Here is a 115,343-nt window from a genome sequence, read left to right on the forward strand (position 1 = left end):
GGCACATGAAAACACTGTGCGTGCCCACTTGCTGAATGTCCTCAATCTCACAATCAAAACTGACCAATGCATCATCTAAAACGGGAGCGCCTGTTTTAAGCGGTGACCAAGAGCCATATTCAAATCGCTCTTGTGAACTCAATTTGGAGGCAAAAGCGTTAGATATTGATTCGTGCTGTGCGCCTAAAACATTGACACTTAACGTTTTATTTTCAATAAAATGGGCATGTGAGCGAGATGTCTGATTCATGCAAACCAGCAAGGTTGGCGGTGTATCGGTGACGCTACACACCGCAGATGCGGTAAATCCATGAGTACCAGCGCTGCCTTCTGTGGTAATGACATTGACCGCGGTTGTTAACAAAGACATACCGTCTCTAAAATCGGTGGCTTCAATCATGACTTAACTCCTAAATTTTAAATCTTTAAGTTCATTGATAACTGAGGTCACTCATGAGTTTAAACAAGCTAGTATAGACGGGGTTAAAAACCCAACCTATAAAAGCTAAATTTTGCATCAGTTTAGTCAATGAACCCTAAGCGGTCAGTTCTTGACGCACGATTGCTGCGCCTGCACTTAACGCTTGCAGCTTACCTCGTGCCACTTGTCGAGACAACGGTGCCATGCCACAGTTGGTTGAAGGATACAACTTATCCGCATCGACGAATTGCAATGCTTTGCGTAGTATATGGCCACTTCTCAGGGGTTTCAATGGTATTGGTTGCCACATCAATGGCACCATCATCATTTTTTACCAGGATCAATTCAATCAAATCCATGGGAACATGTGAGTTTGACACTCTAAAGAGACAATATCAATATTCGACTGTTGCAATTTAGGGAATGCTTGCTCATATTGACGCCACTCTGAACCCAGTGTCTTTTTCCAATCAGTATTGGCTTTGATGCCATAACCGTAGCAGATATGCACCGCCGTTTCACACTTTAGACCTTCAATAGCACGCTCTAACGTGGCAATACCCCAGTCGTTGACGTCATCAAAGAACACATTAAATGCAGGCTCATCGAACTGGATAATATCCACCCCAGCCGCTTCTAATTCTCTGGCTTCTTGATTTAAGATTTTAGCAAATTCCCACGCCAATTTTTCACGGCTTTTATAATGACCATCATACAAGGTATCAATCATGGTCATCGGACCAGGCAGTGCCCATTTGATTGGCTGATCGGTTTGTGCACGTAAAAACTTAGCATCATCAACAAATACAGGCTTTTGACGACTTACCGTGCCCACGACTGACGGCACACTGGCATCATAACGATTACGAATGCGCACGGTCTCACGCTTCTCAAAATCGACGCCATCCAGATGTTCAATAAAGGTGGTCACAAAATGCTGACGAGTTTGCTCGCCGTCACTGACAATATCAATGCCTGCATGCACTTGTTCTTGCAATGTCAAACGTAGCGCGTCTTGTTTGGCTTCAAGCAGTTGCTCACCTTCTAATGCCCAAGGTGACCAGATTTTTTCAGGTTCTGCAAGCCAAGAAGGTTTCGGTAAGCTGCCAGCCGTTGACGTCGGTAATAACTTTTGTGTCGGTAATAATATTGTCATACGATTCATCTTCTTATTTATTGGTATTCTCATTTCAGCCAGATTGAGCGTGTTTAGGCAGCGTATTCTTTATTCGTACATGCTTCTGCCGCGTGCTCATTTACATCATAGCTTGCTGCCCACTCATTAAGAATGGTTTGGTATGGCTTGATGAACTGCTCTTCGGTGAATTTACCTTGTGTCACTGCCATCTGACTACGCTCTGCGCGATCATAGACGATTTGCGTTAGGGAGTAATCTTGGTACTTCAAACTAGGTTGATAAACTTGAGCGGCTGCCGAATTGGCATTATAAATCTCAGGTCGGTAGATTTTTTGAAAAGTCTCCATGGTAGCAATCGCACTGATCAGCTCAAGGTCGGTGTAATCGCTCAGCAAGTCACCCGCAAAATAAAATGCTAATGGCGCGGCGCTACCCGTAGGCATAAAGTAGCGAACGGTTAAGCCCATTTTGGAAAAGTACTCATCGGTTAGTGATCCTTTGTTCAAAGAGCAGCCATCTTGTTTGTATTCAACGCCCAATAAAGGGTGCTGATTGGTCGTACGTTGATAGGTTTTACTGGTGGAAACACTCAAGCAAATCACAGGCTTCTTGGTGAAATTAGCTTGGTAAGCTTCTGAATTCAATAAATACTGAAACAGTTTGCCATGTAAGTCACCGAAATCTACTGGTGGCGCAGATGATGGATGTTTATCGAAATGGTCTAATAAGACCACGCTAAAGTCATAATCGCGCACATAAGATGAGAAACTATTACCAATCATACCGTCAATACGGGTGTTTTCTTTATGATCAACAATCGTTGTTTGCAGCATCTCGATGATAGGGAAAGTATCGCCATTTCCTGCCACATCCATGTCGACAGAAATAATATCAACCTCAACAGAATAACGATCTGCGGTGGGATTATCCCAATGTGCCAATGCATTAAAACGATTATTTATCATTCTTAACGTTTTGCTTAAGTTCTCTTGACGATGCTCGCCACGCGCCAAATTCGCAAAGTTCGTCGTGAGACGCGTGCTATTTGCAGGATGATAGTTTTCATCAAAACGAATGCGCTTAATTGCACAACTAAATTCTTTACTCATGATAATCCGCTACCCTAATCTAATCTCATTATTTGAGATAAAACCAAATTTGTGTATGAGGTGAATCATACCTAAACTATTACATGAATAAAAACGATACTATTTAAATATAAAATGAATATAATTCATGTTAATGAAGTTATGGTATGACATGAGATTGGATAGCGGAGACTTTACGACTTACTCGATAGCATCATTCAGCAAAAAATAAGCCTGTAGAAAAATGAGCTACGCTAAAGAAAGCATAAAGAAAATTTCGATAAACTAACTAACGAATCTAAGGATTCTCTCATTAAAAAAGTCGAAACTTATTTTCTAAGTCTCAGCCCTTTTTTTTGATAATATAAATAGAAAATTACTTTCTATTGATTGTGTTAGCGCTTTGCAGCTTCAATCTGAATATTTAGCTGAACTTTTTCAGTAATACCTAATAATGTATATTTACTGATGCCCCATTTCGTTCGATCAATGGTCGTTGTGAAATCCCCACCGCAAACTGGCTTTTTCAATATTGGGTTTAGATAGCAATTAAACTTGGTAGCCGTCAGCGTAATGGGGTTAGTCTTGCCATGTAGTGTCAACATACCATCAACCTTGCTGACATTTGAGCCACTACCATCAGTCGTAAAATACCATTTGGTAGAATCAAATTGCGCCAGTGGAAACTGCTCAATATCGAAAAAATCTGCGCTTTTTAACGTAATATCAAATGCTGTATTGCCTGTATTTAGGCTATTCAGAGGAATTACTAGCGAGATATTACCGGTCTTAGCCGCTGGATCATAATCTAGCTGCCCAGTGATATTATAAAAGCCACCTGTGTTGGTAGAGGTATTAAAATGGTCAATAGCAAAGCGTACATTGGTATGAGTGGGATCAATATCGTAAGTCATCGCCTGACTGCTGGCGATACCTAACATGCTTAGGAATAAGGCTAGTAGCGGCTTCCGCGAGGACAGTATGACTGTCGAGAGGGACATTTGATTCATAGTAACATTCCTTTGCTGGATAAATGATAGAGCAATCACATCCTTTGTGATTGTGCTCTTATAACTACTCTCTTATATAATGACAACAAGCCCATACTTAATCAATAAATATAGGCTTGTCTATTTTAGACATAGCATTATCACTGCTAACGCTATGTGATAAGTATGATCAAATAAATCCTTTAAATCATACTTTACTATCTGTCGTTGTCTGCTCTTTGCCACTAGGTACGAGCCATTTAGCAAACCATCCTGACAAATCATCCATCAAAGTATAAACCACGGGAATTACCACAAGGCTTAATAACGTCGAAGTCACCAGACCACCCAATACCGCAGCGGCCATCGGACGACGGAAGGTTGGATCAGCATCACCCCAACCGAAGACTAAGGGCAACATCCCCGCGCCCATCGCAATGGTGGTCATAATAATAGGACGCGCCCGCTTGCGGCAAGCATCGATAATAGCCTCAAAACGCGCCAAACCTCGACGCTGTGCAATCAGTGCATAATCGACCAGTAAGATAGAATTTTTGGTAGCAATACCCATTAGCATAATAAAGCCGATCATCGATGGCATAGAAAGACTGCTATTGGTAATAACCAAGCCCAAAAGCGCCGCCTATCGATAAAGGCAATGCCATCAAAATGGTAAAAGGCTGCAATATACGCCCAAACAATAGAATAAGTACGCCTAAAATACAAACCACACCGACCGACATCGCAATCACAAAACCGCTGAATAGCTCAGCCATGTTTTCTGCTTGACCTTGGTCAATAATGGTAATGGAAGGCGGTAGTTGTTGCATGGCAGGTACTGATTTAACCGCTTGTACCAAATCTCCAAGCTCGCCACTCGCAGGTTGCACCGTGATACTGATGGCGCGTTCCCGATCGAGCCTGCTAATCTGCGCAGGCCCAGTGCCAAAGTCCAATGACGCGACTTCACCCACACGTACACCCTGTCCTGCGGGTAACGAGCTCGGTACATATAGACCTTCTAATTGACTGACATTTTGTTTGGCAACATCTGGTAGACGAATGACGATAGGAATCTGCCGCGTATCCAAATTGAGCTTGGATAAACGCTGCTCATAGTCACCCACCGTCGCCACTCGTAACGTCGTAGCGATGTCTTGCGTGGTCACCCCTTTCCGCCATCCTTCTGTCTGGTGTCACCGTTACTCTTGACGCGGCAAACTGCGGTCACTGGTCACGGAGCCAGCACTGGGCAGCCCTCGAATCTCTGACATGATTTGCTGACGGTTTGTTCAAGCAATTGCGGATTGGTGCTGGTCATAGAGAAGTTGTAACCTCTCTCCACCCTCGACAAACCAACGGTAAAGCGCGCACCTGGGACTTCTGCCAACAAACTACTTATTTGACGTTCAATCTCTTGCTTAGAGCCGCGCTCTGCACGCGGTGCTAGCACGATATCTAGACCTGCTATATTTTCGGCTTTGCCACCACTAGAGTTTGAGTCCATGCTAGCCTGAGCCTCACCGACTGAGGTAAAAATATTGGTGACTTCAGACATTGCTAAAATACGTTCACTTGCCAGCGCAGCAACGCGCTCTGTGTCTTCCAGTGCAACGTCAGGTGTCAACTCAATCGCCACACGAGTTTGGTCAATGTCATTATCAGGAATAAACGACGTTGGTAGTAATTTGACAAGCATCAGTGATGCCACGAATAACACTAAAGTTGCACCCATCGTCAGCCAGCGATGATGCAGTGTCCATGCCACTATTTTGAGATACCAACCCATCAGCGCGCTTTGCTTCTCAACGTGTTTTTTCTCTGGTCGCAATATATACGCTGCCATCATCGGTGTGATAAGACGCGCGACCATCAAAGACGCAAAAATCGATAATGCAGCCGTCCAGCCAAACTGACGGAAAAACTGTCCAACGATACCGCCCATAAAGGCGGTGGGTAAAAACACGGCAATCAAAGTAAATGTGGTGGCGACTACTGCCAAGCCAATCTCGTCAGCCGCTTCCATCGCTGCTTCATACGGTGTCTTGCCCATGCGTAAATGCCGTATGATATTTTCGACCTCGACAATCGCATCATCGACCAATACCGATCACTAACGATAATGCCAACAAAGATATAATATTGAGGCTAAAGCCAAATAAGTACATACCTAAAAAGGTGGGAATCACTGATAATGGCAAGGCGACAGCAGCAACTATCGTCGCCCGAATATTGCGCAAAAATAAGAATACGACGACGACTGCTAACAGACCACCTTCGATCAGCATCCGTAAAGAAGCTTGATAATCTTCAGCGATGGGCGTTGCCCGATCATAGACCTTTTCAATCGTGATATTACCTACATCGGCTGACAGCTTGGCAAGCTGCATCAACCAGCTCCATGACCTCGACTTCACTGGCACCACGCGAGCGGGTGATGTTAAATGCCACTACCGTTTGCCCGTCAAGCTTAGCAATAGAGCTTGGGTCAGCCGCGCCATCTGTGATTTGTGCCATACGTCCAAGCGCTTGCGTGCCGCCTGCTGGGATTGCCACTTGTAAATCATTGAGCTCACTTGCCCGCTCCACCGCACCAAGGACACGAATCGTCTGGGTGGTTTTGCCCACTTCTGCTTCACCACCAGAGCTGTCCTGCTGAATACCCGTGATTTGATTGGATAGTTGTGTGATAGAGAGCTTAAGACCACTCAAGGTAATCGGGTCAGCTGCGACGGTAATTTCACGCTGCAAACCACCAATACGGCTTACCGTACTGACACCCGGTATATCAGAAAGACGCTTGGTGACCGTATCATCGACGAACCAAGACAAGTCTTCCACATTCATGTTTTCAGCAGCCACAGAATAAGTGACAACGGGGAATCCTGCGGTTGAAACTTTAGTAATAATAGGGTCATTGGCAGCGGCAGGCAAATCGCCGCGTACCTCGCCTACTGCCGAGCGCACATCATCGACCGCTTCTTGAATATCCTTTTCTAACACAAACTCTGTGACCATGGTGGCAGCACCCGTTTGTAACGTGGTGCGAATATGCTTGATACCCTCAATACTGGTGAGCTTGTTTTCTATCTTTTTTGCGATGTCGTTTTCGAGCTGTGATGGCGCGGCACCCGGTAAAGTCACCGTGACCACGACTGCAGGTAAGTCAATATCAGGAAACTGCTGCACCTTCATTTTCATAAAGCCATAAATACCGCCTAACGTCAGTAGTATGAATAGCAAAATGGCAACTAAAGGATTTTTTATCGAGTAAGCAGAAACATTTAAACTCATGGTTGTGCCTGCGCTGCTGTACTCGTTTGGCTAACACCATCAACGATACGCACCAAATCTCCATCATTTAAAAAGCTGCCGCCTTGTTTGACAATTTGACTGTCACTAGGCAATGGCTCTAGCACTGCCACGTTTTCGCCAAGTCGCTCGCCCAATGTCACTCGTTGTTGCTTGATACGACCCATGGTCTGACCATTTTGAGTCGTCACATTGGTTACTAGCATCACATAATCATAGCCATCGTTGCTGACGATAGCGCTATTGGGCACCGTTTGCGTACTGGCACTGCCTAATAGGAACTCACCCGTTTGATACATACCCGCGCGTACTTTTGCATTGGCTGCCAAGCTCGCATAGATGGTAATCTGCCGGTTGTTGTCCGCCGTTGGTGCTATGCGGCTCACTTTCCCCATTACCGTATCACCATCTGGTAAGCTCACCCGTACTGGTGTTCCGACACTGACTTCACCGACAAGCTTGGGATCAATATCTGCACGCCATTCCAAAATACCACCTTTAATGATAGTAAATAATGGCTCGCCACCAGCAACCATACCGACCTCCGCCATTTTCTCGCTGATGACACCGCTGACTGGTGCGACCACTGTTGCATTATCTACACTCAAGCGCTGAGTGCTCAGACGCGCTTTGGAGGCTTGTAGCGCAGCCTGTGCTTGAAGTTTTGCAGTGCGATAGCGATCGGCTTCTTGTTTACTAATGGCATCAATATCTATCAATGGCAATACACGAGCAGCATCAGCGCTGGCATTGGCAAGCGTCGCTTCTGCTTCGGCAACATCTGCCTCTGCTTGCAAGACTTGCTGCTCCATAGCATCGGTATCAAATATCGCCAATACTTGACCCGCTTTGACGCGATCACCTTCTTCGACCAATATACGTTCGATAGCCACGCCATTGACTTTAGCACTGACATTCGCCGTATCTTTGGCATCAATGGTGCCATCAGCACTGAGTGTGTTACCAATATCATCTTGGCTTGGGCTAACCGTCTCTACTGATAACACCGCCTGCTCAGTACTTGTAGCGCTTGCAGTGGCACCATCACTTGAAGTACGACTAGAAACTGGCGATTCATCGGTCGCGGCTTTATCACTTCCGCCCCAATACTTTCCAAGTAGCACACCAATGATAAGCACGGCTGCCAATACGGGTAACAACCATAATGGTAATTTTGAAGCGGTTTTTTTAGACAATGTATCAGACTGGCGATACGGTGGTAGCTCAGATGGTTGAGGTGGTTCAATGTTGGTTTCTTGCTCGCTAGTCAGTGCTTGCTTATTATTAGGGTGTTCAAAATCACTCATAGTCGGTCTCTATAAATAAGCACGGTACTAACGCCGTAAAAGATATAAGGGAAACAAAATGATGCAGGCAGAGCTTGTCAAAATAGTCTTTTATCATTGTAGACTATCTCGTCATTGGGTCAATTGTGTTAAGTATCTACATAGTCAAGTGTTGATAGTAATCAAGACATAACAATCAAGATATAGTAAGACATTGAACTTAATAAAGGTATTAGTAGCAAAGATTATCAGGTGAACGATAAGTAAAGACAAAAGACAGCGTATTCCTAGTTCATTGCATAAGTCTTCTTCACACAAAATCCCTTGCTTAAAACTTATTCAGCCAATGAAAAAATGACCAAATATGCTGTCATATTGAATGCATTAAGATACGACCATTATAGTTGGAACAATCACTCGTAAAAATTAATGATACATACGCCCTACAGTTTAGACTTGTATTTATGGGGTAATTTGTCATTATTAAGATAACTCTACTAATAAAGAAATCCATCATGGCTAATAAATCAGACGTAAAGAAGCTTAAACAAGAAATTAAAGATACCAAAGCAAAAATTAAGCAGAAAAAGAAAGACCTCAAAGATCTTAAGAAGTCATTGAAAAAGTCGAAAAAAGCCAAATAGCTTTGTTTCCAGATGATGGCTCTACGTCAAAAAACAGAAGAGGATAGCGTTGGCTGTCCTCTTTTTTACCATTAATTTAGCCATTTTCAGCCCATTTAGACGATAGTCGATTGAATTGAGGAGACGCCCTAGGCATTGGTATAACGACTCGCCTCAGGCATCCAGCGGTGAATCAGTTGGCTGACATCTGCCTTGCGCGTAGGATCTGCAATTAGATGTTTGGCTAAACGCTGAGCAATGGCAAACAGCTGCTCGTCACGTATCAGATCAGCCAAATAATAACCAACATTACCCGTTTGACGTTTGCCTAATAACTCACCGGGACCACGCAGTTCCAAATCTTTTTGGGCAATGACAAAACCATCAGTGCTATCACGCAGGACATTTAAGCGCTCTGTACCAGTTTCTGATAATGGCTTTTGGTATAACAGTACGCAATAGCTTTTGGTTGAGCCACGCCCGACTCGCCCGCGCAGCTGATGTAATTGCGATAGACCTAATCGTTCGGCATTTTCGATGACCATTAACGACGCATTAGGGACATCGACCCCAACTTCAATGACCGTTGTGGCAATCAGCAAGTCCAAATTGCCAGCTTTAAATGCTTGCATGATGGCTTGTTTGTCAACGGATTTCATCTTGCCATGGACAAGACCAATGCGAATATTCAAGCGCTCATTTAAATCTTCATAAGTGGCTTCAGCGGCTTGCGCATCTAGCACACTAGATGCTTCGACCAACGAGCAAACCCAGTACGCTTGCCTACCCGCTTCACAATTAACCGCAATCCTCTCAATGACTTCATCGCGTCGATTACGGTCAATGGTCACCGTAGTAATTGGCGTACGCCCCGGTGGCAATTCATCAATGATAGAGGTATCCATATCACCATAAACGCTCATTGCGAGCGTGCGCGGAATTGGTGTAGCGGTCATAATCAGCTGATGCGGCGTGCTATTCGCCACACCTTTATTGGTCAGTGCCATACGCTGCTCAACACCAAAGCGATGCTGTTCATCGATAATAACTAAGCCCAATTTGGCAAACTGTACCTGCTCTTGAAACAGTGCATGAGTACCGACGACCACTTGCACCGTGTTTTCTGCGACTGCTTCCAATGCTTCGCGGCGCTGCTTCGCCGTTTGTTTCCCAGCAAGCCAGCCAACACCGATACCTAACGGTTCAAACCATTGTTTGAAATTGACCAAATGCTGCTCTGCTAAAATTTCTGTGGGTGCCATAACCGCCACTTGCCAGCCACTATCTAGCGCATAACCCGCCGCACCCGCTGCGACCAGAGTCTTGCCCGCGCCAACATCACCTTGCACCAACCGCAGCATTGGGATGGACGTTGCCATATCAGCCGTAATATCTTTCATGACTCGTTGCTGGGCACCCGTTAAATCAAACGGCAATGCTGCAAACAACTTATCAGCCAATGGACTTTGCGTGGCGCATTTGGGTGCTTTATGCTGATGCAGTTGCTGACGACGATATAACAAGCTGAGCTGATGGGCAGTTAATTCTTCAATAATCAAACGCTGGCATGCCGCATGAGTACGGGCACTTAACTGGGTGAGTAGCTGATATTGTCGTCCTGCGTCAGTATAAGTCGGCGGTGTATGCAGTAATACTAAGGCTTCAAATATCGTCAGGTTATAGACGTTGTTATTAACTGTTCTATTAGCGACTATATGGATATCACTGTTTGTATTATTATTGGCATCATAGACATTGGCTTTATTGACACTACTAACGCTATGACCAGTCGTATTATCTGGCACACTACGCGCCAGTGTCGAGAATATATCTTCTGGATACTCTGCCTCTGTTATTACTGTCTTCGTCGGTTCAAAAGGCGCTAATGGCAAGTCAGCCACGACTGCAAAATCTGTAGGAGTAAACAGCGTCATTGGTAAGCCTTCACTACGAACCGTCTGTAATGCCAGCTTAATTAAGGTGCGCAGCTTATTTTGATGTAAACCATTAACACTTGGATAAATGGGCTGCAAACCGGTATTTACTACCGTCTCATTACTACTGATAATTTGATATTCAGGATGGTGGATTTGCTTACCATAACGGCTCACTTTGACTTCGCCAAATAATTGCAGCTGTGTCCCTAAGCTCATGGTTTGTGCAAGGCCACGATAAACCTTAAAAAACCGTAGCGATATGGTGCCCGTATCATCATCTACCACGACCGTCATACCGCTGCGCTTGGTGTCAACGTGTACCACACGCCCAGTAATTAACGCAGACTGCCCGTGCCCCACCTCTGCTATAGACAGCAGTCGGCTACGATCTTCATAATCACGTGGCAGATGCAGCAATAAATCAAATATTCGTTTAATATTCAATTGTGCCAACTGTTCTGCGAATTTTAATCCCACACCCGCCAGCGCCGTCACTGGCATATCTAGCGCTGAGAGTGGCAGCTCAGACCCAAAGTGCTCTGTTGGGCTAGTTAAAGAAGCGTTCACTGATACTGACATCAAAGATCCTAACGATATTATTTTTAGTTTTCATATACTCATTCAAGTATTTTCAATATACCGTATATGATGACAGTTTTTATAAAACAGCTGTCATCAACAGGACACATCAAAACACCGACTCATTTCATTATAGCTGACAATACAATTGCTTATGCTCAGCTATTTAGTAATACTGCGTCAAAAAGCCTGAAAGTCAAACGGCTCATTTGTATCATATCAATAACTGATGTCTTATTTTCCGTATTATCGTCATTTTATAAGGTGTTTTTATGTTCGCTGCCCAGTACCGACAACCTCTTAATAGTCTAAGAGTGCGACATAGTATGAGAGTGCTATGCACCAGCTTAATTGCCGTACTCGGATTATCTATTAGCGCTTGTAGCTCTCTAACGCCAGCGCAGCCGTTACCTGAAACACCAAAAATAGCGCCACTTAATGTGGCGTTAGTCTTGGGCGGCGGCGGTGCCAAAGGCTTCGCCCATGTTGGGGTGATTAAAGCACTAGAAGCAAATGGTATTAAGCCCACGCTCATCGTTGGCACCAGCGTCGGTAGCTTGGTTGGTAGCCTATATGCGAGCGGTTACACACCAGTACAACTTGAGCAACTGGCACTGACCACTACAGATAGCGAATTGACAGATTTTGTCTTATCCAACCAAGGTGTCATCGAGGGTATCAAACTCAAGAACTTTATCAACGATAAAGTCGATGGACGAGTAATAGAGGATTTCCCTATCCGCTTTGCAGCAGTCGCGGCGGAGAAGCATACTTTGAAAAAAGCCATTTTTACCACTGGTGATGCAGGGCTTGCCGTTCAAGCGTCCTGTAGCGTACCGAATATTTTTATTGCACCGCGTATCCCCGAAAAGGTCGGTAAAAAATATATCGATGGTGGCGTGGTCAGCCTAGTACCTGTCGATAGCGCCCGTGATTTGGGCGCTGATATTGTTATTGCCGTTGATGTGACAGACACTGGTATTAACAATCCTAGCGGTGTCTCTACACTTGATAAAAAATTAAACCTCAACGGATTAAGCAATTTTTGGGGATTTTTGGAGAGTAATGTCGTAGCCTCGCCAAGCGCCAATCGTGCCTCATCGATGCAGCGTGAACGAGATCGTGCTGATGTGCTGATTACGCCTGCGGTCAGTCATATCAGCTCACTAGATACCAGCCAGCGCCGTGCTCTCATAGCTGCAGGCTCGCAAGCCACTACCGCACAGATGGCTGCCATCAAGCAATTAATCAAAGAAAAATCTAACCAGAAATACGCGACGCTTTAAGCGCCTTGCAACGGCGTACCAAAATTTCTTGTTAACAACCCATAAAAAAGCACCACAGCAACGAGCCGTGATGCTTTTTGTGATTAAACGAATATTAAGCCGGTATTAAATAAATCACACTGATAAAATACTTAATACTAAATGACTGACTTATTTCACACGTGCACGGTATTTAACCACTACGGTGTCATTAAGGCCAACACCCTCTAAATCCCAGCGTACCGCTTTATAATATTTTAATGGAATTTCTTGCAGTTGGTTATCCACTTTTCCACGTAATGGCATACGGGCAAAAGTATTGCCGTCTGCACTGCCGTATGGAAATTCAGGTGATACTGTACGCAATAACTCTACCTGCTCAGGGATACTCATCGTCACGGTCATTTTTCGGACGCGATCTGCATTGGTATTGGTAAAATAGCCTTGGTACTCCAAGACATTACCTGATTGCAGGCGCGTACTAGCATTCACCGGAGCCAAAACCTCTTGACCATTTGCATCAACGCTAATCAATGACGCGGTAATTTTACTATTGACGGCCTGTGCACTCGAGTTGCTGCTTTTAGTAGCATTGGTCTGTACAGCTGCCGAACTATCAACGGCTTGTTCTGGCGTCGGTAGCATTGCCGAGGCTTGCGTCACTACCATCGCACCGATGAGCGTACCAGCCACAACGTGGAATAAGCGATGTCCGCTCCAAGCACTAAATGGGCTAGCAAATTGGTTACTTTTTTTCATGGTTTTCATTATCCCTGGTTAATATGTCGGTAAAACGCAGCTGGTAAAATTTGAATGACTTTTGGTGTATTGAATCGTTGATAGGCAGCGCAATTTAGACGAAATATATCCACTTATAAGAAACATGCTATAAGAAACATAACTCATTATAAATGGTCGACTGTTATAGTTGGCAGACCTAGTATCGCTGCTGATTGTAGTGACAGCTAATGGCAAGCGCTGCTGGCGTCTATGCTGCTGGCGTCTATATTGTCATAGCTGGTAAGCTTATCGTATAAAGTTTTTATTTTATTGATTATCTTCGTTCATCGCCTGTAAAGCAATAGCGCTTAGCATAGCAAAAAGTGTTTGTACGTACACTAACCCCGTGTTGAGGTTGTGTATATCGTCCATCAGTGATAAAAATTGATTGATACTACTGAAATAAAAGATAGCTCATAACGGCGTTTTTTGCTATGGTAATTCTTTAGCGATAGGCATTTTTTGCTACGCCCCTTTTCTTATTCTCACTACTATTGCCCTTATTATGACTACTAGCGCCATGCCCCAAATTAACCCTGAATATGTCCATTGGTTCCGTAACTCTGCCCCCTACATCAATACCCATCGCGGCAAAACGTTCGTGATTATGTTTGGTGGTGAGGCGGTCAATCATCCAAATTTCAGCACCCTTATTCATGATTTTGCGCTACTGCATAGCTTAGGTATCAAGCTGGTATTGGTACATGGAGCGCGACCGCAAATCGAAAAGAACTTAAAAGATGCTGACATTACCTCCCCACTGCATCAAGACATTCGAATTACACCGCGCGTGGCGATGCCTGCTATTTTACAAGCGGTAGGCGCTATTCGCCTGCAACTCGAAGCACAGCTGTCGATGGGACTGGCCAATTCACCTATGTATGGTTCACGCATCGATGCCATTTCAGGCAATTTTGTGACCGCACGTCCTTACGGTATTCGTGATGGTATCGATTACCAAATGACTGGCGAAGTGCGCTCTATCGATGTTGAAGCCATCAAAAACAACCTGCTACACGACCATATTGTGATTTTAGGCTCAATGGGTTATTCAGCGACTGGTGAAGTCTTTAATTTGTTGGCTGAAGACGTGGCGCTCAGTGCGGCTGTGGCACTGGGTGCTGATAAGCTTATCTTCTTGGGCGAAGAAGCAGGCATCAATGACGATGATCGCTTACTAAGGGAGATGATTCCTAATGAAGTCGATCGCTTCTTACGTGATCGTGATTTAAATTGCGAGATCAATTATTTCTTAAATTGCGCCAGTTTGGCTTGCCGCCAAGGCGTCCATCGCACCCATATTATCTCGTACGCCAAAGACGGTGCCTTATTAGAAGAGTTATTTACTCGTGATGGCTCTGGCACTCTTATCAGCCATGACCCTTACGAAGAGATTCGTCGTGCCAATATTGACGATGTGGTCGGACTGATTGAGCTATTATCACCGCTAGAAGAGCAAGGCATATTAGTCAGCCGCTCACGCGAACGCTTAGAGCAAGAGATTGATAATTATAGTGTCATCGAGCGTGATGGTATGATTTTGGGCTGCGCGGCGCTATATCCATTGGATGCAGAATCAGCAGAAGTTGCCTGTGTCGCCGTACATCCCGATTATCGTAGCGGTAGTCGCGGTGCAGACTTACTGGCATTTTTAGAGCAACAAGCGCGCAGTCATGGTCTGCACAAGTTGTTTGTGTTGACAACACGGACGGCACATTGGTTCGTCGAGCAAGGCTTTGCCGAAGTCGAGGAGGCCAGCGCGTTACCTGCATCGCGTCAAGAAAAATACCATAATGGTCGTAATTCTAAAGTCTTTCAAAAAACTCTTTAGATGCTCAATCTCTAGTCATAAAAAAGCCCTCATAATATTATGAGGGCTTTTTTATGATTTTATTTTTAACACTGTTAACTAGGGTGTGTACTAAGTATTATTTTACTTTTAATAGCTCAACCGTAAAGATAAGCGTGCTGTTAGGCTCGATACCTGCGTTACCCGCTTCACCATAAGCAATATCTGATGGGATATAAAACTCGTATTTACCACCCTCTTTCATCAGCTGTAGACCTTCTGTCCAGCCAGCGATGACTTGGTTCAACGGGAACTCAATTGGCTCACCGCGCTCATAAGAGCTATCAAATACTGTGCCATCGATTAACTTACCTTCGTAGTTTACTTCAACCACGTCAGTCGTTTTGGTGATTTACCCGTACCTGCGGTGATAACTTTGTACTGTAAGCCAGAAGCCGTTTCTTTGACGCCTTCTTTTTTAGCATTTTCTGCTAAGAATGCAGCGCCTTTGGTTTTGTTTTCTCCAGCTTTTGTTTCCATATCTTTAACGAACTTTTCTTCTTGCTCTTTTTGATAAGTCGTCAATACTTCCTGCATTTGTTCTTGGGTCAATGCTGATTCATTGCCTTCATAACCATCACGGAAGCCTTTTTCAAAGGTATCAAGATTCAGGTCACCGACCGCTTCTTTGTTACCTTCAGCCATCATGAAGCCTAAGCTATAACCTACTTTTTCATTTGCTGAGCTTTGCTCGGTGATTGAAACACTTTTTGCAGCTGTCTCTTGGTTACCGTTATTTGTGCTACAGCCTGTTACCAACAACATAGCACTAGCAAGTGCACCAACGCTTAAAGTAGTGATTTTTTTCATAAAGTACTCTCAAATTGTAAGGATAGTGGCGAGATGTCACATGCTCCTATAATAACAAATCTTAGTTTTAGGAACCATGTTTGCCGTCAAATTATCGGGCGAATGTACAGTCTATGTTAATATTTCTCATCATAATAACAAGTTATCACACAAATACAGTAACACGTTAAGCTTTCTATCTTTAAATCTACTAATACATCAGCTAAGCTAAATGAGTTAAGGTGATAAGTAACCGAGTGTACGTCTTTATCATGGATGATTAACATTGGCAGTAAGGTAATTAACACGAGGGAAACCAACGTTTTTTGATAAGGTTTTTTGATAAGGTTACCTACTCAAAAATTAATATCACCGCATAACTTATTTTAAAAATACTATAATTATACCATCTATGTATTGGTTTCGCTCAACAATAGCTGTACTGATGATATTGTTAAGTGGCTTTCGTATGATGATTTAAAGGAGGATAAGATGAATCCAATGTACACATCTTTTAACGGTATCTTGGGGGTCCGATCGGCTCTATTATTGGTGCTATTTTAATATTTATTATTGGTTGGCTAGTGGCACTGGGTATCGCGGCACTGGTTCGTAATGTATTATCTAGAGTCAATCTGAACCAACGCATGAACTCTTCAACGGGTAAGACCTACGATTTAGAAGGTATTATCTCTAAGATTGTATTTTGGTTCATCTTTATCATCGCGATTTCTGGGGCGCTGAATCAATTGAATTTGAACTCAATCTCGACACCGTTTGCAAATATGGTCAATCAGGTCCTAGCATTTATTCCTAATCTTATCGGCGCTATCGCTGTGGGTATTATTGGTTGGGTATTGGCTACTGTTGCACGCACAGCTATCAACGCGGCATTGGCGAAAACGTCGATGGATGAGCGTTTGAGTGCTCAGGCAGGTGTAAAACCGATGAGCAGCACGATTGCCGATATGGTTTATTGGTTCATCTTGTTGGTTGTTTTGACGATGGTATTAGGTAAATTAGAGCTTGATGGTTTATTTGCTCCATTGACGAATATGGTTGATAAAATCTTTAGCTTTATCCCTAATATCCTCATTGCAGGTGTTGTCTTTGTCGTCGGTTATATCATTGCCAAAGTGGTGCGCGGCATTGTGACCAACCTTGTATCTACTTTTAATGTTCAAGAATTGGCTACAAAAGCAGGCTTAAGCGAAAAAAACAGCTTGCCTAATATCGCTGGTTCACTGGCATTTTTAGTAGTGATCATTCCAACTATTATTGCTGCATTAAACGCATTAAAAATTGAGGTGATTGCTCGTCCTGCGACAAACATGCTGAACAAAATCATGGAAGCATTGCCAAATATCTTTATGGCGGTTGCGATTTTAGTCGTGACCTTCTATGTGGTACGTATGGTTGCCAATATCATCAAAGGTTTGATCGAAAACACTGAGATTAACCAATTGCCTGCGAAAGTTGGTTTACAAGAAACCATGGGCGATAAGAGAATCTCGGACCTTGTTGGTTATGCGATTATCTTCTTTGCGATGTTATTTGCCTCAATTGCCGCCGCTGACTTGCTAGGTTTTGAGCCTATCTCTGCCATTATCGCCATGTTCATTGCGTTTGGTGCCAACATTATCTTGGGCGCAATTATCCTATTTATTGGCTTCTGGCTTGCCAATATCATTGCAGGTGTCGTTGAGCGTTCTGAGCAAGGCTCACAATTCTTAGCAAACATCGTCCGTGTACTAATCATGGGTTTAGTACTTGCCATGGGTCTAAAAGCGATGGGTATTGCTGATTCTATCGTTAACCTAGCCTTTGGTCTAACACTAGGTGCCGTAGCAGTAGCCTTTGCCCTTTCATTTGGTCTTGGTGGTCAAGAAGCCGCTGCCCGTTTCCTACGTAAAATGCAGGATAAAATGGACAAAGAACGTGAAGAAGCTAAAGCGAAATCTGCTCTTCATACTAGCTCAAGTACACAAGAAAAAGTTGCTGACTCAGTTCGAGAGAACACTCCTGCTGCTTCAGGTACAATGACTAGTGACTTCCCTACTAGCACTGTCGATACCAACAATCTTAGTACGGGTCATGTAGATATCACTCATGTTGAAACAAGTGATGACGATATCGACACTGGTTCAAATCTAGCGCCAAGTAATAAAGGCTTTACTGATATTGATAATAACGACTTAAAATAAGTCATCGTTAACGATTTAATTTGAAAAAAAGACAGCCTAGGCTGTCTTTTTTTATGGCGTAAATTTAGTTTCTATGAAAATCTCGCTACAAAACATCGCTACAAAATCATACTCAGGACTTGGTCTTCCGTGCAGGTATATTCAAATTTAATTGCATTCGCACTGACTCATTGTTACTTGCTCATAAGTTATTTTTCGTTTGCTTTTTATGCTGTTGGTTTAAGCGCTGTAGTTGCTTGGTCAGCTGCCGCTCACGCTGGGTCATCGGATCAACCGGTTGAATCCATAAATCGATATCAATAAAGGTGTCATTAGACTCGTCAAAAAATCAATGCCCAACACAATTACATGATGCAGCTCGGTTATTGGCAGGCGGCTCGCAACATCCTGTGCAATCTTTGCTAAGTTTGGCTGAATAGCCTGTTTACTGTGCTGGCTCTCAACATCTTGCCCATAGAAGATCAATACATAATGCCGTCCCAAGCTCTCATAAGAGTGCTGATGGACGACATAACCTTCTTTTTGCAGACCATGTGCTTGTTTAGGATGCCTATATAGAGTTCGAACCAGCTCATGGCGCGAAAATAAAGACTCGTCCAATAGCTGCTGTTGCCAATAACAGCGTTTTATTCCTAGTGTCTCTTTATCAGCATTGTCTAGTACTTCTTCATCGAGCATCTCTATCATTTGGGTGCTTAGCTGCGACCACAGAGCTGCCGCTTGCACCATATGCTGATGATACATCTGCGCAGTCGTGCTTTTGTTTTTGTAGGCAAGTGTCATAGCGACTAATGCAGGATTGGGCTCATCTTGCACCTCGTACTTGATGAGTGCATTATCTACTGCGATAGCATCCGTAAATAAAGTCGGGCTATGTAAAAACTGAGTGACTAGATCTGCTTCTGATTCAAAGCTAATGACATGATTACTGGCTGAAGACTGTAATTGCCCTAAACGATAATGCAAAAATCGCCATAACTCGCATGGTGCTTGTAGGCTTACTAATATCGCCTGCCAGTCATGCCAGCTAAAAACTTGTAGCTGCTGCATACTGTCGCTCATATCCACAACCAAATCTTCCATAAAATAGCGGACACCAAAACCATGAGTGAGCCGTTTTAGAAGTTGTCGTTGCTGGTTATTTATCTTAATTTTATTGATTTCTTCAGCTTTATCGGTGAGCTGAATATCAAAAACTAAAACATTATGGCTCATGTTGGCGTTATTTTTATGCTGAGTGAGATATGTCTTGTGCCATATGAGCGCGGCCTTTACTACCGCCACACGCGCAGCTTCAATATCGACCAGACTACTTTTAGCAGGCAAATACAATATGAGCTCAAGTAATGATAGGTTACCCAGTGGCAATTGATAGTGATACTGCTGAGCACGGTAATACGCGTCATATTTATGCTCAAGATGCTGCATATTGGTCAAAGCAATATCTACAGCCTCTTTCTGCAAATAGCAGGTCAACTCATTAACAAGACAATCATTATCAGATAGGGTAATAGATGAGTCAGACACAGTGTTAACCTTTTATTATCGAATGGACGCGTTGTATGGTAAGTTGCTATTGATGAGCATAACACTAGAGCATGTTGAATATTCGCAAATGTTTTTGCTATAACGACAGGCTACCAACGAAAAACTTAACAAAATAAGCCTTATTAAATGCAGTCGCTTTCAGGGCAATGAGTTGTTATGATAATAGCAAAGTAGCATGATTTGCAGTCAAACTTATCGCTTATGGGCTGCCTTTGATTACATTTTTTAGAGTCATTTATTAAAATTATTTAATGACCATCATATAATAAAAAGGATTGAACGTTATGAAGCGCTTTAAAGAAAAAACTGTCATTATAACAGGTGCAGATTCTGATATTGGTCGTGCAACGGCGCTTAGATTTGCACAAGAAGGGGCGAACTGTATAATCGTTGGTATTAATAACGATATTTTAGAATACATCTACGAGGAGCTGCCACAGGATCATACATGGATCAATACAGGTAACCACCTTACCGTAACCAGTGATATTAATGATCTGACCCAAACGGCAAGATTAATAGAGCATGTACGCGATAAATATAAACATATTGATGTGATGGTCAATATAGATACTGCGGTTGGCATTCATCAGTCAGTTATTCCAGAACTGATAAAAACACAAGGCAATATCGTTAATGTGTCAACGCTAACGGAGATATCAGCAGACTGGAATATAGAGACCTATAAAGCTAGACAAAAGAATTTGACTGATGTTACAAAGAAGCTGGCATTAGAGAATATACCAAATAATGTACGTATTAATGCCGTATCTGCTGGATTGGTGGCAACGGATATCAGTCCAAATCCATTTATTACCCACTCTCCACTAGGGAAGACAGCGACACCGTTTGATGTAACCGCCGCTGTGATTTTTTAGCCAGTGATGACGCTGCCATCATTACTGGTATGAATTTACCTGTCGATGGTGGGGTGAGTACGTTCAACAGCTAACTCAATGCTTAGTTTTTTAGCCATTCTTAAAACTCATCACCGCAAACAAAAGACCCCCTGACATTAATCAGTCAGGGGGTCTTAATATACAGATACTCATAACTCATTTAAAAACTTTATTCAGCTGAATGATTGATATCTTGTAATGGTTGAGATAAGCGCTCGGGATGTCTTGGTATCACCCCTTTATACTGAGCATAAATTTTTGGTAAATCCGCTTCGATATCACCACTAGGATAAACTAACGACATAAAGCGTATTTCTTTGGTTTTGTAATCCATCGCTACCGGCAAAATAGGTACACCAGCGCCCACTGCTAAATAATAGAAACCTGATTTCCAAGTTTCAGTATATTGACGAGTGCCTTCTGGTGCTAAACCCAAAAATAGTGGCTTACCTGTTTTGAACTTATCAATACTTGCTTGCAGCACTGAGCCTTTCACTACGATCAATGGGAATCACCCCTATCCAGCTTAATAGCTGAGCAAATACGGGCACTTTAAATAACGTATGCTTACCCATAATACTGATTTTCAAATCTAGGGCAATAAACTGGGTATCGCATAAACCCCGTCGATATTCGAAGTATGCGGCAGCGCTAAAACTACAGCTTGTGAAATATTTGGAATCTCTCCAACCGTACGCCAACCCGCAGCTTTTAGCATAGCTGAGGCAATCACTGGCGCAATTTTATTACCGCGTTTCGGAACTAAAATACCCAGCTGCTTTCTACTAAGCTTGGGCAATATTTTAGAGTTTACAGACTGAGAAGCAGCAGCTTTTGAGCGATTAAATAACTTTGATGTCATGACGGCACCACATAATAAAAGATACCTACATAATAACATTAAGCTTATACAACTAAATTGAATTTTATAGGCTTTTATTGCTTGCCAGCTTACCGGTTTATAAACTTTATAAATATATAGCTATTGATGGACATATCCATCGAGCCCATTAGGATATGTCAGCCAAATTGCCTTTATTCTCAAGCCAAACCTTGCGATCAGCAGCACGTTTTTTAGCCAACAGCATATCCATCACGCTATTAGTCAACACCATGTCATCCATATCTAGCTGAACTAAACGCCGAGTATCACGGTTCATGGTCGTCTCACGTAACTGCTCTGCACTCATTTCACCCAAGCCTTTAAAACGGGTAATCTGCGCTTTTTTATTGCCCGGCACATTGGCCAAAATATGCTGAAGCTCAGGCTCATCTAACGCATAATGCACCTCTTTGCCCACGTCTACTCGATATAACGGCGGCATGGCGACAAATAAATGACCCGCATCCACTAGCGCAGGGAAATGCTTCACAAATAAGGCGCAAATCAGCGTGGCGATATGCAGACCATCAGAATCCGCATCCGCTAAGATACATACCTTGTCATACCGCAGCTCAGACAAATCGTCAGATGCCGGATCGACACCGATAGCAATAGCGATATCATGAATCTCTTGGCTCGATAACACCGTATCAGAAGACACTTCCCACGTATTTAAAATCTTACCACGCAGCGGTAAAATCGCCTGATAATGACGGTCACGTGCTTGCTTGGCGCTACCACCCGCAGAATCCCCTTCTACTAAAAACAGCTCAGCACCATCACGCAAATCACCACGACAGTCTGCCAACTTACCCGGCAATGCAGGACCTTGCGTGATTTTCTTACGGGCGACTTTTTTGGCAGACTTGAGACGACGTCCAGCTTTATTAATCGCCAGCTCTGCGATTTGAGTACCCATATCGGCATGCTGATTTAACCACAGACTAAAGGCATCTTTTGCCAACGTCTGTACTGCCCCAGCAGCTTCACGACTAGACAGACGCTTGGTTTGCCCAGAGAACTGCGGTTCAGAAAATTTAAGCGACAGAATATAGTTCACCCCATCCCAGACATCTTCTGCCGTTAGCTTGACACTACGCGGCAGCAAATTATGAATATCGCAAAACTCACGCAATGCCTCTAATATACCAGTGCGCAGACCATTGACGTGCGTACCGCCCTGAGCCGTAGGGATAAGGTTCACATAACTTTCTTGAATCGGCGTGCCACCATCAGGCAACCAAGACAAGGCAAAGGTAATAGCAGCACGTTCGCCCGCTTTTGCATCGTAATTATAATAAAACGGTGCTTCAGGTAAGGTTTCTAAACCATCCAACTGTTCGCTTAGATATTCGACCACTCCGTCAGTAAACTGCCAAACCACCTTTTCATTATTAATATCATCGACAAATTCAATCGTCAATCCAGCGGCCAATACTGCTTTGGCTTTTAGATTGTGCTTGAGCTGTTTTACATTAAATTTAGGCGTATCAAAAAAGCGACCATCTGCCCAAAAATGTACTCTGGTACCACGTTTGCGTTTGTTTGAGCTGATTGCTTCAGTCAACGGCGTAACTGGTGCGCCATTTTCAAACGCCATATCAAACTGTGTACTATCACGCCATACCGTCACCTCAACACGTGTTGATAACGCATTGACGACAGAGATACCCACACCATGCAGACCGCCTGACACTTCATAATTAGAAGTCGAAAACTTCCCACCGGCATGCAAACGAGTTAAAATCAGCTCAATACCCGATTGATTAAATTCAGGATGAATATCAGTCGGCATACCACGCCCATCATCTTCGACAGACAACGAGCCATCACTATGCAGTTGCACCTTGATGGTTTTAGCATAACCCGCCAACGCTTCATCAACTGAGTTGTCGATAACCTCTTGCGCCAAATGATTGGGGCGCGTGGTATCGGTATACATACCTGGACGACGACGTACTGGCTCAAGCCCTTCTAAAACTTCTAACGATTGCGCATTATATTGACTCAAATGCATCCTTAACGATTCATGTCTGATTAATTCTATTCAACCATTATAACCAAAAATAGCGACGTTAAGGTTAATAGTCCATCGCTCACGTCATATAATGTCGCCTGTTTGTAGTGGTCAACTAATTTAGGCTCGTACTAAATCTTGTAGCATATTTATCACCATCGGCAACTGCTCACCAAAGTCACTAAACCGATGATCGCCACCCGCTTGTAAAATAACCGTACTCCCTTGCTGTTGATAAAAGGCTTTAGACAATTCAGGATTTAATAACTCATCGCCTTCTTTGATAAATACAGCAATTTTTTTAGGATAATGAATTTCTGATAACTGATGATCTGCAAACCATTGCAAATCCGCAGAAGTAATATCCCAACCGCCAGTGGTCGTATAGAGAATTTGATTCTTTGGCAATTCATCTTCGCCTTGACCTTCATTACTATCGTTATTTAGCAGTAAGTCATGAGCAAAGCGCTGTAATGTCACATGTGGCTGAGTACTAGGATTTAATAGTAAAGCCGCACAGCCTGTATGATTGCTCACCAAGGTAGGAAAATAGCCACCCAATGAGCTACCAACGAATACAACTTTTGAGTCGCTGCCCCATTCCTCAACTAGACTTATCAGTTTATCAAACACGTCTTGTGGCGATTTATTCAAATCGGGACGCAGTACATTGATATCAGGATGATGATGCTGGCAGTATTTTTCTAATAGCATTCCCTTGGTAGAGTTCGCATCACTGTCCAGTCCATGGATATAAATCAAGTTCACGTATCATCTCACTTAATTTTGTTATGATTATCTTATATAGGCTAGTGACGCTAAGCATAGCACCCGCCAAACAAAAATAATAACAATAAAACGGCACACCATTAGTCAGTATTTGCGACATAATAATATTGTCATAATAGTTTTATGCAAGTCAAAGGAATGACGATAATAGCAATGGAGTCGCCATGAACCAACAGTTTGAGCTGTTTGAGATTGCCAATCCATGTATTGGTCTTTGCCAAAGCAATAAAAAAGGCTATTGCTTCGGTTGCCTGCGTAGTCGTCCTGAGCGCCAACGATGGCATGATATGACGACAGAACAACAGCGCGATGTGCTAAGGCTTATCGCAGGACGTAAGCTGCGTATAGAGCAAATGAGAGATCGTAAAGACGAGCAGTTAGGATTTGATTTTGAAGAAGTGGTTGAGACTGGTGAGTTGTTTTAAAGTTATACATTACGGTTTAAATTCAAAATAATATGATGCTTTTTAGATAGTTTTACAATACAAGCGGAACAATATTCCAAGCAAGATTGTGTTTTTGCTCATAGCAATCATAGATTAATAAATCTGTTCTTGTATCAGCAGGAAGTTCTATTTTTGGTATGTAATATGTTGATGGATCACTTGCGATAAGACTAATTTTAAAATGCTGATTAATTAAAGAAGATAATGTATTGTTATTATTAAGCAGGCTAAATGGACTAAACCTTGCGCAAAACATAGCTATATTAGCTGAAACTGCATCTAAAACATTTTCTAATGTTGCTTCGTTAAATGAAGAATTGCGATCGTGTTTCGTCTTATTGTAAGAGTCATACCATTTTAAGGATTTTGTAGGTTGAGATACATCCCATTGAGAAAATGGTATAAAATTCCGTAGATCATCATAATTTTTGAAAGTAATTTGAAATTCATTCAAGCGAGCTTTAGACAATAATTTTACATAATCGTTTGTGGTAAACATTCGATTATTTTGAGGTGATATTCCTGAGTTTTTGAAAATCGATACCCATGAGTTTTCTACCTCTGTACATGCCAAAATAAGTAGCTCTCTGGATTTATGTCCGTAAGATTTTAATCCATTTTGATCTGGTTCAATGTACAGTAACAAATCATCTAATTTTTCTATCAATACCCTCAATGCTTGCTCGGCTGAACGTTGTTCAAAAGCATTGATTTTCAAAGCGTCATGGATGTCCTGTATAATATAAGGATGGCCTCCAAACGTTTTCTATAGAACTACCAATGGGTAATTGTAATGGTTTTACATCTTGAGCCCCAAATACTCTAATTACCCAATCACGCAAACTACCGCTTTTACCTTCAATTGCGGTCAAACCGACAGAAATAACATTGAAATCATAATTTTTACCGTAAATATGAACGAAATGTGAGTCTGTTTCGTAGGCATAACCTAGAGCATTTCTTTCATGCAAATTATCTATCCATCTAGGTATATTAGTTTGCGTATTTCTATAATAAATTCCGTTCAATTTTCCCTCTCACTCTATATGTACCATCATAATGTAAAAAATAACTATTAAAGAAACTATTTATAACTGATTAAAAAAGTATCTATTAACGTAGTTTTTCTAAGCATTCAGCCACTGATTCCAATTTAATTTTGACCATCCACCTAAAGGATTTAATGGTTTTAGAGGTTGAAGTAGATTTAAAGGTTTCAGTGGACGAAGTGGTTGTAACGGCTTTAACGGCCTCAAAGGAGTAAATGGTTTTAAAGCACCACTTGGAGTAGTCCCATCAAGCCAAAAACAGGCTTACCATTGCGATCAAGTAGCGAACCTCTATTAAATGGACCTAACCACTGCAATGAATTCGACGCAAAGAAATTACCGTCGCTTAAGAAAGCAACTCAATGTAAGTTTAAATCAAAAACATCTTCTCCATCGAACCAACCTGATAGCTCTGCATATTGATCAAATATTGGCGTCATAAGTTTTCCTATACATGTTTAGGATTATTTTATGAATTTGGAATTAATTGTAAAGTTTATTAATCCTATAGGAGAAGTTATACCATATAATCCTACACTTGTTGATAATATATTAAATGAGAATTGTTGAGGATGTTATTAGTAACAAAAAAAGTCCCCAACGTTTATTCGTTGGGGGCTCCATCTATAATAGATAACTGACGATGACCTACTCTCACATAGCCAGAGCCACATCACCATTGGCGCTACGATATTTTACTTCTGAGTTCAGGAAAGGATCATACAACTCCATCACGCTATCGAATACGGACTGATGCAGGTGTTGCGCCAAATACTTCATTCATAGATTGGTATACCCATAGGTTGGTAAAGGAGACTTTAAGATATGGATAACTCTTGAACGAAAAATAATTTCTGAAAGAAGTAGTATATAGCAAACAAAGAAAACCCCCCAACGAATTAACGTTGGGGGGTTTTACTTTGAATAGAGAGCTGACGATGACCTACTCTCACATGGGCGAACCCACACTACCATTGGCGCAATGATGTTTCACTTCTGAGTTCGGGAAGGGATCAGGTGGTGCCATCATGCTATTGTCGTCAGCAAAGGGGGTTATGAGTCTTTTTTTTATTGTTTGACTATAAGTGTTTAGTTTATGGTCGATCAACTTGTAACCTAACTGAATCAAGGTTAAAGGTGATATCGAAATATTCTCTCGTTTCTATAAGCTTTCGCTTATACAAGATAGATTAATTAGAGCTTTCATACAAACCACTTGGGTGTTGTATGGTCAAGCCAAACGAGCAATTAGTACAGGTTAGCTACATGCATCGCTGCACTTCCACACCCTGCCTATCAACGTCGTAGTCTTCAACGGCTCTTTAGGGAAATCTAATCTTGAGGTGGGCTTCCCGCTTAGATGCTTTCAGCGGTTATCCCATCCGAACGTAGCTACCGGGCAATGCCACTGGCGTGACAACCCGAACACCAGAGGTTCGTCCACTCTGGTCCTCTCGTACTAGGAGCAGATCCTCTCAAATTTCCAACGCCCACGGTAGATAGGGACCGAACTGTCTCACGACGTTCTAAACCCAGCTCGCGTACCTCTTTAAATGGCGAACAGCCATACCCTTAGGACCTGCTTCAGCCCTAGGATGAGATGAGCCGACATCGAGGTGCCAAACACCGCCGTCGATATGAACTCTTGGGCGGTATCAGCCTGTTATCCCCAGAGTACCTTTTATCCGTTGAGCGATGGCCCTTCCATACAGAACCACCGGATCACTAAGACCTACTTTCGTACCTGCTCGACTTGTGGGTCTCGCAGTTAAGCGCGCTTTTGCCTTTATACTCTACGACCGATTTCCGACCGGTCTGAGCGCACCTTCGTACTCCTCCGTTACTCTTTAGGAGGAGACCGCCCCAGTCAAACTACCCACCATACATTGTCCTCGGTATTGTTATACCTGAGTTAGAACCCCAACATGACCAGGGTGGTATTTCAAGATTGGCTCCACCGAGACTAGCGTCTCGGCTTCAAAGCCTCCCACCTATCCTGCACAAGTCAGGTCAAAGTTCAATGTAAAGCTGTAGTAAAGGTTCACGGGGTCTTTCCGTCTAGCCGCGGGTACACAGCATCTTCACTGCGATTTCGATTTCACTGAGTCTCTGCTGGAGACAGCGCTGCCATCATTATGTCATTCGTGCAGGTCGGAACTTACCCGACAAGGAATTTCGCTACCTTAGGACCGTTATAGTTACGGCCGCCGTTTACTGGGGCTTCGATCAAGAGCTTCGCTTACGCTAACCCCATCAATTAACCTTCCAGCACCGGGCAGACATCACACCCTATACGTCCACTTTCGTGTTTGCAGAGTGCTGTGTTTTTAATAAACAGTTGCAGCAGCCTGGTATCTGCGACTGCCAACAGCTCAAGGAGCGTGTCCTATCACCATCAGCAGCGTACCTTCTCCCGAAGTTACGGTACCATTTTGCCTAGTTCCTTCAGCAGAGTTCTCTCAAGCGCCTTGGTATTCTCTACCTGATCACCTGTGTCGGTTTAGGGTACGATTCGTTTATAACTATTGCTTAGAAGCTTTTCCTGGAAGCATGGTATTTGCCACTTCACTGTACAAGTACAGCTTGCTATCAGATCTCAGCCATATAACAACCCGGATTTACCTAAGTTGTAAGCCTACATCCTTTCACCTGGACAACCAACGCCAGGCTGACATAACCTTCTCCGTCCCTCCATCGCATTATAAACAAGTATCGGAATATTAACCGATTTCCCATCGACTACGCCTTTCGGCCTCGCCTTAGGGGTCGACTCACCCAGCCCCGATTAACGTTGGACTGGAACCCTTGATCTTCCGGCGTGCGAGCTTTTCACTCGCATTATCGTTACTCACGCATTCGCTCTTGTGATACCTCCAGCATGCCTTACGACACACCTTCACAGGCTTACACAACGCTCCCCTACCACTTGAAAACAAATTCAAATCCGCAGCTTCGGCTCCTAGTTTGAGCCCCGTTACATCTTCCGCGCGGGCCGACTCGACTAGTGAGCTATTACGCTTTCTTTAAAGGATGGCTGCTTCTAAGCCAACCTCCTAGCTGTCTATGCCTTCCCACCTCGTTTCCCACTTAACTAGGAATTTGGGGCCTTAGCTGGCGGTCTGGGTTGTTTCCCTCTCCACAATGGACGTTAGCACCCACTGTGTGTCTCCCGGATATCACTCATCGGTATTCGGAGTTTGCATCGGTTTGGTAAGTCGGTATGACCCCCTAGCCGAAACAGTGCTCTACCCCCAATGGTGTTCGTCCGAGGCGCTACCTAAATAGCTTTCGGGGAGAACCAGCTATCACCGAGTTTGATTAGCCTTTCACCCCTATCCACAAGTCATCCCCTGGCTTTTCAACGACAGTGGGTTCGGTCCTCCGGTGCCTGTTACGGCACTTTCAACCTGCTCATGGATAGATCACTCGGTTTCGGGTCTATACCCTGCAACTCCCTATTAAGACTCGGTTTCCCTACGGCTCCCCTAAACGGTTAACCTTGCTACAGAATATAAGTCGCTGACCCATTATACAAAAGGTACGCGGTCACCCTAATAAATTAAGGCTCCCACTGCTTGTACGCACACGGTTTCAGGTTCTATTTCACTCCCCTCACAGGGGTTCTTTTCGCCTTTCCCTCACGGTACTGGTTCACTATCGGTCAGTCAGGAGTATTTAGCCTTGGAGGATGGTCCCCCCATCTTCAAACAGGATTTCTCGTGCCCCGCTCTACTTAATATGTTAACGCTAATGTTTCGAATACAGGACTATCACCTACTACGGTCAGCTTTCCCACGCTGTTCTTCTACATTAGCATTAATCGGCTTCTCCCCGTTCGCTCGCCGCTACTAGGGGAATCTCATTTGATGTCTATTCCTAAGGGTACTGAGATGTTTCACTTCCCCTCGTTCGCTTCTTGTACAAGTACAAGATACCTACCTTATGGTAGGTGGGTTTCCCCATTCAGAAATCTCCGGATCACAGGATATTGCCGCCTCCCCGAAGCTTATCGCAGGCTGTCACGTCTTTCATCGCCTCTGACTGCCAAGGCATCCACCATGTGCGCTTCATTACTTGACCATACAACCCCAAGTAGTCTTTCGACTGCTAAGTGTTATAAAGTCTAATTATGATAACGATATCACCTATGTTTATACGCTTGATTCAGTTCTCTTTACTTTTTTAATCACTCACCCCTGGGATAACAACTGATGTCGTTAAGAGGTGAGTGATTAAGGTTAGGAAGTGCGCGTGAACACGCTCTTCCTAACCCAGACTCATATCTATGTTTTTAAATAGTCTCTATGCTCTCGTCGAGTCACAGATTCTGTATAAAACAGAAAGAAGTAATCGTGTCTTTATTCAAAGATAAATCACTTGTTTCTATTTATACTATTAGCACTTAAAGCTTATTCGTCTATAGTGGTGGAGCCAAACGGAGTCGAACCGTTGACCTCCTGCGTGCAAGGCAGGCGCTCTACCAACTGAGCTATGGCCCCATTATAAAATGGTGGGTCTAAGTGGACTTGAACCACTGACCCCCGCGTTATCAACACGGTGCTCTAACCAGCTGAGCTACAGACCCAATTACGCTTGTTAAAACGTAAGCTTAAACTAAAGAACAACTTGTTGTGAATTCTTGCTGACCGAATGCCATCTATAAGGAGGTGATCCAGCCGCAGGTTCCCCTACGGCTACCTTGTTACGACTTCACCCCAGTCATCAACCACACCGTGGTGAACGCTCCCCCGAAGGTTAAGCTATCCACTTCTGGTGCAATCAACTCCCATGGTGTGACGGGCGGTGTGTACAAGGCCCGGGAACGTATTCACCGCGGCATTCTGATCCGCGATTACTAGCGATTCCTACTTCATGGAGTCGAGTTGCAGACTCCAATCTGGACTACGATAGGCTTTTTGAGATTCGCATCACATCGCTGTGTAGCTGCCCTCTGTACCTACCATTGTAGCACGTGTGTAGCCCTGGTCGTAAGGGCCATGATGACTTGACGTCGTCCCCGCCTTCCTCCAGTTTGTCACTGGCAGTATCCTTAGAGTTCCCGGCTTAACCCGCTGGTAACTAAGGACAAGGGTTGCGCTCGTTGCGGGACTTAACCCAACATCTCACGACACGAGCTGACGACAGCCATGCAGCACCTGTATTCTAATTCCCGAAGGCACTCCCGCATCTCTGCAGGATTCTAGATATGTCAAGACCAGGTAAGGTTCTTCGCGTTGCATCGAATTAAACCACATGCTCCACCGCTTGTGCGGGCCCCCGTCAATTCATTTGAGTTTTAACCTTGCGGCCGTACTCCCCAGGCGGTCTACTTATTGCGTTAGCTGCGTCACTAAGTCCTCAAGGGACCCAACGACTAGTAGACATCGTTTACGGCGTGGACTACCAGGGTATCTAATCCTGTTTGCTACCCACGCTTTCGAGCCTCAGTGTCAGTATTATGCCAGAAGGCTGCCTTCGCCATCGGTATTCCTCCAGATCTCTACGCATTTCACCGCTACACCTGGAATTCTACCTTCCTCTCACATACTCTAGCTCTACAGTTTCAGATGCAGTTCCCAGGTTAAGCCCGGGGATTTCACATCTGACTTATAGAGCCACCTACGCTCCCTTTACGCCCAGTAATTCCGATTAACGCTTGCACCCTCTGTATTACCGCGGCTGCTGGCACAGAGTTAGCCGGTGCTTATTCTGCAGCTAATGTCATCGTCCGTGGGTATTAACCACGGAGTCTTCTTCACTGCTTAAAGTGCTTTACAACCAAAAGGCCTTCTTCACACACGCGGCATGGCTGGATCAGGGTTTCCCCCATTGTCCAATATTCCCCACTGCTGCCTCCCGTAGGAGTCCGGGCCGTGTCTCAGTCCCGGTGTGGCTGATCATCCTCTCAGACCAGCTACAGATCGTCGCCATGGTAGGCCTTTACCCCACCATCTAGCTAATCCGACTTAGGCTCATCTAATAGCGAGAGCAGTAAACTGCCCCCTTTCTCCCGTAGGTCGTATGCGGTATTAATACGAGTTTCCCCGTGCTATCCCCCACTACTAGGTAGATTCCTAAGTATTACTCACCCGTCCGCCGCTCGACGCCTGATAGCAAGCTATCATCGTTTCCGCTCGACTTGCATGTGTTAAGCCTGCCGCCAGCGTTCAATCTGAGCCATGATCAAACTCTTCAGTTTAATCTTGCTATGAAGCTCTTTAAAGAAGCTTCTAAACTTGGCTCATCTAATCTGGCAAAATCGCTAAAAATTATGTTCGTAATGAATTAACTTTGAGTTTTTCTGCTGTCTTAAATGATAATTTTTATAGTTAGAATGAACTCCGAAAAGGAGTTAAAACCAACTTTATTTTTTAGCATTCTGAATCAGCAAAAATCCACACAAGTTGTTCTTTAGTTATGCTTTTAAATAGTGCTCAATCACTGTCGTCCAGTAACTGATATATAGGGTATCTCTCTTGCTGTTTAGTCTCAATCCCTTACGGGTTAAGCTATCTAGCGAGCCGACTATCTTATCATAATGATTTGATTTGTCAAGCTTTTTTATGTTTTGTCTTAGCTTGGTAATCTAAGTAATAAGTTGGTTAACTTACTGCTTAGCTTCCTTTGCTGTGGGGCGTATTATATAGATTCTGACAGGGGTGTCAACCGCTTTATCAGAGGTTTTTGGGTTTATTTGATGAGACTTTTAATAATACATAGTTTTCAATGGGTTAGAGGAAAATAGGGATTCGATGTATTTGGGTTTAAACGCTGGAAATACCTGTAGATGTTGCATTAAGCTGACGTTAGATGGGTTAATGACTTGTTTGAAGCTAACTATTTATTTAATTATTCTAAAATAAGGCTTATTTAATTCACTGACAGGGTAATGATTGTTAAAAAATAGGTCCAAATCAGTCTCTAATCTCTAAGTCATCTATCAGGAAACTCGAATTCTAGCTGATTTTTTAAACCCGCATTGGCATTTTTTATCTTGGCACTTTTTCTTAGGCAAAGAAAACCCCCCAACGAATTAACGTTGGGGGGTTTTACTTTGAATAGAGAGCTGACGATGACCTACTCTCACATGGGCGAACCCACACTACCATTGGCGCAATGATGTTTCACTTCTGAGTTCGGGAAGGGATCAGGTGGTGCCATCATGCTATTGTCGTCAGCAAAGGGGGTCAGATATGAGTCTGTTATTTTTATTGTTTGACTATAAGTGTTTAGTTTATGGTCGATCAACTTGTAACCTAACTGAATCAAGGTTAAAGGTGATATCGAAATATTCTCTCGTTTCTATAAGCTTTCGCTTATACAAGATAGATTAATTAGAGCTTTCATACAAACCACTTGGGTGTTGTATGGTCAAGCCAAACGAGCAATTAGTACAGGTTAGCTACATGCATCGCTGCACTTCCACACCCTGCCTATCAACGTCGTAGTCTTCAACGGCTCTTTAGGGAAATCTAATCTTGAGGTGGGCTTCCCGCTTAGATGCTTTCAGCGGTTATCCCATCCGAACGTAGCTACCGGGCAATGCCACTGGCGTGACAACCCGAACACCAGAGGTTCGTCCACTCTGGTCCTCTCGTACTAGGAGCAGATCCTCTCAAATTTCCAACGCCCACGGTAGATAGGGACCGAACTGTCTCACGACGTTCTAAACCCAGCTCGCGTACCTCTTTAAATGGCGAACAGCCATACCCTTAGGACCTGCTTCAGCCCTAGGATGAGATGAGCCGACATCGAGGTGCCAAACACCGCCGTCGATATGAACTCTTGGGCGGTATCAGCCTGTTATCCCCAGAGTACCTTTTATCCGTTGAGCGATGGCCCTTCCATACAGAACCACCGGATCACTAAGACCTACTTTCGTACCTGCTCGACTTGTGGGTCTCGCAGTTAAGCGCGCTTTTGCCTTTATACTCTACGACCGATTTCCGACCGGTCTGAGCGCACCTTCGTACTCCTCCGTTACTCTTTAGGAGGAGACCGCCCCAGTCAAACTACCCACCATACATTGTCCTCGGTATTGTTATACCTGAGTTAGAACCCCAACATGACCAGGGTGGTATTTCAAGATTGGCTCCACCGAGACTAGCGTCTCGGCTTCAAAGCCTCCCACCTATCCTGCACAAGTCAGGTCAAAGTTCAATGTAAAGCTGTAGTAAAGGTTCACGGGGTCTTTCCGTCTAGCCGCGGGTACACAGCATCTTCACTGCGATTTCGATTTCACTGAGTCTCTGCTGGAGACAGCGCTGCCATCATTATGTCATTCGTGCAGGTCGGAACTTACCCGACAAGGAATTTCGCTACCTTAGGACCGTTATAGTTACGGCCGCCGTTTACTGGGGCTTCGATCAAGAGCTTCGCTTACGCTAACCCCATCAATTAACCTTCCAGCACCGGGCAGACATCACACCCTATACGTCCACTTTCGTGTTTGCAGAGTGCTGTGTTTTTAATAAACAGTTGCAGCAGCCTGGTATCTGCGACTGCCAACAGCTCAAGGAGCGTGTCCTATCACCATCAGCAGCGTACCTTCTCCCGAAGTTACGGTACCATTTTGCCTAGTTCCTTCAGCAGAGTTCTCTCAAGCGCCTTGGTATTCTCTACCTGATCACCTGTGTCGGTTTAGGGTACGATTCGTTTATAACTATTGCTTAGAAGCTTTTCCTGGAAGCATGGTATTTGCCACTTCACTGTACAAGTACAGCTTGCTATCAGATCTCAGCCTAACAACCCGGATTTACCTAAGTTGTAAGCCTACATCCTTTCACCTGGACAACCAACGCCAGGCTGACATAACCTTCTCCGTCCCTCCATCGCATTATAAACAAGTATCGGAATATTAACCGATTTCCCATCGACTACGCCTTTCGGCCTCGCCTTAGGGGTCGACTCACCCAGCCCCGATTAACGTTGGACTGGAACCCTTGATCTTCCGGCGTGCGAGCTTTTCACTCGCATTATCGTTACTCACGTCAGCATTCGCTCTTGTGATACCTCCAGCATGCCTTACGACACACCTTCACAGGCTTACACAACGCTCCCCTACCACTTGAAAACAAATTCAAATCCGCAGCTTCGGCTCCTAGTTTGAGCCCCGTTACATCTTCCGCGCGGGCCGACTCGACTAGTGAGCTATTACGCTTTCTTTAAAGGATGGCTGCTTCTAAGCCAACCTCCTAGCTGTCTATGCCTTCCCACCTCGTTTCCCACTTAACTAGGAATTTGGGGCCTTAGCTGGCGGTCTGGGTTGTTTCCCTCTCCACAATGGACGTTAGCACCCACTGTGTGTCTCCCGGATATCACTCATCGGTATTCGGAGTTTGCATCGGTTTGGTAAGTCGGTATGACCCCCTAGCCGAAACAGTGCTCTACCCCCAATGGTGTTCGTCCGAGGCGCTACCTAAATAGCTTTCGGGGAGAACCAGCTATCACCGAGTTTGATTAGCCTTTCACCCCTATCCACAAGTCATCCCCTGGCTTTTCAACGACAGTGGGTTCGGTCCTCCGGTGCCTGTTACGGCACTTTCAACCTGCTCATGGATAGATCACTCGGTTTCGGGTCTATACCCTGCAACTAAACGCCCTATTAAGACTCGGTTTCCCTACGGCTCCCCTAAACGGTTAACCTTGCTACAGAATATAAGTCGCTGACCCATTATACAAAAGGTACGCGGTCACCCTAATAAATTAAGGCTCCCACTGCTTGTACGCACACGGTTTCAGGTTCTATTTCACTCCCCTCACAGGGGTTCTTTTCGCCTTTCCCTCACGGTACTGGTTCACTATCGGTCAGTCAGGAGTATTTAGCCTTGGAGGATGGTCCCCCCATCTTCAAACAGGATTTCTCGTGCCCCGCTCTACTTAATATGTTAACGCTAATGTTTCGAATACAGGACTATCACCTACTACGGTCAGCTTTCCCACGCTGTTCTTCTACATTAGCATTAATCGGCTTCTCCCCGTTCGCTCGCCGCTACTAGGGGAATCTCATTTGATGTCTATTCCTAAGGGTACTGAGATGTTTCACTTCCCCTCGTTCGCTTCTTGTACAAGTACAAGATACCTACCTTATGGTAGGTGGGTTTCCCCATTCAGAAATCTCCGGATCACAGGATATTGCCGCCTCCCCGAAGCTTATCGCAGGCTGTCACGTCTTTCATCGCCTCTGACTGCCAAGGCATCCACCATGTGCGCTTCATTACTTGACCATACAACCCCAAGTAGACTGCTAAGTGTTATAAAGTCTAATTATGATAACGATATCACCTATGTTTATACGCTTGATTCAGTTCTCTTTACTTTTTTTAATCACTCACCCCTGGGATAACAACTGATGTCGTTAAGAGGTGAGTGATTAAGGTTAGGAAGTGCGCGTGAACACGCTTCCTAACCCAGACTATATCTATGTTTTTAAATAGTCTCTATGCTCTCGTCGAGTCACAGATTCTGTATAAAACAGAAAGAAGTAATCGTGTCTTTATTCAAAGATAAATCACTTGTTTCTATTTATACTATTAGCACTTAAAGCTTATTCGTCTATAGTGGTGGAGCCAAACGGAGTCGAACCGTTGACCTCCTGCGTGCAAGGCAGGCGCTCTACCAACTGAGCTATGGCCCCATTATAAAATGGTGGGTCTAAGTGGACTTGAACCACTGACCCCCGCGTTATCAACACGGTGCTCTAACCAGCTGAGCTACAGACCCAATTACGCTTGTTAAAACGTAAGCTTAAACTAAAGAACAACTTGTTGTGAATTCTTGCTGACCGAATGCCATCTATAAGGAGGTGATCCAGCCGCAGGTTCCCCTACGGCTACCTTGTTACGACTTCACCCCAGTCATCAACCACACCGTGGTGAACGCTCCCCCGAAGGTTAAGCTATCCACTTCTGGTGCAATCAACTCCCATGGTGTGACGGGCGGTGTGTACAAGGCCCGGGAACGTATTCACCGCGGCATTCTGATCCGCGATTACTAGCGATTCCTACTTCATGGAGTCGAGTTGCAGACTCCAATCTGGACTACGATAGGCTTTTTGAGATTCGCATCACATCGCTGTGTAGCTGCCCTCTGTACCTACCATTGTAGCACGTGTGTAGCCCTGGTCGTAAGGGCCATGATGACTTGACGTCGTCCCCGCCTTCCTCCAGTTTGTCACTGGCAGTATCCTTAGAGTTCCCGGCTTAACCCGCTGGTAACTAAGGACAAGGGTTGCGCTCGTTGCGGGACTTAACCCAACATCTCACGACACGAGCTGACGACAGCCATGCAGCACCTGTATTCTAATTCCCGAAGGCACTCCCGCATCTCTGCAGGATTCTAGATATGTCAAGACCAGGTAAGGTTCTTCGCGTTGCATCGAATTAAACCACATGCTCCACCGCTTGTGCGGGCCCCCGTCAATTCATTTGAGTTTTAACCTTGCGGCCGTACTCCCCAGGCGGTCTACTTATTGCGTTAGCTGCGTCACTAAGTCCTCAAGGGACCCAACGACTAGTAGACATCGTTTACGGCGTGGACTACCAGGGTATCTAATCCTGTTTGCTACCCACGCTTTCGAGCCTCAGTGTCAGTATTATGCCAGAAGGCTGCCTTCGCCATCGGTATTCCTCCAGATCTCTACGCATTTCACCGCTACACCTGGAATTCTACCTTCCTCTCACATACTCTAGCTCTACAGTTTCAGATGCAGTTCCCAGGTTAAGCCCGGGGATTTCACATCTGACTTATAGAGCCACCTACGCTCCCTTTACGCCCAGTAATTCCGATTAACGCTTGCACCCTCTGTATTACCGCGGCTGCTGGCACAGAGTTAGCCGGTGCTTATTCTGCAGCTAATGTCATCGTCCGTGGGTATTAACCATGGAGTCTTCTTCACTGCTTAAAGTGCTTTACAACCAAAAGGCCTTCTTCACACACGCGGCATGGCTGGATCAGGGTTTCCCCCATTGTCCAATATTCCCCACTGCTGCCTCCCGTAGGAGTCCGGGCCGTGTCTCAGTCCCGGTGTGGCTGATCATCCTCTCAGACCAGCTACAGATCGTCGCCATGGTAGGCCTTTACCCCACCATCTAGCTAATCCGACTTAGGCTCATCTAATAGCGAGAGCAGTAAACTGCCCCCTTTCTCCCGTAGGTCGTATGCGGTATTAATACGAGTTTCCCCGTGCTATCCCCCACTAGGTAGATTCCTAAGTATTACTCACCCGTCCGCCGCTCGACGCCTGATAGCAAGCTATCATCGTTTCCGCTCGACTTGCATGTGTTAAGCCTGCCGCCAGCGTTCAATCTGAGCCATGATCAAACTCTTCAGTTTAATCTTGCTATGAAGCTCTTTAAAGAAGCTTCTAAACTTGGCTCATCTAATCTGGCAAAATCGCTAAAAATTATGTTCGTAATGAATTAACTTTGAGTTTTTCTGCTGTCTTAAATGATAATTTTTATAGTTAGAATGAACTCCGAAAAGGAGTCTCAACCAACTTTATTTTTTAGCATTCTGAATCAGCAAAAATCCACACAAGTTGTTCTTTAGTTATGCTTTTAAATAGTGTTCTTCTATTGTCGTCCAATAAAGATGTTCTTACTAATCAATCAAAGCTATTTGCTTATCTCGTTTAGCGAGCCGACTAGTATCATAATGAAATAGTCTGTCAACCCTTTGTTCTAATTCGTTTCAACTGGTTATCTAAGTGATAAGTTTGTTAACTTACTGCTTAGCTTCCTTTGCTGTGGGGCGTATATATAGATTCTGACAGGGGTGTCAACCTCTTTATCAAAGGTTTTTGGGTTTATTTGATGAGACTTTTAATAATACATAGTTTTCAATGGGTTAGAGGGAATATTTGTTTTCATGGATTTGGCACTGAATACTAGAAACCTATTAAATAGGTAAAGATTCTAGAGAACGACATCAAAATACCCTCTATTTTCTAACTTCTCGAATCAATTGGGAAACCAGTGTATTTTTGCCAACAACTTAATCTCAAACCCACGAAAAAGAAAACCCCCTTCTGCATAAGCAGAAGGGGGTTTAGCTTTTAGAATAGAGAGCTGACGATGACCTACTCTCACATGGACGAATCCACACTACCATTGGCGCAATGATGTTTCACTTCTGAGTTCGGGAAGGATCAGGTGGTGCCATCATGCTATTGTCGTCAGCAAAGGGGGTTAGATATGAGTCTGTTATTTTTATTGTTTGACTATAAGTGTTTAGTTTATGGTCGATCAACTTGTAACCTAACTGAATCAAGGTTAAAGGTGATATCGAAATATTCTCTCGTTTCTATAAGCTTTCGCTTATACAAGATAGATTAATTAGAGCTTTCATACAAACCACTTGGGTGTTGTATGGTCAAGCCAAACGAGCAATTAGTACAGGTTAGCTACATGCATCGCTGCACTTCCACACCCTGCCTATCAACGTCGTAGTCTTCAACGGCTCTTTAGGGAAATCTAATCTTGAGGTGGGCTTCCCGCTTAGATGCTTTCACGCGGTTATCCCATCCGAACGTAGCTACCGGGCAATGCCACTGGCGTGACACAACCCGAACACCAGAGGTTCGTCCACTCTGGTCCTCTCGTACTAGGAGCAGATCCTCTCAAATTTCCAACGCCCACGGTAGATAGGGACCGAACTGTCTCACGACGTTCTAAACCAGCTCGCGTACCTCTTTAAATGGCGAACAGCCATACCCTTAGGACCTGCTTCAGCCCTAGGATGAGATGAGCCGACATCGAGGTGCCAAACACCGCCGTCGATATGAACTCTTGGCGGTATCAGCCTGTTTATCCCCAGAGTACCTTTATCCGTTAGGCGATGGCCCTTCCATACAGAACCACCGGATCACTAAGACCTACTTTCGTACCTGCTCGACTTGTGGGTCTCGCAGTTAAGCGCGCTTTTGCCTTTATACTCTACGACCGATTTCCGACCGGTCTAGCGCACCTTCGTATCCTCCGTTACTCTTTAGAGGAGACCGCCCCAGTCCAACTACCCACCATACATTGTCCTCGGTATTGTTATACCTGAGTTAGAACCCCAACATGACCAGGGTGGTATTTCAATTGGCTCCACCGAGACTAGCGTCTCGGCTTCAAAGCCTCCCACCTATCCTGCACAAGTCAGGTCAAAGTTCAATGTAAAGCTGTAGTAAAGGTTCACGGGGTCTTTCCGTCTAGCCGCGGGTACACAGCATCTTCACTGCGATTTCGATTTCACTGAGTCTCTGCTGGAGACAGCGCTGCCATCATTATGTCATTCGTGCAGGTCGGAACTTACCCGACAAGGAATTTCGCTACCTTAGGACCGTTATAGTTACGGCCGCCGTTTACTGGGGCTTCGATCAAGAGCTTCGCTTACGCTAACCCCATCAATTAACCTTCCAGCACCGGGCAGACATCACACCCTATACGTCCACTTTCGTGTTTGCAGAGTGCTGTGTTTTTAATAAACAGTTGCAGCAGCCTGGTATCTGCGACTGCCAACAGCTCAAGGAGCGTGTCCTATCACCATCAGCAGCGTACCTTCTCCCGAAGTTACGGTACCATTTTGCCTAGTTCCTTCAGCAGAGTTCTCTCAAGCGCCTTGGTATTCTCTACCTGATCACCTGTGTCGGTTTAGGGTACGATTCGTTTATAACTATTGCTTAGAAGCTTTTCCTGGAAGCATGGTATTTGCCACTTCACTGTACAAGTACAGCTTGCTATCAGATCTCAGCCATATAACAACCCGGATTTACCTAAGTTGTAAGCCTACATCCTTTCACCTGGACAACCAACGCCAGGCTGACATAACCTTCTCCGTCCCTCCATCGCATTATAAACAAGTATCGGAATATTAACCGATTTCCCATCGACTACGCCTTTCGGCCTCGCCTTAGGGGTCGACTCACCCAGCCCCGATTAACGTTGGACTGGAACCCTTGATCTTCCGGCGTGCGAGCTTTTCACTCGCATTATCGTTACTCACGTCAGCATTCGCTCTTGTGATACCTCCAGCATGCCTTACGACACACCTTCACAGGCTTACACAACGCTCCCCTACCACTTGAAAACAAATTCAAATCCGCAGCTTCGGCTCCTAGTTTGAGCCCCGTTACATCTTCCGCGCGGGCCGACTCGACTAGTGAGCTATTACGCTTTCTTTAAAGGATGGCTGCTTCTAAGCCAACCTCCTAGCTGTCTATGCCTTCCCACCTCGTTTCCCACTTAACTAGGAATTTGGGGCCTTAGCTGGCGGTCTGGGTTGTTTCCCTCTCCACAATGGACGTTAGCACCCACTGTGTGTCTCCCGGATATCACTCATCGGTATTCGGAGTTTGCATCGGTTTGGTAAGTCGGTATGACCCCCTAGCCGAAACAGTGCTCTACCCCCAATGGTGTTCGTCCGAGGCGCTACCTAAATAGCTTTCGGGGAGAACCAGCTATCACCGAGTTTGATTAGCCTTTCACCCCTATCCACAAGTCATCCCCTGGCTTTTCAACGACAGTGGGTTCGGTCCTCCGGTGCCTGTTACGGCACTTTCAACCTGCTCATGGATAGATCACTCGGTTTCGGGTCTATACCCTGCAACTAAACGCCCTATTAAGACTCGGTTTCCCTACGGCTCCCCTAAACGGTTAACCTTGCTACAGAATATAAGTCGCTGACCCATTATACAAAAGGTACGCGGTCATAAATAAGGCTCCCACTGCTTGTACGCACACGGTTTCAGGTTCTATTTCACTCCCCTCACAGGGGTTCTTTTCGCCTTTCCCTCACGGTACTGGTTCACTATCGGTCAGTCAGGAGTATTTAGCCTTGGAGGATGGTCCCCCCATCTTCAAACAGGATTTCTCGTGCCCCGCTCTACTTAATATGTTAACGCTAATGTTTCGAATACAGGACTATCACCTACTACGGTCAGCTTTCCCACGCTGTTCTTCTACATTAGCATTAATCGGCTTCTCCCCGTTCGCTCGCCGCTACTAGGGGAATCTCATTTGATGTCTATTCCTAAGGGTACTGAGATGTTTCACTTCCCCTCGTTCGCTTCTTGTACAAGTACAAGATACCTACCTTATGGTAGGTGGGTTTCCCCATTCAGAAATCTCCGGATCACAGGATATTGCCGCCTCCCCGAAGCTTATCGCAGGCTGTCACGTCTTTCATCGCCTCTGACTGCCAAGGCATCCACCATGTGCGCTTCATTACTTGACCATACAACCCCAAGTAGTCTTTCGACTGCTAAGTGTTATAAAGTCTAATTATGATAACGATATCACCTATGTTTATACGCTTGATTCAGTTCTCTTTACTTTTTTTAATCACTCACCCCTGGGATAACAACTGATGTCGTTAAGAGGTGAGTGATTAAGGTTAGGAAGTGCGCGTGAACACGCTCTTCCTAACCCAGACTCATATCTATGTTTTTAAATAGTCTCTATGCTCTCGTCGAGTCACAGATTCTGTATAAAACAGAAAGAAGTAATCGTGTCTTTATTCAAAGATAAATCACTTGTTTCTATTTATACTATTAGCACTTAAAGCTTATTCGTCTATAGTGGTGGAGCCAAACGGAGTCGAACCGTTGACCTCCTGCGTGCAAGGCAGGCGCTACCAACTGAGCTATGGCCCCATTATAAAATGGTGGGTCTAAGTGGACTTGAACCACTGACCCCCGCGTTATCAACACGGTGCTCTAACCAGCTGAGCTACAGACCCAATTACGCTTGTTAAAACGTAAGCTTAAACTAAAGAACAACTTGTTGTGAATTCTTGCTGACCGAATGCCATCTATAAGGAGGTGATCCAGCCGCAGGTTCCCCTACGGCTACCTTGTTACGACTTCACCCCAGTCATCAACCACACCGTGGTGAACGCTCCCCCGAAGGTTAAGCTATCCACTTCTGGTGCAATCAACTCCCATGGTGTGACGGGCGGTGTGTACAAGGCCCGGGAACGTATTCACCGCGGCATTCTGATCCGCGATTACTAGCGATTCCTACTTCATGGAGTCGAGTTGCAGACTCCAATCTGGACTACGATAGGCTTTTTGAGATTCGCATCACATCGCTGTGTAGCTGCCCTCTGTACCTACCATTGTAGCACGTGTGTAGCCCTGGTCGTAAGGGCCATGATGACTTGACGTCGTCCCCGCCTTCCTCCAGTTTGTCACTGGCAGTATCCTTAGAGTTCCCGGCTTAACCCGCTGGTAACTAAGGACAAGGGTTGCGCTCGTTGCGGGACTTAACCCAACATCTCACGACACGAGCTGACGACAGCCATGCAGCACCTGTATTCTAATTCCCGAAGGCACTCCCGCATCTCTGCAGGATTCTAGATATGTCAAGACCAGGTAAGGTTCTTCGCGTTGCATCGAATTAAACCACATGCTCCACCGCTTGTGCGGGCCCCCGTCAATTCATTTGAGTTTTAACCTTGCGGCCGTACTCCCCAGGCGGTCTACTTATTGCGTTAGCTGCGTCACTAAGTCCTCAAGGGACCCAACGACTAGTAGACATCGTTTACGGCGTGGACTACCAGGGTATCTAATCCTGTTTGCTACCCACGCTTTCGAGCCTCAGTGTCAGTATTATGCCAGAAGGCTGCCTTCGCCATCGGTATTCCTCCAGATCTCTACGCATTTCACCGCTACACCTGGAATTCTACCTTCCTCTCACAATACTCTAGCTCTACAGTTTCAGATGCAGTTCCCAGGTTAAGCCCGGGGATTTCACATCTGACTTATAGAGCCACCTACGCTCCCTTTACGCCCAGTAATTCCGATTAACGCTTGCACCCTCTGTATTACCGCGGCTGCTGGCACAGAGTTAGCCGGTGCTTATTCTGCAGCTAATGTCATCGTCCGTGGGTATTAACCACGGAGTCTTCTTCACTGCTTAAAGTGCTTTACAACCAAAAGGCCTTCTTCACACACGCGGCATGGCTGGATCAGGGTTTCCCCATTGTCCAATATTCCCACTGCTGCCTCCCGTAGGAGTCCGGGCCGTGTCTCAGTCCCGGTGTGGCTGATCATCCTCTCAGACCAGCTACAGATCGTCGCCATGGTAGGCCTTTACCCCACCATCTAGCTAATCCGACTTAGGCTCATCTAATAGCGAGAGCAGTAAACTGCCCCTTTCTCCCGTAGGTCGTATGCGGTATTAATACGAGTTTCCCCGTGCTATCCCCCACTACTAGGTAGATTCCTAAGTATCACCCGTCCGCCGCTCGACGCCTGATAGCAAGCTATCATCGTTTCCGCTCGACTTGCATGTGTTAAGCCTGCGCCAGCGTTCAATCTGAGCCATGATCAAACTCTTCAGTTTAATCTTGCTATGAAGCTCTTTAAAGAAGCTTCTAAACTTGGCTCATCTAATCTGGCAAAATCGCTAAAAATTATGTTCGTAATGAATTAACTTTGAGTTTTCTGCTGTCTTAAATGATAATTTTTATAGTTAGAATGAACTCCGAAAAGGAGTTAAAATTTTTAGTTAACTTAGCATCTGAATCAGCAAAAATCCACACAAGTTGTTCTTTAGTTATGCTTTTAAATAGTGCTCAATCACTGTCGTCCAGTAACTGATATAGGGTATCTCTCTGTTTAGTCTCAATCCCTTACGGGTTAAGCTATCTAGCGAGCCGACTATCTTATCATAATGATTTGATTTGTCAAGCTTTTTTATGTTTTGTTTCTTCAAGTGAATTGGGTTATTTATATGTATCTTACATATAAGCTTCCAGCTCGTCTTGATGAGGGCGTATTATAGACGCTTTAATCTCTGTGTCAAGAAGTAATTTTTATTTAGTTTGAAGTAAATGTCTCATCACTCATTCTAAACAGCCTTCCTCTCCGACTGGGTGGCAGTATAGGGGTTTTGACGCCGGGTCAAGGTAAATCATTGCTTTTTGATGATTATTTTACTGAATGGGATTAGATGCTGTTGATCAAATAATTACTACCAAACCGCACACGAAACAAAACCCCCTTACACTTTCGCGTAAGGGGGTTTAGCTTTTAGAATAGAGAGCTGACGATGACCTACTCTCACATGGGCGAACCCACACTACCATTGGCGCAATGATGTTTCACTTCTGAGTTCGGGAAGGGATCAGGTGGTGCCATCATGCTATTGTCGTCAGCAAAGGGGGTTAGATATGAGTCTGTTATTTTTATTGTTTGACTATAAGTGTTTAGTTTATGGTCGATCAACTTGTAACCTAACTGAATCAAGGTTAAAGGTGATATCGAAATATTCTCTCGTTTCTATAAGCTTTCGCTTATACAAGATAGATTAATTAGAGCTTTCATACAAACCACTTGGGTGTTGTATGGTCAAGCCAAACGAGCAATTAGTACAGGTTAGCTACATGCATCGCTGCACTTCCACACCTGCCTATCAACGTCGTAGTCTTCAACGGCTCTTTAGGGAAATCTAATCTTGAGGTGGGCTTCCCGCTTAGATGCTTTCAGCGGTTATCCCATCCGAACGTAGCTACCGGGCAATGCCACTGGCGTGACAACCCGAACACCAGAGGTTCGTCCACTCTGGTCCTCTCGTACTAGGAGCAGATCCTCTCAAATTTCCAACGCCCACGGTAGATAGGGACCGAACTGTCTCACGACGTTCTAAACCCAGCTCGCGTACCTCTTTAAATGGCGAACAGCCATACCCTTAGGACCTGCTTCAGCCCTAGGATGAGATGAGCCGACATCGAGGTGCCAAACACCGCCGTCGATATGAACTCTTGGGCGGTATCAGCCTGTTATCCCCAGAGTACCTTTTATCCGTTGAGCGATGGCCCTTCCATACAGAACCACCGGATCACTAAGACCTACTTTCGTACCTGCTCGACTTGTGGGTCTCGCAGTTAAGCGCGCTTTTGCCTTTATACTCTACGACCGATTTCCGACCGGTCTGAGCGCACCTTCGTACTCCTCCGTTACTCTTTAGGAGGAGACCGCCCCAGTCAAACTACCCACCATACATTGTCCTCGGTATTGTTATACCTGAGTTAGAACCCCAACATGACCAGGGTGGTATTTCAAGATTGGCTCCACCGAGACTAGCGTCTCGGCTTCAAAGCCTCCCACCTATCCTGCACAAGTCAGGTCAAAGTTCAATGTAAAGCTGTAGTAAAGGTTCACGGGGTCTTTCCGTCTAGCCGCGGGTACACAGCATCTTCACTGCGATTTCGATTTCACTGAGTCTCTGCTGGAGACAGCGCTGCCATCATTATGTCATTCGTGCAGGTCGGAACTTACCCGACAAGGAATTTCGCTACCTTAGGACCGTTATAGTTACGGCCGCCGTTTACTGGGGCTTCGATCAAGAGCTTCGCTTACGCTAACCCCATCAATTAACCTTCCAGCACCGGGCAGACATCACACCCTATACGTCCACTTTCGTGTTTGCAGAGTGCTGTGTTTTTAATAAACAGTTGCAGCAGCCTGGTATCTGCGACTGCCAACAGCTCAAGGAGCGTGTCCTATCACCATCAGCAGCGTACCTTCTCCCGAAGTTACGGTACCATTTTGCCTAGTTCCTTCAGCAGAGTTCTCTCAAGCGCCTTGGTATTCTCTACCTGATCACCTGTGTCGGTTTAGGGTACGATTCGTTTATAACTATTGCTTAGAAGCTTTTCCTGGAAGCATGGTATTTGCCACTTCACTGTACAAGTACAGCTTGCTATCAGATCTCAGCCATATAACAACCCGGATTTACCTAAGTTGTAAGCCTACATCCTTTCACCTGGACAACCAACGCCAGGCTGACATAACCTTCTCCGTCCCTCCATCGCATTATAAACAAGTATCGGAATATTAACCGATTTCCCATCGACTACGCCTTTCGGCCTCGCCTTAGGGGTCGACTCACCCAGCCCCGATTAACGTTGGACTGGAACCCTTGATCTTCCGGCGTGCGAGCTTTTCACTCGCATTATCGTTACTCACGTCAGCATTCGCTCTTGTGATACCTCCAGCATGCCTTACGACACACCTTCACAGGCTTACACAACGCTCCCCTACCACTTGAAAACAAATTCAAATCCGCAGCTTCGGCTCCTAGTTTGAGCCCCGTTACATCTTCCGCGCGGGCCGACTCGACTAGTGAGCTATTACGCTTTCTTTAAAGGATGGCTGCTTCTAAGCCAACCTCCTAGCTGTCTATGCCTTCCCACCTCGTTTCCCACTTAACTAGGAATTTGGGGCCTTAGCTGGCGGTCTGGGTTGTTTCCCTCTCCACAATGGACGTTAGCACCCACTGTGTGTCTCCCGGATATCACTCATCGGTATTCGGAGTTTGCATCGGTTTGGTAAGTCGGTATGACCCCCTAGCCGAAACAGTGCTCTACCCCCAATGGTGTTCGTCCGAGGCGCTACCTAAATAGCTTTCGGGGAGAACCAGCTATCACCGAGTTTGATTAGCCTTTCACCCCTATCCACAAGTCATCCCCTGGCTTTTCAACGACAGTGGGTTCGGTCCTCCGGTGCCTGTTACGGCACTTTCAACCTGCTCATGGATAGATCACTCGGTTTCGGGTCTATACCCTGCAACTAAACGCCCTATTAAGACTCGGTTTCCCTACGGCTCCCCTAAACGGTTAACCTTGCTACAGAATATAAGTCGCTGACCCATTATACAAAAGGTACGCGGTCACCCTAATAAATTAAGGCTCCCACTGCTTGTACGCACACGGTTTCAGGTTCTATTTCACTCCCCTCACAGGGGTTCTTTTCGCCTTTCCCTCACGGTACTGGTTCACTATCGGTCAGTCAGGAGTATTTAGCCTTGGAGGATGGTCCCCCCATCTTCAAACAGGATTTCTCGTGCCCCGCTCTACTTAATATGTTAACGCTAATGTTTCGAATACAGGACTATCACCTACTACGGTCAGCTTTCCCACGCTGTTCTTCTACATTAGCATTAATCGGCTTCTCCCCGTTCGCTCGCCGCTACTAGGGGAATCTCATTTGATGTCTATTCCTAAGGGTACTGAGATGTTTCACTTCCCCTCGTTCGCTTCTTGTACAAGTACAAGATACCTACCTTATGGTAGGTGGTTTCCCCATTCAGAAATCTCCGGATCACAGGATATTGCCGCCTCCCCGAAGCTTATCGCAGGCTGTCACGTCTTTCATCGCCTCTGACTGCCAAGGCATCCACCATGTGCGTTCATTACTTGACCATACAACCCCAAGTAGTCTTTCGACTGCTAAGTGTTATAAAGTCTAATTATGATAACGATATCACCTATGTTTATACGCTTGATTCAGTTCTCTTTACTTTTTTAATCACTCACCCCTGGGATAACAACTGATGTCGTTAAGAGGTGAGTGATTAAGGTTAGGAAGTGCGCGTGAACACGCTCTTCCTAACCCAGACTCATATCTATGTTTTTAAATAGTCTATGCTCTCGTCGAGTCACAGATTCTGTATAAAACAGAAAGAAGTAATCGTGTCTTTATTCAAAGATAAATCACTTGTTTCTATTTATACTATTAGCACTTAAAGCTTATTCGTCTATAGTGGTGGAGCCAAACGGAGTCGAACCGTTGACCTCCTGCGTGCAAGGCAGGCGCTCTACCAACTGAGCTATGGCCCCATATAAAATGGGGGTCTAAGTGGACTTGAACCACTGACCCCCGCGTTATCAACACGGTGCTCTAACCAGCTGAGCTACAGACCCAATTACGCTTTTTAAAACGTAAGCTTAAACTAAAGAACAACTTGTGTGAATTCTTGCTGACCGAATGCCATCTATAAGGAGGTGATCCAGCCGCAGGTTCCCCTACGGCTACCTTGTTACGACTTCACCCCAGTCATCAACCACACCGTGGTGAACGCTCCCCCGAAGGTTAAGCTATCCACTTCTGGTGCAATCAACTCCCATGGTGTGACGGGCGGTGTGTACAAGGCCCGGGAACGTATTCACCGCGGCATTCTGATCCGCGATTACTAGCGATTCCTACTTCATGGAGTCGAGTTGCAGACTCCAATCTGGACTACGATAGGCTTTTTGAGATTCGCATCACATCGCTGTGTAGCTGCCCTCTGTACCTACCATTGTAGCACGTGTGTAGCCCTGGTCGTAAGGGCCATGATGACTTGACGTCGTCCCCGCCTTCCTCCAGTTTGTCACTGGCAGTATCCTTAGAGTTCCCGGCTTAACCCGCTGGTAACTAAGGACAAGGGTTGCGCTCGTTGCGGGACTTAACCCAACATCTCACGACACGAGCTGACGACAGCCATGCAGCACCTGTATTCTAATTCCCGAAGGCACTCCCGCATCTCTGCAGGATTCTAGATATGTCAAGACCAGGTAAGGTTCTTCGCGTTGCATCGAATTAAACCACATGCTCCACCGCTTGTGCGGGCCCCCGTCAATTCATTTGAGTTTTAACCTTGCGGCCGTACTCCCCAGGCGGTCTACTTATTGCGTTAGCTGCGTCACTAAGTCCTCAAGGGACCCAACGACTAGTAGACATCGTTTACGGCGTGGACTACCAGGGTATCTAATCCTGTTTGCTACCCACGCTTTCGAGCCTCAGTGTCAGTATTATGCCAGAAGGCTGCCTTCGCCATCGGTATTCCTCCAGATCTCTACGCATTTCACCGCTACACCTGGAATTCTACCTTCCTCTCACATACTCTAGCTCTACAGTTTCAGATGCAGTTCCCAGGTTAAGCCCGGGGATTTCACATCTGACTTATAGAGCCACCTACGCTCCCTTTACGCCCAGTAATTCCGATTAACGCTTGCACCCTCTGTATTACCGCGGCTGCTGGCACAGAGTTAGCCGGTGCTTATTCTGCAGCTAATGTCATCGTCCGTGGGTATTAACCACGGAGTCTTCTTCACTGCTTAAAGTGCTTTACAACCAAAAGGCCTTCTTCACACACGCGGCATGGCTGGATCAGGGTTTCCCCCATTGTCCAATATTCCCCACTGCTGCCTCCCGTAGGAGTCCGGGCCGTGTCTCAGTCCCGGTGTGGCTGATCATCCTCTCAGACCAGCTACAGATCGTCGCCATGGTAGGCCTTTACCCCACCATCTAGCTAATCCGACTTAGGCTCATCTAATAGCGAGAGCAGTAAACTGCCCCCTTTCTCCCGTAGGTCGTATGCGGTATTAATACGAGTTTCCCCGTGCTATCCCCCACTACTAGGTAGATTCCTAAGTATTACTCACCCGTCCGCCGCTCGACGCCTGATAGCAAGCTATCATCGTTTCCGCTCGACTTGCATGTGTTAAGCCTGCCGCCAGCGTTCAATCTGAGCCATGATCAAACTCTTCAGTTTAATCTTGCTATGAAGCTCTTTAAAGAAGCTTCTAAACTTGGCTCATCTAATCTGGCAAAATCGCTAAAAATTATGTTCGTAATGAATTAACTTTGAGTTTTTCTGCTGTCTTAAATGATAATTTTTATAGTTAGAATGAACTCCGAAAAGGAGTTAAAACCAACTTTATTTTTTAGCATTCTGAATCAGCAAAAATCCACACAAGTTGTTCTTTAGTTATGCTTTTAAATAGTGCTCAATCACTGTCGTCCAGTAACTGATATATAGGGTATCTCTCTTGCTGTTTAGTCTCAATCCCTTACGGGTTAAGCTATCTAGCGAGCCGACTATCTTATCATAATGATTTGATTTGTCAAGCTTTTTTATGTTTTGTCTTAGCTTGGTAATCTAAGTAATAAGTTGGTTAACTTACTGCTTAGCTTCCTTTGCTGTGGGGCGTATTATATAGATTCTGACAGGGGTGTCAACCGCTTTATCAGAGGTTTTTGGGTTTATTTGATGGACTTTTAATAATACATAGTTTTCAATGGGTTAAGATTGACATTCATTTAATTCTTTTAAATTAGACGGTAAATAATGACTCAGCTTTAAACAGTATCTATCGATTCATTAATTGTCATCTATAGAGTTGCCATTAAGAACTTACTTTAAGCTAAAAACTTTGAAGCTCTATACTGACTTTTTGACATATTTATCTGCTTATTGATAATTGCCTTCGCTGTGTCCTTTAACTATGATGTTACACTTCTTGATATTCGCATAGATAGCATCTAATATAGAGGCCGACCTAATCCCTTACTATCTAGTGTTGATACACAGTTTTGATAATAGCTGACTTTATATATTGCTTAATGGCTTTCTTTTAGCCTTGATTGTTCAAACGGTTTGATTGTTTGAAATTTTGCCTTTAAGTGATATCTATCTCTTATAACATATCATAGCAGTTGGATAAATTAATTGACGCAGTCTTGCGGTTATATGATTGATGGTTGCAATCATCACTGCCAACGGACGCAAAAGGTGAATAGATTATGGTAGCGATTACTTTACCCGATGGTAGCGTAAAAAACTTCGAAGGTAGCACCACCGGCCGTCATGGAAGTGGCACAAAGCATTGGTGCAGGATTGGCTAAGCAACGGTCGCCGGGCGTGTAGATGGTCATCTAGTTGATGCGCACGACCCTATGCTCATGATGCTAAGTTGAAATCGTGACACCAAAAGATGATGACGGTGTCGATATCATTCGCCATTCTGTCTCACCTATTAGTCATGCCGTTAAAGCAGTTATATCCTGATGTAAAAATGGTGATTGGTCCCGTTTATCGATGATGGTTTTTATTATGACATTTATAGCGAAACGCCGTTTACAACCAGAGCATATGGCAGCCTTGAAAAACGCATGATGGAGCGATTAAGCAAGATTATGACGTTTATCAAAAAAATAACGCCACGCGATGAAGTCATTAAAATCTTTGAAGAACGTGGTGAAGCTATAAGCTTAAGCTGATAACGATATGCCAGGCGAAGAAGCCTTTGGTCTCTATCATCATCAAGAGTATGTGGGTATGTGCCGTGGTCCGCACGTGCCAAACACCAGATTTTAAAAGTATTCAAACTGACCAAAATGTCTTGCATATTGGCGCGGTGATGCCAAGAACGAGCAACTGCAACGTATCTAGGTACAGCATGGGCGGATAAGAAAGACCTAAAAGCCTATATTCAGCGTATCGAAGAAGCAGAAAAACGTGATCACCGTAAAATCGGTAAGGCACTGAACTTGTTTTCACATGCAAGAGCAAGCACCAGGTATGGTGTTTTGGCATGCAAACGGTTGGACTATTTACCAAGTGCTTGAGCAATATATGCGTAAAGTACAAAACGATAATGGCTACGAAGAGATTAAAACACCGCAAATCGTAGATCGTAGTTTATGGGAGCGTTCTGGTCATTGGGGTAACTATGCGACTAACATGTTCACGACTGCCAGCGAAAATCGTGATTATGCGGTAAAACCAATGAACTGCCCGTGCCACGTGCAAGTCTTTAACCAAGGTCTAAAATCTTACCGTGACTTACCATTACGTATGGCAGAGTTTGGCTCATGCCATCGAAACGAGCCATCAGGTTCGCTACATGGTTTGATGCGTGTACGCGGTTTTACCCAAGATGATGCACATATCTTCTGTACACAGTCGCAAATCCAGCAAGAAGTCGCTGACTTTATTAAACTAACCCTTGCCGTCTATGAAGACTTTGGTTTTGACAATATCATTATGAAACTCTCGACTCGCCCTGAAAAACGGGTTGGTAGTGATGAGTCTTGGGATTTTGCAGAGAAAGCTTTGGCCGATGCATTAGATAGCTCAGGATTAGATTGGGCTTATCTGCCCGGTGAAGGTGCATTCTATGGTCCGAAGATTGAATTTAGTTTGAAAGATTCTTTAGGTCGCGTCTGGCAGTGCGGTACGATTCAGGTTGACCCAAACATGCCTGAGCGCCTTGATGCCGAATTCGTCAATGAGCAAAACGAGCGCGAAGTACCTATTATGTTGCACCGTGCCATCTTAGGTTCATTCGAGCGCTTCATTGGTATTTTGATTGAAAACTATGCTGGTTGGATGCCCGTTTGGCTAGCGCGCAACACCGGGGTGGTGATGAATATCACTGATAAACAGGCAGATGCTTGTGAAAATGTGGTCAGCGAACTCAAAATTCAGGTTTGCGAGCTATTAGTGACTTGCGTAACGAAAATTGGATTTAAGATACGAGAGAAAACATTAGAACGCGTTCCCTATATGCTAGTATTAGGGGATAAAGAAGTCGAATCGGGCAGTGTCAATGTCCGTACTCGTGAAGGTGAAAACCTTGGCGTGATGAGTGTTCCAGAATTTATTACATTAGTACAGACCGCTGTCAGCGACAAAGGCCGACAGACCCCAAAACAGATGAGGAGTAATACCTATTAAACAGTCAAACCGTTTGAACATCAACGAAGATATCACAGCCAAAGAAGTCCGTCTCGTTAAAGAAGACGGCGAACAGATGGGCGTGGTCGATATCGAAACCGCGATGAAAGCGGCACGTGAGGACAGTCTAGATTTGGTCGAATTGGTTCCTGAAGCCAAACCGCCAGTATGCAAATCATGGATTATAAGCATTTCCTCTATGATCAAAAGCAAAAAGCGAAAGAAGCTAAAAAGAACCAAAAGCAAACTCAGCTAAAAGAGATGAAGCTGCGTCCTAGTACTGAAGAAGCTGATTATCAGGTTAAACTGAAAAAAATCGTCAGCTTTTTGGAAGACCAAGACAAAGTTAAAATCAGTATTCGCTTTCGTGGCCGTGAAATGGCGCACCAAGAGATTGGTCGCAAGCAGCTAGATCGTATTATCGAAGATACTGCTGAGATTGCTAACGTTGAGCAATATCCTAAGATGGAAGGTCGTCAGATGGGTATGCTGCTTGGGCCAACTAAGAAAAAGTAATCTGTTTATTAGATGGCTGTTAGTCAATATAGATATGTATAACCTTAACCATCAATATACTGCGGGATATTGATGGTTTTTTATTGTGTGCATAGATACATATCTCTTTTAAATATGTTTAGTCAGATATAATTGGCTGACTCTATTTTACAAAACCTACCTTCTCAACCATTTGATTACGCGGTAATCTAAAGGTCTGTTTTATATTTGCTAATCAGCATTTATTAAAAATTTCTAGTAAGTGTATAAAAATAACGTATATCACGACCATCAGAGTCGTTGACAAAAACACTACTTTTATCCAATATTGAAGGAAATTTCATGCAAGAATTGACCCCACCAGAAAACGCAACGACGCCAAGTATTTCTCTAACCGCGCCTGAACCTGTTAGAGAAATACAAAAAAGCGAAGCAGATCAGATGGTCAAATTGGATGACAGCCAAATCCCAGAACTTGATGCCAAGGTCGATGCCTTTGTTGATCATGTGATTAATAATTCTGTGCACAGTGCTGAGTTTCAGCAAAATGTGCAATCGATTCATAATCTCGGCACCAAAGAGATTCGTGAATCAGCCCAAGTGTCTAATCGTATGCTTGATTTACCCGCCAAAAGCCTCAATGACAGCTTGTTTGATAATTCCCCTATCGCCAAGTCATTGACTGAGTTGCGCGGCATCGTCGAAGATTTAGATCCCAGTAAAAAGAGCTGACCAGCTCGCGTAAGTTATTCGGTCTCATCCCATTTGGCAATAAAGTACAGGATTACTTCCGTCAATATGAATCGGCACAATCACATATCAACGCCGTAGTAACCAGTCTATATAATGGTAAGGATGAGCTGCTCAAAGACAATGCGATGATTGAGCAAGAAAAAGTCAATATGTGGGAGCTGATGCAATCCATACGCCAATACGTTTATGTCGGCAAAAAGATTGATGAGCAGTTAGAACAGAAGGTTTATGCGATAGAAGCGACCGATCCCGAAAAAGCACGCATTATTAAAGAAGAGATGTTGTTTTATGTGCGTCAAAAAACACCGACTTTTTAACTCAGTTAGCCGTGAACGTGCAAGGCTATTTAGCGCTCGATACCATTCGCCGCAATAACTTAGAATTGATAAAAGGCGTTGATCGAGCCACCACAACCACCGTATCTGCACTACGTACAGCGGTCGTGGTTGCACAAGCGATGACCAATCAAAAACTGGTGCTTGATCAAATTACTGCTTTAAATAAAACCACCAGTAGCTTAATTGAATCGACCTCAGCGATGCTAAAACGTCAGTCAGGTGAAATCCATGAGCATGCGACCAGTAGCAGCATTGAGCTTGATAAATTGCAAAACGCTTTCAATAACGTCTATGATACGATGGATATGATTAGCAATTATAAAATTGAAGCGCTAGAGAACATGAAACAGACGGTCAATACTTTGACTACTGAAGTTGATAAGGCTCAGAAATACTTGGATAAGTCTAATCAAACAACAGTATTAGAAGTGTCGAAAGAGATAGACAGTAAAAAGATAACCAATAGATCAAGTACAGTCGATATCGACATTTGATTTGTTTTAATAGTTGTTGCCTATTAAAGGTGGCCACTTCCTGCTACCAAATACACTTAAGACAATTGACGCAAGATATTGCAACGTCGTTCGTGTTAAGATAGCCATTATTAATAATTTTAAAAATAGATACGGTAATTTATGAGTTGGAACGATCCAAACGCCTCAAGTGAGGCAAAAAGATATGACAATCCTATCCCTAGTCGCGAACTGATACTCAGTACGATTAATGAGCATGGTGAAGTCACGCATCAACAATTGGCAAAAGCCTTTAATATTGATGACCCAGACCAGTTTGACGCTTTAGGCAATCGCCTAAAAGCGATGGCACGTGATGGACAAGTAAACCGCGACGGTCGTCCTTATCGCTATCGCACGGTGACCAAGCAATGTCGTCAGAGGTACAGTGTCTGCACATCCTAAAGGCTTTGGCTTTGTATTATTAAGCGATATGCCAGATTTGTTTTTACATGAAAAGCAAATGCGCTGGGTTTTCAACGGTGACACTGTAGATGCAGTCGGTACATCGACAGACAATCGCGGGCGCACAGAAGGACGTATCGTCGATGTCGTTGAACGTCGTCAAAATAACTTCATTGGTACATTAGCGCGTGATGAAGACGGCTACTGTGTCGAGCTTGGTAGTCCAAATAATCACCAGCCGATTACCGTTACTGAAGAAAATGTACAAGCGATGAATGCCAAGCAAGGCTCTCCTGTTAAGGTTGATGTTATTGATTGGCCAAATCAGCATGAATTTGCGACGGGTAAAATCACTGAAGTACTGTCTGATGACAATGATCGCGAACTGATTATTGAGACCACCTTACTTAATTATGATATCCCATCAGATTTAGCGAAGCAGCACTGAAGCAAGCCAACGATTATCAAGAGCCGACTGAAAAAGATTTAAAAGGTCGTACAGATTTGCGTGATTTGCCGCTGGTGACTATCGATGGTGAAGATGCACGTGATTTTGATGATGCCGTATTTGCTGAAAAACGCTCTGGTGGCAACTATCGTGTCTTAGTTGCGATTGCTGATGTCAGTTATTACGTTACACCAAACTCGCCACTTGATAAAGATGCCTACGAGCGCGGTACGTCCGTATATTTCCCGCATCGTGTGATTCCAATGTTGCCTGAAGTGCTCTCTAATGGTCTGTGCTCACTGAATCCTGACCGTGACCGTCTTTGTATGGTCGCCGATATCAAAATATCGCGGGCAGGCAAAGTGACTGGTTATGAGTTCTATCCTGTGTCATCAAGCACGTTTAACGTATAATCAAGTGAACGCTTATCTTGAGAATCCAGAAGATAAGAGCGTACCTCACTCACTCACGGGTAATAAAGACGTCAAAAAATCTGTCGATACCTTACATCAATTGTATGAGCTGCTGCTTAAAAAGCGTGAAGAGCGCCATGCAATGGAGTTTGAAACAGTTGAGACCTACATTAAGTTCAATGAGAAAGGTGGTATCGAAGCAATCCTACCGCGTACTCGCGGTGATGCTCAAAAACTCATTGAAGAATGTATGCTGCTGGCCAATACTTGTGCAGCGAACTTTGCACTCAAGCATGAGCTTCCTGTCTTATATCGTAACCATGACAAACCTGATGGCGAAAAATCAATGCGTATTCACGAATACGCAAAGAACTTTGGTTTAAGCTTCCCAGAAGAAAATCCAACGCAAGCCGATTATCAGCGCATTATTGAAGCCACCAAAGACAGACCCGATGCGATTAGTATCCACAGCATGCTGTTGCGCTCAATGATGCAAGCAAACTATGCGCCTGACAATATCGGTCACTTTGGGCTAGCTTATGACGAATATAGCCACTTCACCTCGCCGATTCGTCGTTACCCTGATTTGATGCTGCATCGTGCCATCAAAGCAAAAGTGACCAATACTCAGCAGCCAGTGATGGACTTTTTCTTGAAGCGGCTGGCACGCAAACCTCAGATACCGAGCGCCGTGCCGAAAAAGCCTCACGCTATGTAGAGTCTTGGCTCAAGTGTCACTATATGAAAGATCATGTTGGTGAAGAGTTCGAAGGTGTGGTCACTACAGTCACAAGCTTCGGTTTATTGTTACCTTGACTGACTATATATTGATGGTTTGGTTCACATCTCTAATGTCGGTGATGACTTCTTTGTTTACGATGAGCAGCAACAACAGCTGATCGGTAAAGATAAAGGGACATTATTCGGATGGGTGATCCGCGTTAAAGTGAAAGTTGCTGGTGTCAATATGGATGCTACAAATTGACTTTGATTTAAAAGCCAAATTGCAATCTAGTGAATGAATCAAACGAAGCGGCGCCTTCTAAGAAAGCCACCGATAAGAAAAGTACTGATAGAAGAAGCCCCGCTAAAAAGACTGGCAGCCGTAGTAAAGGCGCAAGTAAGAAAAGCTAGTGTTAGTAAACACTTTAAATAATAAAAAGGCCAACGTCATCGTTGGCCTTTTTGTGCGTGGTATTTTATAACAACTATTTAAATCATTATTGCGCATTACTCATCGGTTCTAGACGTTCCTTGTCTGCTTCCTGCGTGATCTATTTTTCGCGGTAGCATTATCGAGAATGGCTTTAGGCTGTTTGCCAAGTGGCTGGCTCGCGACATCTACCGAGCCACTTTCTACATCATCAGTATTTGGTAACACTGTATCGGGAGATTGCTCAGATCCTGCATCACTTATGACTACTTCTCTATCTTTCTCACGTTGATTGCCATTAATGAGGTTAAAACCTAGTAACGCAACCATGCCCACTAGGGCGAATATAATCAAGTGTTTCATTTGCATAAAAAATGTCTCGTATTTGAATGATAATCAGATATACGTTTCGTTGCATTTTTATGCCTAGTTTTTGGCAGGTTTTTGCAAATTATTCTTGCGGGCTATTATTATTCAGTAAATCAGTCTCGTCAGAGCTTTCTGCAATTTCCTGTTCAACTTTTTCCATGAGTTTGTCGTCAGGACGCGCGTTAAGCACCTCATCAGCATTGCGACCTTGTAAAATCAATTTGGCACGAGCCTTTGCTTGTTTTTTGTCCTTATCATCAACGCTATTATCTTCATTCTGGTTTTTATCAGGCACTTTGGGCGTGATTGGCGTAATTGTCATGTCTGACTTAGCACTATCAGTGTTAGCGTTAGCGTTAGCCTGCATATTCTCAAATGCTTTTTCTAAGTTACTATTAAAACGCAAACGATAAATCGGTTCAGGCAAGCTGAAGCCTTCATTTTCTAACGCATGCTTGGTCTCACGAATGGCAATACTGCGTGCTTTTGAGAAGTCTGTATCTGATTGGTCCACCCAAATTTGAAATTCTAAAATGATATTAGAGTCGCCAACATTGGTAATGACAGCCACTGCTTTTGGTTCATCTAAAACGAATGCTAATCTATGTATCGCATCCAGTCCGACCTTGATAGCCGCTAATGGATCATCATTGGCATCAACGCCTAACTCAAAGGTAAATCGACGTTCTGGATTTTTGGTGTAGTTTAAAATCGTTGCTTAAATACTTCAGCATTGGGATGCGCAACTGGTTGCCATCTAAAGTCATCAGAATAGTCGCACGTGAGGTTAGCCGTACTACGATCCCCTCTTGATTATTAATCAAAATATGATCACGTGCGCGAAATGGTTGGCGAATACTGAGCATGAGCGAGGCAATGTAATTCTCAATAGTGTCTTTGACCGCAAAACCAACGGCGATACCGATAACGCCTGCACCGCCAAGCAAAGTACCTAAGATGGTTTCGGCGCCTATCAAACTCAGCGCAAGAATCAAACCGAAAATAATAAAAATGACTTTAACGGTTTGTGACAGCAATTCGGCGACAAATGGATTGGGCGTGAGCCGCTGCCACATTTTTTGCGATTAGACAGCCAACTACCAAACCATGTCACCAATGCAAATAGGACAATGCCGACCAATAGGAGTGGCAAGGCTTTGACTAGATTTTTGGCTTGGGCTTTAAGACCTTGATAAACGGTAGTGACATTGTCTTGAACATCAAGGGTACGATCAATCCGATCTTCGACAGTGACCACATCTGTCAGGCGGTTGGTCAAATTAATGGCTTGTTGCGCTTTTTTCGTCGGCGCTCGGTTAAGGTGACAACACCTTGCGTAACGCTGACATTGATAGCCTGCAGACCTTCTATTTCAGAAAAAATACCCTGAATACGTTGACGGATGTCATTGTCTTTTTGCGGAGTAGGAGTGGTTTCGATTTGCGCATTATTGGTGCTCTCACCACTGATATGGGCGGTGGTGCTGGCTCAGGTATGACCACTGGAGATGCTGAAGCTTCCTCTTCTGAGGTCGCATCAAGTAAAGGTTTATCAGCTGCCGGGTTTTCTGCTGTATCTATCCCCAATGCAGAGTGATACCAGTCACCTCTTCACCAGCCGCATACACTGGAAAGGCAAAAGGATGCTTAGTAACAACAGCATTTGACCGCACGCTTTTATAAAATCGCGCATCGTTGAACGGTCAAAGTCGGTGTTCATAAGCATCCTTTGCTTTTTATAGATTTTCGTACTCATCTTTCTTTACTGAATGCTCAATAATCATTAACTGTCTAAATAAACTTGTGCCTCGCCCAAGTTTAACGTGCCTTCATAGATCGCGCGACCAGTAATGATACCTTCAATACAATCGCCATAAGGTTTCAGCAGTTCGATATCTTTCATATTGGTTACACCGCCTGAAGCAATCACAGGCAAGCCGCCTTCACGTGCTAAACTGACAGTTTGTTCAACGTTGACGCCTTGCATCATGCCATCACGGTTGAATCGGTGTAGACAATCGACGATACGCCGACATCTGCAAAGCGCTTCGCAAGCTCGGTCGCCTTGGTATCCGTCACATTTGCCCAGCCATGAGTGGCACCATGCCATCTTTAGCATCGATACCTACAATGATATGACCCGGAAATTCGCGGCAAGCTTCTGCGACAAACTCAGGATCTTCGACCGCTTTTGTACCAATGATGATATAAGTCAAACCAGCCGTAATATATTGCTCAATGGTATTCATATTGCGCACACCGCCGCCCAACTGAATAGGCAGATTCGGATACGCTTTAGTAATGTCATTTACCACTTGTCTATGAACGGGTACGCCGTCAAATGCCCCATTCAAATCAACCAAATGCAGTCGACGTGCACCTTCCTCTACCCAGCGTGCTGCCATGGCCACTGGATCATTAGAAAAAACCGTATCATCCTCCATACGGCCTTGTTTTAAGCGGACACATTTACCATCTTTTAAATCAATAGCCGGGATAATGACAGGCACGCACACATATAGCATTCCTTATAAAGCACAACAATAATATATTTAAAAGTAAATTCAAAAATCAGGGTGTATTGAACGTTCAACACACCTAAACATATATAAAAACATCAGTCAAAAGTGACTTAATATATAGACGAATCAAAAGCTATCTATGATAGACCCAAAATCCGCTTCGATAGATAGAAATGACCATAAAAAAACGGTCAATCATAACCATAAGTTTTAATACATTGAATCACTGGCAACATTAGATAAATTCAATTACTGACTGGCAATTTTAGGTCAATTTAGCGTATAATCCTAGGTAAATTTTTATTTGTTTCTATGTGATAGTAACCATGCGCTGCGCTTTTTATTGAGTCATTTATGGCTTAGTGTTGCATAGCGGTCAGGATGAGTCGAGCAGCAGCTAAGTGCATCTTTTTGATGTTGGCTGACATATTGCTAAGAAGGGTTATATTAGAAATTTCAACTGGTGGCCTCTAAAAAGTCTACTCTACAGCAAACTCTAATGACGCCTCTTTTTTATTATAGTCTCTATCGTATCTCTATCACTAGCTAACTATTTTAGAACAGTCATTACTAGCTGTATAGCCGCTTATTGATGAATGAATCTACTTAATAATGGCTTCGCTAGTTTGTCTGTCAACCAGTTTATCATCTATTTCGATAGATCATCTTTTGGCTGCATTCTTATCTAATTGCGTATCTATTAACAAGATACCAAACCGATAAAGGTGGTCAATTGCGCTGGTGTTACAAGCTTTAATTTTCAATGAAACGTATGATAGAGCTATTGTCTACACAATCATTTTCGCTAAAGGCTTGAACGATTGTTTTTGATTTGATGGTTTTAACATACACCTTGGTAGCCAGTCGCCACTTTGGTCATTCGAATAAGACATTAACGTGTTGTTAAGGAGTCTAAGGTCAGCGTTAATACTCTTACTAGTAGTTATGATCATGCGTTATTTTCAGAGACCCTTTGTCACTATCCTACTATAGGAAGAGAGACGTGGGGGCTTTATTGAATGACGCAGATGTTCATGCTACCGATATACCAAACAGGACGTCTGGTATCGTTTTAGACTATGGACTAAGTTTTCGCTTATGATTACCATCAAAAAAGGTTTGGATTTGCCCATCACCGGTGAATCATCCCGCGAGATATCTGAGCACCAACCGACACATGTCGCCGTTATTGGCTATGATTATGTGGGCATGAAGCCCACGATGAATGTCAAAGAAGGTGATATCGTAGCAAAGGGTCAGCCCGTTTTTGAAGACAAAAAACGAGTTGGCGTTATCTATACTGCCCCTGCTGCTGGTAAAGTCGTCGCGATTAAACGCGGTGAACGTCGTGTGTTTGAGAGCCTTGTGATTGCGGTCGACCCAAACGGTGAAGAAGTAGACTTCGAGCGCTATGACTCCCAGCAACTTGCTGACCTAGACGCTGAAGTCGTTGAAACCCAACTGCTTGCCTCTGGCGAATGGACCGCGTTTCGCACGCGCCCTTATAGCCGTGCGCCAGAAATCGGTGCCCGTCCTCATGCTATTTTTGTCACCGCTATGGATACCAATCCATTAGCATTTGACCCAATGCTGCTGATTAACGATCAGTTGCAAGCGTTCAATGACGGACTTGCTGTCTTATCGACACTCAGCCCCAAGACCTTTGTTTGCCATCATGGTGATGCCCAATTGACGCCAGTTGCCAAAACGGCGGCTAATAATGTCACTGAGTATCATAGCTTTACTGGTAAGCATCCTGCTGGTCTGGCTGGCACGCACATTCACTTTTTGCACCCAATCATGCGCGGCGTGACCGTATGGACGATTGGCTATCAAGACGTGATTGCGATCGGTAAGCTATTCACCAGCGGTCGCTTGTATACGCGCCGTATCATTAGTTTGGCGGGTCCTGCGGTCACCAAGCCACGTTTGGTGGCTACTGAGCGCGGTGCTGATATCGCTGCTCTGACCAAAGGACAGCTGGCGGCTGGCGAGAACCGTATTATTTCTGGTTCGGTGTTGTCAGGTCGCAAAGTATTTGGCAATACGGCTTATCTTGGTCGCTTTCATAATCAAATCAGTGTGCTGCCTGAAGGGCGTGAACGTCCAGCGTTCCATTTCCTAAGTGTCGGCACCAACCGCTTCTCTAAGCTGCCTATTTATATTTCTAAGTTTTTTGGTAATAAGAATATAACTTTACGACCACGAGTAATGGTTCACCGCGAGCGATGGTACCTATCGGGGTTTATGAAGAGGTCATGCCGCAAGATTATCTGCCGACACAGTTACTACGTGCATTAATTGTCGAAGACATGATTAGCGCCGTAGATTTGGGCGTGCTCGAATTGGACGAAGAAGATTTAGCATTATGCACCTTCGTATCTCCTGGCAAATATGAATTCGGTGATATTTTGCGTGATAACTTGACGCGCATTGAGCTGGAGGGCTAACCACGATGAAATTTTTACACAATATGTTCGATCGTATGGAGCCGTCTTTCACCAAGGGTGGCAAACACGAAAAATACTATGCTATCTTTGAGATGTTTGATACGTTTTTGCGTCAACCAAGCTCAACCACATACTCAGCATCACACGTACGCGACGGTATCGACCTAAAGCGTATTATGATTACCGTATGGTTATGTACTTTCCCAGCCATGTTTTGGGGTATGTACAACATCGGTCATCAAGCACTAACGGCGATTGCAACGCTTGGTTTGCAGCCTGAAGGCTGGCGTACTGTTATCACCAGTATGGCAGGCTATAACCCAGACAGTATCTGGGCAAGCTTCGTTTACGGGGCGATGCAATTTTTACCGATTTATATCGTCACTTTTGCGGTCGGTATTCTCTGTGAGATTATCTTTGCCGTAGTGCGCGGTCATGAAGTCAACGAAGGTTTCTTTGTGACCTCAGTGCTGTTTGCGCTTTGTTTACCACCAGATATTCCTTTATGGCAAGTTGCCCTCGGTATTATCTTTGGTGTCGTAGTCGCAAAAGAAGTGTTCGGTGGTACGGGTAAAAACTTCCTGAACCCTGCCCTATCGGGTCGCGCATTCTTATACTTTGCTTACCCTGCTTATATGTCTGGTGACTCAGTATGGACGGCGGTCGATGGTTTCTCTGGTGCGACGCCACTTGGTCTTGCCGCGTTAGGCGTAGTCCCTCAAGACTTCGTCGACGTCTATGGTAATGCGATTACTTGGGGTGATGCGTTCTTAGGTAATATGCAAGGTAGTATCGGTGAAGTATCAACACTGGCTATCCTAATGGGTGCCGTCGTTCTACTTTGGACGCGTATTGCTTCATGGCGTATTATGGCAGGTTGTTTAGTAGGTCTGATTGCTACTTCTCTTGTCTTTAATATGATTGGCTCTGAAGACAATATGATGATGAACCTGCCGTTTTATTGGCATTTAGTGATCGGTGGCTTCGCCTTTGGTGCCGTGTTTATGGCAACCGATCCTGTATCAGCTGCGCATACCAATAAAGGCCGCTGGGCTTATGGTATCTTGATTGGTTTTATGACGGTATTGATTCGCGTCGTGAACCCAGCTTTCCCAGAAGGCATTATGCTGGCCATTTTATTCGCCAACTTATTTGCTCCATTGTTTGATTACTTTGTGACCCAAGCAAACATCAAACGCCAAACAGCTCGGAGGGTTCGTTATGTCCAAGCCCAAAAGTAATAATGCGAAAACCATCAGTGTGGCATTGACGCTATGCTTGGTGTGTTCCGTCTTAGTTTCAGCAGTAGCGGTTGGTCTAAAACCTGCTCAAATTGAAAACGCACGCTTAGACCGTAACAAAAACATCTTGGTCGCCGCTGGCATGTACGATGCCGAGTCTGATACAGCAGATGATGTTGCTGAACGTTTTAAAGATTTCGATGTCGAAATTATTGACTTAAGTAAAGGCAGCTACGTTGATGATGAAGCGCTAAAAGCCGCTGGCATCCCTGATCGTAATGCTTATGACGCAAGCCAAGCGACTAAGAATAAAGCACTGAGTGAAGATTTAGGCAACAATGACCCTGCTGGTATTGGTCGCAAGCCTAAATATGCCAAAGTCTATGTTAAAAAAGATGACGCAGGCAAACCTGAAATGGTTGTTTTGCCGATTCAAGGCTATGGACTATGGGGCACTATCTATGGTTTCTTAACCCTTGAAAGCGATATGAATACCATCAAAGGTATCAGCTTTTATGAGCATAAAGAAACCCCAGGTCTGGGTGCTCGTATCGAAGAGCCAGAGTGGCGTGCGAAGTGGAGCGGTATCCACTCATATGACGAAAACGGTAATGTTGCCACTGGTGTGACTAAAGCGGGTACACCAAAAGAGAACTGGGTCGATGGTATCAGTGGTGCAACCTTGACCGGTCGCGGTGTCAGTAACATGATTCAGTTTTGGTTGGGTGAGCAAGGTTATAAGCCTTATTTAGATACGCTACGTAAAGAGAGTGGTCAAGCAATTGATAATGCGGCAGATACACAAGCTGCGCAATCAATGCTGAGCGCTCAACCTGAAACCGAACTGGCAGCCAAACGACCAGTAGCAAACGGCAAGGAGGCATAACATGGCTGACACTAAAAGTATTTTAACCTCGCCTATTTTTGATAATAACCCCATTGCCCTACAGATTCTTGGTATCTGTTCGGCGCTGGCTGTCACCACAAGCATGGCCAATGCCATGGTAATGTGTGTGGCGTTGACCTTGGTCACGGCGTTTTCAAGCTTCTTTATCTCGATCATTCGTAAGCAAATTCCTTCAAGCATTCGTATTATCGTACAGATGACTATTATTGCTTCCTTGGTTATCTTGGTGGATCAGGTGCTAAAAGCTGTCGCTTATGATGTGAGTAAAGGCTTGTCGGTCTTCGTTGGTTTGATTATCACCAACTGTATCGTGATGGGTCGTGCCGAAGCATTTGCCATGAGCAATCCACCAGTGCCAAGCTTTTTAGATGGTATTGGTAATGGTCTTGGCTATTCTGCGGTTTTGCTGTTTGTTGCGACTATCCGTGAGCTACTTGGCTCAGGTACGTGGTTTGGTATCACCATCCTACAGCCTGTCACTGATGGCGGTTGGTATATTCCAAACGGTCTATTACTGTTGCCACCGTCAGCATTCTTTATTATTGGTTTGTTCATTGCCATTATCCGTATCTGGAAACCTGAGCAGGTTGAAGATGCTGAATTTGTAATGAAGCCGCAGTCTAAAGGCATGGCACATGGAGGCGGTCACTAATGGGACATTATGTTAGTTTATTTATAACCTCAGTCTTTATTGAGAATATGGCGCTGGCCTATTTCTTAGGTATGTGTACTTTCTTGGCCGTATCAAAGAAGGTTTCAACCGCTATTGGTCTGGGTGTTGCCGTGGTCGTCGTGATGGCGATTACCGTACCGCTAAACAACTTACTCTTTCAGTTCATTCTCAAAGATGGTGCGCTGGCATGGGCAGGTTTCCCTGATATCGACTTAAGCTTTTTGGGCTTGCTCAGTTATATCGGCTTGATTGCTGCGACCGTACAGATTCTAGAGATGTTCCTCGATAAGTTCGTCCCGAGTCTGTATAACGCCCTTGGGGTGTTCTTGCCACTCATCACTGTAAACTGTGCCATCTTAGGTGGTGTACTGTTTATGGTTGAGCGTGACTATAATTTCGGCGAATCTGTCGTGTATGGTGTGGGCGCAGGCTTCGGTTGGGCATTGGCGATTACCGCATTGGCCGGTATCCGTGAAAAGTTAAAATACTCAGACATTCCAGCACCGCTGCGTGGTCTTGGTATTACTTTTATCACAGTTGGTCTAATGTCACTTGGCTTTATGTCTTTCGGCGGTATGTCAATTTAGACCGCTAAGCTTAACAGCCTATTTAGCGATTTGACCTATTTAATTCATTTATTCGGTAGGGGTTCAGGAAACACGCAATGACGTCTTTTCGCACCCCTACTCCATAGATTAAGGATACCTACCATGGATTACGCTACGGCGATTGGTGGCGTTGCTATGTTTACCTTGATCATCATGGGACTCGTTGCCATTATTTTGGCGGCGCGCTCAAGACTGGTCAGTTCAGGCGATGTTACCATCCATATCAATGATAATCCCGATAATGACGTCGTGACCCCAGCAGGCGGTAAATTACTACAAACCCTTGCAAGCGAAGGTATTTTCTTATCTTCAGCCTGTGGTGGCGGTGGTACTTGTGCGCAGTGTCGTTGCCGCGTTATTGAAGGGGGCGGCTCTATCTTGCCCACCGAAGAAGGCTATTTTACTCAAGGCGAAATTCGCAATCACATGCGTTTAGCTTGTCAGGTAGCCGTTAAGCAAGACATGAAAATCGAGATTGACCCTGAGTTTTTTGATGTACAAAAGTGGGAATGTGAAGTTCTCTCTAATGATAACGTTGCTACCTTTATTAAAGAGCTGGTCCTTAAAATTCCAGATGGCGAAGAAGTGAACTTCCGTGCTGGTGGTTATGTACAGTTAGAGGCGCCACCGCATGAAGTTCATTATAAAGACTTTATCATTGACGAAGAATACCGTGAAGATTGGGAAAAATTTGGTATTTTCAACTATGTCTCAAAAGTTGATGAGCCAGTTATTCGTGCTTACTCGATGGCCAACTACCCTGAAGAAAAAGGCCTTATTAAGTTTAATATTCGTATCGCTAGTCCACCGCCACGCGGTCCTGATGGTATTCCACCAGGCAAAATGTCATCATGGGTATTTAGCCTAGTACCTGGCGATAAAGTAACGGTTTCGGGTCCTTATGGTGAATTCTTTGCCAAAGAGACTGACGCTGAAATGATTTTCGTTGGTGGTGGTGCTGGTATGGCACCGATGCGCTCGCACATCTTCGATCAGCTTAAACGCTTACATACTAAGCGTAAAATCAGCTTTTGGTATGGTGCACGCTCTATTCGTGAGATGTTCTATGTTGAAGATTATGATCAACTAGCAGAAGAGTTTGATAACTTTGAGTGGCATGTGGCTTTGTCTGATCCATTACCAGAAGACAATTGGGAAGGTCCAACCGGCTTTATCCATAATGTACTACTTGAAAACTATCTGAAAAACCATCCAAACCCAGAAGACTGTGAACTACATGTGTGGGCCACCGATGATGAATGCAGCGGTCATCGACATGCTACACAGCTTGGGTGTGGAAGATGAAAACATCATGCTTGATGACTTCGGCGGTTAAGTGAGTAACTAAGCAAGTGGCTACGTAAAAAAGTATTCTAAAGTAATAAATAAAAAGAGTCTCAATTGAGGCTCTTTTTTTGGCGCTGACTAAATGCAACTCTTGCATAATAAGCCTACAAATCTAAATGGCAGACCGCCTGCCCTCTACTATATGATTAATTGTTTATTGCCTTAAGAAAGGATTCTTATGAAAACCAACATTAAAGATTTGACCATTTGGATTACTGGTGCTTCTAGTGGTATCGGTGCAGCATTAGCCATCGCCTTTGCCAAACGTGGTGCCACCATTATTTTAAGTGGGCGTGATGAGGCAAAATTAGTAGCAGTCAAAAACCGCTGTAAAAACAGCAAAGACCATTTCATCATCCCTTTTGATATCACCGATGCCAAACAAGCAAAAGACGCGTATAAGACAGCTAAAGCTCAAGCTGGAAAAATTGATTGGCTTATTAATAATGCTGGCATCAGTCAACGCTCGCTTATTATGGAAACCACTGAAGAAGTTGAGCGCCAAATTATGGAGATAGATTATTTTGCGCAGACACGTCTGACCAGACTAGTACTGCCAGATATGATCGCGCAAGGTGGCGGCAAAATTGTCATGGTATCGAGCGTGGCTGGTTTATTAGGCACACAATATCGCGGCGCTTATGGAGCAGCCAAAGCCGCACTTCATATGTGGGCAAACAGTCTGCGTGCAGAACTGTACGCAAGGCATAGAGGTGGCGACGATATTCCCAGGATTTATTCAAACCAGTATTTCTATTAACGCCTTGACTGGTGATGGTAGCGCGCAAGGAACGATGGACGAGGCAACCAATAATTAACCACAGCTACCTTTGCTAAACAGGTCATAAAAGCTCTGATTAAGGGTGAAGAATACATCATCGTGGCAGGTAATAAAGAAAAGCTGGCGACCACGGTCAACCGCCTATCGCCACCAAAACTATATAAGCTCATCCGTGAATCAAAAGTAAAATAAATCTAGTCGTTTAAGCCACTAGGTCTTAAGTCGATGATTGGCGTTATGGGTGACAAGGGGTGTAAAATGGGCAACGCTAATAGAACGTGCCACTCACCCTTTTGCCATAAAAGCTATTGTGATTAATATGAGAAAACCAATAATGCAAAAATTATCCCCACTCTCATTGTCTAGAAAATCGATGAAAACCACCTTATTGCCCGTTATGGCTATCAGTGCTGTATTCAGTCTTAGCGCTTGCCAGCAAACGCCAGATTATGACTATCTCAGCGGTGAGACCATGGGAACGAGCTACCATATCAGTTATCAGCTACCTGCGGATGCAGATGAAGCGGCCATCCAAGCGTCGATTGATAAGCGCTTGCAGCAAATCAATGACAGTATGTCTACCTATCAAGCAGACTCTACTATCTCTAAGTTCAACCAATTAGGTAAAGACATCCCCCTCACTATCGATGCAGATTTTGCTCACGTGCTTGATGTGTCACGAATCGTCTATCAGCAATCTGGTGGCGCCTTTGATCCTACCGTCATGCCATTGGTAGAGACTTGGGGCTTTGGTAGCACCATGACCGTTGAGCGCTTGCAAAGTCAACCGACAGCACTTGAGATTGCTCAAGCAAAAGCCTTGGTCGATTTTGAGAGCATCATACAAAAAGAGCAGAGCATTTATAAAACCAAAGACGGTGTCGGGCTTGATTTCTCAGCAGTTGCTAAAGGTTATGGCGTCGATGTGATTGCCGATGTGCTCAGAGATGACTATCAAATTCGCAACTACATGGTAGAGATAGGGGGTGAAATTGCAACCTCTGGGGTCAATAACCAACAGCAGCCGTGGCAAATTGCGATTGATGCGCCTATTGAGGACAGTACGGTCAGCGAGCGTCAGACAATATCAGCGATTCGTCAACCAATCAATACCGATAATCAGATGTATTTGGCAACTTCTGGCAACTATCGTAATTCCGTCATATTCGACGGTCAGCGATACAGTCATACGATTGATCCAACCACTGGCAAGCCTATCGCGGGCGGCGCACCATCGGTAACCGTTGCAGCAGACTCAGTCGCACTGGCAGATGCTTGGGCAACCGCCCTAACTGCGATGCCTTATGAAAAAGCCCTTGCAACAGCCAAAGCACAAGATATAGCCGCCTTGTTTGTTGTCTTAGCTGATGAGGCAAAGACGACGGGTTCTGATAAGAATACTGACCAGTGGCAAGTGGTACAAACACCAGCGATGCAAGCATTACGTGCTGACAAACAGCCTTAGAGCTTGTTGGCAATAGAACTTAGTCGCAATACTGTAAACGGCTCGATAACCATCAACGAGCCATACAAAAATTTGCTATACTGGTTTTGCTATACTATTAAGGTACTACCCTAGTAGATAGCCACACTATTTTTAAAAATCGAGGTCTCCTCTATGCTTAGTCAATTGCTTCCCATGCTTGCCATTACCTTTACCGTATTCGTCCTGTTCTTTGTCTTTATGGGTATCGGTTATATGGTTAAAAAGAAGCCGCTTAGAGGATCTTGTGGCGGCGTTGCTAAACTAATGGGTGATGAAAATTGCTCGTTTTGTGGAAATGATCCCAATAAGTGTGATTCAATCGTGGCAGAACAGCAAGAAAATGCCCTTAAAGCCGCTCAGCTAGGCAGACCTGTATAGCTAAATTCTTATAAATACCGCGTTTGTTACCATACGCTGGTAGTATTTACCTAACATCTGTTCTTATAATAGCGTCTAGTCCTTTGCAAGGGACTGGCGCTATTTTTAGTTGTACCAGCCGCGACGTATCTAGTTAGCCTCACTTTAAGATATTTTGGATATAAATACGACACGTGCAAGGCCTGTTAATAATAGTAGACTAAATAAATCTAATACCGTATTCAGTTGATAGGCGATTGAAGATAAGCGCGCTTTCAAAATGGTTACTCATATATCTTGTATTCTGCAAGTAATCTCTAGTTCTAATTTACGATTCTAATTAATGATTTTAGTCACCGTCTAGGTGCGTTTTCTTTGGTGTTATTTACAAGCGACGATGCTTCGGCGCTGTTTAATGACGTGTCCTTTTTCTTATTCTAATAGTCGTGCTGCTATGTCTACCTCTACTGATTTGCCACCTGATGTGCCATTACAGTCTCATTCAGATACGCCGTCACCGTTTGAGCTGCCCTCCTCACGCTTCACTTTTTGGCTCATTTTATGTGCCATGATTTTGCTCGCCACCAATATGCGTGCGCCTATTGTTGCTCTCGGCTCTATTGCCCCTGTTGTACAAGATGCCCTCAATATCTCTGAGACGCAGATTGGTTGGCTAGGAGCAGTGCCCATGCTGACTTTTGCGGTGGGCGCACTGATCGCGCCAGCCATTGGTAAGCGTTTTGGGCTTGAGAATACACTCATTGCGATGATTGCGTTATTAACGATTGGTATGATGATTCGTACCGTTATTCCCACTTGGTCTGGGTTTTTGATTGGTACGTTACTGCTGACCTTGGCTATCGGTTTTGCGAACACCTTAGCTGCCCCTGTTATTAAACAGCGTACGCCCCAGCATATTCCACTCATAACAGGGCTATTTAGTCTAACGATGACGGTAACGGCAGGCATCGTCGCTGGAGTCGTACTGCCATTATCTGAGCAATTGGGCTGGCAATGGGCACTGGGTGGGTGGTCGCTACTGGGCATTTTTGCGATCGTTATTTGGATATTTTTGCGATTGCGGCTTGGTTCCTCTAGTCATCAAGCAATTGTGCCACCTACCTCTGGATCGTCTGACATCTCCATGTGGCGTACGCCTTTTGCTTGGCAAATTGCAGTATTTATGGGGCTGCAATCACTATTATTTTACACCGTTGCCAGTTTCTTACCCTCTATTTGGGTCAGCAAAGGGCTATCCGCAGTGCAAGCAGGACAAATGGCTTCAGTGTTTCAGTTTATGGCGCCAGTCTCTATTTTGAGCCTGACGTGGCTGATCAATCGCGGCCGCCCTATTCAGGCGCTGGCGGTGTTTGCAGCGGTGCTGAATGTTATTGGTATTTTAGGAATCAGTTATTTATCTACCGACCTCGCTTGGTTGTGGTCGGGCTTGATGGGTATTGGCTGCTCCGCTATTTTCACCTTGAGTATGATGCTGTTTTCCTTACGTACTTATACGACCAACCAATCTAGTGAGCTGTCTGGTATGTCTCAATTCGTCGGTTATTTGATTGCCTTTTTTGGTCCACTAGGGACAGGTTGGCTACATGAAGCGACTGGCAGCTGGGATTTACCGCTATTTATCATGCTCATTTTGATGGTTATCAACGTCGTGATTGCTTGGATGGTGAGTCGTCCAGTGATGGTCGATGGCAAGAAGATTTAATCTCAAAAATGAAAGTAACCTTAGGATAATATTGGTGTCTGTCTTATTTTGCTACACTGGCTTGATTGCTTATAGGACAGAATAATCATTATGAATTTATCCATTCTTTTCGCTCGACACTTATCAATATCGGCTATTTTAACAGCTGTAATGGCTCTCAGTGGTTGCCAAAAACCATCTGAGCCTAGCACCGATAATAGCATTCAAAATAGTACTCAAACTGCCGAACCTCAAACGACAAAATCTGAGCAACCGGCAACATCTACTGCACAGCAAGCGCCATTAACGATCTTGGCATTGGGCGATTCATTAACCGAAGGACTGGGCGTCGATAAGGATGATAACTATCCTGCACAGTTAGAAGATCGTCTGCACGAAATGGGTTACGACAATGCCAAAGTTATCAACTCAGGATTGAGTGGAGAAACCAGTACGGGGCTGGTAAATCGCTTAGATTGGGTATCGCAGACCAAGCCTGATATCACGATTTTGACCATTGGTGCTAACGATGCCATACGCGGTATCGATGTGGCGACAGTTGAAGCCAATATCCGCACCGCGGTCAAACGTCTACAAGATAATGGCAGTATCGTCATTTTAGGTGGTATGCAGATCTATGACAACCTTGGCTCTGATTATGTGAAATCATTTGCAGCGATATATCCTCGCGTTGCTAAAGACATGAACGTGACGCTCATTCCGTTCTTCTTAGAAGGTGTGGGCGGTGATCCTGAACTCAACCAAGCGGATGCCATCCATCCAACTAAAGAGGGCTACGCGATTATCGTCGATAACAATATCTTGCCTGTTTTAAAACCTAAATTAGAAGCGCTAAAAACAGCTGATACAGACAACAAAACTGAAAATCCTTAAGACGAAACGACGAAAAATACGCCAAATGAGACCATGTAATGACATTATCACCTTCGATGGCCGCATCAACGCCAAAAGCAAACTCTAAAACACAAGCCTTACTAACCGCCTCTCAGTTAAACAAAACGGTGCAAGTCGGTGAGCAAAAACTGTCTATCATCAAAGACGTCAGTATGTATGTCAACGCTGGCGAGTTTGTGGTCATCATGGGCAAATCAGGCTCAGGCAAATCCACCCTATTAGGACTACTTGCGGCATTAGACTATCCAGATAGCGGCACGGTTGAGCTGGCGGGTCAAACGCTCAGTAGTCTTGACGAAGATGCGCTGGCGTTCATTCGTCAGCAGGAGATGGGCTTTGTCTTTCAATCGTTTCATCTATTACCAACGCTGACCGTGGCCGAAAATATTGCCTTTCCACTGGATATTGCAAGGCGTCCAAATCCAGCGAGAGTGGACGAGCTTATTGATGCGGTCGACTTGGGTCATCGACGTCATAGCTTGCCCAATCAGTTATCAGGCGGTGAGCAGCAGCGTACAGCGGTGGCACGAGCATTGGTATCGCATCCAAAGATTGTGTTTGCTGATGAACCTACAGGCAACTTAGATGAACAAAATGCTAATCAAGTTATGCAGCTGCTATTGGATTTACGACAACAGGTTGGCTCAGCACTGGTGGTCGTCACTCACGATCCTGCACTAGCTGAAATGGCAGACCGTGTCATTACCATGCATGATGGTCGAATTGATGAATAAATAGGAGTTCATCCCTTATTCTTTAATGCTCTACTTCAATAAGGTTAGTTCAATGGGAACTCTTGAGATAGAAAACTTGGCAAAAGACTTACTTGCTGGAAAGTTCACTTTTGAAACCGAAGATTATAGCCAAGCAATTAATCAGTTAATCTCGATCTATAAATTAGATAATGCGCTTTATTATTTGAAACAGATGGCTGACTTAGACGATTATTCCATTACTTTTGCTCTCTCTTTTATATTAGAGCATTACTCAAAACCTTTCATCAATGCCAACAGAGACGAGATAAGTCAGCTTACTCTACAAGCAATAAGTAAGGGATATTTGAGAGCAAATCATTACTTCCTATACCCTTTGACATTCTTTATGGAAAATGATGATGAGTATCTTTGTTTTTTAGACTTACTACAGAATGAGCAAAATACAATACAAAATGATGCATTAAGACATCTATATTACTTTGATACTTATAAATATGAAAAGTTGAACCACCTCAGTACACAGCTAGATTTTTCTTTATTCTATAATTTACCTAGCAAAATAAATAAACACTGGTTTAAACAACAAACAAAAGGTAAGTCTCTTCTTTACCAGAAAGTAGTAGCTAGCGCAGTATATAAGACAGTTAAAGATAAAAAACTCGTTCATTCATTAACTGATATGACAGATGCAGAGTTGTTTGACTTTATCTATATCTGGTTACCTGATGATACACTCTAAAATTTCTTAATACGTCTACCGATTAAGCAAAAAATTATGACTAAAGCTACGATCACAAAAAGCGATACTGCTATCAATAATAAGGCTACTAATCCCAAAGGGAACCGTTTCTTTAGCGGTCAAACACTAGGCTCACAAGCACTCAGCCGTAGCTGGTGGCAGCGCTGGGTGTATCCTGTATTGTTTCTGTTCACATTGACTCTGTCGCTTGCAACCTATCTGACCCTCGACTCTGTGCAGCAGTCTGTAGATCGCTATATCAATGACAATCAGCGAGCGCTCGTTGGCGGAGATCTAATCTTAAACAGTAAGCAAGACTGGCCAAGCGAAGTATTGGCGCAAGTAGAAACCATCCCCGACACGCAGGCGGTGTATGACTATCAGTTTAGTGCCATGCTCGTCAATGATGAGCAAACCTTGCTTGCCAGCATCAAAGCCGTAACGCCGTCTTATCCCTTATATGGAGAAGTCGAGCTTGCTTCAGGACAACCACTGTGGGAACGGCTTACATCTGATAGCGTCATCGTCGCACCAGAAGTCCTCAGCGGACTCAAAGCCAGTATCGGTGACCGTATCACCATTGGCGATGCGCAATTTACCATTAGTGACGTGTTGACAAAAGAGCCTGATCGCCCATTGACCGCTTTTGGATTTGGCGGGCGTGTGTTAATGAAACAAGATGCACTCGCGGCAACCAATCTATTGGGTCAGCGCAGCCGCATAAACTACCGTATTGAGATGGCAGGCGACCCAGAACTGATAACGACGCAGCGCGATAAACTCACAGGCATACTGACCAGTTATCCTGATATCGAGCTCTCTGATGCCGAATCAGCAGATACCTCTGTCTCGCGCATCTCTGACAATGTATTGATGTTTTTAAAATTACTGGTCATCGCAGTGTTGTTATTGTCTGCGGTCGCCATGTACGGCGTTATTAGTGCCTTTGTCAGTAAGCAGCAGTCAACTAATGCGATTCGCTTAGCATTAGGTGAGCCACTTGGGTCACTCAAACGTAGCTATTATCAACTACTCATCATAACGACGGTTATCGCTTGTGGTGCGAGCGATTATTCTTAGTCTGGGTTTGCTTAAAATTGGTCAGCCCTATCTGGTGGCTATCTTGCCTGCCGATGTTGGTCTCGCCATTAATCCAATTAGCGCTATCAAAACCATCGTGATTGCCTTAATCCTGACCCTACTGATTGCGCAGCGTGGTTTGAGCGCGCTCAACATGACCAAACCCGCTACCTTACTCAATCAAGGTGCGAGCACCCAAACGCAAAATCTGCCGTGGTATCGACGCGTACCATTACTATGGTATGGACTGGTGCTAGCAGGGCTATATGCCTTCTTCGCTTATGAAGTTGGCTCACTGTCATTAGGCGCACAGTTATTGGGCGGCTTGATTGGCTTTGTGGCAATATTTTGGCTATTGGCGCGTGGGTGGCTGTGGCTGCTTGCCAAATTGGCGAGCAATACCAAGGTCAGTTGGATGCAGCGTATCGCCATTCATAACCTTGCGCGTAAAGGCAACCAATCAGCGTTATTCTTTGTCACCTTATCATTATCGGTGGCAGTACTGACGCTCATCACCACACTCAATCACAGTATCAACACAGTTTATCAATGCCTATCCTGAAGACGCGCCCAATCTGTTTTTGCTCGATGTGCAGAGCGATCAGCATGATGAAATCGATACCATTATTGAAGCACCCGTCACTTATTATCCAGTCATTCGTGCGCGTGTAGAGACGGCAAATGATATACCGGCAAAAGATATCGAGCCTGAGGATGGGTTTGATGATCCTACGCGTGTCTTTAACTTGAGCTACGCAGATACGGTCATGGATACTGAGTACATCACTGAATCACTCATAGATGACGCGCTATACACCCCTATCGATGCGACAGATGAGCAAGTCAAACCCTTGTCTATTTTAGATACTGCCGCCAGTATGCTCAATGTCGGCATGGGTGATCAGGTACGATTTAATATTCAAGGTATCGAAATCATCGGGCAGATTACCAGTATTCGCACGCGCTATGAGCGTGGCCCAAGTCCGTATTTTTACTTCTTATTTGAGCCATCCGTGCTGTCCGCTGCCCCGCAGATTCAGTTTGCTACCGCCCACGTACCAGAAGATGCAATTCCAGAGCTACAAGGCAAACTGGTACGTGAGTTCCCTGCTGTCACCACGATTGACGGCACTGCCATTGCCAAGCAAATCCAAGAGCTGGTGGTACAAATGAGCCGCTTGGTCTATGTGTTTACCTTGCTTGCCCTACTCACTGGCGTCATGGTGCTGATCAGCTCGCTGCTGTCTACCTCACAAGATCGTATGAAGGACAGCGCGTCATTTAGACTACTAGGCATGCAAAAGCGTGACCTATATATGCTCAATATCTTAGAGCTGGGCGTACTTGGTATTAGCGCGGCGACCTTTGCGGTGATTATCGCCACTGGTGGTGCTTGGCTTGCCGTTACTCAATGGTTTAATTTACAGTTTAGTATGCCGTGGGCAAACTTAGGACTCGGCGGTATTGCGTTAGTGGCATTGCTGTTTGCTATTGCCATTATTTATGTGAGATTGGTGATTGGGCGCGGGATTATGGCGCGGGTAAGGGCGATGGTTTAATGTGAAAAAACCTCTAATAAATTTGTATAGCCGTACAAACTGAACAACACTAGAATATTTTTAATTAACAAGTGTTTTTAATTCATAAGTATAAATATTAATGCTATTATCTAAGCTCTAAATAACGCAAACAATTTAACAAATTGTAAGCTTGTTATTGATGAGCTTGTCACACCATATGACAGCTATATGACGTACCGTTTCAAACGTGCGCTATATTTAAGTGGCGACATTGTTCAACGCTTAAGAAAGCTTGCTCATAGATTGCGTGTAGCACTCTTGCCCTTGCTATCTAGTACTCAAGAGGATGAAACAACATCAAATGGTGATGACATGGTAAACATATCGAAAATAGATTTCTTGTTAAATAAACTCATTGAGCCGCTATTGTGGCTCGAAAGAGCGGTACTGATAAACGGCGCACTATCGCCAACAGCCCCATTTGCGACAAAGGCATACATATTTGTGGCAGTATTGATAACAATTGCACACGCTTTTGTGTTAATATATAACAATGAAATAATCCGTAAGAAAATCGCAAAAATGGTGGGTACAGCTCTAAATAACGTTAACAATTTAACTGATTGTAAGGTTGTTGTAGATGAGCTTATCATTCCATATGACAACTATATGACGTACCGTTTCAAACGTGCGCTATATTTAAGTGGCGACATTGTTCAACGCTTAAGAAAGCTTGCTCATAGATTGCGTGTAGCACTCCACCTTCGTCATGGTTATCTAGTGAATAGACCTTTTGCATAAATTCTTTATTCCGTTAGTAATACTTAATATATGAATTTTTGCAAAAGGTTTGTTAAATAGAAGCAAGGGAGATAGCCATGACAGATAAGGTTAAATTCTCGTCCTATGTGAACGAGAATTTTAAATCCACTCTTAATAAGCTCGCTAAAAATAAGTCGAAAGCAGACAACTCCTATCATACTAAATACATCACAGTTAATGACTATTTAAACAACTTTAGTGAAAAAACTTTAACGGACGTTTGTAATAGTGTGTTAAAGCTTAAGTACAACTGTGACCATCTAACCCCTATCATTTTGCCTAAAACAAATTGTCTTAAGCATGATTTCATGACGGTAGATAATACTCGTTTGGTTTGTGTTCCCTCAGTACAAGATAGAATACTCCAAAAGCTGTTTTTAGAATACCTCAAAGAACATTACGATAAAATCTATAATAGATTTTGTGAGTATGACCATGCCTTGAATAAAGATATTCATGAAAAAGTTGTAGATACTTTAGATGAGGCAGGGAAACCAATTAAAAAAACTATATATGGCATCCGTAAAGCCTTAGACGACGTTACAGAATATCGAAGCAAGTATAAATACGTTATCAAAGCAGATATTGTTAAATTTTTCGACAATATAAATAGAGAAATAGCTGTAAAGAAATTTGAAAGAGAGTTTATTGGTCTAAATGAGGATAAAGAGTTAATTGCTATTTTCAAAAGTTTTGTTTACTGCGATGCTAAATTAGATTATGGCGACCTGAAGTATAAAAAACTGATAGAAATATATCTAGAAGAGCTTAGAGGTAAAGGCGTTCGCCAAGGTATGCCTATAGCATCATTATGCTCTTCGATGTATTTATACGAATTTGATAATTTAATAATTAAAAACAGCATACCTTATATACGTTACGCAGATGACTTCCTAGTCTTTAGTAACTCATATGACACAGCTAAAAAACTAAAAAATCACGTCCAAAAAAATCTTAAAAAGATTGATTTAGATATTGAAAAATTAGTGGGTGAGCAAAAAACGAGGATATATGGTGCTAAAGATAACTTCACTTATTTAGGTTTTGACATAATTTATAACTCCAGACTACAATCTTACCAACGACAAATTCCTAGACCAGTTTTTGATAAGGCTATAGGAAGAATAGATAGCTTTCAATCAATGACTAAGGTTAAACGAGAGTGTGGTAATTATGTCGATTTCAGTTTATATCTTAGAATACTCATCTCAGGATACACAAACTTCTATAGTGAAGACCTAGCTACTAATGGCGAGGAATTTAAAAGAGATTTGATAGCAGCATCTAAAAATGTCAGGAAAAAACTGATTACCGATAATCTAAATATAGATTTTGAAAACATCGGCTCAGCAAATAAAAGAATGTTTTTCTTTGGTATTAAATAAATTTAACTTACTCATTGTAAACTCTACCTTTATTCTTTAAGCCATTGGTATACTAAAGCAAAATTGACTACCAAACCCTCCAATCAAAACGCCTTCTACATATAGAAGGCGTTTTTGCTTCATCAAATGTATCAGCACACAAACCAATATCAGCCATGCAGTTTGCTTATTTATTGAGGGGATTACCTAGCCCTCATTTGCTATACTAGCCTAACTTTTATCAATCAAATCCCTTCTTACAACATCCTCCAAAACAGCATGGTAGTCTTATGAAATTCTCAAAGTTCGGTCAAAAATTCACCCAGCCCACTGGCATCTCACAATTGATGGATGATCTGGGCGACGCGCTAAAAAGCGATCAGCCAGTCAACATGCTGGGCGGTGGTAACCCTGCCAAAATTGATGCCGTCAATGAGCTATTTTTGGAGACGTATAAGGCGCTTGGTGTTGATAACGACGCAGGCGTACCCAACAGTAGCGCGATTATCAGCATGGCAAACTACTCTAATCCGCAGGGTGATGCCGCCTTTATCGATGCGTTGGTTGGCTTCTTTAACCGTCATTATGATTGGAACCTCACAGCGGACAACATCGCCCTGACCAATGGCTCACAAAATGCGTTTTTCTACCTGTTTAATCTATTTGGTGGTGCGTTCACTGATGAGCAGAACCAATCTGTCGACAAATCCATTCTACTGCCATTGACTCCTGAGTATATTGGCTATAGCGATGTGCATGTGGAAGGTCAGCATTTCGCAGCCGTATTGCCGCATATCGATGAAGTGACGCACGATGGCGAAGAAGGCTTTTTTAAATATCGTGTGGATTTTGAGGCGTTAGAGAACTTGCCAGCGCTAAAAGAAGGCCGTATCGGCGCGATTTGCTGCTCACGCCCGACCAACCCGACTGGCAACGTGCTAACTGATGACGAAATGGCGCATTTGACCGAGATTGCCAAACGTTATGACATACCGCTTATCATCGATAATGCCTACGGTATGCCCTTCCCTAATATCATCTATTCAGACGCGCATTTGACGTGGGATAACAATACGATTCTGTGCTTTAGCCTGTCTAAAATTGGCCTGCCAGGTATGCGTACGGGTATTATCGTTGCCGATGCGAAAGTGATTGAAGCGGTCAGCGCGATGAATGCGGTGGTGAATCTAGCACCGACACGCTTTGGTGCAGCGATTGCCACGCCATTGGTAGAAAATGACCGTATCAAGCAGTTAGCCGATAACGAGATTAAGCCGTTTTATCAAAAGCAGGCGACCCTTGCCGTGAAGCTGTTAAAAGAAGCATTGGGTGATTATCCGTTGATGATTCATAAGCCTGAAGGCGCGATTTTCTTATGGTTATGGTTTAAAGACTTACCGATTACCACGGTTAAGCTGTACGAGATTTTAAAAGAAAAAGGTACGCTCATTGTGCCAAGTCAGTATTTCTTCCCTGGTGTCGATGTCAGCGATTATCAGCATGCGCATGAATGTATTCGTATGAGTATCGCCGCTGATGAGCAGACGCTGACTGATGGTATTGCAGCGATTGGTGAAGTGGTTCGTGGTTGTATGATGAAGCCAAAAAATAAGATTAGCGGTGTCAAACTCGTTTAGCCTACCATACCTAGTACTTACACGAGTTTTTCTTGCTGCTCTAATTTTTGTGAATAGAACCATCATAAACTCGAATAGCAAAACAAAAAAAACGGGCTGATTAATAGTCCGTTTTTTTATGGCGCTTGGTCAATGATTTAGGCTTATTGATGGATGCCTGAAAGAGTGTCGTCCACTTATTCAATGCATAGAGCACGTAAGGCAGCAGGCACGTATTGATCAAATCGCGGAGGCTTGCGACCAGCTGTTCGTGGCTTAAGCCAGCCATGCCTGATGCTTCAATCGTATTTCGATTATCTAAATACTCGCCCAATAAGGCAATGCCCGTCACGACGACTAAAGCCATGAATGATCTGATGCTTTGCTTTTTAACGATAGGACGCAGCACAAGCAAACACAAAAGATAGATGCCGACGCCGACATAGATATGTAAGGCGTCTTTGGCAAGGCCAGATACTTCAATAACATTGATTTTAAAAGCGGTAAAATCCACTAGAGTATTCCAAATATAAGCAAGTAGAAAACGACTGAGAGTATCACTAAACCATGATGGCTAAACTATAATAGTTAAAGAGTGGCAGCTACAAAGTGATGGCTGAGCATAAAAAAGGCAGATTATATTATGGATAATCTACCTTCTACTAAATTAAATATTCACTTCACGTTTATCGCCTACTTACACATTCCACTCGACGAAATTTTTCAACAACTGCAAGCCAGCAGTATGACTTTTTTCTGGGTGAAACTGGGTGGCAAATAAATTGTCTTGGATGACACTGGCACAAAACGGTTGACCATAGTCACATATCGCTGCCACTTGTGAGCTGTTAGTAGGCTCGCAATAATAGCTATGCACAAAGTAAAAATGCGCATTGTCATCAATACCCTGCCACAATGGGTGGTCAAAATCCATACCGCTAATGGTATTCCAACCCATATGCGGTACTTTGATGGTAGCGCCCTGCTGATCCTTCCACATCGGGTCAAATGCTTCTACAGTGCCGTTTAAGATACCCAAGCAGTCTGTACCACCATTTTCAGCGGACTGCTCAAACAATGCCTGCATGCCCACACAAATAGCCATAACGGGCTTATTAAACACCGCATGGCGTATGACGTCATCAATCCCTGCTTCATGCATGCCAGCGATACAGTCACGCATCGCACCGACACCGGGGAAGACAATCTTGTCTGCCGCAGCGACAACCTTAGGATCATTGGTGATAGAGACTTCTGCCTGCCCTACCACTGACAAGGCTTTACTGGCGGAATGCAAATTACCCATGCCATAATCTAGTAGCGCTATTTTGGTTACTTTAGCCATTAAAACGCCTCTTTAGTCGATGGTAGCGTATTAAGTGCACGCTCATCATATTCACAAGCCATACGTAGGGCGCGAGCAAAAGCCTTAAAGGTTGATTCGATTTGATGATGGCTGTTTTTTTTGCCTTTGAGATTGTCTAAATGCACCGTCATCCAAGAATGATTGACGAAACCATAGAAAAACTCACTGAACAAATCAACATCGAAATTACCGACATGCGAACGGGTAAAGGGAATGTCCATGTGTAAACCCGGACGCCCTGATAGATCGACGACAGCGCGGGTCAATGATTCATCGAGCGGCGCATAAAAATGCCCATAACGACGAATGCCTTTTTTGTCACCCAATGCTTTGTTAAATGCTTGTCCAAGGGTAATACCAGTATCCTCAACGCTATGATGGTCATCGATAAAGGTATCACCGTTGCATTTAATTTCTAAGTCAAACAAACCGTGACGCTTGATTTGGTCAATCATATGATCCAAAAACGGCACGCCAGTATCTACAACCCCTTGACCCGTACCATCAAGATTGACGGTACAAGTCACTTGGGTCTCAGCAGTAATGCGCTCAACGGTCGCAATACGTTCAGGGCGACCGTGTAGATTTAGGTGGTTTTTCGGTACATTTTGCTCAGGTGTATCAGCAGTCGTCATTGCATTGGCGGTCATGGCTACTCTCTATCAGTTTTTTATCAGTGAAAAGCGGTCAATAAATAAGGCGAAACATGCCTAAATATTTTACTAGTGTCTGGATCAGCGCTAGCAAAAAATGTATTAGAAAATGATATATACAAAAGATATCAAGGTATTAGGGTTTGTACGTACTAAATATCATCTAGCCTCATCATAGCAAACCCTAACATTTACTGCCACGACCAAGCGGTAAACCACGCACAAAATTACCGCATTCTGCTAAAATAGTGTGTTCAGTATTATTAATCATGACTTGCACTGACTTTTAGATATCATATTCTACAGCCCACTTTCTATGACTTTTTGCCGTGTTATAACTTTGTGCTGTGTCATACTGCTACTTTATACGATAGAAACTCTCTGTTTATAGGAACTGCTATGCCTTTAGAAGCGATCGCCATTAATAGCTTGGATGCACCACTTATCAAAAAACCTGCGCGCGACAATGAGCTAGCAGAGCGCTTGCAGGCATTATATGATAGCGATGATGCGCAGCCTGATGGTATCGAGGTATTAAATATCGTTGAGCAGGGTTTTAAGCGCGGGCAATATCTATATGTCGGTATGTTTAATGACAAGCCTATCGCTGCAGTTGCCTGTTTTGATGATGGGCAAACCGACGCCAAGCGTCTGCAATATTTAACGGTACATCAGCAAAATCGCGGTCGCGCTATCGATGCTAAGTTTATTAAACTGGTTTATGATGCCGAGGTAAAAAAAGGCGTACGTCAATTTGTCCCTGCCGATGCGGATATCCATCGTATTATGAGCGAGTATGATTTACTGCGTGTTAAAGACTAAATCGAGAGCAAAAACTGTTAATTTTGCCAATATTTGATTATTTATCGTCTTTTATCTTCTATTATGCAAAAACTACTTGACAGCAACGCCTATATTTAGTTTAATAGCGCCTCAACGAAGACGGCTCGATAGCTCAGTCGGTAGAGCAACGGATTGAAAATCCGTGTGTCGGCAGTTCGAACCTGCCTCGAGCCACCATTCGTTTAAGAATTCTAAAAAGCCCCAAACAGCAATGTTCGGGGCTTTTTTTATGTCTAAAATAAAAGCTTATGACAAACGCCTTCAATAACACCTCGCAACGTTCACGCGAGTCTAAGTCATAAACCGTCGCGCGGTAATCGATACCATGACGCCCTTCAAAAAATATCACTCTATCGCCCACTGCTAAAAAGCAAGAAGTGCGCGCATCATAAATGAAACCATCAATCACGAACGCCAAATCACGATCTATCTCGCGTACCGTATAAGTTTCTCCTTGCGGAATCAACCGCTCAAACCATGCGCTATGGGCAGCATTGGTGCTTAATACGCTGATGAGCAGCAGCACCGATCATAAATATACTTTTTAAAGACATCGTAACAGTCGAGCCAGCTAGACTGATTCTATTAAGGATGTTTTTATTAACTGTCATAACTTTAACCTACTCAGACCTGCTAAATGATTGATTCTATTCGCCATGCTTCTCATGCTAAACGCTTACTGTCACGGTTGCATAACATTTTTGTGCTGTTTTTTAGACAGCGGCGCTCAGTATACTCGATAGTATTGATAATGATAAATATGACAGATGACGAATACTAATAGGGAAAATCGATGAGAGCGTTCGATTACGATTTGGATTATAAAAACCTAGATTTGCGCGCGCAGCCTGAGCTGTATCGGGTCGGTCGCGGCGAGCAAGGCGTTTTATTGGTAGAGCCATATAAGTCTGAAATCCTGCCACACTGGCGCTTTGCGACCCCTGATATTGCGCTTGAGAGCAGCGAAACAATTTATCAGATGTTTTTGGACTATCTAGCGGCCGATGACTTTGTCGGTGCAGATATGGCGCGCAAATTTATTCAAATGGGCTATACCCGCGCCCGTCGTTACGCCAATCACAAAGGCGGCAAAAAGTATAAAGGTGCTGTTCCCGATGATAAAAAGGTCAGAGCGGCGCACATGGTCGCGAAGAGTTGCCACGACAAATCGAAGACCCAATCAAAGCAGAGTCGGCGCGCATATTTAAACAAAAATGGGACGAGTGTCGTGAGAACGAAGATTATCTAAGAATGAAAAAGGAACATCGCGAACGTTATAAAGAGGTTGAATAAGCATAAAATATATCAATGAAAATTATCCTCAGCCTGAAAAGATAGAAATACTTATAATGACAGACTGTTAAATAATTGAATTCATGATTTGCTGTGCTAAGGTAATGAGGGCTTGGAGCTAATACTCCAAAAAAGTATAAAATTGATAGCGTGGGCAAATAATAATGACTGTAGATATTAAGCAACTTTTGATTTTTGATTTTGATGGCACGCTCATTGATAGTGTGCCAGATTTGGCTGATTCGACTAATGCGATGTTAACCACGCTGGGCAAAAAGACTTACCCTATCGAGACCATACGAAACTGGATAGGCAACGGCTCAAGATTGCTGGTAGAGCGCGCACTAGTAGGTAAGGTAGAAGTGTTAGAAGGCGAGTTGACGGTCGAGGAAGCCAATCACGCAGAGCACCTTTTTTGAGTCTTACAAAAATCTCAGTGGTAGCAAAACCGTTGCTTACCCAGATGTCGATAGCGGACTAAAAAAGCTAAAAGCGGCAGGATTTACGCTGGCGCTAGTGACCAATAAGCCGATTCGTTTTGTACCGAAAATATTGCAATCCTTTGGCTGGCAGGACTTATTCAGTGAAGTATTAGGCGGTGATAGTCTCTCAACTAAAAAGCCTGATCCAGCACCGCTATTGCATGTCTGTAAAGCGTTGAACGTCACTCCAGAACAAGCTGTGATGATTGGCGATTCTAGAAACGATATCTTAGCCGGACAAAATGCTAATATGGATACTTTCGGGCTGTCTTATGGTTATAATTATGGACAAGATATCCGTGAGCTAAATCCTACCGAAGCCTTTGATGACTTTGCGGCATTAGTAGAATATATTTTCAAAAATTATAAGATAGACAGCTAAAATTTGAACATTAGAATAATTCATTTAAGCCATTCTTTGAAATTATTATTTGCTCCGATAACTCAGCGCCTCAGACACATGAGCGCTTGTAATATCGATACTGTCAGCCAAATCAGCAATGGTACGCGCCACTCGCAATACTCGATGATAACCGCGTGCCGATAAGTTTAGACGCTGCTGAGCGAGCTGTAATAGTTGCTGTTCGCCCTCTCCTAGTTGGATATATTTATCAATCTCGCTAGGGCTAAGCTCATTATTGACCTTTTGTTGCCGCTGCATCTGATGTTTATGTGCGGCAATAACTCGAACGCGCACTTGTTCGGAGGTTTCGCCAGCTTGAGCATTTTGCAAGTCGGCAATTGGCAGCGCAGGTACAGTGATATGCAAATCAATGCGATCAAGCAGTGGACCTGATAGTTTGTCTTGGTAACGTTTAATCTGCTCAGGTCGACAGCGACAACGCCCTGAGGTATCGCCATCATAGCCGCATGGACATGGATTCATCATGGCAGCGACCAATTGGAAATTTGCCGGAAAAGTCATCTGCGAGTTGGCACGGCTAATAGTGATTTGCTTGGCTTCTAATGGCTGACGCAATACCTCAAGCACACTCCGATCAAACTCTGGCAATTCGTCAAGGAATAATACGCCTTTATTGGCAAGGGTAATTTCACCCGGTTTTGGTCGTGAGCCACCACCCACCAAAGCCACGGCTGATATAGTGTGATGAACTTGCCTAAATGGTCTTGTCCCATAATCATAATCGCTGTCTGCCACTGAATAAGTACTGGCAACTTCTAACGCATCCTCAGCACTCAAATCCGGCAATATGGTCGGTAGGCCAATGTTGCAATGAGCCGGGTGGCCCTGTGAACAACAGCGAATGACCACCAGCGGCGGCAATCTCTAGCGCGCGCCGAGCATGATGCTGTCCTTTGACATCAGCCAAGTCCACTTGATAGCCAACATGCTGCTGTGCTGGACTCGGTTGTACAACGTCCAAAGAGTCATAGGCTGCGCTTGGATTCGCTAACGACTGTAAGTGGTCACAAACTGTCTTTAAGCTTTGCGCGGCTAGTATCGTCACGCCATCCACACGGCTAGCCTCAGCACCATTATCAATCGGTACGATAAGCTGCGGTGTTTGTGGTTTGGCTGCGGTTCGCTCAGCTCTTGTTCAGTGATATTTGCCAGCTGCAATACCTTGGACGCCAGCGCCTCAGCTTTGATCGCTCGTGCCACCGCTAAGGCCTGTCACTTGCCGTAAATTCCCATTGAGCGCTAACTCACCGATAAACTCAAACCCTGATAATACTTCTGGATCCAATTGATCACTGGCTGCCAAGATTCCGATGGCAATCGGTAAATCAAGACGTGCGCCATCTTTAGGCAAATCAGCGGGGGCTAAATTGATAGTGAGACGACGATTAGGAAATTGAAAGCCAGAGTTCAGAATCGCAGAGCGTACACGGTCTTTACTCTCACGTACCGCCGCCTCCGGCAAACCGACGATGGTCAATGCTGGCAACCCTTGTGACAGATGCACCTCAATAATGACCTTGGGCGCATGCAGTCCGACGACTGAACGGGTATAGACTTGAGCAAACGACATCAGCATTTTCCTAATATAGGGAATAAATGATAATAGAGTATTATGTATCAGTGCGCAAATGTCATGTTTCCTTGTCTCATTTTATTTACTAGCATAGTTATCAACAGTTGTTATATGATAAACGAATGCTCTTTCGCTCAGTCTTATTCGGCTATGCTGCCCCAAAGATTATCCAAAGATTCTCACGCCTGTTAACCATGTTATTAACGTATTGGGTAATCTTAATCGCACTACAAAGCATTAAAGATTAGCAAGAGTATTGGCAATAAAAGGATTTTATTGATCATATAAAGTTTGTTGGCGGCTTTTTGCTGCAGATTTATATAACACCTACTTTATATAATACCTACTACCATGGACGGATAAGCTTATGAGCATAAAGAGGCATAATCGGCGTGTGCCCACACTCACGCTACTGACAGTAGCAGTCTCTTTAGGACTATTCGGCTGCTCAGACAGCGACAATAGTTTCAATGACGATGATGTCATACCACCTTCCACTAATTATGAAGCCGATATTCAGCACTGAGTTCGGTATACCGCACATCACCGCAAAGGATTACAAAGGCCTTGGTTATGGCGTCGGTTATGCATTCGCAGAAGATAATTTCTGCTCACTAGCGCGTGAAGTTGTAGTCGCTAGCGGTCAGAGTATGCTGTATCTAGGCGCTGACGGTAATTTGGCTAGCGATGCTTTTTATACGTGGTACAACACTGACAAGCGAAAAGCTGAATTTTTAGCAGCTCAAGACCCTGAAGTCATTGATGCTGTGACAGGTTATGCAGCAGGCTATAGCCGTTATCTACGTGATAAAGGCGTGGCTAATATCGATCCTGCTTGTGCCAATGCTGAATGGGTACGCGAGATTACTCTCGATGATTTATTGACGGTCTACGGTAAAGCCAATCTACGTGGTGGCTTATCTAATTTTGTCGGTCCCATTGTAGCAGCGGCACCGCCCTCTATTGCTGGCATTCAGGGTAGCTCAAGAATGCGTAGTGTTCCAGTCGCAAACCCTGTCGTAGAGTCAGCACCTGCATTCAATATGGATACGATTAATGCGATGAGTGGCGGTAGTAATGCCTATGCCTTTGGTAAGGAGGTGACTGGTACTAATAGCGGGGTCATGTATGGCAATCCACATGAGCCATGGGATGGCGTCCAACGCTTCTATCAATTTCACTTAACGATGCCAGGTGAGCTGGATGTGATGGGCGCGGCTCAGCAAGGTCAGCCTTTCCCTAACATCGGTTTTAATAAAGACGTGGCATGGAGCCATACCGTATCCACTGCCAAACGTTTTACGCTTTATCAGCTTAGCCTAGTTGACGGAGATCCTCTCAAATACAATTATACTAATAGCGCTGGTGTGACTGAGCAGCGCGATATCGAAACCGTTCCTGTCACTATTCAGCTACCAAATAATCAGACGCTTCACAATATTTGTCTCACCCAATATGGACCTATGTTAGCGGTCAATTTACTCAATGGTCAATTACCAGCATGGGGCGCTAATAATCTAGCTTATACTATCCGTGATGCCGCCTCTGAAAACCCAAGAGCACTCAATCAGTGGCGTAGTATGAATAAGGCTACGAGCATTGAGGACTTAGTCGATAGAATGCAAAGCGTCCTTGGTCTTGGATTTGTTAATACTATTGCTACCGACCGTAATGGTAAGGCACTCTATGCTGACATCTCAACCGTACCGAATGTGACCAAAGCTAAGCTTGAAGCTTGTAGTAGTGCTGCATCTGGCCCCTTCCTTGGTGCTTTAATTGCCTCTGACTTGCCAGCACTGAATGGTAGTACCGCTGCCTGTGAATGGGGAGTTGATACAGACTCACCGCAAGCGGGTATTTTTGGGCGCTCAAACTTACCTTTCTTGATCCGCGATGATTATGTTGCTAACTCGAACGATAGCTATTGGTTAAGCAATTTAGAGCAACCACTGACTGGATTTTCACCGCTCCTACGTCGTCGTTTAGCCCCCTTCTTAGGTGCTAGTCCAGCAGATGGTGTTCCATTGCTTATGCGCTCACGTATGGGACTGGTTCAAATACAAGATCGATTCAGTAATAAAGATAACTTGGGCGGTACTAACTTCAATTTAAACAATATGCAAGAGGTCGTCTATGGTAACCGCAGTTATGTCGCTGAGTTGGTACTCGACGACGTATTAGCAGATTGTCGAGCGAATGCTAACTTACCTTTGACGGGTGGCTCTACTATTGATGCAACTAATGCTTGTAATATCTTGAGTAATTGGGATCGTCGTAATAATTTAGATAGCAAAGGTGCTCATGTCTTTAGAGAATTTTGGCGTAATGTGGATTTCAATGAAACGACGGATACGATATTCAGTGTTAAGTTCGATGCAAAAGACCCAGTCAATACGCCTCGTGGTTTAATTATTAGTTCGGATACACGTACTGCTTTAGGAGATTCCATTAAGTTCTTCCAAGATAAAAATATCGCTCTTGATGCGTCTTTATCTGATTTGCAGTATATCGTTGATACTGGTAAAAACGGCGAGCGTATTGCTATGCATGGTGGCTTTGGTCGTGAAGGTGTATTCAATGTTGCAGAAACGAGAGGCACAAGCGCTAATGATGGCGCAAACTACCTCATTAATTTTGGTCCGACATATATGCAAACCGTTACCTTTGATAGCGGTGGCCCTGTAGCAGAAGCATTACTAGGTTACTCGCAAGCTTCTGATACTACTCGACCGTTCCATCGTGACCAGAGTCGTCGCTACTCACTAAAAATGGATTCGCCTACCCTTCAATGCTAGTGACGTTAGCAACCAAGCCGTTGGCAATAAAATTCAGCTAAAAGAATAAGTTTGACGTAACTTAAATTAATGATAACTTAAATTAATGAGTACTTAAATTAGTGATAAAAAGACCTCAGATATATGCTGAGGTTTTTTTCACTTTATGGAAGCAGCCTGTTTGAATATCGTCGATTCATCATGATGCCAGCACTTAGCCAGCTAACCGCAAGAGGGGTATGAGTATAATTGCCAAAACCAAATGGACTTATCATAGACAGTTTGTATGTAAGAAAACTCGCCCACCACCCCACTGCAAACAAGGATTTGTTATACTAGTGCTTATTGATGGCTATCAATTTAGCAGCATATAGCGCTGTGAAAATTATTATTGATAACAGACTTATTATGGTTATTAACCATCTATCAAACACCTACTGGCTTTCAGATATTTGGTCGTTAGAGATGTAAGAACAGTAATACTCAAGGTCAAAACGAGGAGTACCGCATGACAGAACATTCAGAATTAAATACTCAGCAGCCTTACAATCGTGCAGGAGAGCAACCGACCACGACACGCCCTGTTATGCAATCAGAAAGTCCTTATGCCAGTACGCGTGGCAGTATGATGAGTAAGCAGCTACCTGCCTTTGATGAAGCTATCATTAATAAATACAATCGTTCAGGACCACGTTATACCTCCTATCCGACCGCTTTAGAGTTCTCACCCATCTCTGATGGTCTTGAGGCAAAGATCCTTCAGAACCGTGAAGCTCGTGCACCACTGTCTTTATATTTTCATATTCCTTTTTGTCGTCGTCACTCTATTACTGCGCTTGCAATAAAATTATCACCAAGAAAAATAGCGACTCAGGCGATTATTTGCAGTATTTAATCGCTGAGATTAAGCACAAACGCCGCCTGCTATCTGTCCCAGAAGGTAGTAGCAAACCCCTCGTTAAACAGCTGCATTTGGGTGGGGGTACGCCAACATTTTTGCGTGATGAAGAAATGGTTCAACTGTGGGAGTTTTTACAAACTCAGTTTGAATTCTTACCTGAAGACAAAGGCGATTACTCTATTGAAATTGACCCACGTGAGCTGAGTGGCGAGACGTTAAAAGTATTGCGTAACCTTGGCTTTAACCGTATCAGTTTAGGTGTACAAGACCTCGATGAAACGGTACAAATCGCCGTCAATCGTGTACATTCAGCAGAGCTCATTGAAAATGTGTTAAATGAGGCACGTGATCTAGGTTTTCACTCTATCAATATCGACCTAATTTATGGTTTGCCGCATCAAACACCCGCAACCTTGGATAAAACGGTACGCCGTATCATCGAGATGTCGCCGGATCGCTTGTCAGTATTTAATTATGCACACTTGCCAGAACGTTTTAAGGCCCAGCGCCAGATTAAAGAAGCCGATTTGCCAGACCCAGCAGCCAAGCTGACGATGCTTGGCAATACTATCAATACGCTGACCGAAGCTGGCTATCAATATATCGGTATTGATCACTTCGCCAAGCCTGATGATGAATTAGCCGTGGCGCAGCGTGAGGGCAAACTGCATCGTAACTTTCAAGGTTATACCATCATGGGCGATTGTGATTTATTGGGCTTCGGCGTCTCCTCTATCAGTCAAATTGCCAATGCCAATACCCGCTATATTTTGCAAAATGATACAGATTTATCAGTTTATCAAGCAAATATCGATGCTGCACAAAATAACTCGGCTGTCATGCCTGCGGTAAAAGTCATCAAAACATCTATCAAAGATCGCTTGCGTGAATATGTGATTATGAATCTACTCTGTCACGACTATATCGACTTTAAAGACGTCAATCAAAAATTTGGTATCGATGCCATCACTTACTTTATCAATGAGATTCAACAACTTAGCGCCATGCAAGAAGACAAGCTCATCGATATGGACGCGGCTGGTATTCGCGTGCTACCAAAAGGTCGATTATTAGGTCGTAACGTCGCCATGGTATTTGATGAATATCTTGAGAAAAACATAAGAATCGTTTCTCAAAAGTTATTTGATTGTTTTGTTCCATAAATTAAAAGCAGTCATAAAAAAGACCTTAATCGAGGTCTTTTTTATGGTGTTTAATAAAGCTGATGATTGACGAAAAATACCTCTAGGGCGTGTCCTCATTTCAAAAATGGTGATAAAAATGAGATAAATTGCAGTCAAACGAGGAAAATAGCGCAGATAATATCGGGATATTAACCAGCTATTTAACGATGTTTGGCAAAATTTAGCCATTTTTAGCCCGTTTAGATATGATCAATTGAATTGAGGACATGCCCTAGCCTACTCAGTAGCCATCACCACATTCAGAAGGCATCACCATATATAGCCTATTTGCATCTTCTATTGTTTTTTCACTGTCTAAATATTTTTGCTCAATTGTGCTTTTAGCGTTGGCAATCATTGAATCCGTCATCGCAAAGTCATCGTCATTTAGTAAACCCAATGAGCCGTCTCGACGCAACCACAAACCTTCTAACTTATCATGCGGATACTCTACAGTCGCGAGAACGTCGACTGCCAAGGTTTTCTTGACTGGTTTGATTGCCAATTCCTTCAGCAATTGCCAATTTTTTTCATCGGCTGCAATAAGCTGCTCAAGCGTTTGTCCATTGATCATTAAACCTAATACATGATCTTGCTTGATATTATCTGTATTTAAAATATTCTCAATATCAGTCGCCTGCGAGAGGTCAATTTTATAAATGAGCTTTTGCGCAGACTTGTCTTGTAGCGGAAACTTGCGATCATGTTCAATCAAATAAAACTCATGATTATTAATCGCAACGATACCTGAAGTCACATGGTGAGCATGATCGAGACGATAAATACTGTGCTATTTGACCAGAGTATAGATTGATAGTGACGATGCGCGTCAAAACTAGAGACACGACCTGACTTATCAGGGTTGTCCATAGAAGACTCCATAATACCCACCAGTGTGCTCTGATCTGGAGTAATCGTTAATGCCTCCATACCGCGATTTGCACGACGTTTGGTGAATTCTGCGGGTAGAAAATCGGGTGACCATTAACAATTACATTATTGCGCTGATCGCTGGCAAAGGCATTGATACGCTCAATCTCCACCCCTGCGCATTATAATGAACCAAATGAGGACCATACTCATCACTGATCCAAAAACTATCATCTGTGAGCGCAGCAAGTCCTTCAGGATCTAAACATTGATATCGTTTTGATAGGATTGGTCACTGCATCAAAAGGTAGGGTTGGGATTCATGGTCATCGGCTGGCCGTCGACATCGTAAGGGACTTACTTCGTTCCGCCGAGTGCTGTGGATTCGGTAGCCCAGAGATAGGATTGCCATTTTCGTCTTTTAGCAGTATCTCTTTGATCTTAATAATTTGCCCAGTTGCTTGTAGCTCAAACAGTCCGATGCGCGGTGTATAGTCAGGTACTAAAAACTGTTTACCTTTGCCTGCACTACCTTCGAAATCCGCATTGGGACCGCGATCGGTGAGCACATAAAATTGCTTGGCATTGGTTGGATGAGCCGCTGCATCTGAGCCCCACCCCCTCTAATCTCAAGCTTCCTCTCAGGATACGCAGCATTGATATGCGTACCATCGAGCACGGTATAAGGTAGTGCAATGCCTTGGATAAAGTCTTTTATTTGAATGATTTCTGTATTAATATTTTTTATAGTCATTTTTATCCCTGATATATTTTATTCTTGTTAAACGAACCATATGAGTAATTTATTAGATGTAGCGTTCAGCACAATTGACAGTCGAAAAAATAGCCAGCGCCTAATAAGCTCACTGACCATTTTAAGAGTTAATGCTATAACACATGGCTACACATTATTTATTAAACCTTAAGCTTGTCACCCACCATACCCTTGATGGTACTTAAAATATCAGCAGGTAATACCACCATTTTTGCATTGTCAGACTCTGCCAGCTCACGAATCGCCTTAATATATTGTTCACCAAGTAAGTAGACAATAGGCATCTCTTCCTCGCCCATTGCATTAGTAATCAAGCGAATAGACTCTTCAGAACCTCTCGCCAATACCACTTGTGCTTCGGCATCACGACGTGACGCCTCTAAACGTCCATCTGCCTCTAAGATAGCCGCTTGCTTTTGACCATCAGCACGAGTCACTGTCGCACGGCGCAGACGCTCTGCCGCTGCCTGCTCTTCCATTGATGCTTGCATCGTTTGCGATGGATTAATATCTTGAATTTCTACTGTCTTTAGGGTGATACCCCAGTCCGCAATATCTTCTGATATCGCATGCTTTAGCTTCATTTTGATTTCATCACGGCTAGATAATGCACTATCAAGATCCATCTCACCGATAATTGAACGTAGTGACGTCTGCACCAAATTACGAATACCATATTCATAATCTTCAATGCCATAAACGGCCTTATCTGGGCGCACGATATTGATATACGCCACGGCGTTGGCAATGATAACAACGTTGTCTCGCGTAATGACCTCTTGTGAGGGAATATCAAGAACAATGTCTTTGGTCGTCACTTTATAAGCGACATCATCAACGAAAGGAATATAAGGTTGAGACCTGGCTCTAGTGTTTGGCTATATTTGCCCAATCGCTGCACCACCCACTTATAGCCTTGTGGCACGATTCGAACGCCTTTGAAAACCGTAAAGACAACCAGTGCAACCAAAACCACCATGACAATGCTAAAGCTTTCCATAATTCATCCTTATTATTATAATTGCATGTCTTTATTAATCGCTGCCTGCGATTTCATACTGCTCACAATCAGCTCATTACCGACAATATCGGTCACCACCACTCGATCGCCGACCGCCACCGGCTCACCCGTAGTGCGGCACATCCACTCCGCTGCCCCAACAATAGGAACACTGAATCTGACGGTGCCCGCTCTATCTGGCTGTGGCTGGACGATAATCATGCCAGTTTCACCAACGATAACACTACCACCCAAGCCTGCTTTGGTGCGATCTACTGATAAGGGTTTAATAAACTTGAACCATGCCAGCAAGAATATGGCAGAAAGCACCAACCAAATAATAATTTGCACAGAGACAGAAATAGGCAATAGCCACGAAAGCGCGGCAACGATGATGGCAGCGGCACCAAACCAAAGGCTGGCGAATGTCGGCACAAACATCTCAATGATCAGCAATATGAAACCTAAGACTAACCAGTGCCAAGGTTCAATCATCCAAAGCATCTCCATCATCACTACATTCCCTATCTTTATCATTCTAACTTTTAATGTAGCACTTTTTGTTAGTAATTTCTTAAAAATCATCAATATATGATGTGTATACTTCGAAAAAAGTAAGAAACACATATTAAAACTTAGAGCATAAAAAAACGACCGCCAAAGCGATCGTTTCTTTTTTCTTTAATCAACTTATTAAAACTTAATGTGAGCACCTAAAGTTAATAGAGTAATATCTTCAGCGACATAATCATATTCAGCTTCAACGCTCATGCTAGGGTTAAAGTTATAACCCAAACCAATACCACCAGCAACACCACTATCGCTATCGCTTTCACTAATAGTGTTTCCAAGTACGTCACTTAAAGACGCATCAATCTCAGCTTTAGCAAACCCTAACTTACCTTTGGCATATAAACCAGTATTAGGGAATTGATAACGGTAAGTACCGTAAGCACCATAAGTTTTAAGGTCATATTCACCCTTAAGAAGTCTGGTACCTGTATCAATATCAGTGTCACTAGAGCCTACATATTCAACTTCAGCACCAAAGTTAGGATCAAAGTTATAACCAGCAAATACCATAAGCAGTAGGATCATCTAGATCATCAGCATCTACCATGAACTTACCAGCTTTTACACCAACATACGGCTGACCTGCATAGTTAACTGCCGCTTGCGCGCTGACACTCAATAAAGAGCCAACTGATAGGGCGATCAAAGCTTTTTGTAAAGTATTCATATATCTTCCTGTTAAATAAAACTAAAAATACCATCTGAATGAAAATAACAGAGCATATAAGTTAGCTGAACTATTGTCGAATTCGAGATATTAACAGAACCTTATTTCGAATGCACTCTTTTTTAATGACGCTTACAGTGTTTTTTATCGTACAAAAAAACGCACCTCGAAGGGTGCGTTTTTTAGTTATCATACTGCTAATCAAAAACTTAGAATTTTAGCTGAGCACCAACAGTCATTAGATCTGCATCGCTACCTAACATGTCATATTCAGCTTCAACACTGAAGTTTGGGTTAACCGAATAACCAAGGCCTACACCACCTGCAAGGCTGGTATCGTCGTTAGAAATGGTTTTTCTATTAGAGTCTTCAACGATATAGTTACCTTCGATTTCAGTCTTAGCAACACCTAGCTTACCTTTGGCATATAGCGCAGTATTTGGGAACTGATAACGATAAGTACCATACGCGCCATAGCTCTTGGCATCGATATCACCGTTGTAATAATCGGCATCGCCTGAACCTACATATTCTGCTTCGATACCAAAGTTAGGATCAAAGTTGTAACCACCATAGACACCATAAGCGGTTGGCTTATCAGCACCGTTTACATCTAAGTCAAACTGACCGACTTTTACACCAACGTATGGCTGACCAGTGTAACCGTTGCCATAAGATACGGCGGCTTGTGCACCCATGCTTAATAAAGAACCAGCTGCTAATGCAAGTAACGTTTTTTGTAAAGTTTTCATAGTGTTCCCCTAGGGTTATATTTTTAATTATTCGTCTATAAAGTATCTGGATGAGAAAAAATTATCGTTGCCATCTTCTATCACTCGTTTAGCTGATAAATCGTTTTGGCTTTAGAACTTCAACTGAGCGCCAACAGTAAGTAGTTTGGCATCGACATCACTGTCCATCATTGAGTATTCAGCTTCGACACCAAAGTTAGGATTCACTGAGTAACCAAGACCTACACCACCAGCAAGACCTGTGTCGCTGCTAGATCTCGAAACTTTAGCTGGACCAACGGTGTAATCACCTTCTACTTCAGTTTTAGCAACCCCTAGCTTACCTTTGGCGTATAAGCCAGTGTTTGGGAACTGGTAGCGTGCCGTACCATATGCGCCATAAGTTTTGGCATCAAGATCACCGTTTCTGTAATCAGCATCATCTGAACCTACATACTCTGCTTCGACACCGAAGTTTTGATCGAAGTTATAACCACCGTAGACACCATAAGCAGTTGGATCGTCTGCATTGTCGATATCTAGATCAAACTGACCGACTTTGACGCCGACATACGGCTGACCAGTGTAACCGTTGCTATAAGAAGTAGCGGCCTGTGCGCCAACAGTTAACAAAGAACCAGCTGCTAGTGCAAGTAGCGTTTTTTGTAGAGTTTTCATTATTAGCTCCTTAAAATCAATTTGGACAAACAAGTTATCTATTTATATTGGCTTTTATAGCCCTATCGCCTTGTTTGCTAACGATGGGTATATAGTAACAAACTATTTCAAGTCGTCTGTCAGTGTTTGATGGTATGAGAGTTAAGATTTGCAAGTATTTATCAGTGCTTGGGTTACAAAGGCAAAGATATGAAATCTTTTGTTACAACCACTGAGTTTATGCAATAATCCCTACTCATTTCATCGCCTTTCTAGCAGAAATAAGCATAAAACAATAAGAGATACCGAATATTTTAAGGTAAAAATAATGACTGGACGTATAACTAGCCGCCTACAAGAAGCGCTTACAGCACTCAAAGCCACCCAACAATATCGTCAATTACCCAATCTCCAACATCATGGGCGATACGTTATTAGCGAAGGTCAAACCTTACTCAATATCGCCAGTAACGATTATCTGGGCTTAGGCGGCGACACCGCATTACAAAACGAATTTCTCAGTCAACTAACACTGTTATCAGTCGCACAAGTGCCTAAAATGAGTGCGACGTCCTCACGCTTGCTCACTGGAAATGATGCACAGCTACAAGCGCTAGAGTCTGAGCTGCAGGAATGGTATCAAACCGCTGTCGGCAAACGTGATATCTCTGCCTCAAAATCGGTGTTGGTATTGAATAGCGGCTATCATGCCAATCTTGGTATATTGCCAGCCCTGACAGCCTTGCCAGTCAAAACACTGATCTTAGCTGACAAGCTGGTACATGCCAGCATTATCGATGGGTTGCGGTTGAGCCAAAGCAAACTTGTCAGCTATCGTCGTTATCGTCACAATGATTATGAACACTTGGCGACGTTTATTGAGCAAGCAGCGCCAGACATTGAGCGCATCATTATTGTCACTGAGAGCATCTTTAGTATGGATGGTGATCGTGCGGATTTATGTCAACTGGTACACTTAAAAGCTAGCGATGCTCGTATCGAACTGTATGTCGATGAGGCTCATGCCATCGGTGTATTAGGTGATACAGGCTTGGGACTAGCGGAAGAAACGCAGACATTGGCTGATATTGACTATTTGGTCGGTACTTTCGGTAAAGCGTTTGCCTCGGTGGGTGCTTATATCATGTGCGATGATGTCGTCAAGCAATGGCTAATTAACCGCATGCGCCCGCTAATTTTTAGTACTGCATTACCCCCTATCAATCACGCATGGACGCGATTTATTTTAGCAAAAATGCCAATGCTAAATAATCAACGGGCGCATTTAGCGCGGTTGTCTACCAAGCTTAGTCAAGCCATCGAGCCAAGATACCGTGCGTTCCAAAACACCCAGCATCCACACTATGAATCACCGATTGTGCCTTATATCTTGGGCGACAATGCCAGCACGCTTGCCAAAGCACAACAATTGCAAGCAGCAGGTTTTTACGCACTGCCTATCAGGCCACCCACTGTGCCTATAAATACCGCTCGTATCCGTTTGGTGATGAATGCCAAGCTGACAGATGAAGACTGCGAACAATTGATACAACAATTATAAATCTGTTGTTATACATCAGCGACGTCAGTCCTGCTATCGATTGATAATTGGCTCACTTGGATATAATAAACCGTATGAAAACACTCGCCACGCCTGATAACTTTAGCACCAGAAAACAAACCATCGCTCGTCATTTTGCCAATGCCAGCGACTATGACCAGCATGCCCATGTTCAGCAGCAAGTCTGTCAATATTTAATAGACAAACTCACTCACACTGAACACGACAGTGTGCTTGAAGTCGGTGCAGGAACTGGTCAAATGACCCGCCTACTCGCAGCACACATTCAAAGTCAATATTGGCTGATCAATGAATTATGCGCTGAACAAGTGGCTACTTTACAATCTATATTGCCTAATGCTGACATAGCAATTGGAGATGCTGAAACGATGGACTTTGAGGATGAGCATAGCTTAATAATCAGTGCCAATGCTGTGCAGTGGTTTGATGACCCCTTAAACTTTGTTGCGCAATCAGCACGCCGTTTGCAAGCTGGAGGTCAACTGCTGTTTAACACTTTTACGCCAAATAACTTTTTGCAAATAAAGACTCTAACGGATCAGGGTCTTCACTATCCCGATATCATTAAGTGGCGATTGGCACTGATTAGTGCTGGTTTTGAGAAAATTGAATTGTCCACTCAGCGTTTCGAGTTACCGTTTACCAGTCCTTACGCCATCCTAAAACATATGAAATTGACGGGCGTATCGACCAATCAGACGCAAGTAAAAGCCAACAGCACCCAGCCCTTTATATGGACAAAGGCACGCTTGCAACAGTTTGAGTCTGATTATTGGCAACATTTTTCGGCGCAAGATGACGACGGTCAACCTATTGTCCATTTGACTTATGAAGTACTGATAGTGAGTGCCTTTAAATCATGAAGACAAGATATAGAATGGTAGGATATTTCTTATAAATAACAGCCATAAAAAAACGCACCCCGAAGGATGCGTTTTTTTTTTTAACTGCGTTTAGTTACTAAATCACAATTATTTTTTGTTTTCGTCTACTTCAGTAAACTCAGCATCAACGACGTCATCATCAGCTTGGTTGCTATCTGCTGCATTGTCCGCGCCTTGTTGGAACTGGCTTGGATCCATGCCCTCGCTACCTGCGCCTGCATCAGCATAAATCTTCTGACTAACTGGCAAGAAGGCATTGTCTAATGCTTCAAGCTTGGCTTTGATGTCATCATGATCATCTTCTTTCATCACCGCTTCAAGCTCAGAGATAGCAGCTTCTACTGTTGATTTTTCTTCAGCAGTTACTTTATCTTCAGCATCTTTCAACGCTTTTTGTACCGCATGAATACGACCATCTGCTTCGTTACGAACTTGCGCTAAGTTAGCGAATTTTTCGTCTTCTGCAGCATTGGCTTCTGCATCACGAACCATTTGCTCGATTTCTTCATCCGTCAAGCCAGAATCTGCTTTGATCTGGATGCTTTGCGCTTTACCCGTACCTTTGTCAGTTGCTGAGATATTCATGATACCGTCAGCATTGATGTCAAAAGTAACTTCAATTTGCGGTAGACCACGTGGTGCTGGTGGAATATCCGTCAAATCAAAACGACCAAGCTGTTTATTTTGGTTAGCGATTTTACGCTCACCTTGATAAACCTGGATAGTCACAGCTGGTTGGTTGTCTTCAGCCGTTGAGAATACCTGTGATTTCTTAGTAGGAATCATGGTGTTTTTCTCAATAACTGGTGTCATGACACCACCCATCGTTTCGATACCAAGCGTTAGTGGCGTCACATCAAGTAACAATACGTCTGTTTTTTCACCAGACAATACCGCGCCTTGAATCGCAGCCCCTGCCGCTACTGCTTCATCAGGGTTCACATCTTTACGTGGCTCCTGACCGAAGAACTCTTGTACTTTTTGCTGTACCAGTGGCATACGAGTCTGACCACCAACTAAGATAACATCATCGATGTCACCAATTTTTATGCCAGCATCTTCAAGGGCAATCTTACAAGGACCCATGGTACGTTGTACCAACTCTTCAGTTAAGCTCTCAAGTTTTGAGCGACTGATAGTGACCACCAAATGCTTAGGACCATTGCTGTCTGCAGTAATATAAGGCAAGTTCACTTCAGTGCTTTGGGCACTTGATAACTCAATTTTCGCTTTTTCTGCCGCTTCTTTTAGACGCTGCATCGCCAATGAGTCACCTTTCAAATTGACATCTTGGTCTTTTTTGAACTCATCAACCAAATAATCAATCAATGCTGAGTCAAAGTCTTCACCACCAAGGAATGTATCACCATTGGTTGCTAGTACTTCAAACTGCTGCTCGCCATCAACGTCAGCGATTTCGATGATTGATACGTCAAAAGTACCACCACCCAAGTCATAAACAGCAACAGTGCTATCGCCTTGCTTCTTGTCCATACCGTACGCAAGAGCCGCAGCTGTTGGTTCGTTGATGATACGTTTTACATCAAGACCTGCAATTTTACCCGCGTCTTTTGTTGCTTGACGCTGTGAGTCATTAAAATAAGCTGGTACGGTTACAACCGCTTCAGTAACAGTTTCACCAAGATAGTCTTCTGCTGTTTTTTTTTTTTCAAGATTTCAGCAGAAACCTGTGGTGGTGCTAATTTTTTACCATTAATTTCTACCCATGCATCACCGTTATCTGCTTTGGCGATTTTGTAAGGTACCATGCCGATGTCTTTTTGCACGACTTTGTCATCAAAACGACGACCAATCAAACGCTTAATCGCAAACAACGTATTGTTTGGATTGGTGACCGCTTGACGTTTGGCTGACTGACCCACCAAAATTTCATCGTTTTTATAAGCAACGATAGATGGTGTTGTACGAGTACCTTCAGCATTTTCGATGACTTTGACTTTGTCACCTTCCATCACTGCGACACACGAGTTAGTCGTACCTAAATCAATACCAATTACTTTACCCATAATTATTTGCTCCTAATTTGTTTTAAGTATTTATCTATTCAGACCGTGGTTGATCTCTTGTTGCTATATATATCGGTTTACTTATGGATTTTTTCAAGTCAATCATGATGCAAAATTTGTCTTTCGTGTGACTTTTTGTGAAAACCCTTAATAATAGTAGGGTTTAGCACACTAAAAATCCAATTTCTAGTACTACTGCCCAACACGTACCATGGCTGGGCGTAATAAACGACCGTTCAAGCTATAACCTTTTTGTAATACAGTACCGACAGTATCAGCTTCCGCTTCTTCATCAATACCCACCGCTTCATGCAAATCAGCATTAAATTTCTCGCCTTGCGGGTCAACCATTTCGACGCCGTTCTTATTTAATACGTCCAATAACGCTTTGTGCGTCAGTCTCACCCCTTCTGTAACAGGGTCATCGGCATGGGCGCTTTCGATGGCGCGTTCTAAATTATCGACCACTTCTAATAGCTCTTTGGCAAATTTCTGCAAGGCAAAACGCTTACTCTTATCCGCCTCTTGCTCCATGCGTTTTTGTGCATTGTAAGCTTCGGCATTGGCACGGGCGGTGCGGTGTCTTTAGCTTGCTTCACTTCACCTTCTAGTTCAGCGATGCGCGCTTTAAAGGTGTCGATATCGATTTCATTTTCGATGGTCATCTCTTCACCTGAGTTATGCTTTGGATCAAACTCTTTCATGGTTTCTTCTAAAATACTGTCACTGTGTTCAATATTGTCATGCGCCACATTTTGCTCAGGCGATTCGTGGTTGGTATTTTTCTCGCTCATGATGGCTCCTTAGAATTTTAATAATGACGATTGATATAAGAGGCAACAAACGCACTATTTGCTAGTGATACTGTGCTCTTATCAAATAGTTAATCAGTCTTACTCATTGTTTTTATTAATACGCTTTACTAGTTGCTTGATAAAGGTGGTGGCGGCAAATTTCAAGCCTAAGCCATAGGAATTTTTCTAATTTACAACAAATGCTGCCTAAACCTGCATTAAAGCGCTCAAAACTGAGTCTTATATGCTGTCAATGGGTATAAATAGTCATTAACAAAAGCTACAAGAAAGTAGTACTTATTCCAAAAAACTTACCATTGGTACATAAGCCATTACCAAACAATACTCAACTTTATTTTTGATTACTCTACTATTGCTACAAATAGTATGGCTCATATCAAAGTAAACGCTCATATATGACAACGCATACTGACAATCATTAACGAGAAGTGTTATGTCTAAATCAACCGTGTTATCAATCAATGCGCTATTAAATAAAGCGCTGATGACGATAAAGCTCGCAGCAACAGATCGTATAGATAATGATATAAAAGAAGAAAATGGCACTCAAGAGAATCGTTTGACCGTCAAACAAAAAGTGCTTAGCTATAACCCGTTGACGACTTGCCAGCCGCATACCTTGCACTATGCCATGAAAGGAGTCGGCTATCTGCCAACGCCACTATTAGAGAGCTTGGTTGGGTATTTGAAAGGACCGACGTCGAAACAATACCTGCACGCCGATGCTCACCTGCGTTTGATTCTCGCTGTGAATAGTAAGCTTAAAACGCCTCTTGAGCTGACACCAATGCATGAGCTGCGCGAAAGGTTCGCCGCTGACGCCGTGGCGATGCAAGCGCCATACGTATGGCAGCAAACAAGTGACAATGTCATCGGCAACATGAAGCGATTTACGAAAAAAAATCAGAAACTTGTGCATTGGGAAGACAAAGTGATTGCCAACGCTGATGATGGCGATATGACCATTCGCTGTTATCAATCAGACGCGAGCTCTCATGGCTTAGGGTTCAAAAAAGCGGATACTCATAATTCTGATGAAACAGTACTGTTATTTTCATGGGGGTGGATTTGTATTGGTGATGTCAATACCCATCATGAATTTTGCCACACGGTTTGTGAGCAGACGGGCTGGCCGATAGTCAGTGTTGATTATCGCTTAGCACCTGAGCATCCAGCACCAGCCGCATTAAAAGACTGTATCACTGCCTACGCTTGGCTGGCTGAGCACTGCCATACCTTAGGCGCTTTACCCTCGCGAATCGTGCTAGCAGGCGATAGTGCTGGCGGCGGATTGTCCACTTTGATTGCCCAACAACTTACTGCGCCCTCGCAAGTCGCATGGTCAGATCTGGGCAGTACAGGTCAAAAAATGTTCGATTTATTAGAGCGCTTACCAAAGCCGCTTGCACAAATGCCTTTATATCCTGTGACGGATATCGAAACGGATTATCCAAGTTGGGAGTTATATGGTGAGGGATTATTATTGGATCATGCCGATGTGGCTGTATTTGATGCTGCTTGTTTAGATAACAGCCCCTTGCCACGCCAGCATATCCTTAACTGTCCGATGCTTGGTGAATAGTAAAGTATGCCCGACTTATATTGTCGCCGCAGAATTAGACGTATTACGTGATGAAGCATTTGCTTATGCAAAGCAATTAAAGGTGCATGGTATAGCAGTCGAGACTCATACCATTCTGGGTGCGCCGCATGGTTTTATTCATTTTATGAGTATTCATCAAGGTATCGGACAAGCAACAGACGATATTATTAAAGGGTTTGCGAGCTTTGTGCGTGACGTTATCAATACCCAGTCACAATTAGCGGCATAGTTATCAACACAGTTGTATAAGAGAGTGCTGGTTTATTATAAAATAGAATGGTACTGCCATTATTTAAACGTTACTTTTTTAAGCATTGTTTTCTTAAATATTACTTTCTTAAACGTTATCTTCAACCTGACCATTCAAAGTGATCAGCCAAATCTCTGAGCGCGAACCCAAGCGAAATGGAATGCCCCAAAAGCCGTAACCAGACGACACCACAAAGTGACTATTATCGATAACCTCATAGCCATAGCCCAAGCGATTGATAGCACTGACAATGAAGTTGGCGGGGAATATCTGACCGTTATGGGTATGCCCAGAGAGCTGCAAATCAATCGGCATTTGGCTGTGCTCGGCAATATCACTTGGTCTGTGGTCTAACAATATCAATGGCTCAGCGCTATTGACCTGCGTCAACAGCTCAGTCGTGGACGCGCTGACGCTTATGGTTGTCGAAGCGTCCCATCAACCAAAGTACTTGCCCTTGGTGTGTGAGACGTATGACTTCATCATTTAACAACTGCACGCCAGCAGCACGCAACGCTTGGACAATCGGCTGCTCGTGCCCGTATAAATCATGATTACCTAAAGTCGCATAGACCCCATACGGCAAGCTTTCGCATAACTCAGCCAAGCTTTCTGCCATTTTATATTTAGTAAATGCCTGTATATGTCATCCATGATGTCGCCCGGCATCAGCAATATGTCTGCTTTATGCTGCACAATCAGACGATGCAGTCTATCTATTGCGCCAATCCCAAACAATCTCCCGATATGCAAATCGCTAGCGACCGCAATACGTAGCGGCTTAGCCAAAGGCTTATCAATATAAATAGATAACTCACGTACCACAGGCGCATAAGCGCTATATAGGGCATAAACAAACAATCCGATAAACACTGCCAATGCCAATATGCGCAATCCAAAATCGACTGGCGCAGATGTAGCGAGTACATCACCGGTTAGCGATGTGACCAACCAATATCCACCATAAAATAGGCTGGTAACTAATGCTGTCAATAACATAAAATGCATGACCAACATCCAACCACTGATCCAGCGATAGCTATTGGCAAATGCTCTATTGACACTGAGTAGCAGCAAACCGTTGGTAATAATGAATATGATGACCCATACCGAAGTTTGCAAACCTGCTGTCTGCCAAGGCTGTAACCACCATTGCACGCTTAGAGCTGCACCGACACTAAACAACTGCAATAGCGCAAAAATGGTGATAAAAAATGCGTAGCGCATGAAGAATCCTTGAGTATGATGGCGTCAATGCAGTATGCTTTTAGCTAATTAGAAGAGCAAATAAAAGCCTCTACCATTTAGATATGGTAAAGGCTTTATCATAGGGGTAACACTGTTTATTTAAATGGCTCATACACCAGACTGCAACGTAATTATCCAAATCTCAGAACGCGTTCCCAGTCTAAATGGTACGGGACCGATACCATAACCAGAGGTCACCAAAAAACTGCGTATCGATTTTCTTGCTGCCATAGTTTAGCTGTGTCAACCAATTCATCAATAGCGTTAGTGGAAATATCTGCCCGCCATGGGTATGCCCAGATAAATGCAAATCGACTGGCAGGGCGCTGACCTCATCCATCGCGCTAGGACGATGTTCCAAAAATAGCACCGGTTTTTCTGTGTCTACTTGTGTCAATAATTCCTCGGCTGACAGTCTAGTACGATATCATCTGAGCGCCCCACCAGCCACACTGAGTCATTTAATAGCACACTTTCATTATCAAGTGCTTTGATGCCCGCCTCTTCCACCGCCTGTGTGATCTGCTTGTCATAACCGAAATAATCGTGATTGCCTAAAGTCGCATAGACGCCAAGCGGTGCCTTTAGCTTGATAACTGCTCATGCATATTCGTATTATCGTATGCAATGGTATTGTCATAATGTCACCAGCGATAACCACGACATCGGGATGTTGCGCATCGATGAGACTCACCATTTTTTTATCTGCCGATTGCCAAACCATCTCTAAATGCGTATCAGAAACGAGTGCTATTTTCATTGGCTTATCCAGAGGTTTGGCAGTCGTGACCGTCAATCGATGTACTTCAGGTGAGTAAGCATTGAATATAGCTAAACTAACAATGGCTATATAAATCATGACAAATAGAGCGCGCAAGAGTATTGGATGAGATTTCCGTCTAAAAAGCGGATAAACGAGTAGCGCAACTACAGCAGTTATCAAACCCGCATAAAACATAAAACCTTGCAAAATACTAACGACCAGATAGACGTGAAAGCGCTCACCCCAAAACTCAGTTAGACCATAAATGAGAGCCACATTATTAATAATAAAGACAACAGCTATCAGTGCAGCTTTTGCAGCTGTCGTTTTTGGCTTTACAAACCAGCAGAGAAGCACGCTGGTCATAACAGCTAGCAACTGAGTGAAAACAATGAAGAACCACATAATCAAGTCTGCTTAGATAAAGATAACGCTATCTTACGTGAAAAATTTGATGCTCTGGATATAGCGTCTTTTTTTCCACGAAAACTTCATATGCTTTGCCTCTAAAGTGCTGTTGCCACAAAACTAAATGGTTGCCACTAAACGTACTTTAACGTTTATCTGGTGCTATTTTACAGACGCCATTGTCACAAGCTTGCATCACCGCTTTGCCATAGAGCAACTTTGTCACCCAATTTGGGATTCTATATCGATTGCGCGCGACATACGGATAAGCGAAGTCGCCAAGTTGCTTGACCACTGGCAAAAACAATAACGGTGACCATTTAACGCCGCCCGTCCTGTAGAGCAGTCGTACGGCATCCATATGCGTGTACCAATTGCCGTAGCTGTCTTGCATACACATATAAGTCATCGCATCCTTACGGCTAAATCCTGCGGCCGCCAACTCATCAACCCCCTCGTCTACAGGAACTAAGTGTATCTTTTCCGGTTGACGTTTTTTCATATTATGCGCCTCGGTGCTGCATATCACGCACGCATCATCGTAGTACATGGTAATGGACAAATTCGCTTGCTCTCTATAACTGTTGATATGATTTTGGATAATCATCTTACGACTCCTGTATGAGTGATATCTCAGTATCAAGACTATTAGATTTTTCGTTCATGCTCACTATGTTCAATCATGTGTACTACTGGATACTTATTGACTGGCGCTAAAAAAGGAATGACGGACTGCTGTGTCCACTGCGGAGCGGTAGCATCTAAGCGCTTGGCCAGTACCGGTAAATGATTGGTTGGCACCGCTGGGAATAAGTGATGCTCGATGTGATAGAGTAAGTTAAAAGTCAGTAAATTAATCAATGGATGACGCTCACTGCGCGCATATACCACGTCATCACAACCATGATGGACGCTCCATACTGCAAAGAATCCTACCATCGTATTGGCCAATATCATCACCAATACGTGATATATCAAAACTGGATGCGTCGTGATAAAAGCAGCGACAATCACTGCGAAAATAAGCAACAGATCAAAGCCAACGAGTATACGATTGCTACGACTACCATGCGTCAAACCAAACCACTGAATCATAATCGAAAATAGCCCACCGCCTAATATCGCCTGATACCAAGGCAGGCGAGCCCAATTACCTTCGACATCGCTGTCTCCAAGTGGATCTCTATGATGATTGAGATGTGTGTGCCGAATAGCATGCGTGCTACAGAGCATGGTGATACTGAGAAAAAACAGCATGGTTTCAGTAGCAAGCTTACCTACTCCCAACGTTCGATGATAACAATCATGGGCTTGTCTCAGTGCGGCAGTAAAAAGAAAAAAGTCGCCACAAGCGCAAGTAACCACCAGCCTTGCCAAGCGCTCCACCATGACAATAATAAAAAAGGTAAAGATAAGAAAATATTATAAACAGTCTCGCCAAGACTAAGCTGTCGCAAATCTTGCCATTCAATATTGGCTAACGAAGGATGACGCATGATGTTCTCCTTACTTGGTGATAAGCTAGCTGTCTGCTGGCGCGACCACTTAATTTAATCGGCTGTTTTAATTTACTTTATTTCTGTCAATAGTGAAATTATTAGATAAATTTTATTTATGTTTAGGTAGTGCTATTAAAACTGTAATCACAGCGCTGGCTCCACCTATCAAGCTAAGAACCAATCCAAATATTATTTTCTCTAAAAAAACATCTGTTGCTATAATCCAAACTGAAAATATAAAAGTACTAAAGAATCCAATGAAGAATAACGGTACTATTTTTAGTATGGAGTCAAAGACTATCTTCAACTTACATATAGTTAATCCAGCTACTAACGTAGGGAGCAAACCAAAAAAGAATCCGCCTACAATAGAAGCTAATAGCATTTTGAAAATATCTGTTAACTCTTGCCTAAAAATATTACTGTCAATTGCAAGCATCACAATCATATATAAGCAGACAATCAGACCACCTATCGCACCTCCCAACAATCCATAAGTTCCTATTACCTTAGCTTTAGGATAGCTGGATGCTGTGGCTGTGGCTGTGGCTGTAGCGCTAATCTCAATATCACTCATACACATCTCTATTTAGGTTTCACATGAAACAATCGCTTAATGATTTACGAACTCTGCTCTTCTAAAGCTTGCTTCAGTGTTGGCTGTTTAAAATCATAACCTGCGTCCTGTAATGCTTGCGGCAATACCTTTTGTCCATCTATTAATAGAGTCGACATCTCACCAAATATCAGCTTAAGCAGAAAATTGGGTAAAGTAAAAAAGGTGGGCCGGTGTAGCCATGCTCCAAGCGTTTTGGTAAAAGTATGATTGGTCACTGGATTAGGCGCAGTGAGGTTATACACCAGCACTGGCGTATCATTGATAGTTTCTAACGAGTGATCATCGGTAGTCTGAGTGTCCGCATAATTAGCAAGATACTTTTCAATGATGAATATCACTGCCCCAACCCAGTCGTCACGGCTGATCCAGCTCATGATTTGTTTGCCATCACCCAACTGTCCGCCGACACCCATTTTAAATGGGGTTAATAACTTACCGAGCATGCCGCCTTCAGGATGGATAACCACACCCGTACGCACGATAGCCACAGGCACGCCATGTTCAGTGGCTTTGAGCGCTAACTGCTCCCATTCATGACATAATTGATGGGCAAAATCAGTTTCAAAACCACTGCTTTCGGTAAGAGGTTTATCGCCTTGTGCGCCATACCAGCCAATCGCAGAGCCGCTGACCATTAGCTTGGGCTTAATATTGGTGCGCTTAATAAATGCCAATAAGGATTCGGTAGGCTTGATACGGCTGGCGAGCAACTGCTCTTTGCGCGCATCGCTCCAGCGCGAGTCAGCAATGCCTGCGCCTGCTAGATTTAAGATAACATCAAAGCTTTTATCCGAACTCGCTAGCTCATCGTAGGTCATCATGCTGATCGCGTCAGGATGCGTTTGGCTGCTATCGCGTGTTAGCCATGTAATGTGTAAGTCCTTATCCTGCGTACGATAGCGTTTGATCAGCTCGTCACTAAAAGCACTGCCTAAAAAGCCTGAGCCACCACTGATTAAAATATTCATGTCCTACTCCCTATATTTTTCGCTTATCGTTTAGTAAAACTTAATCCGTTATAGCCATCGTCTACTTTTTTAGTACTAAGATCAAAATGACTTTTACGTACTTTTGGTAAAGCAATGCGGCTGGCAATCGCTGAATTGATTGCGCCAAACAATCCTATACCAATCATAAAGGCCAGTAGCACGCCAACCTCCATCCATGAGTTGATGCCTAAATATAGGATGATTGCACCCATATAACCTGCTGACGTTATAAACCCCACTAAAAATGTCGTGCGTAGACTCTTGTGATCACCGCGCCATATCTTCTTATAAGCGACGATAACACCCGTTAATAAAGCAGGAATAAAACCAAGCAGACCAACATAGAGTAATGGCTGGTAACCAATTTGGGCAAAATCCGCATTCCTAAAAATGAACAATAAAGCCAGCTCTGCAATCACTCCACCAACTAAGCTACCAAACCCTGCAAACAAAATAATCACTTGTAGATAAGGATACGCACCTAACTCATTATTCGTTTTCATTCTATTTATCCCATTAACATTCATCGTTAATTCAGTATAAATACGGCGTTGCCAAAGCCAATGAAATTCCTGTGGATAATTGGTGGATAAGTATCTTGATTTTATTTAGCCTACTGATTAAGCAAAACGCTTACGAATAGGACAGTCACTATCATTACTATTTTGAGATTTATTCTTTAATTTGTTCCAACGATAATTAATAAAATCTATGACGTTAACCATACTTGGCAATACATGTGCTTTGGTCAGATGTGCGCTGTTGCATCTAAACGCTTGGCAAGCTCAGGTAAATGATTGGATGGCACAGCAGGAAAGAGATGATGCTCTACGTGATAAAGCAAATTAAAGGTCAGCAAGTTGACCAAAGGATTGCGCTCGGTGCGAGCGATTGTCTCATCACAATCATGGTGTACGCCCCACCCGCAATGATGCCGACACTGGCATTCGCCAACATCATGGTCAATATGTGGTACATCAATACTTGCGCTAATATCGTAAGAGTAGGAATAGTAAATACGGTCAGTACGAAGGTAACCAAGACGACTAAAGCAATCAAGCCAAATTCTAGCCAAGCCAAGCTTTTATTGCGACGGCTACTTAGGCGCAATCCTTGACGATAAATATCGAGTCGATAAGTTATTCCGCCGAGCAGCGCTTGCCACCATGAGTCTTTTGCTAGACTGCCTTCAATATCACTATCGCCCAATGGGTCACGATGATGCGCCATGTGCGTGGCTCGAATGCTGTGCAAACTGGTCATTAATAGTACGCTGAGCAATAATAATATGGCGGTGGTTGTACGTTTTCCTGTACCCAAACTATGATGATAGCCATCGTGCGCTTGGCGAAATGCGGCAGCAAAAAACAATAAGAAGCCCCGCACGCCAATACATACCATGATTGACTAGTAAACCACCAAGACAACAACAAAAATGGATAAGGCAAAATAACGTTGTAAGCGATTTGACCGCGCGTTAACTGGCGCAAATCCTGCCACTCGACTGCAGCAACAGCCTTTTTAATGGCTGGCTCTTTATTAGCGTGTGTCTGATTGACTGTCATTTTACACATCCATTTGTTATTACTATTTTTTGTTACTGCTATTTTATAGAAACTTATCTCACTTAAACTTAACTGGCTTTTATATTTATTACATATATTTCTGTCAAAACAGAAATTGTATTGCAAATTTTTATTTTAAATTACACAGCTATTAACGTAAAACCTTTTTAATACTAGCGCCTAGTTTTAGGACTTTTTTGAGGATGCTTGTGGGCAGTTTAAGCATCTCAGATGACCATGTGGTTAGGGTACTAACGAATTCTTGGGTATCACGAAACGTGACTTTACCTCATTATTTTCATGTTCAAATTCAGGACTGTCATCCATGAGTTCTAAAAACTGTACAGTTGGCTCAAGCTCACGCTTTTGTCGTTCAACCACAATGATGCGTGCCAGCTCCCAAACGTCAGTATGGTCGTGAAGTGATCGCGACGATCACCCAATATCGAGACCTTTTGTACTAAGCCCCAATGCTGCAACTCTTTAATACTGTTTGAGACGTTAGAGCGAGCAACACCAAGTGTTTCGGTAATTTCTTCAGCATTTAGTGGCTTACCAATTATGAATAACAACGCATGAATCTGTGACATGGTGCGATTGACGCCCCACTGCGAGCCCATTTCACCCCAATGTAAGATAAATTTTTCGGTCACAGGATTTAGTTTCATGATTAATATGTACTCTACTTTATAAGTTTTGATTATTTTATCTACTATCTTGCGCTATTCTTTTATTTCTGTCAATAGTGAAATCAATAGATAACACTCATCGCTTGGTTGACTGTCATGCGCTAACGAATCACTAAACCCGTGGTTGCGTCACGAATTTGGCTCGGTAAAGTATAGCCTAGAGTGTTAGCCTGCAAGTAGCTGATTTGCTCGCCGAAATATCCATAAGCATCAGTGAAAGTCATAGCAGGCGGTTGTCCTGATGGATTACAGCTTGTGGAAACCAATAGCCCAAATGGGTTTTGAACGTCGACCAGTTGTTGGCACAATTGACGAATCATAGGATGCGCAATAACTCTAACCGCCACTGTTTGATGCTGCCCTTTGATCCAAGGAGGGATAGTCGTTTCAAGTGTCTGAGGGATAGGCAGTAGCCATGTATGGGCTTGCTTACCTTGTAGCTCTATACTGTCAGTATCTGCCTGCCAACTCTTGATGATTTGTTGGCGCAGACCTTCTTCTAAAGGCTCTAGTAACGGCTTTAAACGCTCAGCGCTGTCAGTAATGACGATCATGCCTTTGGCTTGTGGACGCTGTTTAATGGATAAAATACATTGAACGGCTGCTTCGTCATAAGCGTCACAACCAATACCCCAAACGCTTTCGGTGGGATAAGCAAGTAGCTGTCCTTCTTTAAGCCATTTGGCAGCTTGAATGACAGAGTCAGTAGTAAAAGATGTGTATTTTTCCATGGCTTGAAGGCTTCAAAAAGGTAGAAATTTAAGCACTCATCATAACATAAGACTAAGAAAAATTAGGGCAGCGAAGTTTAAAGCGACCTTATTAGCAGCTACCTAGGGCGTGTCATCAATTAGCACATTAGTACGTTTAGTGGTCTTAAAATGGCTAAATTTTGCTAAACATCGTCAGCAATTTTGTCAATATGTTCATATTAACGGCAATTACTTCCTTGTTTATCTACAATTTTTCTCATTTTAAGCCTCACAATCTAATTGATGACACGCCCTAGATTGTACTGTAGTCAATCACTTGGCAGTAGATAAGTGAAAAGCCTAAAGCGATAGAAAGTACGATTTTAGACGCGCAAATACCTTCCGCCTTGCACACTAATGACGCCTAATAATTCAAGCTCCATTAACTGTCCAATCAGCTGCGGTGTGGCAAGTTTGGTAGCGATAATCAGCGCATCTAAATCCTGCCCGTGCCAATCAAGCTGCTCATACACAAGCATCAAATGCTCTGGTACGACGATAGCGCTGGGAGAAGGTTTAATATTGGATGATGCTAGCTTGCCAGTATCTGCAGTAGAACTACTAACGTTTTCTGAAGGGTTTTCTTTCTGACTACGATTCAATGTAGATAAGACATTTGATTGAAATGAATGACTGTTATATGGCAACTGACTATTGATATCCTCTAGCACTTGCTGCGGATGATAAATTAAGGTCGCGCCTTCACGTATCAAATGATGACAACCTTCTGCATTGCTATTCTCAATATGACTTGGAATGGCAAAAACTTGCTTACCCTGTTCCGAGGTTAAACGCGCGGTAATCAGCGAACCACTCTGAATGGTTGCCTCCGTCACAATCGTTGCTAAGCTCAATCCAGCGACCAAACGATTACGCCGTGGAAACGTATGCTTATGTGGCATTGTATGCGGCAACAATTCACTAAAATACAGCCGCCTTGTTCAATTATCTGGGCAAACAATTTATGATGATTGGGATAATTGACCTCAATACCTGTACCCATGACTCCAATTGTTCGACCTTGATATTCAGCATTCGCCTGTGCTAACGCGCCTAGATGTGCTCGCTTATCGACACCCATGGCAAGACCGCTGGTAATGATATAACCAGCTTGCGCCAAATATTGCGCGATATCAAAGGTAATTTTTTGGGCATGGGCGGTGGGTTTTCGGCTGCCAACAATAGCGACTTGTGCCTGGTGCAAGCGAGCTTTATTGCCTCGGTAAAATAATACAGGCGGTGGGTCATAGATTTGCGAGAGCTGTACGGGATAATCAGGCTGGTCAGAAAATAGCAGACCGTAGCGTCCTTCGATGAGCGCTTGCTGAATTTTATCAATACTGGCTTGCGTTTGCTCTGACTGTTCATGACGGGCAAGATGGGTATGATGAATACCCAATTGCCGCCACGCATCTACTTTGGCGTACCAAGCAAGCTCTGCCGTGCCAAAAGAAGTAATGAGCTTATGATAAGCAGATAATGATGCATTCACCTCAGTCCACAGCGCCAGTACTGCGCGTTGCTCATCTGATAAAGAAGAAGTAACTGCCATCATAATCATCTAGCTCGTATAGTAAGCTAGTGTGTCCCGTCCAAAAATAAGCATGTTCTCACTTATAGTGTACTCATTTATAGATATGGCGGTGGTAACAGCTGGTCGCCGACGTTTAATGGTAGCTCTGAATCAAGCACATAAGCATAGCTAATATTATCGAAAGTATTGAATACCATGACCATACCGCTTGGCTCATTTGGTAAGCGTACTGGCGTGTCATGTCTTTGGTATCGCGGATCAAAGCCCCTTTTTGATAGACAGTCAATACATCACCAGGCTTAGCACCATGGGTACTACCTAAGTTGATAGCAACAACACTACCCTTCGCTGCTGAGCTGATTGAGTCCATGACGCGGACAATCATGCCACCACGACTGACCGTTGCAGGGGCTGGATAAAACACAGGTGGAATAGAGTTATTCAATTCAACAAATA

General features: G+C 43.8%; 71 protein-coding genes, 9 tRNA genes, 12 rRNA genes and 23 pseudogenes (2 of these 115 running past the window's edge). 42 read left to right on the forward strand and 73 right to left on the reverse strand.

The genetic code is table 11. The annotated features are described in order from the left end of the window. The 6 genes and pseudogenes from G7Y90_RS02880 to G7Y90_RS02915 all read right to left on the reverse strand — a co-directional run. A protein-coding gene (locus tag G7Y90_RS02880) for a flavin reductase (RefSeq protein WP_109592032.1) crosses the window boundary here: on the reverse strand, positions 1-400 show its 5' portion. Its footprint begins 101 nt before the window's first position; 400 of the gene's 501 nt are visible here — the first part of the coding sequence; the start codon lies at positions 398-400; its stop codon lies off the left edge, out of view. A 136-nt stretch (positions 401-536) separates the two neighbouring features. Continuing rightward, positions 537-1,577, reverse strand: a pseudogene (locus G7Y90_RS02885) (methionine synthase). 53 nt (positions 1,578-1,630) lie between these two features. After that, positions 1,631-2,668 (reverse strand): DUF1852 domain-containing protein, encoded by a 1,038-nt coding sequence (locus G7Y90_RS02890; protein ID WP_109592034.1) that lies wholly within the window; start codon positions 2,666-2,668, stop codon positions 1,631-1,633. Positions 2,669-3,042: 374 nt separating this feature from the next. Next, entirely contained in the window at positions 3,043-3,657 is a 615-nt protein-coding gene (locus G7Y90_RS02895; protein ID WP_109592036.1) for a YceI family protein, read from the reverse strand. Between the two features lie 187 nt (positions 3,658-3,844). Beyond that, positions 3,845-6,930: pseudogene (locus G7Y90_RS02910) on the reverse strand (efflux RND transporter permease subunit). Beyond that, the gene (locus G7Y90_RS02915) at positions 6,927-8,255 is read right to left on the reverse strand and encodes an efflux RND transporter periplasmic adaptor subunit (RefSeq protein WP_201560588.1); all 1,329 of its coding nucleotides are present in this window, start codon (positions 8,253-8,255) and stop codon (positions 6,927-6,929) included. The pseudogene G7Y90_RS02910 and the gene G7Y90_RS02915 overlap by 4 nt, the downstream one beginning before the upstream one ends. A gap of 494 nt (positions 8,256-8,749) precedes the next feature. Here G7Y90_RS02915 and G7Y90_RS17645 point away from each other — a divergent pair, with 494 nt between their 5' ends. Further along, positions 8,750-8,878 carry a hypothetical protein gene (locus G7Y90_RS17645; protein ID WP_265088293.1) on the forward strand — a complete coding sequence of 43 codons (129 nt, stop codon included), beginning with the start codon at positions 8,750-8,752 and terminating at the stop codon, positions 8,876-8,878. A 128-nt stretch (positions 8,879-9,006) separates the two neighbouring features. Here the strand turns inward: G7Y90_RS17645 and recG are convergent, their stop codons facing one another. Continuing rightward, positions 9,007-11,373 carry an ATP-dependent DNA helicase RecG gene (gene recG, locus G7Y90_RS02920; RefSeq protein ID WP_250163344.1) on the reverse strand — a complete coding sequence of 789 codons (2,367 nt, stop codon included), beginning with the start codon at positions 11,371-11,373 and terminating at the stop codon, positions 9,007-9,009. 272 nt (positions 11,374-11,645) lie between these two features. On the opposite strand from recG, the gene G7Y90_RS02925 reads away from it, so the two are divergent. Then, positions 11,646-12,659 (forward strand): patatin-like phospholipase family protein, encoded by a 1,014-nt coding sequence (locus G7Y90_RS02925; protein ID WP_349773392.1) that lies wholly within the window; start codon positions 11,646-11,648, stop codon positions 12,657-12,659. A 150-nt stretch (positions 12,660-12,809) separates the two neighbouring features. Here the strand turns inward: G7Y90_RS02925 and G7Y90_RS02930 are convergent, their stop codons facing one another. Continuing rightward, on the reverse strand, positions 12,810-13,397 hold the full coding sequence (locus G7Y90_RS02930) for a hypothetical protein (protein WP_055125406.1): 588 nt from the start codon (positions 13,395-13,397) through the stop codon (positions 12,810-12,812). 526 nt (positions 13,398-13,923) lie between these two features. Here G7Y90_RS02930 and argA point away from each other — a divergent pair. Beyond that, positions 13,924-15,249, forward strand: coding sequence for an amino-acid N-acetyltransferase (gene argA, locus G7Y90_RS02935; protein ID WP_250163345.1), 1,326 nt, complete (start codon positions 13,924-13,926; stop codon positions 15,247-15,249). A 97-nt stretch (positions 15,250-15,346) separates the two neighbouring features. Here the strand turns inward: argA and bamJ are convergent. After that, positions 15,347-16,077, reverse strand: a pseudogene (gene bamJ, locus G7Y90_RS02940) (BamJ family beta-barrel-assembly machinery protein). 471 nt (positions 16,078-16,548) lie between these two features. Here bamJ and G7Y90_RS02945 point away from each other — a divergent pair. After that, positions 16,549-18,260, forward strand: a pseudogene (locus G7Y90_RS02945) (mechanosensitive ion channel). Between the two features lie 261 nt (positions 18,261-18,521). On the opposite strand, the gene G7Y90_RS02950 reads toward G7Y90_RS02945, so the two are convergent. Next, positions 18,522-19,787, reverse strand: coding sequence for a hypothetical protein (locus G7Y90_RS02950; RefSeq protein ID WP_250163347.1), 1,266 nt, complete (start codon positions 19,785-19,787; stop codon positions 18,522-18,524). A gap of 305 nt (positions 19,788-20,092) precedes the next feature. Between G7Y90_RS02950 and G7Y90_RS02955 the strand changes: the two genes are divergently transcribed. Further along, positions 20,093-20,686, forward strand: coding sequence for an SDR family NAD(P)-dependent oxidoreductase (locus G7Y90_RS02955; protein WP_250163348.1), 594 nt, complete (start codon positions 20,093-20,095; stop codon positions 20,684-20,686). 190 nt (positions 20,687-20,876) lie between these two features. Here the strand turns inward: G7Y90_RS02955 and G7Y90_RS02960 are convergent. The 3 genes and pseudogenes from G7Y90_RS02960 to G7Y90_RS02970 all read right to left on the reverse strand — a co-directional run bounded on the left by G7Y90_RS02960 (position 20,877) and on the right by G7Y90_RS02970 (position 24,375). Next, a pseudogene (locus tag G7Y90_RS02960) lies at positions 20,877-21,569 on the reverse strand (lysophospholipid acyltransferase family protein). A 148-nt stretch (positions 21,570-21,717) separates the two neighbouring features. Beyond that, a complete protein-coding gene (parE, locus tag G7Y90_RS02965; protein ID WP_250163349.1) occupies positions 21,718-23,601 on the reverse strand; it encodes a DNA topoisomerase IV subunit B in 1,884 nt (627 codons plus the stop codon). A gap of 126 nt (positions 23,602-23,727) precedes the next feature. Beyond that, positions 23,728-24,375, reverse strand: coding sequence for a YqiA/YcfP family alpha/beta fold hydrolase (locus tag G7Y90_RS02970; RefSeq protein ID WP_109592056.1), 648 nt, complete (start codon positions 24,373-24,375; stop codon positions 23,728-23,730). Between the two features lie 185 nt (positions 24,376-24,560). Here G7Y90_RS02970 and G7Y90_RS02975 point away from each other — a divergent pair, with 185 nt between their 5' ends. Continuing rightward, a complete protein-coding gene (locus G7Y90_RS02975) occupies positions 24,561-24,821 on the forward strand; it encodes a DUF1289 domain-containing protein (RefSeq protein ID WP_109592058.1) in 261 nt (86 codons plus the stop codon). 52 nt (positions 24,822-24,873) lie between these two features. Here the strand turns inward: G7Y90_RS02975 and G7Y90_RS02980 are convergent, their stop codons facing one another. From G7Y90_RS02980 to G7Y90_RS03085, 23 genes and pseudogenes are all read right to left on the reverse strand, one after another. Beyond that, positions 24,874-25,560 carry a hypothetical protein gene (locus tag G7Y90_RS02980; RefSeq protein ID WP_250163350.1) on the reverse strand — a complete coding sequence of 229 codons (687 nt, stop codon included), beginning with the start codon at positions 25,558-25,560 and terminating at the stop codon, positions 24,874-24,876. Positions 25,561-25,564: 4 nt separating this feature from the next. Then, positions 25,565-25,813, reverse strand: a complete 249-nt coding sequence (locus tag G7Y90_RS02985; RefSeq protein ID WP_250163351.1) for a hypothetical protein — start codon at positions 25,811-25,813, stop codon at positions 25,565-25,567. A 156-nt stretch (positions 25,814-25,969) separates the two neighbouring features. Next, a pseudogene (locus G7Y90_RS18820) lies at positions 25,970-26,208 on the reverse strand (4-fold beta flower protein). Between the two features lie 613 nt (positions 26,209-26,821). Then, positions 26,822-26,936 (reverse strand): 5S ribosomal RNA (gene rrf, locus G7Y90_RS02990). Between the two features lie 182 nt (positions 26,937-27,118). Further along, positions 27,119-29,971 (reverse strand): 23S ribosomal RNA (locus G7Y90_RS02995). A gap of 343 nt (positions 29,972-30,314) precedes the next feature. After that, a tRNA-Ala gene (locus G7Y90_RS03000) sits at positions 30,315-30,390 on the reverse strand. 9 nt (positions 30,391-30,399) lie between these two features. Beyond that, positions 30,400-30,476, reverse strand: a tRNA-Ile gene (locus tag G7Y90_RS03005). 75 nt (positions 30,477-30,551) lie between these two features. Next, positions 30,552-32,090 (reverse strand): 16S ribosomal RNA (locus G7Y90_RS03010). 865 nt (positions 32,091-32,955) lie between these two features. After that, positions 32,956-33,070 (reverse strand): 5S ribosomal RNA (gene rrf / locus G7Y90_RS03015). Positions 33,071-33,258: 188 nt separating this feature from the next. Then, positions 33,259-36,117 (reverse strand): 23S ribosomal RNA (locus G7Y90_RS03020). A gap of 334 nt (positions 36,118-36,451) precedes the next feature. Continuing rightward, positions 36,452-36,527, reverse strand: a tRNA-Ala gene (locus G7Y90_RS03025). A 9-nt stretch (positions 36,528-36,536) separates the two neighbouring features. Then, positions 36,537-36,613 (reverse strand) — tRNA-Ile (locus tag G7Y90_RS03030). 75 nt (positions 36,614-36,688) lie between these two features. After that, positions 36,689-38,224 (reverse strand): 16S ribosomal RNA (locus G7Y90_RS03035). 732 nt (positions 38,225-38,956) lie between these two features. After that, positions 38,957-39,070, reverse strand: a 5S ribosomal RNA gene (rrf, locus tag G7Y90_RS03040). A gap of 188 nt (positions 39,071-39,258) precedes the next feature. Continuing rightward, positions 39,259-42,109, reverse strand: a 23S ribosomal RNA gene (locus G7Y90_RS03045). Between the two features lie 344 nt (positions 42,110-42,453). Beyond that, positions 42,454-42,527, reverse strand: a tRNA-Ala gene (locus tag G7Y90_RS03050). A gap of 9 nt (positions 42,528-42,536) precedes the next feature. Next, a tRNA-Ile gene (locus G7Y90_RS03055) sits at positions 42,537-42,613 on the reverse strand. Between the two features lie 75 nt (positions 42,614-42,688). After that, positions 42,689-44,220: ribosomal RNA gene (locus G7Y90_RS03060) — 16S ribosomal RNA — on the reverse strand. Positions 44,221-44,920: 700 nt separating this feature from the next. Beyond that, positions 44,921-45,035: ribosomal RNA gene (gene rrf, locus G7Y90_RS03065) — 5S ribosomal RNA — on the reverse strand. Between the two features lie 188 nt (positions 45,036-45,223). Then, positions 45,224-48,082, reverse strand: a 23S ribosomal RNA gene (locus tag G7Y90_RS03070). Between the two features lie 341 nt (positions 48,083-48,423). Continuing rightward, positions 48,424-48,499 (reverse strand) — tRNA-Ala (locus G7Y90_RS03075). 10 nt (positions 48,500-48,509) lie between these two features. Further along, positions 48,510-48,583, reverse strand: a tRNA-Ile gene (locus tag G7Y90_RS03080). Between the two features lie 74 nt (positions 48,584-48,657). Continuing rightward, positions 48,658-50,196: ribosomal RNA gene (locus G7Y90_RS03085) — 16S ribosomal RNA — on the reverse strand. The 16S, 23S and 5S rRNA genes sit together here with 8 tRNA genes alongside, the layout of an rRNA operon. A gap of 1,515 nt (positions 50,197-51,711) precedes the next feature. On the opposite strand from G7Y90_RS03085, the gene G7Y90_RS03090 reads away from it, so the two are divergent. The 5 genes and pseudogenes from G7Y90_RS03090 to rnr all read left to right on the forward strand — a co-directional run bounded on the left by G7Y90_RS03090 (position 51,712) and on the right by rnr (position 57,661). Next, positions 51,712-51,801 (forward strand): hypothetical protein, encoded by a 90-nt coding sequence (locus G7Y90_RS03090; protein WP_250163352.1) that lies wholly within the window; start codon positions 51,712-51,714, stop codon positions 51,799-51,801. A 183-nt stretch (positions 51,802-51,984) separates the two neighbouring features. Continuing rightward, the gene (thrS, locus tag G7Y90_RS03095; RefSeq protein WP_250163353.1) at positions 51,985-53,163 is read left to right on the forward strand and encodes a threonine--tRNA ligase; all 1,179 of its coding nucleotides are present in this window, start codon (positions 51,985-51,987) and stop codon (positions 53,161-53,163) included. Between the two features lie 13 nt (positions 53,164-53,176). After that, positions 53,177-53,679: pseudogene (infC, locus tag G7Y90_RS03100) on the forward strand (translation initiation factor IF-3). A gap of 321 nt (positions 53,680-54,000) precedes the next feature. Continuing rightward, positions 54,001-55,243: pseudogene (locus G7Y90_RS03105) on the forward strand (toxic anion resistance protein). A gap of 141 nt (positions 55,244-55,384) precedes the next feature. Next, positions 55,385-57,661 (forward strand): annotated as a pseudogene (gene rnr, locus G7Y90_RS03110) (ribonuclease R). Positions 57,662-57,770: 109 nt separating this feature from the next. Here rnr and G7Y90_RS03115 read toward each other — a convergent pair. Both G7Y90_RS03115 and G7Y90_RS03120 read right to left on the reverse strand, forming a co-directional pair. Further along, the gene (locus tag G7Y90_RS03115) at positions 57,771-58,049 is read right to left on the reverse strand and encodes a hypothetical protein (protein WP_250163354.1); all 279 of its coding nucleotides are present in this window, start codon (positions 58,047-58,049) and stop codon (positions 57,771-57,773) included. An 82-nt stretch (positions 58,050-58,131) separates the two neighbouring features. Beyond that, positions 58,132-59,537, reverse strand: a pseudogene (locus G7Y90_RS03120) (mechanosensitive ion channel domain-containing protein); the annotation flags it as partial. Between G7Y90_RS03120 and G7Y90_RS03125 the strand changes: the two are divergent. Then, on the forward strand, positions 59,490-59,645 hold the full coding sequence (locus G7Y90_RS03125; RefSeq protein WP_250163355.1) for a hypothetical protein: 156 nt from the start codon (positions 59,490-59,492) through the stop codon (positions 59,643-59,645). The pseudogene G7Y90_RS03120 and the gene G7Y90_RS03125 sit on opposite strands and share 48 nt — an antisense overlap. Before the next feature lie 186 nt (positions 59,646-59,831). On the opposite strand, the pseudogene hisA reads toward G7Y90_RS03125, so the two are convergent. Next, positions 59,832-60,573: pseudogene (gene hisA, locus G7Y90_RS03130) on the reverse strand (1-(5-phosphoribosyl)-5-[(5-phosphoribosylamino)methylideneamino]imidazole-4-carboxamide isomerase). Positions 60,574-61,668: 1,095 nt separating this feature from the next. Here hisA and G7Y90_RS03135 point away from each other — a divergent pair. From G7Y90_RS03135 to G7Y90_RS03220, 19 genes and pseudogenes are all read left to right on the forward strand, one after another. Further along, a pseudogene (locus G7Y90_RS03135) lies at positions 61,669-63,020 on the forward strand (Na(+)-translocating NADH-quinone reductase subunit A). A 5-nt stretch (positions 63,021-63,025) separates the two neighbouring features. Further along, complete coding sequence (locus tag G7Y90_RS03145; protein WP_250163358.1) at positions 63,026-64,261, forward strand: NADH:ubiquinone reductase (Na(+)-transporting) subunit B; 1,236 nt, start codon at positions 63,026-63,028, stop codon at positions 64,259-64,261. Beyond that, positions 64,242-65,147 carry a Na(+)-translocating NADH-quinone reductase subunit C gene (locus G7Y90_RS03150; RefSeq protein WP_250163359.1) on the forward strand — a complete coding sequence of 302 codons (906 nt, stop codon included), beginning with the start codon at positions 64,242-64,244 and terminating at the stop codon, positions 65,145-65,147. The genes G7Y90_RS03145 and G7Y90_RS03150 overlap by 20 nt, the downstream gene beginning before the upstream one ends. A 1-nt stretch (position 65,148) precedes the next feature. Next, positions 65,149-65,820, forward strand: coding sequence for an NADH:ubiquinone reductase (Na(+)-transporting) subunit D (locus G7Y90_RS03155; RefSeq protein WP_055125671.1), 672 nt, complete (start codon positions 65,149-65,151; stop codon positions 65,818-65,820). Continuing rightward, positions 65,820-66,428, forward strand: a complete 609-nt coding sequence (nqrE, locus tag G7Y90_RS03160) for an NADH:ubiquinone reductase (Na(+)-transporting) subunit E (protein WP_011281361.1) — start codon at positions 65,820-65,822, stop codon at positions 66,426-66,428. Before G7Y90_RS03155 ends, nqrE begins: the two co-directional genes overlap by 1 nt. A 123-nt stretch (positions 66,429-66,551) precedes the next feature. Next, positions 66,552-67,785: pseudogene (nqrF, locus tag G7Y90_RS03165) on the forward strand (NADH:ubiquinone reductase (Na(+)-transporting) subunit F). Positions 67,786-67,974: 189 nt separating this feature from the next. After that, positions 67,975-68,769 (forward strand): annotated as a pseudogene (locus tag G7Y90_RS03170) (SDR family NAD(P)-dependent oxidoreductase). Positions 68,770-68,911: 142 nt separating this feature from the next. Then, complete coding sequence (locus G7Y90_RS03175) at positions 68,912-70,042, forward strand: FAD:protein FMN transferase (protein WP_250163360.1); 1,131 nt, start codon at positions 68,912-68,914, stop codon at positions 70,040-70,042. 153 nt (positions 70,043-70,195) lie between these two features. Further along, a complete protein-coding gene (gene nqrM / locus G7Y90_RS03180) occupies positions 70,196-70,441 on the forward strand; it encodes a (Na+)-NQR maturation NqrM (RefSeq protein WP_109592195.1) in 246 nt (81 codons plus the stop codon). A gap of 433 nt (positions 70,442-70,874) precedes the next feature. Further along, entirely contained in the window at positions 70,875-72,143 is a 1,269-nt protein-coding gene (locus G7Y90_RS03185; protein ID WP_250163361.1) for an MFS transporter, read from the forward strand. A gap of 150 nt (positions 72,144-72,293) precedes the next feature. After that, a complete protein-coding gene (locus G7Y90_RS03190) occupies positions 72,294-73,016 on the forward strand; it encodes an arylesterase (RefSeq protein WP_250163362.1) in 723 nt (240 codons plus the stop codon). A 38-nt stretch (positions 73,017-73,054) separates the two neighbouring features. Next, on the forward strand, positions 73,055-73,771 hold the full coding sequence (locus G7Y90_RS03195; protein WP_250163363.1) for an ABC transporter ATP-binding protein: 717 nt from the start codon (positions 73,055-73,057) through the stop codon (positions 73,769-73,771). A gap of 52 nt (positions 73,772-73,823) precedes the next feature. After that, positions 73,824-74,492 carry a hypothetical protein gene (locus G7Y90_RS03200; protein WP_250163364.1) on the forward strand — a complete coding sequence of 223 codons (669 nt, stop codon included), beginning with the start codon at positions 73,824-73,826 and terminating at the stop codon, positions 74,490-74,492. Positions 74,493-74,528: 36 nt separating this feature from the next. Then, a complete protein-coding gene (locus G7Y90_RS18370; protein WP_349773393.1) occupies positions 74,529-75,572 on the forward strand; it encodes an ABC transporter permease in 1,044 nt (347 codons plus the stop codon). Next, on the forward strand, positions 75,550-76,134 hold the full coding sequence (locus G7Y90_RS18375; protein ID WP_349773394.1) for an ABC transporter permease family protein: 585 nt from the start codon (positions 75,550-75,552) through the stop codon (positions 76,132-76,134). The genes G7Y90_RS18370 and G7Y90_RS18375 overlap by 23 nt, the downstream gene beginning before the upstream one ends. 28 nt (positions 76,135-76,162) lie before the next feature. Further along, entirely contained in the window at positions 76,163-77,131 is a 969-nt protein-coding gene (locus tag G7Y90_RS18380; RefSeq protein WP_349773409.1) for an ABC transporter permease, read from the forward strand. Positions 77,132-77,320: 189 nt separating this feature from the next. Then, complete coding sequence (locus G7Y90_RS03210) at positions 77,321-77,893, forward strand: hypothetical protein (protein WP_250163365.1); 573 nt, start codon at positions 77,321-77,323, stop codon at positions 77,891-77,893. 77 nt (positions 77,894-77,970) lie between these two features. Continuing rightward, positions 77,971-79,299 carry a reverse transcriptase domain-containing protein gene (locus G7Y90_RS03215; RefSeq protein WP_250163366.1) on the forward strand — a complete coding sequence of 443 codons (1,329 nt, stop codon included), beginning with the start codon at positions 77,971-77,973 and terminating at the stop codon, positions 79,297-79,299. A 269-nt stretch (positions 79,300-79,568) separates the two neighbouring features. Further along, a pseudogene (locus G7Y90_RS03220) lies at positions 79,569-80,890 on the forward strand (valine--pyruvate transaminase). Between the two features lie 125 nt (positions 80,891-81,015). Here the strand turns inward: G7Y90_RS03220 and G7Y90_RS03225 are convergent. From G7Y90_RS03225 to hisB, 3 genes are all read right to left on the reverse strand, one after another. After that, complete coding sequence (locus G7Y90_RS03225) at positions 81,016-81,408, reverse strand: hypothetical protein (protein WP_109592215.1); 393 nt, start codon at positions 81,406-81,408, stop codon at positions 81,016-81,018. A gap of 183 nt (positions 81,409-81,591) precedes the next feature. Then, complete coding sequence (gene hisH / locus G7Y90_RS03230; RefSeq protein ID WP_250163368.1) at positions 81,592-82,239, reverse strand: imidazole glycerol phosphate synthase subunit HisH; 648 nt, start codon at positions 82,237-82,239, stop codon at positions 81,592-81,594. Then, positions 82,239-82,910, reverse strand: coding sequence for an imidazoleglycerol-phosphate dehydratase HisB (gene hisB, locus G7Y90_RS03235; protein ID WP_250163369.1), 672 nt, complete (start codon positions 82,908-82,910; stop codon positions 82,239-82,241). Before hisB ends, hisH begins: the two co-directional genes overlap by 1 nt. 402 nt (positions 82,911-83,312) lie before the next feature. On the opposite strand from hisB, the gene G7Y90_RS03240 reads away from it, so the two are divergent. From G7Y90_RS03240 to G7Y90_RS03255, 4 genes and pseudogenes are all read left to right on the forward strand, one after another. Continuing rightward, positions 83,313-83,735, forward strand: coding sequence for a hypothetical protein (locus G7Y90_RS03240; RefSeq protein WP_250163370.1), 423 nt, complete (start codon positions 83,313-83,315; stop codon positions 83,733-83,735). 122 nt (positions 83,736-83,857) lie between these two features. Further along, positions 83,858-83,933, forward strand: a tRNA-Phe gene (locus G7Y90_RS03245). Positions 83,934-84,549: 616 nt separating this feature from the next. Further along, positions 84,550-85,049, forward strand: a pseudogene (locus G7Y90_RS03250) (DUF4385 domain-containing protein). 164 nt (positions 85,050-85,213) lie between these two features. Further along, positions 85,214-85,913, forward strand: a pseudogene (locus G7Y90_RS03255) (phosphoglycolate phosphatase). Positions 85,914-85,958: 45 nt separating this feature from the next. Here G7Y90_RS03255 and G7Y90_RS03260 read toward each other — a convergent pair. After that, positions 85,959-87,525 (reverse strand): annotated as a pseudogene (locus G7Y90_RS03260) (YifB family Mg chelatase-like AAA ATPase). Between the two features lie 370 nt (positions 87,526-87,895). Between G7Y90_RS03260 and G7Y90_RS03265 the strand changes: the two are divergent. From G7Y90_RS03265 to hemN, 3 genes and pseudogenes are all read left to right on the forward strand, one after another. Further along, a complete protein-coding gene (locus G7Y90_RS03265; RefSeq protein WP_250163371.1) occupies positions 87,896-88,054 on the forward strand; it encodes a hypothetical protein in 159 nt (52 codons plus the stop codon). After that, positions 88,032-90,323, forward strand: coding sequence for a penicillin acylase family protein (locus tag G7Y90_RS03270; protein ID WP_250163372.1), 2,292 nt, complete (start codon positions 88,032-88,034; stop codon positions 90,321-90,323). The genes G7Y90_RS03265 and G7Y90_RS03270 overlap by 23 nt, the downstream gene beginning before the upstream one ends. A gap of 487 nt (positions 90,324-90,810) precedes the next feature. Beyond that, positions 90,811-92,350 (forward strand): annotated as a pseudogene (hemN, locus tag G7Y90_RS03275) (oxygen-independent coproporphyrinogen III oxidase). A gap of 278 nt (positions 92,351-92,628) precedes the next feature. Here the strand turns inward: hemN and G7Y90_RS03280 are convergent. From G7Y90_RS03280 to G7Y90_RS03320, 10 genes and pseudogenes are all read right to left on the reverse strand, one after another. Beyond that, positions 92,629-93,144: an esterase-like activity of phytase family protein gene (locus tag G7Y90_RS03280; RefSeq protein ID WP_284143813.1), complete on the reverse strand. Its 516-nt coding sequence runs from the start codon at positions 93,142-93,144 to the stop codon at positions 92,629-92,631. Beyond that, on the reverse strand, positions 93,141-93,317 hold the full coding sequence (locus G7Y90_RS17655) for a hypothetical protein (protein WP_284143814.1): 177 nt from the start codon (positions 93,315-93,317) through the stop codon (positions 93,141-93,143). Before G7Y90_RS17655 ends, G7Y90_RS03280 begins: the two co-directional genes overlap by 4 nt. Positions 93,318-93,378: 61 nt before the next feature. Continuing rightward, complete coding sequence (locus G7Y90_RS18385) at positions 93,379-93,546, reverse strand: esterase-like activity of phytase family protein (RefSeq protein ID WP_349773410.1); 168 nt, start codon at positions 93,544-93,546, stop codon at positions 93,379-93,381. A gap of 37 nt (positions 93,547-93,583) precedes the next feature. After that, the gene (locus G7Y90_RS03290) at positions 93,584-93,826 is read right to left on the reverse strand and encodes a hypothetical protein (RefSeq protein ID WP_250163373.1); all 243 of its coding nucleotides are present in this window, start codon (positions 93,824-93,826) and stop codon (positions 93,584-93,586) included. 346 nt (positions 93,827-94,172) lie between these two features. Then, positions 94,173-95,032, reverse strand: a pseudogene (locus G7Y90_RS03295) (SPFH domain-containing protein). 15 nt (positions 95,033-95,047) lie between these two features. Then, positions 95,048-95,545 carry an NfeD family protein gene (locus G7Y90_RS03300; RefSeq protein ID WP_087816353.1) on the reverse strand — a complete coding sequence of 166 codons (498 nt, stop codon included), beginning with the start codon at positions 95,543-95,545 and terminating at the stop codon, positions 95,048-95,050. A 180-nt stretch (positions 95,546-95,725) separates the two neighbouring features. Further along, entirely contained in the window at positions 95,726-96,115 is a 390-nt protein-coding gene (locus G7Y90_RS03305) for an outer membrane protein (RefSeq protein WP_250163374.1), read from the reverse strand. Continuing rightward, on the reverse strand, positions 96,096-96,272 hold the full coding sequence (locus tag G7Y90_RS03310; protein WP_250163375.1) for a hypothetical protein: 177 nt from the start codon (positions 96,270-96,272) through the stop codon (positions 96,096-96,098). Before G7Y90_RS03310 ends, G7Y90_RS03305 begins: the two co-directional genes overlap by 20 nt. 209 nt (positions 96,273-96,481) lie before the next feature. Continuing rightward, a complete protein-coding gene (locus G7Y90_RS03315) occupies positions 96,482-97,024 on the reverse strand; it encodes a porin family protein (RefSeq protein ID WP_045447596.1) in 543 nt (180 codons plus the stop codon). Between the two features lie 111 nt (positions 97,025-97,135). Continuing rightward, positions 97,136-97,681, reverse strand: a complete 546-nt coding sequence (locus tag G7Y90_RS03320; RefSeq protein ID WP_045447593.1) for a porin family protein — start codon at positions 97,679-97,681, stop codon at positions 97,136-97,138. A gap of 307 nt (positions 97,682-97,988) precedes the next feature. On the opposite strand from G7Y90_RS03320, the gene G7Y90_RS03325 reads away from it, so the two are divergent. Then, positions 97,989-99,221, forward strand: a complete 1,233-nt coding sequence (locus G7Y90_RS03325; protein ID WP_250163376.1) for an 8-amino-7-oxononanoate synthase — start codon at positions 97,989-97,991, stop codon at positions 99,219-99,221. A 74-nt stretch (positions 99,222-99,295) separates the two neighbouring features. Then, positions 99,296-100,105: a methyltransferase domain-containing protein gene (locus tag G7Y90_RS03330; RefSeq protein ID WP_250163377.1), complete on the forward strand. Its 810-nt coding sequence runs from the start codon at positions 99,296-99,298 to the stop codon at positions 100,103-100,105. A gap of 108 nt (positions 100,106-100,213) precedes the next feature. Here the strand turns inward: G7Y90_RS03330 and dnaK are convergent. Together dnaK and grpE are read right to left on the reverse strand one after the other, a co-directional pair. Further along, positions 100,214-102,153 (reverse strand): annotated as a pseudogene (gene dnaK / locus G7Y90_RS03335) (molecular chaperone DnaK). A gap of 192 nt (positions 102,154-102,345) precedes the next feature. Further along, positions 102,346-102,947 (reverse strand): annotated as a pseudogene (gene grpE / locus G7Y90_RS03340) (nucleotide exchange factor GrpE). Positions 102,948-103,401: 454 nt separating this feature from the next. Here grpE and G7Y90_RS17660 point away from each other — a divergent pair. Continuing rightward, positions 103,402-104,550 (forward strand): alpha/beta hydrolase fold domain-containing protein, encoded by a 1,149-nt coding sequence (locus G7Y90_RS17660; protein WP_284143815.1) that lies wholly within the window; start codon positions 103,402-103,404, stop codon positions 104,548-104,550. Then, positions 104,543-104,800, forward strand: a complete 258-nt coding sequence (locus G7Y90_RS17665; RefSeq protein ID WP_284143816.1) for an alpha/beta hydrolase — start codon at positions 104,543-104,545, stop codon at positions 104,798-104,800. The genes G7Y90_RS17660 and G7Y90_RS17665 overlap by 8 nt, the downstream gene beginning before the upstream one ends. Before the next feature lie 108 nt (positions 104,801-104,908). Here G7Y90_RS17665 and G7Y90_RS03350 read toward each other — a convergent pair whose 3' ends face one another. The 18 genes and pseudogenes from G7Y90_RS03350 to G7Y90_RS03425 form a co-directional block, all read right to left on the reverse strand. Beyond that, the gene (locus tag G7Y90_RS03350; protein ID WP_250163378.1) at positions 104,909-105,211 is read right to left on the reverse strand and encodes a hypothetical protein; all 303 of its coding nucleotides are present in this window, start codon (positions 105,209-105,211) and stop codon (positions 104,909-104,911) included. A gap of 4 nt (positions 105,212-105,215) precedes the next feature. After that, positions 105,216-105,407 (reverse strand): hypothetical protein, encoded by a 192-nt coding sequence (locus tag G7Y90_RS03355; RefSeq protein ID WP_250163379.1) that lies wholly within the window; start codon positions 105,405-105,407, stop codon positions 105,216-105,218. Continuing rightward, complete coding sequence (locus G7Y90_RS03360) at positions 105,380-106,048, reverse strand: hypothetical protein (RefSeq protein WP_250163380.1); 669 nt, start codon at positions 106,046-106,048, stop codon at positions 105,380-105,382. The genes G7Y90_RS03355 and G7Y90_RS03360 overlap by 28 nt, the downstream gene beginning before the upstream one ends. A gap of 181 nt (positions 106,049-106,229) precedes the next feature. Then, positions 106,230-106,466 carry a hypothetical protein gene (locus G7Y90_RS03365; RefSeq protein WP_250163381.1) on the reverse strand — a complete coding sequence of 79 codons (237 nt, stop codon included), beginning with the start codon at positions 106,464-106,466 and terminating at the stop codon, positions 106,230-106,232. Positions 106,467-106,598: 132 nt separating this feature from the next. Continuing rightward, a complete protein-coding gene (locus G7Y90_RS03370) occupies positions 106,599-107,198 on the reverse strand; it encodes a hypothetical protein (RefSeq protein WP_250163382.1) in 600 nt (199 codons plus the stop codon). Between the two features lie 187 nt (positions 107,199-107,385). Beyond that, positions 107,386-107,847 (reverse strand): thiol-disulfide oxidoreductase DCC family protein, encoded by a 462-nt coding sequence (locus tag G7Y90_RS03375; protein ID WP_201552190.1) that lies wholly within the window; start codon positions 107,845-107,847, stop codon positions 107,386-107,388. Positions 107,848-107,888: 41 nt separating this feature from the next. Further along, on the reverse strand, positions 107,889-108,629 hold the full coding sequence (locus G7Y90_RS03380; RefSeq protein WP_250163383.1) for a fatty acid desaturase family protein: 741 nt from the start codon (positions 108,627-108,629) through the stop codon (positions 107,889-107,891). Next, positions 108,557-108,736, reverse strand: a complete 180-nt coding sequence (locus tag G7Y90_RS03385) for a hypothetical protein (RefSeq protein WP_250163384.1) — start codon at positions 108,734-108,736, stop codon at positions 108,557-108,559. Before G7Y90_RS03385 ends, G7Y90_RS03380 begins: the two co-directional genes overlap by 73 nt. Positions 108,737-108,848: 112 nt before the next feature. After that, complete coding sequence (locus G7Y90_RS03390) at positions 108,849-109,316, reverse strand: hypothetical protein (protein WP_250163385.1); 468 nt, start codon at positions 109,314-109,316, stop codon at positions 108,849-108,851. A 44-nt stretch (positions 109,317-109,360) separates the two neighbouring features. Beyond that, on the reverse strand, positions 109,361-110,326 hold the full coding sequence (locus G7Y90_RS03395; RefSeq protein ID WP_250163386.1) for a TIGR01777 family oxidoreductase: 966 nt from the start codon (positions 110,324-110,326) through the stop codon (positions 109,361-109,363). 23 nt (positions 110,327-110,349) lie between these two features. Next, a complete protein-coding gene (locus tag G7Y90_RS03400) occupies positions 110,350-110,850 on the reverse strand; it encodes a hypothetical protein (protein WP_250163387.1) in 501 nt (166 codons plus the stop codon). A 245-nt stretch (positions 110,851-111,095) separates the two neighbouring features. Continuing rightward, on the reverse strand, positions 111,096-111,215 hold the full coding sequence (locus tag G7Y90_RS17670) for a fatty acid desaturase (RefSeq protein WP_349773395.1): 120 nt from the start codon (positions 111,213-111,215) through the stop codon (positions 111,096-111,098). After that, positions 111,200-111,733: a fatty acid desaturase gene (locus G7Y90_RS03405; RefSeq protein ID WP_284143817.1), complete on the reverse strand. Its 534-nt coding sequence runs from the start codon at positions 111,731-111,733 to the stop codon at positions 111,200-111,202. The genes G7Y90_RS17670 and G7Y90_RS03405 overlap by 16 nt, the downstream gene beginning before the upstream one ends. 511 nt (positions 111,734-112,244) lie before the next feature. Then, a complete protein-coding gene (locus tag G7Y90_RS03410; RefSeq protein WP_250163388.1) occupies positions 112,245-112,580 on the reverse strand; it encodes a GbsR/MarR family transcriptional regulator in 336 nt (111 codons plus the stop codon). Between the two features lie 122 nt (positions 112,581-112,702). Then, positions 112,703-113,332: an L-threonylcarbamoyladenylate synthase gene (locus G7Y90_RS03415; RefSeq protein ID WP_250163389.1), complete on the reverse strand. Its 630-nt coding sequence runs from the start codon at positions 113,330-113,332 to the stop codon at positions 112,703-112,705. Between the two features lie 344 nt (positions 113,333-113,676). Further along, positions 113,677-113,832 (reverse strand): DprA-like winged helix domain-containing protein, encoded by a 156-nt coding sequence (locus G7Y90_RS18825; protein ID WP_502937414.1) that lies wholly within the window; start codon positions 113,830-113,832, stop codon positions 113,677-113,679. 237 nt (positions 113,833-114,069) lie between these two features. Continuing rightward, positions 114,070-114,914: pseudogene (gene dprA / locus G7Y90_RS03420) on the reverse strand (DNA-processing protein DprA); the annotation flags it as partial. Positions 114,915-115,020: 106 nt separating this feature from the next. Beyond that, a protein-coding gene (locus tag G7Y90_RS03425; RefSeq protein ID WP_250163390.1) for a LysM peptidoglycan-binding domain-containing protein crosses the window boundary here: on the reverse strand, positions 115,021-115,343 show its 3' end. It continues 670 nt past the right edge of the window; only the last 323 of its 993 coding nucleotides appear in the window; its start codon lies off the right edge, out of view; the stop codon is at positions 115,021-115,023.

Origin of the sequence: Psychrobacter sp. WY6, assembly GCF_018448495.1 — a bacterium.
Lineage (GTDB): Bacteria > Pseudomonadota > Gammaproteobacteria > Pseudomonadales > Moraxellaceae > Psychrobacter.

Excerpts from the sequence above, each read along its gene's own strand:
- G7Y90_RS03190 (WP_250163362.1), top strand. The coding sequence starts at position 72,294 with ATGGCTCTCAGTGGTTGCCAAAAACCATCTGAGCCTAGCACCGATAAT.
- G7Y90_RS17660 (WP_284143815.1), top strand. The coding sequence starts at position 103,402 with ATGTCTAAATCAACCGTGTTATCAATCAATGCGCTATTAAATAAAGCG.
- G7Y90_RS03270 (WP_250163372.1), top strand. The coding sequence starts at position 88,032 with ATGAAGCCGATATTCAGCACTGAGTTCGGTATACCGCACATCACCGCA.
- G7Y90_RS03370 (WP_250163382.1), bottom strand. The coding sequence starts at position 107,198 with ATGACCAGCGTGCTTCTCTGCTGGTTTGTAAAGCCAAAAACGACAGCT.
- G7Y90_RS02975 (WP_109592058.1), top strand. The coding sequence starts at position 24,561 with ATGAACCAACAGTTTGAGCTGTTTGAGATTGCCAATCCATGTATTGGT.
- G7Y90_RS18825 (WP_502937414.1), bottom strand. The coding sequence starts at position 113,832 with ATGCTTGTGTATGAGCAGCTTGATTGGCACGGGCAGGATTTAGATGCG.
- G7Y90_RS03360 (WP_250163380.1), bottom strand. The coding sequence starts at position 106,048 with ATGCGCTACGCATTTTTTATCACCATTTTTGCGCTATTGCAGTTGTTT.
- G7Y90_RS03385 (WP_250163384.1), bottom strand. The coding sequence starts at position 108,736 with ATGCGTCATCCTTCGTTAGCCAATATTGAATGGCAAGATTTGCGACAG.
- recG (WP_250163344.1), bottom strand. The coding sequence starts at position 11,373 with ATGTCAGTATCAGTGAACGCTTCTTTAACTAGCCCAACAGAGCACTTT.
- G7Y90_RS03185 (WP_250163361.1), top strand. The coding sequence starts at position 70,875 with ATGTCTACCTCTACTGATTTGCCACCTGATGTGCCATTACAGTCTCAT.
- G7Y90_RS03310 (WP_250163375.1), bottom strand. The coding sequence starts at position 96,272 with ATGAATACTTTACAAAAAGCTTTGATCGCCCTATCAGTTGGCTCTTTA.
- G7Y90_RS02955 (WP_250163348.1), top strand. The coding sequence starts at position 20,093 with ATGAAGCGCTTTAAAGAAAAAACTGTCATTATAACAGGTGCAGATTCT.
- hisH (WP_250163368.1), bottom strand. The coding sequence starts at position 82,239 with ATGGCTAAAGTAACCAAAATAGCGCTACTAGATTATGGCATGGGTAAT.
- G7Y90_RS02890 (WP_109592034.1), bottom strand. The coding sequence starts at position 2,668 with ATGAGTAAAGAATTTAGTTGTGCAATTAAGCGCATTCGTTTTGATGAA.
- G7Y90_RS03320 (WP_045447593.1), bottom strand. The coding sequence starts at position 97,681 with ATGAAAACTCTACAAAAAACGCTACTTGCACTAGCAGCTGGTTCTTTG.
- G7Y90_RS03115 (WP_250163354.1), bottom strand. The coding sequence starts at position 58,049 with ATGCAAATGAAACACTTGATTATATTCGCCCTAGTGGGCATGGTTGCG.
- G7Y90_RS03215 (WP_250163366.1), top strand. The coding sequence starts at position 77,971 with ATGACAGATAAGGTTAAATTCTCGTCCTATGTGAACGAGAATTTTAAA.
- G7Y90_RS03150 (WP_250163359.1), top strand. The coding sequence starts at position 64,242 with ATGTCCAAGCCCAAAAGTAATAATGCGAAAACCATCAGTGTGGCATTG.
- G7Y90_RS03265 (WP_250163371.1), top strand. The coding sequence starts at position 87,896 with ATGAGCATAAAGAGGCATAATCGGCGTGTGCCCACACTCACGCTACTG.
- argA (WP_250163345.1), top strand. The coding sequence starts at position 13,924 with ATGACTACTAGCGCCATGCCCCAAATTAACCCTGAATATGTCCATTGG.
- G7Y90_RS03410 (WP_250163388.1), bottom strand. The coding sequence starts at position 112,580 with ATGAAACTAAATCCTGTGACCGAAAAATTTATCTTACATTGGGGTGAA.
- nqrM (WP_109592195.1), top strand. The coding sequence starts at position 70,196 with ATGCTTAGTCAATTGCTTCCCATGCTTGCCATTACCTTTACCGTATTC.
- G7Y90_RS03305 (WP_250163374.1), bottom strand. The coding sequence starts at position 96,115 with ATGGTATTTGCTGGTTATAACTTTGATCCTAACTTTGGTGCTGAAGTT.
- G7Y90_RS03145 (WP_250163358.1), top strand. The coding sequence starts at position 63,026 with ATGAAATTTTTACACAATATGTTCGATCGTATGGAGCCGTCTTTCACC.
- G7Y90_RS03415 (WP_250163389.1), bottom strand. The coding sequence starts at position 113,332 with ATGGAAAAATACACATCTTTTACTACTGACTCTGTCATTCAAGCTGCC.
- G7Y90_RS03395 (WP_250163386.1), bottom strand. The coding sequence starts at position 110,326 with ATGAATATTTTAATCAGTGGTGGCTCAGGCTTTTTAGGCAGTGCTTTT.
- G7Y90_RS02930 (WP_055125406.1), bottom strand. The coding sequence starts at position 13,397 with ATGAAAAAAAGTAACCAATTTGCTAGCCCATTTAGTGCTTGGAGCGGA.
- G7Y90_RS02895 (WP_109592036.1), bottom strand. The coding sequence starts at position 3,657 with ATGAATCAAATGTCCCTCTCGACAGTCATACTGTCCTCGCGGAAGCCG.
- G7Y90_RS03330 (WP_250163377.1), top strand. The coding sequence starts at position 99,296 with ATGAAAACACTCGCCACGCCTGATAACTTTAGCACCAGAAAACAAACC.
- G7Y90_RS03175 (WP_250163360.1), top strand. The coding sequence starts at position 68,912 with ATGCAAAAATTATCCCCACTCTCATTGTCTAGAAAATCGATGAAAACC.
- G7Y90_RS03375 (WP_201552190.1), bottom strand. The coding sequence starts at position 107,847 with ATGATTATCCAAAATCATATCAACAGTTATAGAGAGCAAGCGAATTTG.
- G7Y90_RS03210 (WP_250163365.1), top strand. The coding sequence starts at position 77,321 with ATGACGTACCGTTTCAAACGTGCGCTATATTTAAGTGGCGACATTGTT.
- G7Y90_RS03240 (WP_250163370.1), top strand. The coding sequence starts at position 83,313 with ATGCCTTTAGAAGCGATCGCCATTAATAGCTTGGATGCACCACTTATC.
- G7Y90_RS17655 (WP_284143814.1), bottom strand. The coding sequence starts at position 93,317 with ATGGAGGCATTAACGATTACTCCAGATCAGAGCACACTGGTGGGTATT.
- nqrE (WP_011281361.1), top strand. The coding sequence starts at position 65,820 with ATGGGACATTATGTTAGTTTATTTATAACCTCAGTCTTTATTGAGAAT.
- G7Y90_RS03390 (WP_250163385.1), bottom strand. The coding sequence starts at position 109,316 with ATGAGTGATATTGAGATTAGCGCTACAGCCACAGCCACAGCCACAGCA.
- G7Y90_RS03195 (WP_250163363.1), top strand. The coding sequence starts at position 73,055 with ATGACATTATCACCTTCGATGGCCGCATCAACGCCAAAAGCAAACTCT.
- G7Y90_RS03090 (WP_250163352.1), top strand. The coding sequence starts at position 51,712 with ATGCCAGGCGAAGAAGCCTTTGGTCTCTATCATCATCAAGAGTATGTG.
- hisB (WP_250163369.1), bottom strand. The coding sequence starts at position 82,910 with ATGACCGCCAATGCAATGACGACTGCTGATACACCTGAGCAAAATGTA.
- G7Y90_RS03380 (WP_250163383.1), bottom strand. The coding sequence starts at position 108,629 with ATGGTGGAGCGCTTGGCAAGGCTGGTGGTTACTTGCGCTTGTGGCGAC.
- G7Y90_RS02925 (WP_349773392.1), top strand. The coding sequence starts at position 11,646 with ATGTTCGCTGCCCAGTACCGACAACCTCTTAATAGTCTAAGAGTGCGA.
- G7Y90_RS03200 (WP_250163364.1), top strand. The coding sequence starts at position 73,824 with ATGGGAACTCTTGAGATAGAAAACTTGGCAAAAGACTTACTTGCTGGA.
- G7Y90_RS02915 (WP_201560588.1), bottom strand. The coding sequence starts at position 8,255 with ATGAGTGATTTTGAACACCCTAATAATAAGCAAGCACTGACTAGCGAG.
- G7Y90_RS03400 (WP_250163387.1), bottom strand. The coding sequence starts at position 110,850 with ATGAAAACGAATAATGAGTTAGGTGCGTATCCTTATCTACAAGTGATT.
- G7Y90_RS17645 (WP_265088293.1), top strand. The coding sequence starts at position 8,750 with ATGGCTAATAAATCAGACGTAAAGAAGCTTAAACAAGAAATTAAAGAT.
- G7Y90_RS18370 (WP_349773393.1), top strand. The coding sequence starts at position 74,529 with ATGACTAAAGCTACGATCACAAAAAGCGATACTGCTATCAATAATAAG.
- G7Y90_RS03300 (WP_087816353.1), bottom strand. The coding sequence starts at position 95,545 with ATGATGGAGATGCTTTGGATGATTGAACCTTGGCACTGGTTAGTCTTA.
- G7Y90_RS03315 (WP_045447596.1), bottom strand. The coding sequence starts at position 97,024 with ATGAAAACTTTACAAAAAACGTTACTTGCATTAGCAGCTGGTTCTTTA.
- G7Y90_RS03155 (WP_055125671.1), top strand. The coding sequence starts at position 65,149 with ATGGCTGACACTAAAAGTATTTTAACCTCGCCTATTTTTGATAATAAC.
- thrS (WP_250163353.1), top strand. The coding sequence starts at position 51,985 with ATGCAAGAGCAAGCACCAGGTATGGTGTTTTGGCATGCAAACGGTTGG.
- G7Y90_RS03325 (WP_250163376.1), top strand. The coding sequence starts at position 97,989 with ATGACTGGACGTATAACTAGCCGCCTACAAGAAGCGCTTACAGCACTC.